99 protein-coding genes, 3 tRNA genes and 2 rRNA genes (1 of these 104 running past the window's edge) are annotated in these 115,343 nt (G+C 37.7%); 56 read left to right on the top strand and 48 right to left on the bottom strand.

Annotation, left to right across the window (positions count from 1 at the left end):
- A protein-coding gene (locus QM538_03140; protein MDI9347476.1) for a sulfatase-like hydrolase/transferase crosses the window boundary here: on the bottom strand, positions 1-784 show its 5' portion. 401 nt of this gene lie to the left of the window's left edge; 784 of the gene's 1,185 nt are visible here — the first part of the coding sequence; the start codon lies at positions 782-784; its stop codon lies off the left edge, out of view.
- Positions 785-992: 208 nt separating this feature from the next.
- On the opposite strand from QM538_03140, the gene QM538_03135 reads away from it, so the two are divergent.
- The gene (locus tag QM538_03135) at positions 993-1,439 is read left to right on the top strand and encodes a hypothetical protein (GenBank protein MDI9347475.1); all 447 of its coding nucleotides are present in this window, start codon (positions 993-995) and stop codon (positions 1,437-1,439) included.
- Positions 1,440-1,655: 216 nt separating this feature from the next.
- On the top strand, positions 1,656-2,051 hold the full coding sequence (locus QM538_03130) for a hypothetical protein (GenBank protein MDI9347474.1): 396 nt from the start codon (positions 1,656-1,658) through the stop codon (positions 2,049-2,051).
- Between the two features lie 9 nt (positions 2,052-2,060).
- Here the strand turns inward: QM538_03130 and QM538_03125 are convergent, their stop codons facing one another.
- Complete coding sequence (locus tag QM538_03125; protein MDI9347473.1) at positions 2,061-3,698, bottom strand: AAA family ATPase; 1,638 nt, start codon at positions 3,696-3,698, stop codon at positions 2,061-2,063.
- 36 nt (positions 3,699-3,734) lie between these two features.
- Here QM538_03125 and QM538_03120 point away from each other — a divergent pair, with 36 nt between their 5' ends.
- Together QM538_03120 and QM538_03115 are read left to right on the top strand one after the other, a co-directional pair.
- On the top strand, positions 3,735-5,246 hold the full coding sequence (locus QM538_03120; GenBank protein ID MDI9347472.1) for an FAD-binding protein: 1,512 nt from the start codon (positions 3,735-3,737) through the stop codon (positions 5,244-5,246).
- Positions 5,247-5,256: 10 nt separating this feature from the next.
- The gene (locus QM538_03115) at positions 5,257-5,457 is read left to right on the top strand and encodes a hypothetical protein (protein MDI9347471.1); all 201 of its coding nucleotides are present in this window, start codon (positions 5,257-5,259) and stop codon (positions 5,455-5,457) included.
- A 385-nt stretch (positions 5,458-5,842) separates the two neighbouring features.
- Here the strand turns inward: QM538_03115 and QM538_03110 are convergent, their stop codons facing one another.
- The 3 genes from QM538_03110 to QM538_03100 are packed head-to-tail and all read right to left on the bottom strand — an operon-like array spanning position 5,843 to position 8,431.
- Positions 5,843-6,694, bottom strand: coding sequence for a site-specific DNA-methyltransferase (locus tag QM538_03110; GenBank protein ID MDI9347470.1), 852 nt, complete (start codon positions 6,692-6,694; stop codon positions 5,843-5,845).
- 47 nt (positions 6,695-6,741) lie between these two features.
- Complete coding sequence (gene umuD, locus QM538_03105) at positions 6,742-7,200, bottom strand: translesion error-prone DNA polymerase V autoproteolytic subunit (GenBank protein ID MDI9347469.1); 459 nt, start codon at positions 7,198-7,200, stop codon at positions 6,742-6,744.
- Complete coding sequence (locus QM538_03100; GenBank protein MDI9347468.1) at positions 7,175-8,431, bottom strand: Y-family DNA polymerase; 1,257 nt, start codon at positions 8,429-8,431, stop codon at positions 7,175-7,177. The genes umuD and QM538_03100 overlap by 26 nt, the downstream gene beginning before the upstream one ends.
- 78 nt (positions 8,432-8,509) lie before the next feature.
- Here QM538_03100 and QM538_03095 point away from each other — a divergent pair, with 78 nt between their 5' ends.
- Positions 8,510-9,103 (top strand): S24 family peptidase, encoded by a 594-nt coding sequence (locus QM538_03095; GenBank protein MDI9347467.1) that lies wholly within the window; start codon positions 8,510-8,512, stop codon positions 9,101-9,103.
- A gap of 1 nt (position 9,104) precedes the next feature.
- On the opposite strand, the gene QM538_03090 is transcribed toward QM538_03095, so the two are convergent.
- Positions 9,105-11,798, bottom strand: coding sequence for a filamentous hemagglutinin N-terminal domain-containing protein (locus QM538_03090; protein MDI9347466.1), 2,694 nt, complete (start codon positions 11,796-11,798; stop codon positions 9,105-9,107).
- A 322-nt stretch (positions 11,799-12,120) separates the two neighbouring features.
- Between QM538_03090 and QM538_03085 the strand changes: the two genes are divergently transcribed.
- From QM538_03085 to gmhB, 6 genes are read left to right on the top strand one after another with little or no spacing between them, the layout of a single operon-like run.
- Positions 12,121-12,540 carry a hypothetical protein gene (locus tag QM538_03085; protein ID MDI9347465.1) on the top strand — a complete coding sequence of 140 codons (420 nt, stop codon included), beginning with the start codon at positions 12,121-12,123 and terminating at the stop codon, positions 12,538-12,540.
- Between the two features lie 54 nt (positions 12,541-12,594).
- Complete coding sequence (locus tag QM538_03080; protein ID MDI9347464.1) at positions 12,595-13,650, top strand: hypothetical protein; 1,056 nt, start codon at positions 12,595-12,597, stop codon at positions 13,648-13,650.
- Between the two features lie 45 nt (positions 13,651-13,695).
- Positions 13,696-14,763 carry an aldo/keto reductase gene (locus QM538_03075; protein MDI9347463.1) on the top strand — a complete coding sequence of 356 codons (1,068 nt, stop codon included), beginning with the start codon at positions 13,696-13,698 and terminating at the stop codon, positions 14,761-14,763.
- Positions 14,754-15,623, top strand: a complete 870-nt coding sequence (gene glyQ, locus QM538_03070) for a glycine--tRNA ligase subunit alpha (GenBank protein ID MDI9347462.1) — start codon at positions 14,754-14,756, stop codon at positions 15,621-15,623. The genes QM538_03075 and glyQ overlap by 10 nt, the downstream gene beginning before the upstream one ends.
- A 9-nt stretch (positions 15,624-15,632) precedes the next feature.
- Positions 15,633-17,636, top strand: a complete 2,004-nt coding sequence (gene glyS, locus QM538_03065; GenBank protein MDI9347461.1) for a glycine--tRNA ligase subunit beta — start codon at positions 15,633-15,635, stop codon at positions 17,634-17,636.
- Positions 17,623-18,945: a D-glycero-beta-D-manno-heptose 1,7-bisphosphate 7-phosphatase gene (gene gmhB / locus QM538_03060; GenBank protein MDI9347460.1), complete on the top strand. Its 1,323-nt coding sequence runs from the start codon at positions 17,623-17,625 to the stop codon at positions 18,943-18,945. Before glyS ends, gmhB begins: the two co-directional genes overlap by 14 nt.
- On the opposite strand, the gene QM538_03055 is transcribed toward gmhB, so the two are convergent.
- Entirely contained in the window at positions 18,931-19,827 is an 897-nt protein-coding gene (locus QM538_03055; protein ID MDI9347459.1) for a prephenate dehydrogenase/arogenate dehydrogenase family protein, read from the bottom strand. The two genes, gmhB and QM538_03055, sit on opposite strands and share 15 nt — an antisense overlap.
- Between QM538_03055 and QM538_03050 the strand changes: the two genes are divergently transcribed.
- Positions 19,811-21,385, top strand: a complete 1,575-nt coding sequence (locus QM538_03050) for a tetratricopeptide repeat protein (GenBank protein MDI9347458.1) — start codon at positions 19,811-19,813, stop codon at positions 21,383-21,385. The genes QM538_03055 and QM538_03050 overlap by 17 nt on opposite strands.
- Positions 21,386-21,395: 10 nt before the next feature.
- Here the strand turns inward: QM538_03050 and QM538_03045 are convergent.
- From QM538_03045 to QM538_03030, 4 genes are all read right to left on the bottom strand, one after another.
- Positions 21,396-21,471: transfer RNA gene (locus QM538_03045), tRNA-Phe, on the bottom strand.
- Between the two features lie 318 nt (positions 21,472-21,789).
- Entirely contained in the window at positions 21,790-22,680 is an 891-nt protein-coding gene (locus tag QM538_03040; protein ID MDI9347457.1) for a phosphoribosylaminoimidazolesuccinocarboxamide synthase, read from the bottom strand.
- Between the two features lie 20 nt (positions 22,681-22,700).
- Positions 22,701-23,201 carry a hypothetical protein gene (locus QM538_03035; protein ID MDI9347456.1) on the bottom strand — a complete coding sequence of 167 codons (501 nt, stop codon included), beginning with the start codon at positions 23,199-23,201 and terminating at the stop codon, positions 22,701-22,703.
- Between the two features lie 54 nt (positions 23,202-23,255).
- Positions 23,256-23,329, bottom strand: a tRNA-Pro gene (locus QM538_03030).
- Between the two features lie 110 nt (positions 23,330-23,439).
- Here QM538_03030 and QM538_03025 point away from each other — a divergent pair.
- Complete coding sequence (locus QM538_03025) at positions 23,440-24,375, top strand: NADP-dependent oxidoreductase (GenBank protein ID MDI9347455.1); 936 nt, start codon at positions 23,440-23,442, stop codon at positions 24,373-24,375.
- Here the strand turns inward: QM538_03025 and QM538_03020 are convergent.
- Entirely contained in the window at positions 24,372-25,340 is a 969-nt protein-coding gene (locus QM538_03020; GenBank protein ID MDI9347454.1) for a polyprenyl synthetase family protein, read from the bottom strand. The genes QM538_03025 and QM538_03020 overlap by 4 nt on opposite strands.
- Before the next feature lie 41 nt (positions 25,341-25,381).
- Here QM538_03020 and rplU point away from each other — a divergent pair, with 41 nt between their 5' ends.
- The 4 genes from rplU to proB are packed head-to-tail and all read left to right on the top strand — an operon-like array spanning position 25,382 to position 28,148.
- The gene (rplU, locus tag QM538_03015) at positions 25,382-25,717 is read left to right on the top strand and encodes a 50S ribosomal protein L21 (protein MDI9347453.1); all 336 of its coding nucleotides are present in this window, start codon (positions 25,382-25,384) and stop codon (positions 25,715-25,717) included.
- 20 nt (positions 25,718-25,737) lie between these two features.
- A complete protein-coding gene (rpmA, locus tag QM538_03010; GenBank protein ID MDI9347452.1) occupies positions 25,738-25,998 on the top strand; it encodes a 50S ribosomal protein L27 in 261 nt (86 codons plus the stop codon).
- Positions 25,999-26,034: 36 nt separating this feature from the next.
- Positions 26,035-27,024 (top strand): Obg family GTPase CgtA, encoded by a 990-nt coding sequence (gene cgtA / locus QM538_03005; protein ID MDI9347451.1) that lies wholly within the window; start codon positions 26,035-26,037, stop codon positions 27,022-27,024.
- A complete protein-coding gene (proB, locus tag QM538_03000; protein ID MDI9347450.1) occupies positions 27,021-28,148 on the top strand; it encodes a glutamate 5-kinase in 1,128 nt (375 codons plus the stop codon). The genes cgtA and proB overlap by 4 nt, the downstream gene beginning before the upstream one ends.
- A gap of 1 nt (position 28,149) precedes the next feature.
- Here proB and rpsT read toward each other — a convergent pair whose 3' ends face one another.
- Positions 28,150-28,434: a 30S ribosomal protein S20 gene (gene rpsT / locus QM538_02995; GenBank protein ID MDI9347449.1), complete on the bottom strand. Its 285-nt coding sequence runs from the start codon at positions 28,432-28,434 to the stop codon at positions 28,150-28,152.
- 51 nt (positions 28,435-28,485) lie between these two features.
- Between rpsT and QM538_02990 the strand changes: the two genes are divergently transcribed.
- Positions 28,486-29,391, top strand: a complete 906-nt coding sequence (locus tag QM538_02990; GenBank protein MDI9347448.1) for an AEC family transporter — start codon at positions 28,486-28,488, stop codon at positions 29,389-29,391.
- Between the two features lie 357 nt (positions 29,392-29,748).
- Here QM538_02990 and QM538_02985 read toward each other — a convergent pair whose 3' ends face one another.
- Genes QM538_02985 through QM538_02970 form a run of 4 tightly spaced genes read right to left on the bottom strand, consistent with a single transcriptional unit; the run spans position 29,749 to position 32,405 of the window.
- Complete coding sequence (locus tag QM538_02985; GenBank protein ID MDI9347447.1) at positions 29,749-30,429, bottom strand: ion channel; 681 nt, start codon at positions 30,427-30,429, stop codon at positions 29,749-29,751.
- A gap of 18 nt (positions 30,430-30,447) precedes the next feature.
- Positions 30,448-31,455 carry an NAD(P)H-dependent glycerol-3-phosphate dehydrogenase gene (locus QM538_02980; protein ID MDI9347446.1) on the bottom strand — a complete coding sequence of 336 codons (1,008 nt, stop codon included), beginning with the start codon at positions 31,453-31,455 and terminating at the stop codon, positions 30,448-30,450.
- A gap of 16 nt (positions 31,456-31,471) precedes the next feature.
- A complete protein-coding gene (locus QM538_02975) occupies positions 31,472-32,050 on the bottom strand; it encodes a protein-export chaperone SecB (protein ID MDI9347445.1) in 579 nt (192 codons plus the stop codon).
- Entirely contained in the window at positions 32,040-32,405 is a 366-nt protein-coding gene (locus tag QM538_02970; protein ID MDI9347444.1) for a rhodanese-like domain-containing protein, read from the bottom strand. The genes QM538_02975 and QM538_02970 overlap by 11 nt, the downstream gene beginning before the upstream one ends.
- A gap of 74 nt (positions 32,406-32,479) precedes the next feature.
- On the opposite strand from QM538_02970, the gene QM538_02965 reads away from it, so the two are divergent.
- Entirely contained in the window at positions 32,480-33,646 is a 1,167-nt protein-coding gene (locus QM538_02965) for a peptidoglycan DD-metalloendopeptidase family protein (GenBank protein ID MDI9347443.1), read from the top strand.
- A gap of 13 nt (positions 33,647-33,659) precedes the next feature.
- Here the strand turns inward: QM538_02965 and QM538_02960 are convergent, their stop codons facing one another.
- Positions 33,660-34,313 carry a flavin reductase family protein gene (locus tag QM538_02960; GenBank protein ID MDI9347442.1) on the bottom strand — a complete coding sequence of 218 codons (654 nt, stop codon included), beginning with the start codon at positions 34,311-34,313 and terminating at the stop codon, positions 33,660-33,662.
- A 9-nt stretch (positions 34,314-34,322) separates the two neighbouring features.
- On the bottom strand, positions 34,323-36,647 hold the full coding sequence (locus QM538_02955) for an ankyrin repeat domain-containing protein (GenBank protein MDI9347441.1): 2,325 nt from the start codon (positions 36,645-36,647) through the stop codon (positions 34,323-34,325).
- A 159-nt stretch (positions 36,648-36,806) separates the two neighbouring features.
- Here QM538_02955 and QM538_02950 point away from each other — a divergent pair, with 159 nt between their 5' ends.
- Complete coding sequence (locus tag QM538_02950; GenBank protein ID MDI9347440.1) at positions 36,807-38,651, top strand: filamentous hemagglutinin N-terminal domain-containing protein; 1,845 nt, start codon at positions 36,807-36,809, stop codon at positions 38,649-38,651.
- A gap of 32 nt (positions 38,652-38,683) precedes the next feature.
- On the opposite strand, the gene QM538_02945 is transcribed toward QM538_02950, so the two are convergent.
- Positions 38,684-38,759: transfer RNA gene (locus QM538_02945), tRNA-Thr, on the bottom strand.
- Positions 38,760-38,794: 35 nt separating this feature from the next.
- On the opposite strand from QM538_02945, the gene QM538_02940 reads away from it, so the two are divergent.
- The 11 genes from QM538_02940 to QM538_02890 all read left to right on the top strand — a co-directional run bounded on the left by QM538_02940 (position 38,795) and on the right by QM538_02890 (position 49,562).
- Positions 38,795-40,954, top strand: coding sequence for a 3'-5' exonuclease (locus QM538_02940; protein ID MDI9347439.1), 2,160 nt, complete (start codon positions 38,795-38,797; stop codon positions 40,952-40,954).
- A 44-nt stretch (positions 40,955-40,998) separates the two neighbouring features.
- The gene (locus QM538_02935) at positions 40,999-42,180 is read left to right on the top strand and encodes a hypothetical protein (GenBank protein ID MDI9347438.1); all 1,182 of its coding nucleotides are present in this window, start codon (positions 40,999-41,001) and stop codon (positions 42,178-42,180) included.
- 8 nt (positions 42,181-42,188) lie between these two features.
- Complete coding sequence (locus QM538_02930; protein ID MDI9347437.1) at positions 42,189-42,608, top strand: ATP synthase subunit I; 420 nt, start codon at positions 42,189-42,191, stop codon at positions 42,606-42,608.
- 116 nt (positions 42,609-42,724) lie between these two features.
- The gene (atpB, locus tag QM538_02925; GenBank protein MDI9347436.1) at positions 42,725-43,642 is read left to right on the top strand and encodes a F0F1 ATP synthase subunit A; all 918 of its coding nucleotides are present in this window, start codon (positions 42,725-42,727) and stop codon (positions 43,640-43,642) included.
- A 137-nt stretch (positions 43,643-43,779) separates the two neighbouring features.
- Positions 43,780-44,004 carry a F0F1 ATP synthase subunit C gene (atpE, locus tag QM538_02920; protein MDI9347435.1) on the top strand — a complete coding sequence of 75 codons (225 nt, stop codon included), beginning with the start codon at positions 43,780-43,782 and terminating at the stop codon, positions 44,002-44,004.
- 42 nt (positions 44,005-44,046) lie between these two features.
- Entirely contained in the window at positions 44,047-44,520 is a 474-nt protein-coding gene (locus QM538_02915) for a F0F1 ATP synthase subunit B (GenBank protein ID MDI9347434.1), read from the top strand.
- Positions 44,521-44,548: 28 nt separating this feature from the next.
- Entirely contained in the window at positions 44,549-45,190 is a 642-nt protein-coding gene (locus QM538_02910; protein ID MDI9347433.1) for a F0F1 ATP synthase subunit delta, read from the top strand.
- A 25-nt stretch (positions 45,191-45,215) separates the two neighbouring features.
- The gene (atpA, locus tag QM538_02905) at positions 45,216-46,757 is read left to right on the top strand and encodes a F0F1 ATP synthase subunit alpha (protein ID MDI9347432.1); all 1,542 of its coding nucleotides are present in this window, start codon (positions 45,216-45,218) and stop codon (positions 46,755-46,757) included.
- A 29-nt stretch (positions 46,758-46,786) separates the two neighbouring features.
- A complete protein-coding gene (gene atpG, locus QM538_02900) occupies positions 46,787-47,683 on the top strand; it encodes a F0F1 ATP synthase subunit gamma (protein ID MDI9347431.1) in 897 nt (298 codons plus the stop codon).
- 24 nt (positions 47,684-47,707) lie between these two features.
- Positions 47,708-49,141 carry a F0F1 ATP synthase subunit beta gene (gene atpD, locus QM538_02895; protein MDI9347430.1) on the top strand — a complete coding sequence of 478 codons (1,434 nt, stop codon included), beginning with the start codon at positions 47,708-47,710 and terminating at the stop codon, positions 49,139-49,141.
- 7 nt (positions 49,142-49,148) lie between these two features.
- Positions 49,149-49,562 carry a F0F1 ATP synthase subunit epsilon gene (locus tag QM538_02890; protein MDI9347429.1) on the top strand — a complete coding sequence of 138 codons (414 nt, stop codon included), beginning with the start codon at positions 49,149-49,151 and terminating at the stop codon, positions 49,560-49,562.
- On the opposite strand, the gene QM538_02885 is transcribed toward QM538_02890, so the two are convergent.
- Positions 49,555-50,571, bottom strand: coding sequence for a histidine kinase (locus QM538_02885; protein MDI9347428.1), 1,017 nt, complete (start codon positions 50,569-50,571; stop codon positions 49,555-49,557). The genes QM538_02890 and QM538_02885 overlap by 8 nt on opposite strands.
- Before the next feature lie 45 nt (positions 50,572-50,616).
- Here QM538_02885 and QM538_02880 point away from each other — a divergent pair, with 45 nt between their 5' ends.
- From QM538_02880 to QM538_02855, 6 genes are read left to right on the top strand one after another with little or no spacing between them, the layout of a single operon-like run.
- Positions 50,617-51,339, top strand: a complete 723-nt coding sequence (locus QM538_02880; GenBank protein ID MDI9347427.1) for a hypothetical protein — start codon at positions 50,617-50,619, stop codon at positions 51,337-51,339.
- Between the two features lie 39 nt (positions 51,340-51,378).
- Entirely contained in the window at positions 51,379-52,290 is a 912-nt protein-coding gene (locus tag QM538_02875; protein MDI9347426.1) for an acyl-CoA desaturase, read from the top strand.
- A 9-nt stretch (positions 52,291-52,299) separates the two neighbouring features.
- The gene (locus tag QM538_02870) at positions 52,300-53,532 is read left to right on the top strand and encodes an FAD-dependent oxidoreductase (GenBank protein ID MDI9347425.1); all 1,233 of its coding nucleotides are present in this window, start codon (positions 52,300-52,302) and stop codon (positions 53,530-53,532) included.
- A gap of 2 nt (positions 53,533-53,534) precedes the next feature.
- Complete coding sequence (locus QM538_02865; protein ID MDI9347424.1) at positions 53,535-54,284, top strand: DUF1365 domain-containing protein; 750 nt, start codon at positions 53,535-53,537, stop codon at positions 54,282-54,284.
- Positions 54,281-55,486 carry a cyclopropane-fatty-acyl-phospholipid synthase family protein gene (locus tag QM538_02860; GenBank protein MDI9347423.1) on the top strand — a complete coding sequence of 402 codons (1,206 nt, stop codon included), beginning with the start codon at positions 54,281-54,283 and terminating at the stop codon, positions 55,484-55,486. Before QM538_02865 ends, QM538_02860 begins: the two co-directional genes overlap by 4 nt.
- A 37-nt stretch (positions 55,487-55,523) precedes the next feature.
- Positions 55,524-56,330 (top strand): M23 family metallopeptidase, encoded by an 807-nt coding sequence (locus QM538_02855; GenBank protein MDI9347422.1) that lies wholly within the window; start codon positions 55,524-55,526, stop codon positions 56,328-56,330.
- On the opposite strand, the gene QM538_02850 is transcribed toward QM538_02855, so the two are convergent.
- From QM538_02850 to QM538_02840, 3 genes are read right to left on the bottom strand one after another with little or no spacing between them, the layout of a single operon-like run.
- Positions 56,316-57,074 carry a uroporphyrinogen-III synthase gene (locus tag QM538_02850; protein MDI9347421.1) on the bottom strand — a complete coding sequence of 253 codons (759 nt, stop codon included), beginning with the start codon at positions 57,072-57,074 and terminating at the stop codon, positions 56,316-56,318. The two genes, QM538_02855 and QM538_02850, sit on opposite strands and share 15 nt — an antisense overlap.
- Complete coding sequence (hemC, locus tag QM538_02845) at positions 57,067-58,011, bottom strand: hydroxymethylbilane synthase (protein ID MDI9347420.1); 945 nt, start codon at positions 58,009-58,011, stop codon at positions 57,067-57,069. The genes QM538_02850 and hemC overlap by 8 nt, the downstream gene beginning before the upstream one ends.
- Positions 57,983-58,750 (bottom strand): LytTR family DNA-binding domain-containing protein, encoded by a 768-nt coding sequence (locus QM538_02840; GenBank protein MDI9347419.1) that lies wholly within the window; start codon positions 58,748-58,750, stop codon positions 57,983-57,985. Before QM538_02840 ends, hemC begins: the two co-directional genes overlap by 29 nt.
- 36 nt (positions 58,751-58,786) lie before the next feature.
- On the opposite strand from QM538_02840, the gene QM538_02835 reads away from it, so the two are divergent.
- The 3 genes from QM538_02835 to QM538_02825 are packed head-to-tail and all read left to right on the top strand — an operon-like array spanning position 58,787 to position 64,386.
- Positions 58,787-59,572 carry a dienelactone hydrolase family protein gene (locus QM538_02835; GenBank protein ID MDI9347418.1) on the top strand — a complete coding sequence of 262 codons (786 nt, stop codon included), beginning with the start codon at positions 58,787-58,789 and terminating at the stop codon, positions 59,570-59,572.
- Entirely contained in the window at positions 59,520-61,013 is a 1,494-nt protein-coding gene (gene argH / locus QM538_02830; GenBank protein MDI9347417.1) for an argininosuccinate lyase, read from the top strand. Before QM538_02835 ends, argH begins: the two co-directional genes overlap by 53 nt.
- A 7-nt stretch (positions 61,014-61,020) precedes the next feature.
- A complete protein-coding gene (locus QM538_02825) occupies positions 61,021-64,386 on the top strand; it encodes a TM0106 family RecB-like putative nuclease (protein ID MDI9347416.1) in 3,366 nt (1,121 codons plus the stop codon).
- On the opposite strand, the gene QM538_02820 is transcribed toward QM538_02825, so the two are convergent.
- On the bottom strand, positions 64,337-64,798 hold the full coding sequence (locus QM538_02820) for a hypothetical protein (GenBank protein MDI9347415.1): 462 nt from the start codon (positions 64,796-64,798) through the stop codon (positions 64,337-64,339). The two genes, QM538_02825 and QM538_02820, sit on opposite strands and share 50 nt — an antisense overlap.
- Positions 64,799-64,801: 3 nt before the next feature.
- Positions 64,802-65,743, bottom strand: coding sequence for a homoserine kinase (locus tag QM538_02815; GenBank protein MDI9347414.1), 942 nt, complete (start codon positions 65,741-65,743; stop codon positions 64,802-64,804).
- A gap of 75 nt (positions 65,744-65,818) precedes the next feature.
- Between QM538_02815 and polA the strand changes: the two genes are divergently transcribed.
- From polA to QM538_02770, 9 genes are all read left to right on the top strand, one after another.
- Positions 65,819-68,602, top strand: a complete 2,784-nt coding sequence (gene polA / locus QM538_02810; GenBank protein MDI9347413.1) for a DNA polymerase I — start codon at positions 65,819-65,821, stop codon at positions 68,600-68,602.
- Between the two features lie 83 nt (positions 68,603-68,685).
- Positions 68,686-69,336 carry a c-type cytochrome gene (locus QM538_02805; protein ID MDI9347412.1) on the top strand — a complete coding sequence of 217 codons (651 nt, stop codon included), beginning with the start codon at positions 68,686-68,688 and terminating at the stop codon, positions 69,334-69,336.
- Positions 69,337-69,984, top strand: coding sequence for a thiol:disulfide interchange protein DsbA/DsbL (locus tag QM538_02800; GenBank protein ID MDI9347411.1), 648 nt, complete (start codon positions 69,337-69,339; stop codon positions 69,982-69,984).
- 28 nt (positions 69,985-70,012) lie between these two features.
- The gene (locus tag QM538_02795; GenBank protein MDI9347410.1) at positions 70,013-70,780 is read left to right on the top strand and encodes a DUF3450 domain-containing protein; all 768 of its coding nucleotides are present in this window, start codon (positions 70,013-70,015) and stop codon (positions 70,778-70,780) included.
- Between the two features lie 3 nt (positions 70,781-70,783).
- On the top strand, positions 70,784-72,190 hold the full coding sequence (locus QM538_02790) for a MotA/TolQ/ExbB proton channel family protein (GenBank protein ID MDI9347409.1): 1,407 nt from the start codon (positions 70,784-70,786) through the stop codon (positions 72,188-72,190).
- Positions 72,191-72,211: 21 nt separating this feature from the next.
- Positions 72,212-72,778, top strand: a complete 567-nt coding sequence (locus QM538_02785) for a MotA/TolQ/ExbB proton channel family protein (protein ID MDI9347408.1) — start codon at positions 72,212-72,214, stop codon at positions 72,776-72,778.
- Between the two features lie 2 nt (positions 72,779-72,780).
- Positions 72,781-73,188 carry a biopolymer transporter ExbD gene (locus tag QM538_02780; GenBank protein ID MDI9347407.1) on the top strand — a complete coding sequence of 136 codons (408 nt, stop codon included), beginning with the start codon at positions 72,781-72,783 and terminating at the stop codon, positions 73,186-73,188.
- A gap of 57 nt (positions 73,189-73,245) precedes the next feature.
- A complete protein-coding gene (locus QM538_02775) occupies positions 73,246-74,043 on the top strand; it encodes a TonB family protein (protein ID MDI9347406.1) in 798 nt (265 codons plus the stop codon).
- Positions 74,040-75,434 (top strand): hypothetical protein, encoded by a 1,395-nt coding sequence (locus tag QM538_02770; GenBank protein ID MDI9347405.1) that lies wholly within the window; start codon positions 74,040-74,042, stop codon positions 75,432-75,434. The genes QM538_02775 and QM538_02770 overlap by 4 nt, the downstream gene beginning before the upstream one ends.
- On the opposite strand, the gene QM538_02765 is transcribed toward QM538_02770, so the two are convergent.
- From QM538_02765 to tyrS, 12 genes are all read right to left on the bottom strand, one after another.
- Positions 75,431-78,220: an AMP-binding protein gene (locus QM538_02765; protein ID MDI9347404.1), complete on the bottom strand. Its 2,790-nt coding sequence runs from the start codon at positions 78,218-78,220 to the stop codon at positions 75,431-75,433. The two genes, QM538_02770 and QM538_02765, sit on opposite strands and share 4 nt — an antisense overlap.
- Positions 78,221-78,223: 3 nt before the next feature.
- A complete protein-coding gene (locus QM538_02760; protein ID MDI9347403.1) occupies positions 78,224-79,405 on the bottom strand; it encodes an acetyl-CoA C-acyltransferase in 1,182 nt (393 codons plus the stop codon).
- A gap of 2 nt (positions 79,406-79,407) precedes the next feature.
- Positions 79,408-81,906 (bottom strand): 3-hydroxyacyl-CoA dehydrogenase/enoyl-CoA hydratase family protein, encoded by a 2,499-nt coding sequence (locus tag QM538_02755; GenBank protein ID MDI9347402.1) that lies wholly within the window; start codon positions 81,904-81,906, stop codon positions 79,408-79,410.
- Complete coding sequence (locus QM538_02750; GenBank protein ID MDI9347401.1) at positions 81,906-84,416, bottom strand: acyl-CoA dehydrogenase; 2,511 nt, start codon at positions 84,414-84,416, stop codon at positions 81,906-81,908. The genes QM538_02755 and QM538_02750 overlap by 1 nt, the downstream gene beginning before the upstream one ends.
- Before the next feature lie 125 nt (positions 84,417-84,541).
- Positions 84,542-85,399, bottom strand: a complete 858-nt coding sequence (locus tag QM538_02745; GenBank protein ID MDI9347400.1) for a hypothetical protein — start codon at positions 85,397-85,399, stop codon at positions 84,542-84,544.
- Positions 85,380-85,997, bottom strand: a complete 618-nt coding sequence (locus QM538_02740; protein ID MDI9347399.1) for a hypothetical protein — start codon at positions 85,995-85,997, stop codon at positions 85,380-85,382. Before QM538_02740 ends, QM538_02745 begins: the two co-directional genes overlap by 20 nt.
- 54 nt (positions 85,998-86,051) lie before the next feature.
- Entirely contained in the window at positions 86,052-86,636 is a 585-nt protein-coding gene (locus QM538_02735; protein ID MDI9347398.1) for an RNA polymerase sigma factor, read from the bottom strand.
- A gap of 13 nt (positions 86,637-86,649) precedes the next feature.
- The gene (locus QM538_02730; GenBank protein MDI9347397.1) at positions 86,650-87,567 is read right to left on the bottom strand and encodes a tetratricopeptide repeat protein; all 918 of its coding nucleotides are present in this window, start codon (positions 87,565-87,567) and stop codon (positions 86,650-86,652) included.
- Positions 87,564-88,616, bottom strand: coding sequence for a hypothetical protein (locus tag QM538_02725; protein MDI9347396.1), 1,053 nt, complete (start codon positions 88,614-88,616; stop codon positions 87,564-87,566). Before QM538_02725 ends, QM538_02730 begins: the two co-directional genes overlap by 4 nt.
- Positions 88,617-88,640: 24 nt before the next feature.
- On the bottom strand, positions 88,641-89,102 hold the full coding sequence (locus tag QM538_02720; protein MDI9347395.1) for a hypothetical protein: 462 nt from the start codon (positions 89,100-89,102) through the stop codon (positions 88,641-88,643).
- A gap of 229 nt (positions 89,103-89,331) precedes the next feature.
- Positions 89,332-90,807: a pentapeptide repeat-containing protein gene (locus QM538_02715; GenBank protein ID MDI9347394.1), complete on the bottom strand. Its 1,476-nt coding sequence runs from the start codon at positions 90,805-90,807 to the stop codon at positions 89,332-89,334.
- 14 nt (positions 90,808-90,821) lie between these two features.
- Positions 90,822-92,090: a tyrosine--tRNA ligase gene (tyrS, locus tag QM538_02710; GenBank protein ID MDI9347393.1), complete on the bottom strand. Its 1,269-nt coding sequence runs from the start codon at positions 92,088-92,090 to the stop codon at positions 90,822-90,824.
- A gap of 32 nt (positions 92,091-92,122) precedes the next feature.
- Between tyrS and QM538_02705 the strand changes: the two genes are divergently transcribed.
- Both QM538_02705 and rdgB read left to right on the top strand, forming a co-directional pair.
- Positions 92,123-92,635 carry a c-type cytochrome gene (locus tag QM538_02705; protein MDI9347392.1) on the top strand — a complete coding sequence of 171 codons (513 nt, stop codon included), beginning with the start codon at positions 92,123-92,125 and terminating at the stop codon, positions 92,633-92,635.
- 1 nt (position 92,636) lies between these two features.
- Positions 92,637-93,230, top strand: a complete 594-nt coding sequence (rdgB, locus tag QM538_02700; protein ID MDI9347391.1) for an RdgB/HAM1 family non-canonical purine NTP pyrophosphatase — start codon at positions 92,637-92,639, stop codon at positions 93,228-93,230.
- Here the strand turns inward: rdgB and dnaG are convergent.
- From dnaG to pilM, 10 genes are read right to left on the bottom strand one after another with little or no spacing between them, the layout of a single operon-like run.
- Positions 93,219-94,967, bottom strand: coding sequence for a DNA primase (gene dnaG, locus QM538_02695; protein MDI9347390.1), 1,749 nt, complete (start codon positions 94,965-94,967; stop codon positions 93,219-93,221). The two genes, rdgB and dnaG, sit on opposite strands and share 12 nt — an antisense overlap.
- A 9-nt stretch (positions 94,968-94,976) precedes the next feature.
- Positions 94,977-99,443, bottom strand: a complete 4,467-nt coding sequence (gene gltB, locus QM538_02690; protein MDI9347389.1) for a glutamate synthase large subunit — start codon at positions 99,441-99,443, stop codon at positions 94,977-94,979.
- Between the two features lie 12 nt (positions 99,444-99,455).
- Positions 99,456-100,373, bottom strand: coding sequence for an ATP-binding protein (locus tag QM538_02685; protein ID MDI9347388.1), 918 nt, complete (start codon positions 100,371-100,373; stop codon positions 99,456-99,458).
- Positions 100,363-101,466 (bottom strand): 3-dehydroquinate synthase, encoded by a 1,104-nt coding sequence (aroB, locus tag QM538_02680; protein ID MDI9347387.1) that lies wholly within the window; start codon positions 101,464-101,466, stop codon positions 100,363-100,365. Before aroB ends, QM538_02685 begins: the two co-directional genes overlap by 11 nt.
- Positions 101,463-101,951, bottom strand: coding sequence for a shikimate kinase (locus QM538_02675; protein ID MDI9347386.1), 489 nt, complete (start codon positions 101,949-101,951; stop codon positions 101,463-101,465). Before QM538_02675 ends, aroB begins: the two co-directional genes overlap by 4 nt.
- A 41-nt stretch (positions 101,952-101,992) precedes the next feature.
- Positions 101,993-104,020, bottom strand: coding sequence for a type IV pilus secretin PilQ (pilQ, locus tag QM538_02670; GenBank protein MDI9347385.1), 2,028 nt, complete (start codon positions 104,018-104,020; stop codon positions 101,993-101,995).
- 13 nt (positions 104,021-104,033) lie between these two features.
- A complete protein-coding gene (locus QM538_02665) occupies positions 104,034-104,525 on the bottom strand; it encodes a pilus assembly protein PilP (GenBank protein MDI9347384.1) in 492 nt (163 codons plus the stop codon).
- 22 nt (positions 104,526-104,547) lie between these two features.
- A complete protein-coding gene (gene pilO, locus QM538_02660; GenBank protein MDI9347383.1) occupies positions 104,548-105,171 on the bottom strand; it encodes a type 4a pilus biogenesis protein PilO in 624 nt (207 codons plus the stop codon).
- A 6-nt stretch (positions 105,172-105,177) separates the two neighbouring features.
- Positions 105,178-105,783: a PilN domain-containing protein gene (locus tag QM538_02655; GenBank protein ID MDI9347382.1), complete on the bottom strand. Its 606-nt coding sequence runs from the start codon at positions 105,781-105,783 to the stop codon at positions 105,178-105,180.
- Positions 105,784-105,785: 2 nt separating this feature from the next.
- Positions 105,786-106,847 carry a type IV pilus assembly protein PilM gene (pilM, locus tag QM538_02650; GenBank protein MDI9347381.1) on the bottom strand — a complete coding sequence of 354 codons (1,062 nt, stop codon included), beginning with the start codon at positions 106,845-106,847 and terminating at the stop codon, positions 105,786-105,788.
- Between the two features lie 93 nt (positions 106,848-106,940).
- Between pilM and QM538_02645 the strand changes: the two genes are divergently transcribed.
- The 5 genes from QM538_02645 to QM538_02625 form a co-directional block, all read left to right on the top strand.
- On the top strand, positions 106,941-109,661 hold the full coding sequence (locus QM538_02645; protein ID MDI9347380.1) for a PBP1A family penicillin-binding protein: 2,721 nt from the start codon (positions 106,941-106,943) through the stop codon (positions 109,659-109,661).
- 199 nt (positions 109,662-109,860) lie between these two features.
- A 23S ribosomal RNA gene (locus QM538_02640) occupies positions 109,861-112,751 on the top strand.
- Positions 112,752-112,850: 99 nt separating this feature from the next.
- Positions 112,851-112,966 (top strand): 5S ribosomal RNA (rrf, locus tag QM538_02635).
- 425 nt (positions 112,967-113,391) lie between these two features.
- Entirely contained in the window at positions 113,392-114,582 is a 1,191-nt protein-coding gene (locus QM538_02630) for a hypothetical protein (protein ID MDI9347379.1), read from the top strand.
- A gap of 48 nt (positions 114,583-114,630) precedes the next feature.
- Positions 114,631-115,343, top strand: a 713-nt coding sequence (locus tag QM538_02625; GenBank protein ID MDI9347378.1) for a hypothetical protein, incomplete at its 3' end; no start/stop codon positions are given.

Raw genomic sequence — 115,343 nt, 5'->3', positions numbered from 1 at the left:
CGTTTAAAGAGCATTGTAAAGTAAATGGCATTGCAGAATCAAACTGAGTTAAGAGTTGTTCGGGATGTGTAAAATTGGTACAAGTATGTGGTCCGTGATTTTCAATAGTTGAGATAAATACAAATTGAGGGTAAGTACTTTGTGGCAGACGATCAACAACTGCGTGAAGATAAGCATCGTCGGTTACATTATTCCAACCCAATGGAAAGCCAAGATCTATACCATCTTGTATTTTAGAAATTCCAAAATGATAAAAACCTTGTGCTTGTGAAGAAAATTCTTTAGATTCAAAAGTAAAGGCATAGGTTTGATAATTAAATGATGAAAGGTAGCTAGGAAATCCTTGTCTAACTAGCGCTGATATTTTTCCATGGGGGTCTTCATACGAGAGTGGCTTTAGAGAGGCTGCGCTAATACCACTTAAAATTTCAAATACTGCGGTGTGAGTGCCACCACCGACAGTCGGGACTAGAAGTGTGGTTTTGAAAGTTGTTTTATCATTAAGGACATTAAAACTAGAAATGATTGGATTGGTGTGTTTAAATGTTGATGCAAGATTAAAATGAGACTCTGCTAAAATCATATAAATATCTGGCGCAAATGGCGAAACTCCCCTTGGATTACGCAGGAACGAGTTTGTGTCTTGTCTGATTTGTGATGCGCTCAATTCATTAGTATGATCAGAAGTCAGACTAGTAAGCAATTCTTTGTCTCGCAAATTATTGTTAACCGAATCAAAGATTAAAAAACCAATAGTACCATATTCCTGATGTAACGCTTTCATTTGAGTATTAAAATCATGCGCGGAGTATTTTTGTAATACCATTGCTCTGAACTGTTTTGAGTGTGATCCATAGGTGTTAAAGCAAATATAGACAGCAAATAATCCGTAACAAATTCTCAGCAATGTACCTGCAACTGATAGTACTGTGGTTGGACTATTGTTTATTGGTTTTGTGTGTCGCTTGATTACATATAAAAGGTATACAAATATGGTAATAACAACCAATAGTGTACTTATAATTAAGGCACCGTACCAAGGACCAATTGCATTAAAGAAAATTAATGGAGAGGTGCTCAGTAGCTTTAAATCAGATATGAATAATGGTAAATCAAGCATAGAAACTTTTAGATGCGATGCTATGGTTAAGGCTAACGCTATACTTGCAAACACTAACAAAAATAATAATCCAAATCTTCCTGAAAAAATAAATGAAATAAGAATAGTAAAAAAAATTAGAATAAGAGGATTGGTGTCATCAATTAATACTGTGATACCTGTAAGAAAAAAAATTATTAATGTAAAACAAAAAACGTTTAAGTATGATTTAACTTTCCACCAATGCCATGGTGGCAAAATACTAATGATTATTGCAAATATAAATGATAGAAATATTGATTCGTATAACGATAGAAAACGAATACTATGCCAAAAATGATACCATGCAAATAAAATAGTAAACCATATTAATATCCTCACATTAATAAAATTAACCACAGAGTGATACATAGTTATTTATTCTACCACCATAACAACTCATTAAAATAATTCTACCGATAATAAATTATTTATCGGTTAAAATACAAGAAGTCATATCAATGTGACAAAGCCATCTATGAATACTCATATTTATGTAAATCTTCCTGTGAAGAATTTGGATCGCTCCAAGATGTTTTACACCGCTTTGGGTTTTGCCATTAATCAAAAATTTACAAACCGCTACTCTGTGTGTGTCATAATTTCTGAACATATCTATGCCATGCTTCTATTAGAAAGCTACTACCAACAGTTTTATCCAGGTAAATCAATTATAGATGCGAAAAAAACCTCTGGTGTCGGGCTATGTATATCATTGCCTTCTCGTCATGCGGTAGATGAATTAGCGGAAAAGGCAAAAAATACTGGTGGTAATGTCTATCAGGTACCACTCATGCAAGAGATGAGCAAAACAGACTATGCATATGGTTTATCCATTGAAGATCTCGACGGGCATGTGTGGGAGCCTATGTGGATGGACGAGCAAAAAATGCCTAGTGCGTCCGATCATTGAACTGCCGCGTTATAAATTTCTTGAGAAATATTGGGAAAACAATTGACTCGTCTTTTGGCTGATGAATAAATATAAAGAGTGTTTCGCTCTCGTCATCCCAACAAACAATTTTCTTCTAACCAGGTCATCAAATTCATTAAAGTCTATTTCAGCAAATAGTATTACTGGTGCGGCCTGTCCCTTAAACCTATAAACGGTATCAATAGTAATATCTCCCTTAGTCCATATTGCTTGACTAGATTGATCATAGTTTCCGGTAAATTTAGCTAATTGGAATTGCCCAATGCAGTCTAACTTTAATAAGTGAGATCGCTCTCTCCCATGAAATGTTACTATCGCTATCTGTTCTGGTGTAAATTTATTTTTGAGCAGTGATTCAATCGTCGTTTCGATTTTAGCGCATGTTTCTGCTGGGCTGTTGGTAACTTGAATAATTGGGTCATTACCTTTATACAACGATCTAGACAGAATAGGGGTTGGGGTTAGTTGTAAAGTATTAATGGTGTTGACTATTGCAATTGGACTACGGAAATTATCATGACAAGTGATGTTTACTGCAGGGAAATCAGAAATAATTTTGTTCTTATTAATGTGCTGATCTCTGTCGCCTAGAATATAGCACAGGGTATCTTTTTTACAATTATTGAGCAAAGAGTCAATCCACTCCGTTTCAAAATCTTGATACTCATCAATAATAATGCAACCATATTTACTTAGAAACTGTGGTGCTGTCTCTAAAAAACTATAAAAAGCTAGTGTAAAAGTATCTTGATCGGTAAAGTCAATCTTGCTACGGTTATTTCTATAGCTATCAATACAAAGCTGATGAAAGGTTTGTGCCGTAGCATACTCTTTATTGATGAGAGTTTGTATATGGTCGGCTAGTGCTCTGTTAAAACAAACATAGAGTGAAAGTTGGTTATTCAAAGTGGTATTCTGTATTAATCTTATGGAAAGTTGAGTTTTTCCTGATCCAGCAGTTGCTTGGATCAGATAGCGATTATCTTTATGCGAAATTTTAGGCACCCACATGGCCAAACCTTCCGATAATACCTTGGTTCTTCTTTCTAACAAACCTACCACTGTTGAGACATCAGGAACAAGGTGGAATTTATTTTCAATAAATCGTATGATTTTAGTTCTTTGCTCATAGGGGAGTGCTTTGTGTTTTGTGTTATGCATGATGATAGAGCATAATTTATCTATTTGGCTAGCGTCAATTATTCTTTCTCGCGGAAAGACCGCGGTTTCCTTCGTCACATGACAATCAGGTATGACTAGAAAGCTCTCAATTTTAACTTTAGATAAATCGTGCTTTTGCAAGCGATCTCGCCAGTTGTTGAATTGTGCCTTGACTTGAGAGGTGATATCTTTTGAGCCATTGCTGTATCGTTTGATTAGACCATGCTCATTGGCCTCTACTTCGCCAGCTTTAACTTCTAAGATTGCTAAATGACCGCCTGGTGTTACAATGACGATATCACATTCACGAAAATGAGATTCGTCATTATCAACCACATTGATTAAGACTGAATGAAATACATCATAGCTATGATCTAACCCACTCTTTAAATAGTTAAGAATTTCTACTTCTTTGTATTCGCCCGGAGAAACTGGCTTATAGTCGGTAGGATGGAGTATTGCCATAAGTTTATCTGATTGCAATATAATACAATAATAATTATGGCAAGCCTACAATCAGTTACAAAATGGGAAAGTGAGCATGAAGTCATTGTTTGTGGTGCCGGCGCTGCTGGATGTTCGGCTTCCATCGCTTTGTATGACCTTGACACCAAAATATCACAGTGCATATTAGAAAAAGCACCGGAAAGTGAAAGCGGTGGAAATGCACGGGTCGCAGGCCAGTCATTGTTAATTGTCTCTTCACCTGATGCCATGGCCCAGTATCAAAAAAATATGTCTAAAAGTAATCCTGTCCCAGATGACCTATTGGTATGGTGGGCGAATGAAATGGCTCAATTAGAGACTTGGATAATGCAGATTGCAAAAGACGCCGATCAAGAATACATTCGAAACCCTGGCTTTACCTCCAGAGAAGTAGTTAGGGAATTTCCTGAGCTTGGGGCGGATCAAGCGGTGCGTTATAGTTCTACAATTCTTCCCTTCCCATCTGGCGTCTATCATGCACTGAAGAAAAATGTCTCCAAGAGAAACATTCCAATTACCTACAATGCTCGTGTCGTTGATCTCATACAGGATCCAGATAGTTTAGAAGTGTATGGAGTGGTGGTGCAGGGGATGGCTGGAAAACAATATCATAAAGCCACCAGAGGAGTTATTCTAGCCATGGGTGGCTATGAAGCAAATCTTCAAATGCAACGAGATTATTATGGGCTTGATGGCGTCTATCCACTCGGCACCCCACATAATACTGGTGATGGGATTGTGCTCTTACAAAAAGCCGGTGCGCAGTTATGGCATATGCGTAATAGAGGTCAATCAGGAGGATTGTGGCCAGGAATTAAACTTGCTCATAAACCCACTGCATACTTAAGAAATTTTTTCTTACCCACTTTTTCATGGTTTGATGTTGATGCGCTGGGCAATAGATTTTATCCAGAAACCGAAGACTACTCACGCACCCACTACAAGCAAAAAAAACATGGCGCTTACATTGATACACCCCTTGCTGATGCAACGCCGATCTGGATGCTATTAGATGCTTCTGTACTGCAGGCTGGAAAATTGGTGATTGAGATTATGGGCTGGTCTGGGGTAGTGGATACTGACTACCTATGGTCTGATGATAATCAAAAAGAAATCGCCAACGGGACGATCATTGCAGCGCAATCAATACAAGAGTTGGCTAGCAACATACGGGTGCCCTTCCATAACTTACAAAATACTTTTACCCAGTATCAAGAATCCTGTCGGAATAAAAATGATCCGACGTTTGCTAGAAATCCAGAAACGCTTTTTGCGCTACAAGGGCCACCTTACTATGCGGTGTCCATCGTACCATCCATTGTTTGTACTGGAGGAGGAGGCAAGCGAGATACTAAGTGTCAAGTGTTGGATCATAACAATAAACCTGTTCCCAGGTTGTATGAAGCTGGTGAATTGGGTTCTATGATTTCAGATCTCTATCAAAATGGATCCTATTTAACCGAAGCAATGATAACTGGAAAGCAATCTGCAGCCTCGGTGGCTGTGCAAAAACCTCACCCCTATTAGGAGAACCTATATGTTAGTTAAAACACCAGTAGTTCAACTACAAGTATCATTACAGAAGATAACCTTTACTGAGAACACCCTACATTGGGAAGCGGTTGCCAATGTCATGCCCTGTGCTGTGTCAATTACCGCACCTGAATTACGCTCTCTGCTACGGATAGTACTACGACCTACTAACCTATATCACTTTGTGTTACTTTTGTTTAAGTAATTGATGTATTGTGGAAATAAAAAATCTTTCCACAAGCTATTTCAATAAACCACGTAGCCATCTGATAGCACGCTGAAATATTTTAATATCGTCTCTTAAATTACCCATCCCAGTATTACAAGCTAAACAAATATAACCTCTAATCTTTCCAGTTTTGTGATCATGATCTAATGCTACTGAAGTGTTATTTAAAACAGGTTTTATGCGGTTACAAATTGGGCATTTAAAATTTGACCCTATTTTAGGTTTGGGATTATTTTGAATGAATAATATCTTTAGTTTATGCGGTATTGGTTTTTTCCATTTACGACATTCCTTGCATTCACTTCTTCTAACCAGCCTATCTCCTGATTGAATCTGGTTAATATCAAATTCAGTTTTATCTTTACGTATTCCGCAAGAAGAACATATCTTCTCGTATGCTGGCTCTTTCCGTTTTGCTTTGTCGTACCCCCCTTTTAAGGCCATTTATTCTTTCCTTTGCATAGGTAATATATTGATGGTTTATCTCACTCCCTAGATAATTTCTATTGTGTATTATACTCATTTTAGCTGTGGTACCTGATCCCATAAATGGGTCATAGACTATTTCATTTTCATTACTCCAGGAGAGGATATGATCCTCTGCTAATTTCTCTGGAAAAATAGCAGGATGTTTAAAGGCAATATCATCTTTAGTGCTGTGCCCTTTACCAACGTTATATTCCCAAACATTTGTTCTTCTGCCGAATTTAGTATAGCCATTTCTTTTCATATTTTTAAGTGTTCCATCAAACAGTCTTTTTGTGCCATTATCCCCATCTCTTTTATCTTTATTTTCTCTGTCATGGAGGATATGTATTGTTTTAGGTTTTCCTTTGCTGAAAACAAACATATATTCAAATGTCTGCCAATATCCTTTATTGTTGCCACAGGCCCCTCTAGGTTTTTTAAGATAAATCATCGTATCAAATAAATTAAATCCTATTTCCTTAAAATACAAGGCATGTCTAAAAGATGTTCCAGTTTCATTAAAGTTTTTTGTCTGGTCTCCTATAATCCAAACTACTACCCCGCCTTCCTTGGTGACTCTATATAGAGATGTTGCTATTTCTTGGAATTGAAAACTATGATTTCCGTTATAACTACGCATATCATCATAGGGTGGAGATGTTATTGTCATATCAATAAAACCATCAGGAATGTGCTTCATAGTTTCTGTACAACACTGCTCGTAAATTGTATTAATGTTAATCATTACTAGTATTTAATGTTCTTATATTATCACAAATGTATATCTTGATTTTAAAATAGGTGAATCGCTGCTACCACTACTCCCCATACCTGACAATCAGATTCTTCGTTCATAGTAATCGGTGGATAGTGTCCGTGCTCGGGCGAGCATTCAGCCATGAGCGTTACTAAATCGTCCCGACGGTGTAGGCGTTTTACCGCAAATTCGCCATTGATGACTGCAACTACTATGGTATTGGAGCGAGACTCAAGTGAGCGATCCACAATAAGAATATCTCCAGAATGAATACCAGCAAGGGTCATAGAGTTACCTTGCACGCGCACAAAGAATGTTGCAGAGGGGTGCTTAATCAGAAGTTGGTTGAGATCAAGCATGGTCTCAAGATAGTCATGAGCAGGTGAAGGAAATCCTGCATGTACCGTAGTAGCAAAGAGTGGTAGTGTGAAGGGTGAATGCTTGATCGTAGTGTCCATAACGCTATGGTTATGATGAGATGGTGAGGAGCTCATTCCAGCGTGAAGTGTAACGAGGTGAGCGATGTGCTTGTTTCATGTACCAAGGTTTTCCCAGTCCCTCTGAGGCGAATTGTAGTTTGCCCTGGATAGTGGATCGGTTATGACGGTCAATAACTTCCATGAGTCTTTTTTGTCGCGGGTGATTATTGTTAGGAGTAAAAAGATCCAGTGGTGCACATGATTGTGGACAAAGGTCATAGACAATAACCCCACATGATTTATATAAGACGCCTTTACGATATAAAGCACCTATTAATTGCATGGCAACCGCTACCAGTGATGGGGTGTAGGAGCTAGGAGGAGTAACCGCAGCAATTGCTTCACGGTAGTAGAAAGATTCCTTCTTAAATGGGCTGGACTCTATATACACCCGTATGTGTCCTGCCAGAGATTCTTGCTCACGCAACTTCTCGGCACAACGACTCGTGTAGGCACTGACAGCTTCTTGCACTTCATGGAGTGCGCTTACTTCTCGCCCAAAGGTGCGAGTGGTGGCAATGGCCTGTTTGTCAGGAGCGACCTCCTCAAGCAGCACACATGGCTCACCTCGTAGTTCTCGTACCGTGCGTTCAGTTACTACGCTAAGTGACTTTCGTATCCACGGCAGAGGAGCGTCTCTCAGTTCCCGAGCATTAGTAATGCCATGACGATCTAAGAACTCAGTCTTACTTTTGCCGATGCCCCAAATTTTTTCACAAGCCAATTTCTCTAAAGCCTTTGCGCAACGACTAGCATCGTCAAGCACGCAGACTCCTTCGCTACTTTGTTTTGCATAGTGAGTCGCTACCTTAGCCAAGGTTTTAGTAGCGCCAACCCCAACGGATACTGGTATGCCAGTATCTTTTTCAACTTTTTTACGCATAGCTGAAGCATGGGTAGTGAGATCAGCGCTAGCAATGTCACCAAACCAAAGAAACGCCTCGTCTATGGAATAGATTTCCATAGCGCTAGTCCATGCGCTCAATGTCTGCATGACCCGTCTAGACATATCTCCATACACCACAAAATTAGCAGAGTATACTTGCACCTTTTCTCTACGAACTAGATCACGGAACTTAAACATTGGCGCACCCATTGCGATACCAAGTGCCTTTGCTTCTGCAGAACGAGAAATAGCACAACCATCGTTATTAGATAATACCACCACAGGCCTACCCCACAGCTTAGGGTTAAACACTCGTTCACAAGAGACATAAAAATTATTACAATCAACCAGTGCAAACATAACTCTAGTTTATCATAATATAATTGTACTTGTACAATTATAAAAGTACAATAATTGTATTTCATGTAAACTATACTCATGGCCATCCAAGATTCATTGAGCAAACAAATACTTGCTGAAGTTAAACGAAATAATGGTAGTACGCTCTCTGGAGTGCAACGAAAACTTAAATTACCCTATCGTTCTTCGGTGCAGTACCATTTGAATCGTTTAGTAATGCAGGGCATGATCTATAAAGATGGTTTTACCTACTACTTCAATAGTGAGCAAGAGAGATTTTTTACCAAGCTCCCGTATTATGGTTTAGTGCAAGCCGGGAGCAGAGATATAATTCGTTATCATCAGCGACCTGATGAGTATCTACCCATTCCTACGCAGCAGCTCCCTACTCATCCAAAACATCTTATGTTGTTTAAAGTACGGGGCGATTCAATGACTCCTACCATAGAGGAAAGCTCCTTAGTGCTTTGTAGACGCTATGTCAAAGGCGAGCCGATATCCGACAAGCAAATTCTCATTGCAGAACATAAAGGCAGTTTAAAGATCAAGCGATTTCTCTTGTTAGCAGATCATGGATTGCTGATATCTGATAATGCTCGTAAATATGATCCAATTCCATTTATCGATGAGACAATAAACATCATCGCCATGTATCTTAAGCAGATTGGCTAAACTATTTTTTACAACGCTTACCTATTGAAGTAAGCAAGCATTCTGTGCTTTCAATTGTAGATTCAAAGAAGGAAGTAAGCTGGGCGACAAATTTATTATAGCCAGAAGCCTTTTTATTTTTATACACAATTTTTACGGAAGCAGACTCTGGAATTTCAAATGGAAGACGAACGATTGGTGTAGGAGTAGTTGGTTCTGGAGCAACAGGTGGGGTAGGAATAATGATTGGTGTAGGAATTGGTGTAGGAATAATGATTGGTGTAGGAATAGTTGGTATTATTGGTGTTTGATAAAAAGCAAGATTGACACCACTAGCTGATATTGTAGTGAATTGATAGAAGTCATCTGAGGTTAGCGATGTCCCTGTTCTCCTAGTGTCATTTTCATATATGTGTGAAACAAAGTTATTACTAGTTATATAGAACCAAGCATTCTGGCTGTAACTGTAGGTTCGTGGCTCTGGTCCAAATAAACGAAGTTCAGTTTCATTTATTTGTGAGAAGAGCAAGCCATGATAAAAACTAGACTGATAATACGGGTTATTGTGCCCAAAGTTTGCAACATGAATAGGGTTTAGAGAGGTGCCTATTTGTCCATTAGGGGCTCGTAAGATAATTCCAGGTGCACTAATATAACTGTTTGGGTTGGTTGGATTTGCTAAAATACTTCCTGTTCTTGCTGTTAATCCAATTACACCTGAATAAACAATATCAGCAGTAGGTAGAATTATGTTTCCACTTGATTGTGTGAGTGAGAAAACATTTCCATCCTTAATTATTACGCCGAGGTTTGTAGTGCCTGCGTATACAAGATTTTCTATAAATCGTATGACATTATCATGTAGTTCAACATGGGCCCCACCTTGAGATGAGGATATTAAAAAGGAACGAAAATTGTTACTTGTATCGGTGTAGCTGGTTTCGCTTGAAGAGATCTTCAGAGGAGCATCAAGACTCCCAACTGCATTCTTAGCTACCAACCATAATCTTGGGCTCAACACAGTTCCTGTGCCTGTGATACTGCCAGTTGTAGAGTAGAGTCTGATAGCATTGCCGCTAATTGATGCGTTGACAGCTATGGAACCATTTTGTGCGACTAGGACAAATTTATTAAATGGTAAATTAAGATTTGCTTCAAGATTAATTGAACCATTGTTTTGGACAAGGTACAGCTCATAGTTTTTATTCGTCCTTGAGTCGTTCAAAATGGCGTCTAAGAATGGTTTAATTTCATCTTCATGTTGCAGATATACTGCTGAGTGCCATGGCACAGATATTTTTAGCGTTATGGGTAGATCTATTCCACCTCCAATTACATCAACTCTTTGCGGGGTCAGTCTTAATGGATGAGTAGCGCTACCAATATCGGAGTCACAGAACTGATTCCACCACAATGGTAAATTTTCTGTTGTATCTAAAGTTAAGTCTAAACTGGAAATCGAACCAGTAAGTTCTGAAAAACTTCTAGCTTTAAGTGTAAGTACTTCAGTGGCAAAAGCTACATTGTTAATATTGTAGTAGGTCCCACCGCTACCTGCGATGTTTCCATTTTTAATGTTAATAGTTAATGCTGCGGTGCTTGGGTTAACCACAAAGTCAGCAATAAAATCACCATATGTTTGCGTTACGGAGAGCGTCCATGAAATTGAGTTGGTTAGAATATCAGCAATCTTGGAGTATCGCTCAACATAGATATCTCCTGAGATAGAAGACAGAGTCAAAGATTCAAAATTGTTCTGACGCGTGCTTGCGTAAAAAGAGGAACTGCCAATTTTAATTGGTTTAAGTGCAGTGCCAAGTGAGCCAGCATTTGATTCGCCTGGGGAAGTGTTGAGGAGTGGTTGCGCTTTTAAGGAAAGGTTAGGTGATAACAGAATAAAATCACTTGAATTATCGGCAACATATATATAGTTTGCTGAAATAGTTAATGCGTCTGAGGCATAAATAGTCCCCGATCCAAAAACGGTTCCATAAGGAGCACCGATAGTTGCAGATGAAACATTACTAGTAATTGCGCTGTAATTGATTGAGCCTTGATCAGAAAAAATATCTATTTCTGCATTAGATAACTGTACTGTGGCGTTAAGAGTTATTGATTGTTTTGCGAAAATACTTAATGCGGATGTGACAGGAGGATGTTCGGAATCGGTGCGAAGAGATCCAGAAATTTGAATTGTCTGTGCGTATAGCGCGGTCTCTACTGCTTGGATTGTACCTGCTAGCGTCATTGAGCTAAACGGAGCAGTAGTATCAACAACCAATCTATTTTCTTGCTCATTCCATTGCACATTCGCCCTGCTAGTGGCAGCCACTATAAAACTATGTGCCGATACCGATGAATTGATACCAAAATAAAAGCCATTGGCATTAAGGAGAACAATCCTACCATTGGCAGTGATTGTTCCTAATATTTGTGAGGGGTTCTGATCGAGGATATTATTTATTAATAATGATTGACTGCTAGGCTGACGAAAGTCAACTTGTTGATTCTGGTCTATATTAAAATTACTCCACGCAATTTCAGCGTTATTTGATTGCTGGTTTACTGTTACTTTGTTTGCAACACTTGTGTCAACTGTGACAGTACCTGTGGTTATGCTATCAAAGACTGGGGTTGCGGAAAGTGAGATGGATTGCAAGCTTAAAACGGCAAAAGCAATAAACATGTTACTTTTACTGCTTATGAACTTGTCCATCTAGTCATTTTACCATTAAATTGACCCCCTTTTTTTGTAATTTTAGTACGCTTACTAAAAATCAGATTAGCGTAATTTTAGTATATAATTGAAGAAAAGCATGAGATTTATTAGCAAAAATATGGGTAAAAAGGACAGATTAATGCGTTTATTTGTAGGTATTATTTTTCTGATTGCTAGCGTATATTTATCCAGTTATATATTTTTACTCATAGCGTTGTTCTGTTTTTTTCAGGCTATGTTTTCATGGTGTCTTTATCATGCACTAACAGGAAAGAACACTTGCCCTTTGCGTGAATAGTTGCTTAAAAAAACATTTCCATTGAAAAAGATTTTTATTTATTTAATCGTCTTGGTAATACTATCATTAGCATATCTAACTGTATTGAAAGTTGGGATTTCTTCGCTGACTGGTGGCGGATCAATTTCAGACATCGCAAAAAAAACAATTTCTGAAATTGGCTTAGAAAATCCTGCAACTATATCAACCAAAATAATTGACAAATTTGATCATGAGGGAGAAGTGCATGAATCTGCCAGCGATACTGATAGCATATTTAGTAATGGTTCTGATTCTCGTATTGAGCTTGATAAGCCATTTACCAGCAACCAACTCAGCCACTTACTTCAATTAAGAATTATAGATGGGTACGCAAAAAATTCAACTGAAATAATTTTTTATAAAAACAATAAGACGCTTTATAAACGAAACATACTGGTTGCAGATACCTGCTGTAACTGAGTGAAACTAAAGTAGTACATATATTTTAATAAATGCAGTATAAACTGATGCTCTATGAAACGAGCAATTTTATTTTTATGTTTAACTTTGCTAGGGTTAACTGTCACCATCGGTACAATTTTGTATTATATGCAAAAACCAAATATACCTAATAGTGAAGAGATTAATATAAGTAGCGCCCTCATTCCTCATGTGGATAATGTAATTGTGCCAAGTAATGCTTCTTATGTAGATCGACTGCTATGGATAGAACAGATGATTTGTAGAGGGAGTTTTCTTCGCCTTAAGTCTGATCGTTCAATTGAAAAGATATATTTGCAGGAACTGGCATTACCAGTCAATGATAGTTATATGAAGTATGTTCGCGATCTTGTTGGAAATACAGGACAAGGAGAAGACAATGTCATGCGCGCAGGAAAAGTAACAATAGCATACTATGACTATTTAAAATCTCAGAAATATTTTCAATCTTCTAAATCACGAGCGTTGTTTTATAACAAACTGCTTGAAATTAATCAACATTGCTTTAGCGCACATTTAGCTTTAGGCCAAATGTTGTTAGTGGGTTATGATGTTCCTGCCGATCCAATCTCTGCCATTACTCACCTCGAACAATTCAGAGATTCTATTGGCGGACCAATTGTTTATAATTTATTAGGCATTATTTATTTTGAGAATTATAGCCACTTAGGCAGTGATATAGCTAAGAGCATGTATCATTTTGCCGCAGCAGCTACTTTAGGTAGCAAAGATGCGGAAGATAATTTACAATTACTCATTTCTGGAAGGGACACTAGAACACCATCAATTTCCTATGCAGCATCTTTTGAGTGTTATGTTAAACGCAAGGATTACGCAAGAGCAAATCGTCAGTTAGGCTTATTGCGAATGCAAGATTTTGAAACTTTGCCCAAGCAAATCGTTTTTGCTAAACAATATTTTGCTCGTGCATGCAAATTGGGAGATATTCAATCATGTGGGTATTTAGATAATTTGTTAACAGGTAAAGATTTTGATAGAGGAAGTTGGACACAACTCATTCCTTTTTCTGAAAACTACATTCAGCAAAAAGAGGATGTTTGCGCGATTCAGCTCCCACTAAAATCTTAAATCATTTACGGTATTTGAGTTTATTTTTGCCTGTAAAATAATACTATGAAATATAGTTTTTTGGGTAAAAGCGATATCAAAGTTTCTAAAATTTGCTTAGGCACCATGGTGTTTGGTGAGCAAGTTGACTATCAAGAGAGCGAAAAGATAATGGATTATGCCATTACGCATGAAGTCAATTTTTTTGATGTGGCTGAAGTGTACCCAGTACCTCCTAAGGCAGAAACCTATGGAAGATCTGAGGAGTTTGTTGGTAAATTTTTACAAGAACATGGAAACCGCCATTCCGTTGTAGTGGCAACGAAAGTTGCTGGGCCTAGTTTGAGTGGTCCTGGAAGAGGTTTTAATTGGATTAGAGGTGGGGCAAGGTTAAGCGCTGATCATATTCAACGGGCAATTGATAGTTCGCTGAAACGATTGCGCACTGACTATATTGACTTATATCAGTTACATTGGCCAGAAAGAAAAGTCAATATTTTTGGAGCCATGGATTACACCCATGTTGAAGAACTCGGTATACCATTAGAAGAAAGTCTTGACGCGCTAGAGCGAGCGAAGCAAGCAGGAAAAATACGACTTTATGGTGTGTCAAACGAAACCTCTTGGGGGGTGATGCAATCAGCTCGCATATCTGCATTGCATGGGTGGCAAGGCATCTCAACGATACAGAATCCCTATAATCTTTTAAATCGGGTATTTGATATTCAGCTCGCTGAGGTGTGTTTGCGAGAGAAAATTTCTTTATTGGCTTATTCTCCATTGGCATTTGGTGTATTAAGTGGTAAATATTTATCGGGTGAAAAAAATACTGCTTGGAGATTATTTCATCCATCTTTTACTGCTTTTGGAAATGCCTACACGAGATATTCTCAGCCCCATGTGCTAGAAGCTATTCGCGAGTATAAAAAATTAGCAAATGAAAATAATATGTCACTCACTACTCTGGCGCTTGCGTTCATTAATGAAAGACCTTATCTGGGTGGAACAATTATTGGAGCGACTACTTTAGAACAGGTTATGGAAAATATATCCAGTATAGATATTGCATTGACTAGTGAAATTAGAACTGCATTGCAGATATTACATGAAAAATATAGAAATCCATGTCCTTAAAAGATGTAACTTTTCAAGATCTTCTTATTCGATTAAAGGAATTTTGGTCTAGACAAGGTTGTGTGATTGCAGAACCTTTTGACATGCCGATGGGAGCGGGTACATTTCACCCAGAAACTTTTATTCGATCAATAGGTAAAAAACCTTGGTCGGTTGCCTACCTTCAGCCTTGTCGCAGGCCAACCGATGGTCGATATGGGGAAAATCCTAATCGACTTGGTAAATATTTTCAGTTTCAAGTTTTAATCAAACCTGCGCCAGTCTCTATTCAAGATATTTATATTAAATCTTTAGAGATGCTAGGCCTACATGCGAAACATAATGATATTAGATTTGTTGAAGATAACTGGGAATCGCCTGCGCTTGGTGCTTGGGGGCTTGGTTGGGAAGTGTGGTGTAATGGTATGGAAGTTACCCAATTTACTTACTTTCAGCAAGTAGGTGGAGTTGCGTGTAATCCCGTTAGTGTAGAAATTACCTATGGTTGTGAGCGACTCGCTATGTATTTACAAGGAGTTAATTCTGTGTATGATATTGTTTGGCATAAAAACAAATCAAAACAGATATTTTACCGAGATATTTTTTTAAGTCAAGAGCAGCAACATTCTTTTTATAATTTTGAGGCGGCGTCTATAGATATACTTTCTGAGCAATTTAAGCAGTACTATTCTGGTGCCCAAACATTATTTTCACACCCATTGGTTGCTTATGAACATTTGCTTAATGCGAGTCATACCTTCAATATTCTTGATTCACGAGGCGCATTTTCAGTTAATCAAAGGCAGCACCATCTATTGCAAATTCGTACTCTCGCTAAAGAAATTGCCTCGGAGATACTTAAACAAGAAAACGATCTTTAGATGTCATACATGAAAACAAGTGAACTAATATTTGAGCTGGGTTGCGAAGAATTACCCCCTCTTATTCTGAAAGAATTAACAGAACAATGGCGTAGCCATATTTATATAGCAATGAAGACCAGAGGCATCGCTCTAGAAAATATTGAAATCCACATTGGCGCGAGAAGATTTGTCTTGTTAGCTAAAAAAGTACCAGTGATGTTTCCTGCCCATACTGAAGAAATAATTGGACCTCAATTACAAGAAGGACTAGCCTTAGAAGAGCATTACTTATTGCCTGCCTGTATGGGTTTTGCTAAAAAACATGGGGTTGCAGTTACATCTTTAAAAGCAAAGCATGGGAGGTTGGTGGCAGTGAAGTACAACAAACCCATGAACACTACAAAATTATTAGCCGAAGGTTTATTGCATTCTCTTACTGCGTTGTCTTTTCCAAGAACGATGCGTTGGGGTGAGTACACGCCAGTTGGCAGCACTGGTGAGAAAGAATTTATACGCCCAGTTCGTTCAGCGATGTTTATATTTGAAAAGAAACCCCAGCGCTTTTCTTTTTTTGGAGTGATCAGTAGCAATAAAAGTTTTGGCCATCATTTCCAGTCTCCAGCTTCTTTTACTGTAACTACCATTGCATCGTACCTCCAAGGCTTAAAGAAGAGGCAAGTAGTTTTGAGCAGCAGTGATCGTTTACGAGTTATTATCAATGCATTAACTAAACATAAAACCACCGCGCCGCAGCGCTTATTAGATGAAATTGTTTCAATGGTAGAATTTCCAAAAGTAGTAGTTGGTGAATTTGATAAAAAATATCTGAGTTTGCCAGAAGAATTGCGCACCGAAGTACTTCAAGCCCATCAACGCTATATCCCAATTCCAAACAGCAATAAGTTCTGTATCGTTTTGAATGGAAATTTTGGCCAGAAAGATTGTCGCGTTATAGTTCTTGGTAATGAACGGGTGGTCAGACCAAGGCTATCTGACGCTGAGTTTTTTTTATCCAAAGATAAAAAAAATATAGAGCGATTAATTGGTCAAAGCAAGGAAAATAGTAAAGTTAAGCGCATGGTCGCTCTTTTCCCATTTTTACCCCCGTCATTTTTGACTGCAGTGACTGAGCTTGACATCGCGCTTGTTAAGGCTGACTTAGCCAGTGCTACAGTTGGTGAGTTTCCTCATTTACAAGGTGTGATAAGTAGTTACCTTTTTAATCGGCCCGAATTTAAGCAGAGTTATAAACCCCTTAGTGATACTGACACTTTACCTGAACATGCAACTAGTTGTTATTTATCTTTTATTGATAAATATGATGAATTAACATACCTAGCTGGTCAAAATCAACTTGCCACTTCAGAAGCAGATCCCTATGGAACTAGAAGATTAGCGATTGGAATCGTGAAACTACTTTCTGAAGGGCACCAACATTCATTGCTTCATACTATTTCATTGTTGGGGTTATTGCAAAAACATTTAGGTAATGAGCAAGGCATGTCCCTGTATCGTTTTATAGTGGATAAACACAATCAATATCTAAAAAGAAATAACAAGGTTTCCCTTGTAGCTTTACCAGAGCATAAAGTATTTTCTACGCAGCTTGGGTTAAGTTACTTCTCTATCGTCCAATTAGCGACTTCGCTTACCAGCGTGTTTATTGGCTTTCCACAGCTTGAATCACTAAAGAGCTCACATAAACGATTACGCAATATTACTAAGCAAAATGAAATTCCAATTACCACTCCGCCAGAATCAGTTGTGGCAACTCTACAAATGTTTGAAACAATGCTCACTAATGATGAGCATGACATGAGTCTTTATGAGTTATTTCTAACGCTAATGAAAGGTGAAGAATCATATATCAAACATTTACATCGTATGGCGAACTTATGTGAGCCTCTCCTCGCGTCCTATTTTGAAAAAGTCTTTGTCATGTGCGGGGGTGAAAAACAACAGGCCAGACTTACTCTCCTTGCTTCCTTACGATGGTTGATTGAGCGAGAGGTACATCTTGACAAACTCTAACTCAAAAGGCCAGTCAATAATTATCTTTGATCGCGATGGAGTGATCAATCAAGATAGTCCTGATTACATTCGCTCTGTAGATCAAATGGTTTTAATTGAAGAAGCAGTAGAAGCAATGGCAAGTCTATCTATGAGTGGATATGTGGTGGTGGTAGCCACTAATCAATCAGGAATTGCTAGGGGGTATTTTAGTGAACTTGATTTAAATAAAATGTTTAAAAAAATTCAATGTGCGGTACAAGCAAAAGGTGGCTTTGTGAGTCATTTCTACTTTTGCCCTCATCACCCTACGGAAAAATGTGATTGTAGAAAACCTAAACCAGGAATGCTATCACTTGCATTAGAAGAGTTTAATGGAGACGCTTCATGTAGTTGGATGATTGGAGATTCCTCTCGCGACATTCTCGCTGGGAGAGCTGCTGGGTTGCATGTGGCTTTAGTAAGAACTGGTAATGGCAGAAAAGAAGAAAGTCAATGGAAGCAAGAATGGGGAGGGCTCCCGCTTGTCTTTGATCATGCTTTAGAAGTTTGCAACTATATCCATACTAATCACCCTATTGCTGTTCTTGATGCGAACATTAAACAGCTACCGGTAACTTTTTTTCAATTCTTGCGAGCAATTTTATTTCAGATTTGTTGGGCAATTAGTACAATTCCGTATTCAAGTTTATTAATATTATTTACTCTAATCGGTGTTTCACTTACCAAGCGATACCAAATTGCAAGCGCATGGGGCGCATGTTCTGTCTGGCTAGCAAAATATATTTGTGGTATTGATTATAGAATTCTCCACAAGAGTGCAATTCCAAAAAGACCTGTATTGATATTTTCAAATCACCAATCTGCCTGGGAAACCGTTGCGCTGATTTCTATTCTTCCGCCTACAGCGTTTATTGTAAAAAAACAATTATTATATGTTCCTTTTTTTGGCATGGGGCTTTGGTCAATTCGCCCCATCGCTATTGATCGACATAAAAAAATTAATGCGTTAGAACAGTTAGTTGCACAAGGTGAAATATGCAAAAGACAAGGAAGATGCATTTTGATTTTTCCACAAGGAACCAGAACTCCAATCAATCAAAATAAAAATTATCAAAGAGGAGGGGTACATGTCGCGCAAGTTTTGCAAGTCCCTATCTTACTTATTGCACATAACGCAGGTAAATATTGGGGGGAACATTGGTGGCAGAAATATCCCGGCACTATTACTATTTCTTTTGGACCAACGATAGATTGTGAAAGTGGTGATTTATACAAAATTAGTACTAGTTGGATTGAGCAAGAAAGCAAAAGACTATTGCTTAAATAATTTTTGTAATTTTAATAAGTCTTCTCTCGGAAAATAATCGCTTAACTGCTCTAGATAAGTAACCATGGCATCAGTTGGTTGTGAGATGGCTTGCGCGCAAGTATGTAGTGAAGCTAATACCTGCTCTCTAGTTTGCTGTGCGCCTTGTTGAGCTTGTATGTTTGCATAGGTCTGTTTAGTTTGCAGGAGCGTGTGTGCAACACTGCTCAAATACGCACGAGCTATGGGTGTAAGAAAAGGCGTGATCCATTGTATAGACACCTTTTGATCCTTAAGATATTCCGCCAAACCAAAATATAAAAAATGTATTGCAACTTGTACATGGTGCATAGTGCGATCATGATCGTCAGCATTAGTTTGAATTATGGTAAATCCTTGCTGTTTAAAATTGTCACTCCAAGATTGAGCATGGTGGGGGGTGTCTTCATCATTGACTAAGACTATAGTGTTATTTTGATAGGTGTTGATTTCAGGGCCGAAAAGTAAATGTATGCCAAGATAAGTTAATGGTTGAAGTAAAGCTAAAATCGATTGTTTGGAAACGCGCTGAACTGAGCAAAGATTTACCACATGACATGGCAGTGCTTTTTCGGTACTACCATGAATATTAAGCAAGGTTTTACAGAGTTCTTCAACCTGATTGACAGGAACAGCAATAACTAACAGGTCAGTCGGCTCTATTGTTATAGTAAAATGTGAAGGAGACAATACATTATCATTAAAAACAGATGCCAATGAACTTTTATTTAATTCAATACTGCGGTCTAGATCATATAGGAATAGCTCGGACTGACTCGCTAGAAGTTGTTTACGCAAAAAATTTCCAAACCAGTAGCCTATACCAGTTGCGCCTCCACATATAATAATGTTTCTAAATTTCATAAAAAAAAGGAAGATAAAAGAGTATTTTATCTTTTTATATTGCCGATTGGGTAAAAAAACAAGTTTAGTTGTGCTTGCTTCTTTTTTAATTAATATCATTATCTTAATGTTTTTGATCGGGGGGGTATTTATAAATACTGGGCTTCCACCGTCTGAATTAAGTGCGACACAGCAACAAACGGACTTGAAAAATAATAATACCGGCTTACAAGCTAATATTGTGGCTGAGAATGCAAATTCATCTGCGCCATTTTGTATTTCTGACTATACCTCGTTATATACCCCAGACACCCCAAAAACTGATCTCAACCAAGCAAATCAAGAGCTTTCCCAGTCAATAGAAAATAGCTCTGATAGTGATGTTAACATTAGAAATGAGCTAGCCCAGTTAACCAAAGATGCGGAATATCCAAAAAATAGCCTACCGTTAGTCATCTTTAACAACCTTCCAGATGATTTAATTTATTTTACCCAGAACGGAAAAACACCGGCTATTAAAGATCTAATTTACCAGTATACTCTCAAAGCTAAAATTGCCGAAGAAATTAAAGACCCAATATTACAAATTACTAGCACTATTAAAATTGCTAACTTAAAAATATTGCAAGGTGCGCCAGACGCTGCAATTGAAACATTAAAAAAAGCAGAGTTACTTTTACCGGAAAACGCAAAAGATACCTGTGAACTTTATAAAAAACAATTCTATGCCCAAAAAGATTTTGTGCAAAGAAAACAGATCGTTCAACTTGAAGATAAAATTCAATTAGAATCTTTACGGAAGACCTGCCTGCTAACTGCAAGCTACTATCAAGGAATGGGGAACTATTTTATGGCGGTCAGCAATCCAGTTGAGAGTGCGAGTAACTATCAAACAGCTATAACACTGCTAGATTCAATTGTAAATGAACCTGCCCTCGCTCAGATTGTAAAAATTCAGTTGTCAAGTCTCCAAGGAATACAAGGCAGTCCAGAAAGTAGCTACAACAATTTTTATTCGGCTATTCCAGTTTTTAAAGGTAAACAATATCAGATGTATTTAGCTATGACGCAGTTAAATTTAGCAAATATGCAAGTTCAAAATGGAAATATTGGTAACATAGAAATTCAGTGGGGTAAATTCCTTGATGTCAAGGTGGACCCTAATAAAAATAATTTCATTGGTGCACTGTATTCATATGGAGTTGCAGAATATTTACGCCTGAGTAAAAGACCAACTATGGCAATAGAAAAATATCAAAAAGCATTAAAAGTTTTTTCTGAATTGGGCTATGCGTTAGGAATTGCTTTTGCTAAAGTTGGAATAGCTCAATCATATATCAGTATCGGCGATCCGCAAAAAAATGCAAGTAATTTATTACAGGATGCGCAAGACTTATTTAAGTCTTCCAAAAATACTTTTGGTGAAGCTATAGTTTTGTTTGCTCGCGCTCAATTATCTAAAATACAGAATCAAAAAGAAAAAGAAAATAATTATTATACAAATGCAATTGCAATACTTAAAAATAATAATTTTGATTCAATCGCAAATAAGATTGAAATGTACCAAAAAAATAATTAATATTTTTAGATGGTGGCCGGGGACGGAATTGAACCGCCGACACGAGGATTTTCAGTCCACTGCTCTACCGACTGAGCTACCCGGCCGTTCTAAACTGGGTTTAACATTTTACTATGGTAAATAAGAGTAATGCACATATTGTTAAAAAATATTTTCCATTAAAGTTATTTTTTATTTTTTAATTTGAAAGTTAGCTAGTCTATAGTGTATATTAAATACTTAAGACATGAAGTCGGTTTACTGCATGAAGCACCAATAAAGGTAAAAAAATGGCAACTGCTAAAAAGAAAGCTGTTAAGAAAACTGCTAAGAAAAAAACTACTGCAAAGAAAAAGAAGTAAATTAGAAAAAACTTTGTAGTAGTAAAACAGGGACATACTATGTCCCTGTTTTTTTATATATGGCTATGAAAACAGTTTTTCAAAAAGTTGCTGATAGCGTTGCAATAATTCATCAATTATTGCAGATGGAAATTGAAAATTGTTGGATTGTTTTGTCCATTGCTCTGAAAGTAAATATTCTCTGACATATTGTTTATCATAATGCTGAATGACTTTTTTATTAAAATCAGAAGTTAATAAAAATCTCGATGAATCTGGAGTGCAGAGCTCATCCATGAGTAGTAGCTCGTTATTTAGACTTAAACCAAATTCAAATTTTGAATCCAGTAAAATCACGCCTTTTTCAGCACAGTAATTCTGTAAAAAATTAAAAACTGTGATACTAAACTCTTTAATTTCTTGGGCGTTCCTAGTTCCAATTATCACTTCGGTTTGCTGATAGCTAAGGTTATAATCTTTTTCACCTACTGGTGCTTTAAACGCTGGGGTATAAATTGGGTATGGTAACGCGTCGTATTTATTTAAGCCATTGGGTAGGGAGATATTACAAATGGAGTTACTACTTTGATATTCTGTCCATGCTGTACCAACTAAGTGTGATCGAACTACTGCTTCAATTGGAATGGGATAGAGTTTGGAAACTATCATCCCGCGTCCAGAATGTTCTAAAGCGAGAGTATCAGGTAGTTTGGAATTCAAATCTGTGCTCAGAAAATGGTGTTTGATTTTGGATGGTAATCGAGTAAACCACTCTTTGCTAAATGCGGTGATTATCTTACCCTTATAAAGCGTTTTATTACTATGTATAAATGGCTGGCTAAAAATATGATCGAAGGCTGAAAATCGGTCGCTTGCTACGATAAGCAGAGAGTCAGAACTTATCTCATAGAGGTCTCTAACTTTGCCTTTAGAAATGAGAGGAAAAGAAATTGTTTGGTTAGAATTAGTTACCAACAGGACCTATCAGAAAGTGGTTAGTTTTTATACTTCTCGTATAAACTATATAGTGTGTGTTCTTCTTCATCAATTCTAATTGAAAGAATTGAACTAACTTCTTCAAATTGTTTTAAGAACTCATCCCATTCTTGTTCAATTAACTTACTATCAGAAAATCTCGTCGTAAATCTGAAGGTTAAATGCCCAATATCGTACATTTTCTTTCTTACTTTAGTGATATAAGGATATTCCTCACTAGAGGGTTTTATATGGAGTGATAGATAGGTGTAGAGCTTTACACTTTCTGTGATTAAGTGCTTGACGAGGACTGGCTTAAATTGATTCTTGATGACATACTCAATTTTCTGAAAATTCAATGATTCAATTGCTTTTTCAATATCTTTAAGTGAAGCTGAAAGCAATTCATGATCGCTTTGAAGTGATTTAGTTAAGTTGGGGTCATAAGGCACGCCGCTTTCTTCTGAGTTAAAACCATCCCTGAATGAGTTAAGAATGCTGTTTATTTTGCCCTGATCCATATTTATATATTATAATACCACAAACTTGTCGCAAGATTGTTAGAGTATCTTTGATCGGAGTGAGAGGATTTGAACCTCCGACTTCTGCGTCCCGAACGCAGCGCTCTACCAGGCTGAGCCACACTCCGTATAGTTACTTTTGCACATTATACTGAAACTCGGCCTATTTACACCTAAAAAACACATGTAATTAAATTATAATAATATGTAATTAAATCAAATACTTAGGAGACAAAAAATGAGGGCTATTGCTATAAATAGCTATGGTAACCATGAAGTTTTGCAAATTAAAGAAGTGGTAATACCAACTATTAGTGATAATGAAGTTTTGGTCAAAGTTTACGCTACCTCAGTTAACCAATTCGATTTAAAAATTAGGAATGGTTTTCTTAGAGAGCAAATATCAATAAGTTTTCCTTTTATACTTGGTTTGGATTTTTCTGGAGAAGTGGTTTCTGTTGGTGCTAGTGTGGAAAATTTTCGTGTTGGGGATCTTGTTTTTGGAAGAAATCCAATTGAGAAATCAGGAACTTACGCTGAGTATGTTGCAGTACATCAAGACCATCTCGTAAAAAAACCTAAAAATATTAACCATCTTCAAGCCGCTTCATTGCCGACTGCAGGTATTGCAGCATGGCGGAGTTTGATAGATCTCGGACAATTAGAGGGCAATGAAAAGGTATTAATCATAGGCGCGTCAGGTGGAGTTGGAAGTTTAGCAGTGCAAATCGCCAGCTATAAAGTCAATATGACTATTGGAGTTTGCTCAAGTGCCAATGTGGCTATGATTAAAGAGTTAGGCGCGAGCGTGGCGATTGCTTATGATATAGAAGATTTAGCGACTTCAATTAAAGACGTTGATTTAGTAATTGACACCATTGGCGGCGCTTATCTGGATACAGCATCTAGAGTTGTTAAGGATAAAGGGAAGTATATTTCTATAGAACCACCCCAAGACTCAGCTTACCAGAAAAAATACCCCAATATTATTTATAAATCAATTAGTAGTTTACCTTCGGCAAGTATATTACAACAGATTGTAAGTAAAGTTGAATCATTACACATCAAACCAGTTATAGATACCGTATTTAATTTTGAAGAATTTGAAGAGGCGCATCTTTATTGTGAGACAAATAGAGCGAAGGGTAAAATTATTATTCAGGTGAGTTACTAAAACACTCTTTTAATTGATTCGCTAGCTAGTTTTGATAGCTCCGATCGAGAAGTGGTATCAGGTAAACACATAAGCACTTCCATTGCGCTAGAAATATAATTTTCAGCTTTGGTGTATGTCTTTTTAATAGCTGCGCTTACTGAAACTTCGTGCACAACTTCATTAAAATATGGATCATTTTTAATTGTGGCAGGGTCGTGAGATTGTAGTAGCGCTAGTATTTTGTTACAGTGCGAAGGTGTTGCGTCTTGTAAAAAATAGATGAGAGGTAGGGTTATTTTACCTTCAGACAAATCATCACCAGTGTTTTTAGTCCAAGTTTCAGTAGTGCCACAATAATCAAGACAATCGTCAATTAATTGAAAAGCTAACCCAAGACGGTAACCAAATTGCGCACATAGCTCTTCTTGTTCTTTGTTACACTGTCCAAGGTGTGCTCCTGACTGCATGCTAGCTGAAAATAAGGCTGCTGTTTTCCCCGCTATTATTTCTAGATAGCTTTTCTCTTGAAGTGAAAAGTTTTTAATCATACTAAGTTGTAATACTTCTGCCTCAGTAATGTTTTTCGCACTATCTGAAACAATTTTTAGAGTGTGTAAAGAGTTTGTTTTGATAAGTAATGTAAAGGCTATTGCGTATAGATAATCTCCTGACAATACTGCTGCGCTATTACCCCATATATCATTCGTGGTTTTTCGCTTTCTTCGTACTGTAGATTCATCTATGACATCGTCATGTAATAGCGTGGCGGTATGAAGTAACTCAATGGCACTAGCGTTAAGTAACGATTGGTTAGAAATGGGGTTAAAAAGCAACCCAGCTAAAAGTGCAAGTTTTGTCCTAACCCGTTTTCCTTTTAGCTCAAAAATATATTTAGAGACATCATTAATAAGTTTAACATTACTGGTCAACGAGTTTATAATGATTTGGTCTACTTGCTGCAGTGCATTTGTTAATACATCCATGGTTTCATTTTATACCTTTAGCATGTTATAATGATTGCCCTATGCAGAACCCAGTTATCGTGCAAAACGCAGTTATCGCAACAGGTGGAAGGCAGTACCTTGTATCAGTTGGAACTTTACTTCGAGTTGAGAAAATTGATCTACCTGAAAACCAAGATGTGGTTTTTGATAAAGTCTTACTTCTTAAGAATGGGGATGAGGTTTTAATTGGTTCCCCCCATGTTCAAGGCGCAATTGTTACCGGGAAAATTAGATCACAAGGAAGAGCTAAAAAAATTGAAATCATTAAATTTAAAAGGAGAAAACACTACCAAAGACGAGCAGGACATCGTCAAAAATATACTGAGGTCGCGATAACTGCTATTTCTAAAGCATAACGGAATTCGGAGATAATACTATGGCACAAAAAAAAGCAGGCGGTTCGACCGCAAATGGAAGAGAGTCGGAATCTAAACGATTAGGTATTAAACGCTTCGCAGGTCAAAGAGTAATTGCGGGCAATATTTTAGTTAGACAGCGTGGCACCCAGTTTCATCCAGGTATAAATGTAGGCATTGGAAAAGACCACACCTTGTTTGCTCTGTGTGATGGTGAAGTGGAATTTTCTATCCGTTCAGCCAGAAGAAATCGCACCGTTTCAGTACTAGCTCAAGTGTAGCTTGACGCTTCGCACCTACTTGGTAGGGTAAAATTAATGAAATTTGTAGATGAGGCAGTCATTACCGTGCGAGCTGGTCACGGTGGCAATGGAGTGGTAAGTTTTCGTAGAGAGAAGTTTGTGCCATTCGGTGGTCCAGATGGCGGCGATGGTGGTGATGGGGGGTCGGTTTTTGTATTAGGCGATGAAAATATTTCAACTCTCCTAGATTTTAGAAATCAAACAATATTTGAAGCAGAATCGGGGCATTCTGGATCGGGCGCACTTAGGCGTGGTAAATCTGGAAACGATTTATTTATTAAAGTGCCGGTTGGAACTCAGGTTTACGCCAAAGAAACAGAAGAGCTCATTGCTGATATTATTAATCATAACCAACAGGCGATTGTTTGCCAGGGTGGTTGGCATGGAATCGGAAATGCAAGATTCAAAAGTTCTGTAAATAGAGCCCCAAGACAGTCAAGCAAAGGTAAACTAGGTGAAGAGCGCGTATTACAATTGCAGTTAAAAATCCTCGCTGATGTTGGTTTTATTGGCTTGCCCAATGTTGGTAAGTCTTCACTTTTACGATTTCTTACTAGATCCGCAACAAAAGTTGGAAACTATCCATTTACTACTTTGTACCCTGAGCTTGGTCTTTGGATCCATCACGGTGAAAAGGAATATGTATTAGCAGATTTACCGGGATTAATTGCTGGGGCATCACAAGGAGTAGGATTGGGTATCCAATTTTTAAAACACACGACTAGATGTCGGGTGCTGGTACATGTATTAGATGCATCCTCAACAACATTACTTCAAGATATACTCGTGGTTGAGCATGAGTTAGCGCAATATGATATTTCTTTATTGCAAAAACCAAGAATTATTGCCTTGAACAAAGTCGATTGTGTTGAAACACAAAACCCACAGGAATTAATTGATAGTATCCTAATGCAAAACCCACACTATCAAGGTGTGGTTTCTACTGTCGCAATTACTGGCAAAGGTTGTAATGAGTTAATGGAAGAAGTGATTAAACAAGTATGATTGAACAAATTAGAAATCATTTTGCTATTGCAAAAAGAATAGTAATTAAGGTAGGATCAAATCTTGTCTCAGCACAAGGAACGGGAATAGATTCAGAATTGATTGAACAGTGGACCTCAGATATCGCTTCGCTACGTGCAGCAGGCAAGGATATAGTACTCGTCTCTTCTGGAGCAGTCTCAGTAGGAATGGCGAGAATGAAGCTGTCTAAAAGACCTACTAAAGTTCTTGAATTACAAGCGTTAGCTGCAATAGGTCAAAGTGGATTAATGAATATTTATGACCATGTTTTTGCAAAGGTAGGACTCACCTGTGCTCAAATTCTACTTACCCATGCAGACTTAGACGATCGAGCGAGGTACTTAAATGCTCGTTCCACTTTTGAAACATTACTAGCGATGCAAGTTATTCCTATTGTCAATGAAAATGATACGGTTACCATTGACGAAATTCGCTTTGGCGATAATGATACCTTGTCTGCGCTTATTTGCAACCTCATTGGGGCAGAAGTATTGATACTGCTCAGCGATCAAGAAGGATTATATAAAGAAAATCCTAAGTTAAATCCTAACGCAGAGCTCATTCAGCATGCACCGGTTAATGACACCTTGCTTTTATCATACGCAGGGAAGGAAGGCGCGCTTGGACGAGGTGGCATGAAATCAAAAGTGTTGGCTGCTAGATTGGCTTCTCGATCGGCTACCCAAACAGTTATAGCGCATGGTAAAAGAAGAGAAATCATAAAACAAATTATCTCTGGCGCTCCAATTGGTACGGTGCTTTACAATTCGGAGCTAGCTGATACTGCTAGAAAACATTGGATTAGGGCGCAACTAAAGGCAAACGGCACTGTAATATTAGATGGAGGTGCTGTATCAGCAATCACAGAACTAAAAAAAAGCCTTTTACCTGTAGGGGTAGTTAATTGTACGGGTAATTTTCAACGAGGCGAAGTGGTTTTGTGTGTAAATATAGATGGAGCAGTTATTGCTCGAGGAATATCAAATTACAGTATTGAAGAAACCATAAAAATTTTACAGAAACCAAGTAATCAGATTGCAAGCATTCTTGGCTATGAAGGGGATTCTGAACTAATTCACCGAGATAACTTAGTACTAGAGTAATTTACTTCTTAAGTGCTATGTTTTTAATTTTAAGGTTAAGACGATGTTTATGTCTTGCAGCCTTATTAGGTTTAATAATACCCTTTCTAGCTAGAGAATCAACAATAGATTGTAGCTCACGAAAGAGTTTATTAGATTGGGTTACATCCTTTGATTTAGCACTCTGATCAATTGCTATAAGCAATTTTTTAATAGAGTTTCGCATTAAGGAACGGTGCGATTGATTAAATTTATGCCGTTTGATTGCTTGACGGGCTTGTTTTTCTGCTGATTTGGTATTTGCCATTTTGCTAAGTAGGATATTATAGCTGAAAAATCAATTAAAATGTGCCAATTAATGAGTGTTTTTCTTGAGATTATTATCGCACTTTCCTGCGGAATTGTGCTTAGAAATTATATATCCAATAGTGATAATATGGGGATGTTTTTGAGCCGTGGAATAATTAATATTGGGTTTCCTTGCATTATTTTGCTTATGCCACCAATTCACGATCTAACCTATCAGATTTTTTTATTTATTCTTGTTCCTTGGCTATGGATTTTTATTACTTTTCAATGCCTTAAAAAATTAGGCAAGTATTTCCAATGGCAGTATGAAGTTGTTTTTGTTATCACCGTGTTATGTAGCACTGGAAATACTGGATATTTTGGGTTGCCGCTTACAAAGCAATTTTTTCCAGTCGAATTTCAATTTTATGCAGTACTCTATGATCAGTTAGTTACCTTTTTCTTCGTTAGTCTCATTATTCCATTACAAATAATGTTTTTTAAACAAACAAACATTAATCAGAGTCGTGTAAGATTTATTCTTAAGATATTTTTATTTCCCCCATTTATTGCATTTATTTATTCTGTATTTATTTCAAAGTACGCGCCCATCCCATCTATACTCACACCTGCTATTTCATTTATTGCGGCTAGTATTATCCCTATAGGTATGTTTGGAATTGGACTTCAATTAAACTTAAAATTTGATAAAACGCATGTTGCCCCACTTCTTGTTGGAGTTGGTTGGAAAATGGTTATCATGCCCATTAGTATTTTTATCATGTACTCATTTTTCCAAATACCAACCAACCAAAGAGATATTGGTGTATTTCAAGCGCTCATGCCACCTTCAATCAGCGGCTACTTTTTCATTTATAGTGCTGGCATCGCTCCAAAATTTGCAACCTCATTAGTAATTATTTGTATATTTGTGATGATGATTAGTGTTCCGATTTATATTTTAAGCATATTATAGAAACTAATCCACCAACAATATCTGTTGAATTGTTTATGCAATACAAAAAATCACTGTTAATATTTGCTTTACCTTATTAATAATCAAAGGTATCATTACCTTTCCATATATCTCACTTGCAGTACATATGAATGGTTTCCTAAATTCTATTCATTTATTATTGCGAACGAAAATAAAAAAATTGATGAACGCTTAATTTATTCCAAACAAAATATTTTATCAATCCCCGTGCAACTATTTGATTTATCAACAGATATCAACTACTCGATTAAACTTGGTCGCAGTTGTACTGAATTGCAGGTGTCGGAGGTAGCATTGCTGACGATAAAATAGTGGCAGCTATGAAGATAGTGGAACTTAATTTTTGCGAATATGAAAAAGCCAAGAGCTGACTATGCCGCTTAATGTTGCAAATAATGTAACTCCAATAGTCATGAGAAACATCCCTACTACTCTACCAGCGGATGTTGTTGGATATACATCACCATAACCTACAGTAGAGATTGTAGAAACCACCCACCAAATTGCATCTTCAGCAGTTATTATTTTCTGATCAGGGGCACCAGCCTCAACATGAAGTATCAAAATTGTGAAAATACTAAGGCTAACCATATAGATAGCTAGCACAATAGTGAAAAGCATTTTTATTTCATAATTACGACGGTATGAGAAAAAATTACGAGCATGGTTTGTGATTATCAATAATCGTATCACTCGTATTACAATAAATATACGGGTAAAGCGTAAGGATTCAACAATTGGAATAAAGGTAAAAATCAGAATCCAGTGTGTTTTTAAATATTGGGATTTGCTTGGTGAACACCAAAGCCCATAACAAAACTCAGAAAAAAATATAAGACAAGCAGAAAGATCAACCCATACAATAATCCTAATGATTTCAGGATTGAGGTTAGTAAATTGCTCTAAAAGTAATAAAATTACCGTATATATTGCAAAAATTGTTGATAGGGCGGTAAGTAAATTAATTTCAAAGTGATAAAAAGTATTGAAGTAATGACGAATATGTTGAATAGGCATATTAAATTTTAAACCATTCTACTCATCAGCATACGGTCTGGCCAAAAGTTCAGCAAGCACTTTGCTGACCGGAACTGCCTCATAGAGCATTTTATAAACGCTATGCATGATTGGTAATTCACACTGGTATTTAGATTCTATTGCAGGAATTTTAGAGGCAGTTTGTACTCCTTCAACCGTGCCAATTTGTTGCAGGAGCTCTGTTACTGATAATCCTGTCTTGGCTAGTTTTATGCCGAATTGCCGATTGCGAGAATTATCAATGGTGCAGGTTAGCACACAGTCTCCAACACCTGATAATCCAAGAAATGTCTGTGCTTGGCCTCCTGCCTGTACGCCAATTCTTGTTAGCTCTGCTATGCCACGCGTAAGCAAAGCACTTCTAGCATTGTGCCCTAGTTCCAAGCCATCTGAAACACCGCAGGCAATTGCTAGAACATTCTTGAGTGCGCCTCCAATCTCAACGCCACGAATATCTTGATTACGATATACTCTAAGTGAAGTTGAGTTGAGCGCTTGTTGATATGAAAGAGTGAGGTCATTTTTATCGCACCCTAGTGTTAAGGCGCTAATTTTTCCAGCGGCAAGTTCATTGGCAAAGGTAGGTCCTGATAGTTGTGCGTAATTAATCTGAGGCAGTAAGCGCTTAAACACATTGCTATACCAATCAAACTGGTTGTGATATTCACCTATTCCTTTACTTGCATTGACTATTAGTGAGACTTGTCCTAGTGCTTTGATGAAATTCTCTTGCTCGTTTATATTGTTCAAGATTGCGTCGTTTAGGATTTGATTTAGAATTCGGGAAGGCAAGGCTATAGTTGCGCTGTGAGCCTTGTTACATTGTTCAGAAAGCGAATGTGAGAATGTGATGGTTTCTGGAATAATTAATCCAATCAGCCTAGTGCTAGCTCTCGTTTGGTTTAAAAATTCACAGTGTTGTTGATTGGGGTGCCATACCGTGACAGGAATTTTATTTCTTGAAAAGCAACATGCAAGTGCAATTCCATACGCTCCCGCGCCTATAACAATATGATGACTATTAGTGGACTGAATTTTTTTTGCCAGGTTTAATATTTAAGGGTAATGTATTACTACTAGAAGGGTTTTGAGGCTCTCCTTTAATAAACTGTTCATTTTTACCATCTTTTACAACTCGTTTAAAGTCCACTTCAAGATTTATCGGATTGATCAAAAGTGGCTCGAAACCTGCCTTTTGGGTAAAGTCTGAAATTGATTCTCTTAAGTATGGAATTAAGGCATTAGGACAGAGGCTATAGATTATTTTTTGTACTTCTTGTTCACTTAAAGTAGATGCTTCGATGCTAAATAAACCAACTTGTGTAAGGTTTAATAAATACACAGTTGAGCCTTGAAAATCAGCTCTAATGTTTGCAAGTAATTGAAATTCAAATTCTGTCTCTGAAATATTCCAGAGCTTGGTGTTTAAATTCATATCAATTTGCATTTTTAAATTTTGCGTTTTGAAAAAACGAATTGGATCAGGCGATTCAAGTAATACCGTTCGGAGAAAAGTTTTGTGAAGACTAACTAAAGGCGTAGTATTTTTAGGGGCAGGATTATTAGGTGAAGTGCTATTTTGAACAGAGTTATTTTCCATGTTGCACCGGTAAATGATCGGATTCCCACGACTGTAGGCCACCTCGCATGCTATACACCTGTGAGAACCCAAGTTGTTTTAACTGTTCCGCTGAAGCTTTTGAACTGACTCCAAATTGACAGTATGTTATAAGTGGCTGTTGTTTGTATTTTAGTAAGAGGGGCTCTTGTTTTTGTAAATCTGCAGCATTGACATGTATTGCATTAGTGATATGTTTTTTCTCAAAATCAAGCGTGCTTCGTATATCTATTAGAATTGCTTGATCTTGATTCATCATGCGTACAACTTCATAAGGCGATAAAAGCGGTACACTTTGTTTTATTCTAAAATATTCAAAGGTGAGTAGTATTGCCAAAAAAAATAGTAAACTGCCTATTAATAAATAATGGTTTGAAATAAATGTTATCATAGCTGTTTACAGAGGTTAGTTTGATTATATCATTATTTTATAAAATTATTTTATCTTTTGTGCTATCGGTAGGGTTAGCCTATACGTCGTTTGCTGAAAATGCAGATTATCAAAAGCAAAAAAATAAGATTGAATCTGAGATACGAATGCAGAATAAGATTTTGAGCACGACTGAACAAAAATATTCAAGTGAACAAAAGAAAATACTAATTATGGAAAAACAAATCTCAACTTCCATCTATGAAATTGAAAAATATAAAATAAATAAATTAGTATTAGAACGTTCGGTAGAAGAATTACAGCTTGAAATTGCCAAAAATGATGCAAATTTAAATTATCATAGAGAGCGGTTAAAAAAAATAATAGTGTTACGATGGGGGTTGCTTTCTCGGGGAATTTCTTCTAATGCAATAATATATTCTTCTAGCAATAGCCCATCACAGTATAATTTACAAAGCGGGACACTTGCTTATTTAGCTAAACAAGAGGCGTCAAGCATTGAGCAAGTAAAAATGATACGAACTCGTCAAAATCTACTTCATGAAAAACAATTAGCTTCATTAGGTGGTATTAAAAAAAATGAACAAAACTACGCAGATAAATATAACCAAACTAGATCGTCGCTATCTGAAAAATTAACTACAGTAAAAAAACTAGCAACTATGATTAACAATCAAAAAAAACAAATCCAAGAAAAAAATAACGATTACAACAGAATTATATCAATTATTAAAAAAATAGAACAGGAAAAACGAGCGGGTTTTACAGGAAGCGGCACCAATGGCTTTTCCGCGATGCGTGGTAAGTTGCGTTGGCCAGTAGTTGGAAAAATAATACAACAAGGTTCAAGTGCTATAGGGGTGGGGGTTGAAATATCGGTTGATAATGGGAGTTATGTTAGTGCGGTATATGATGGCAAAATTGTATTTGCTGATGCGTTTCCTGGTTTTAAAATGTTAGTAATTATTGAACATGGTGATGGGTATTACACACTATATGGTTACAACCAAAGTATTTTTAAGTTAGAGGGTGATAAAGTTGCTGAGGGTGAAGTGATTGGTATAATTGGTGGGAGCTATGGGCTTTCAGAATTGTCTGAAAGAAAAACTAAAAACATAGCATATTTTGAAATAAGAAAATCAAGTACTTCTGAAAACGCAGTTGCTTGGTTGCGGAAAATACGCTAACTAACTTATAAGACTAAGTTTTTCTAATCTGAGGAGGCCATGTTTTGTTTTTCACTTCCTCCGGACTAGTTGGTCTAGGTAATGTAGCGGTATTTTTATTGACTTTGACATAGTCGCCATGTCCTAGTCTTCCGAGCGCGTTAAATAATGAAGTTTTTGGAATCATATTAGCATCTACTAGTGCGTCATCGATATGCATGCAACGAACTTCAAAAAAAAATACATCGTTAGGTTCATTTCCTATTAGTTCGTGTTTAACTACCTCGCACTCCATAGCCAATGGAAGTTCTTTTATCCTGTATGGTTTGACTATCTCAGAAGCAATAGGGGTCAATCCAACTTCATTAAATTCATTTATTGATTTATCAAAATCGGCCGAAGATAGCACAACATGGTGTAAAAAATCTTCTGTGGGTATGTGAATAACCGCTTGGGGCACTTCAAGTAAGTTGTTAGCGGTATCTTTTCGCTCGCCTTTTCTACGGCCAATACTTACCATTAAGGTGAGCGGGTCATTAGTGATTGCATTAAAAAAACTAAATGGGGAGAGGTTGGGTTGGGAGTCTTTGTTTAATGTACTAACCCAAGCGATGGGTCTTGGAATGATTGAAGCAATAGTTAAAGCATAACTATGACTGCGTTTGAGATCTTGTGGGTTGATGAGCACTTGGAAATACTACTGAGAAAGGAGCTCAGGCTGTATGATGCCACTGTATATTTTCGTTAGCCACAATGGTCTTTTTCGCAGGTAAGAAGAGATAGACGAATGATTTTTAGCATTTCTGATAATATCTTGAAATAATTCTAAGCCAGTGCTTGATAACATTGATTGAAAGATGGCGTCAGTTTGTGCGTAGCTAGGTGGTTGAAGCGGGTCAATAGCATAATCCTTGTTATAATTTTCACTGAATTGAAATCGACTGTGGTATAGTTTGGATATATCCGCAACTAAGTTCAGATACCAATTTGGAAAATTATCTCTCAAGTCAACTGGGAGGTTAGCTTCTGTTGTTGAATTGTTTTGCGAAGATAGAGAATCGAAACTTTCTTTAGCAGCCTCACTTTCAGTCTTTTTTAGATCAGTGCCATCTGTGGCTGCAGGCTTTGCGTCGGTTTCGTTTTTCATAGCTTGGGTGGTTTTTTTATCCTCTACTTCCTTTAAGCTATCAACCAATTGTTGGTTTGATCGTTCTTTTTCAGCCTCTGTTGTGGTTGTCGGTGTGGTTGAATGAAGATTAGAACTGGCAAGTCCTTTTTCTACAGTTGAGCTATCTCTAAATTCTAGAAAATATTGGATAGCAGTGCAGATATCTAAATCACAATCGTCAACAGCCTGTTCCAATTTATATTTTGCTTGGTAAAAGGCCTCATCGGAGGTTGCGTTTGAATTAATTTCTATATCTTTAATATTTTTTAGTAATGCAAGCGCTACTGTATTGATTTGCGCTTCAGCGTCGTTTAAGATTCTGTGATATTGATTGTCTAGTTCCTGTAATTTCTTAGAATCAATGAGACTTAGTTTGAGATTCTTCCAGTCAGAGATAGTACTACTTGGGCTAACTTCAAATAAATTAGAAGGGTATTTATACATTTGCAAAAAGACAGAATTAAGATACAGTTCAGTGTCCAGTAAATTTCTATTTTGGTGTAATGCTGTTGCAATTTTATTGTCATCAATACGATTACCGAATATCAACCGTTTATCTGTGAGGGGTAAGCATGGACGACGATTTTTTAGTGCAGATGCACAGGCGACTAAATAGGCATTAAGCGCACCATCGGGATACAATTTCTTACTCACATCAAAAACATCTTGCCCTTTTTTATTCCAAGCATTAAAATTAGCACCGGCATTAATCAGGGCGTAGATTATAATTGGGTCAGGATTATGCATGACTGCTAGCAATAAAGGAGTATTACCATCTATATCTTTTGCCTCTACTTGAGCGCCACTTTGCAATAAAGCTAGGGTAACTTCAGAGCTTTGATTGAACTTGGCGGCCATATGGAGTGGAGTTTGTAATTTGCCATCTCTTGATAACACATCACCACCTGCGCTTATTAAGGACCGAATATAAAAATGATTTTGACTTCTCGCCGCTAAAAGGTGGAGTGCGGTGAATTGCGATTTATCACGCGATAGTGAATTAAAACCCGAACTGTTCAATGAGTAAAAAATAGATGGCTCGTTATTATTTAAAGCAGCAAGGTGATAGGCAGTGTGTCCGCTTTCATTCCTGATATCAACTTCAGCCTTTACTTCAGTAAGTATGTTAATAATCTCTCCATTCGCACTTACTGAGGAGGCAAGGTTGATTGGATTATCCAAACTTGCCAATCTTTTGTATACCATGGTAGGAAATTTAGTTACCAACAATTTGACTACTTGGGGATTTGGATTTGTGCTAATGGCATAATGGATCAGGTCGTTTTTTTTAGTATCTTGAATTGAAAGTGTGGTATCAGCCTCAAATAATGAGAGAATCAGATCCACCACCTCAATATTTTGATTCCAGGCTAATAAAAGATGGAGAGGAGTCTCACCAAAACTACCAATAGTTTCAGTCAATGATTTTTTGTTAATTTCGCCGATAGCAATTCTAATTTGTGCTTCCTCCTTAGTTAAATCTCTCCAATATGCTCGGTCGATTATCAATGGCTTAAGTTCTGCTGGCGTAGCCACCACTACTGAAGGATCCGGCTGTTGCTCTCCTTTCAAATCTGCTTGAGTTTCTGGAATTTTATCACCCTTGGTTTCTGGAATTTTATCACCCTTGGCTTCCGAAACTTGAGGTGCGATAACCTTCTTTTCTTCCTTAGAAATTTTCTTTTTCTTAACCTTGGTTTTTAAAGATTTTTTAACTGGAGTAGCTGTTGAGGGGGCTGTAACGGGAGCGGACGCTTTTGGCCTATCAGTATTATTAGAATTTCCTTCCTCTACCGCATAAACACTGCTAAAATTTAGCAATAGTCCTAGTACTAATGTTAGTACAAATGTCATAATTATACAATTTTACCATAATACTATGTTTTTTAAGAGTCAATCACTTTTCATTTGGAATATGTCTTACCAACCTAGCTAAATTTAAAATGCATTCTAAAAAACTAATTGGTCCGTAAGAGGCAGATTATCTAGATTTAACATGGTAAAATGGACAGCATGCGTGGTTTGTTTAGAAATGCTTTTATGAGCAATAATATGATATTTGCATTGTGGTGTTTAATGACATTAGGAATTAATGCTCAGGCTTCACCAGTACTTGATAATGTGGCTGATGGCACAATAAATGTATCAACATCTATAAATTCTTCTGGTTCAACTGACACTACCATAGTTCAAACCACTAATCAAGCCACTGTTTCGTGGAGAACTTTTGATATTCAAGCAACAGAGTCAGTTAGGTTTACTCAACCTAGCGCCAATGCAATAATTTTTAATAATATAACTAGCGAAAACCCAACACAAATTCTTGGGACAATTGTTGCTAATGGAAGGGTGGTGCTGAGAAACGCTAATGGTTTTTATTTTGGTGTTAACTCGTCCGTGTCCGCGCATACCTTTATCGCTATTGCAGCTAATGAGACCACTGCAGCGTGGAGTGCGGTAAGTAATTCAGTTAATATTACTAACTATGCTGGGCTGACTGGTAATATTACCGCTTTGGGTAGTTTTAATAACACACAAACTTTTTTAGTTGGAAAAAAAATAGAGATAACTTCTTCTGCACGAGTCCAAACCCCTAGTAATCAAAGCGCATTATTTTCTATCAGAGCTAATAGTGATATTAAAATATCTGGTGCTGTTATTCACCCACGAGGAGTGATAGATATTTTTTCTAATTCTGGCGAATTGCAAGTTACTAGTTCAGCAACATTGTCTGGCGGCCAGGTTAGTGTGAGTGCGAATAATAATGTAGAAATCGCACCAATCGTGTCTGTTACTAACAGCCTGGCTGTTACATCAGCAAATGGTTCTGTGGGCTCGTCCATCGTTCCATTGAGAGTTGAACTTGGCACAATTGCACTTACAAGCGAAAACTTAAAGGTTAGTGCAATCGGTGGGAATATTTTTCTTGCTACAGCAAATGCCAGTCAGACCGTAAATCAATTATTAAATACAAGCATCACTATTTCAAACTCGTCTGTCTTGTCCCTTACCCAGACTAATGGAGATCTAGTCTTAAATACTGCGTTTACTCAAAGAAGAAATGTTAATTTAGAGTTGTTTGCTTTAGATGGCAATATCTATGGCTCGGTGCCTATATCCGCTCAGGCTTTAACATTGGTTGCCTATAAAAATATTGGTAATCCTAATGGAACGCCAATATCAGTAGATGTTGATGGCGCTACATTAATCGCAGAATCTCGCATTGGAAATATATCTCTTGAGCATCAAAAAGATATTGGCAGTTTGTTTGCTGGCACATTATCTGTTATTAACAATGGTGTGATAAAACTTAGCCAAACCTATGGCACGGTAGTAGTCAAAAATTCTGTAACCATTGCCGCGCAGTTATTGATAGAATCTAAACAGGGTAACATTATTATTTCCTCACCAATTACCGTAAATGCACTTACTTTAAGTGCTCCTTATGGTGCAATTACTGCGAGTAACTCTATCATTTCTCCAAATGTAACTCTTCGCTCAGGTGGCGCAATCGGTACTAGCCGCGATCCAATATCACTCATAGCGTTTGATTATGACGCAGTTATTTTTACTAAAATTGAAATAATCCAACCTCGAGGTCAGTTTAGCTATGTGCAATTTGAATCAGATGCGAGCAGGTTATTTTCATTGATTAAAAAAAGCCCTGGTACCACTATGAGAGTTACTCAGCAGATAGATCAAACTGTCATAGAAAAATTTATTAGTATTCCTAAGAAAAAAGACGATACCTTTTTTGTTCAATTATTTAATATAGCACTATCAGTATTAGGAACTGACTGTGACGATACTGCCGATGATTTCGTGTCATTTTTTGAACAGGCCTGTCGAAATTTTTAGTCAAATATACACTTGCTATAGTGTGATGATGGTGGTGCCGTTGAGAAGAATCGAACTTCCGACCTACTATTTACGAAACAGTTGCTCTACCGACTGAGCTACAACGGCATTGCTGTATTGTACGGTAAACTAGTAATTATACTATGAGCTCGCTCCCTCTTAACCCTGAACAACAAATTGCGGTTGAGTTACCAGTTGACCAACATGGGCTAATACTTAGTGGCGCTGGAACTGGAAAGACTAGAGTGCTAGCCTACCGCGTCGCTCATCTCATTATGAATGGAGGATTACGATCTAATGAAATTCTTATTTTGACCTTTACTAACAAGGCGTCACGAGAAATGAAACACAGAGTGCGTTCTTTGCTTGGTGGAAATATCTCATTGCCTTGGGCTGGCACATTTCATGGGGTGGGAAGAAAATTTATAGAAAAGCATACTGCCGAATCTGGATGGGAAAAACCATTTCAAATTATGGATAGCCAAGACCAGTTTTCTTTTATAAAAAAATTACTTTTAGAGCAATCTTCACAAACTCCAGAAAAAGAAAAAATTAAAGGACTGCAGTTTTTTATTAACAAAAATAAAGAGAATGGTTATCGCGCTCATTCCATTCCTGCCAATGCGTTGCAAAATTATGAGTATCCTCTAGTCCCACTTTACAAAATCTACGAAGCTAGAACAAAAGAAAATCGATTATTGGATTTTGCAGAATTAATTTTGAAACCAGTAGAGCTATTTAAGCAAGATGCAATTGCAAATCATTATCATTCTGTTTTTAAGGCGATCCTTATTGATGAATTTCAGGACACCAGTCCACTTCAGTATAGTTGGTTGCGATTTCTCTCTAGAGATGTCATTCCCATGTTTGCGGTTGGAGACGATGATCAATCTATTTATGGTTGGCGTGGAGCCGATGCCAAGGTATTACAACAATTCCATGAAGAGCTTAGAAATGTCAAACTAATAAAACTCGAACAAAACTACCGATCTAATGCCACAATATTAAGTTTAGCCAACTTTTTGATTTCACATAATAAAAATCGCTTAGGCAAAAAACTTTGGACGGAGCGCAAGGATGGAGAGTTTGCAAAACACCTAGTTGTAAGTAACGAACATAGTGAAGCCAAAAAAATTGCAGAACGCATCCAGGCCTTATTACAACAAGGAGTTCCAGCAAATGAAATTGCTGTGCTTTATCGTTTAAATAGACTTTCTAGGCTAATAGAGCAGCAAGTGTTACAAAGAGGTATAGCGTGTGAGGTGTATGGTGGAGTTAGTTTTTTTGCGCGAGAAGAAATTAAGAATGCTCTAGCGTATATTCGTCTTGCCCGCAACCCCCATGATATGGTTTCCTTTGAGCGGGTAGTCAATGTGCCGATGCGTGGTATTGGTGAAAAATCACTTGAACAAATCAAAACCTATGCCAGGGATCACGCCTGCAGCGACTACACCGCTCTAAGCCAATTAGTTGCGGGCAGTCAGTTACCCCCGCGTGTGCTTGCCAATGCTAAGACATTTATTGATGGTGTCGCTGAATCTATCAAAGAAATTGCCACTACTCCTCTTGCCTATTCAGTCAAGTCAATTATTACAAGAAGTGGGTTGCTAGATTATTACAAGGAGAAGCAAAAAAAATCACATCTTGATATTGATCGAATTGAAAATATTGGAGAGTTAGTTAGTGCAGCTAAAGACTATGAACGCGATCAGCAAAGTGAGTTTGGGTTAGAGCCAGGCGCATTGGCGGATCTCTTTTTAGATAAATGTGCACTTGGTGATTCAGACAACGAAACCGCTACGAGTGAAGATAAAATTAAGTTGATGACGGTGCATGCAGCTAAAGGGCTTGAATTTAAGGCAGTGTTTATCGCTGGAATGGAACATGGCACATTTCCTCATGCAGGATTTGAAGGAGAGATGGATTTAGAAGAGGAGAGAAGGCTTTGTTATGTTGCAATAACCCGTGCGAAAGAACAACTGACTCTAACTTCTTGTTTGAGTAGAACTATATTTGGAAGCCATCAGACTTCAATTGCTTCTTGTTTTTTTAAGGAATTGCCCGAACAACTAATTGTCACATGTCAAGAACTAGATGAGATTACTCATCAATCTCGACCTACACATTATTCATCTGAAAATGCCACTTCAAAAAACCATACTAGAGTTCGCCACCCCTTGTTTGGCATTGGATTGATAATTGAGACAAAAGGAGAAGGGGATGATTTGCAGGTATTAGTTCGCTTTGATAAATTAGGCAGTCGTTGGCTTATGGCGAAGTACGCTAATTTGCAAAAGCTTTAAAAACACAAAAACATTATTAGATATAATAGTGCGTAGGTTCAAATATGATAACAATATATCTTCAATTTACAATTTTCGCGCTGATCTTACTCGGCATTATTTTTTATCACAAACATTCCTTATTAATTGCTACTGGTGGCACCGTTATGTTACTATGCTTCACTGTGGCAGCGTCTTATTTACAGTTAATTCCATCATTTTCTGTGATTGGGCATGTCTATGAGCATGGACATTTACTCATAAATATTTTTGCATTGTTACTAGGTTTTACACTTCTGGCAAAACTCTTTGAAACTAGTGGAGCGGTTAGCTACATCCATATGGTGCTTCCTAATCACTGGATTGGGGCTTTTTTATTATTATTAATTATTTTTCTTCTCTCAGCGATACTTGATAATATTGCCTGTGCAATTTTAGGAGTGGTAACTGCTAAAATTATTTTTAAAGATAAACTCCATCTTGGCTATTTAGTTGCAATCGTGGGCGCTAGCAATGCTGGTGGCGCGGGGTCGGTTATTGGAGATACTACTACTACTATGCTTTGGATAAGTGGGATTCCGCCTTTAGAATTAGCTAAAGCATTTCTACCTGCATTTGTTGCGCTGTTTATCTTTGGTCTTCCCTTGAGTTACAAACAGTATTATTACCAAGCTATGTCATTTAATCTGAGCGACAAACAATCTTTTAAGCTGAAAAATATTTTAGGAGTGGCGTTCTGTATAGTCTGTATTTTTATTGCCAATCTCTGGGATTTACCGGGGCTTGGATTGTGGATGGGGTTAGGACTTTGTGCAATTTTTATCTCACTGCAATGGAGTTTACTAAAAGACTCATATAAGGAAGCTAGCTTTTTATGCCTTCTCATTATTTCTGCCACAGTTTTGCCAACCAATTTTTTACCACCACCGACTGTGATGTCTACCTTGCTGGTAGGGGTATTGTCCGCCTTTTTTGATAACATCCCACTTACCTCAATAGCGATTAAGCAAGGCATCCAAGATTGGGGGCTACTGTCTTTTTCACTAGGGTTTGGTGGGTCAATGATGTGGTTTGGTAGCTCAGCAGGTGTGGCAGTTAGTTCACTTTTACCTGAGGCTAAAAACTCATTGCGTTGGATGCTGTATGGCTCGCTTCTTTTCATCGCATTTTTAGTTGGGTGTGCTATTTATTTGATAGTTTTTGGCTTTGAAGCGACGCATGTATCTACTTATGGAGTAATTCAATGAGTGCTTTTATGATAATTAATGCCCAGGTATGGAAGTATCAATGTGTTGTGGCAGCCATTGCTACTACAGTGGTATTAGTAATATCAGATAGCACCTATGCGCTCGCTTTTGGATATGGTAGTGGTATTGTGCTCCTCGGACAACTTTCGGTGTGGTGGGTGCAAAACAGAACAGAACAACTGAAAAAACAAGGTATTATTACAGATCAGACCTCTGAATACAAGAGAATGCAGTGGGCGTTATTTATCAAGTATATTACTATTATAGTTTTATTTGTGATAGCTTGGAAAAGCGAAAAATTGATATCGCACCCATTGTCAATTATTTCTGGGTACATGCTCATGGTTATTTCTGTGATGCCCATACACTACCTTATTCATAAAAACACCACCAAAGAAACCACTGAAGACTTTGGTGATTCTAATTAGTTAACTTGAAAAAGTAGTATTCAATGTTGTATAATAAATAATTAATACATAACTTGAATGTGCATGAATGCGACGCAATGACCACAAAGGTTAATTCAAGTCTTTAGTATTTTTTTATGGCATCATCAATCTCAAATTCTTCACAAAGTATTACTCAAAGTGAGTATATTAAACACCATCTGCAAAATTTGGCGTATGGCAAATTCCCCGATGGGCACTGGGGTTTTGCTACTACCGCAGAGCAAGCTAAACAATTTGGATTTTGGGCTATACATGTTGACACTATGTTCTGGTCAATCGCCCTTGGGATGATTTTTCTATCTGTATTTTATTTTATTGGTAGAAGAGCTATTAATCATGGCCATTTAACTGTACCGAATGGTATGTGGAATTTCTGTGAAATGATGGTGGAGTTTGTCAATAACTCCGTGAAGAGTTCTTTTACAGGAAGAAGCAGTTGGTTAGCCCCTTTTGCTTTGGTGATTTTCATGTGGTTAATTTTAATTAATTTAATGGATTTAATCCCAGTTGATTGGTTGCCTGTTCTTGCAGGCAAATTTGGGCTTCTTTTATTTAATGTAGACCCCCATCAAGTATTTTTTAAGGTAGTTCCAAGTACTGATGTTAATGCCACATTTGGCATGTCGCTAACGGTATTTATCTTAATCATTATTTTTAGCATTAAAGAAAAAGGATTGGGGGGGTTTGCTAGCGAACTAACTTTACACCCGTTACATTCTAGTAATCCAATTGCAAAAATATGCTTAATCTTGCCAAATTTTTTCTTAGAGGCTATAGCCCTCCTTGCTAAACCCCTCTCACTTTCCTTGAGATTATTTGGTAATCTCTACGCTGGGGAATTAATTTTTATCCTCATTGCATTGATGTATTCTGGCTCGCTAGCGATTTCGATATTTGGTGGAGCCTTGCAATGGGCATGGGCGGTTTTTCATATTCTTGTCATTGTGCTTCAGGCTTTTATTTTTATGACTCTAACAATAATTTATATGGATGGGGCTTATCGAAAACACTAATCAAATAAATAACAACAACTAACAACAACTATTAATTATTAACTCAAATATAAACTAAAGGAGAAATTATGGAAGAAGCAGCACAAGCAGTACAAGCAGTACAACAAGTAGGAGAAATCGTAACAGCAAATGGGGGAATGCGAGAGTTGCTTTATTTGTCTGTGGCAATTTTGCTCGGGTTATCTGCACTCGGAGTAGCTATTGGAGTAGCGTTATTGGGCTCCAAATTTTTAGAAGGCATCGCTCGGCAACCTGAGTTGCTCCCAATTTTACGAACGAATTTTTTTATCGTGATAGGTCTTTTGGACGCGTTGCCGATGATCGGAGTTGGAATTTCTTTGTACATGCTTTTTACTTTGTAAACTCAATAATAAGTCAATACAAACACAGCTCTACTTAGTACTATGAATATAAATCTTACACTCATCGGGCAGTCAATCAGCTTTCTGTTGTTCACTTGGTTCTGTTGGAAGATGGTATGGCCTAATTTCGCTCAGTTACTTCAACAAAGACAACACGCTATTGAAGCAGGTATTAAAGCAGCTGAGCAAGGTCATCGTACGTATCAAGAGTCACAATTAAAAGCCGAAAAAGAAATCGCTCTTGCTAAACAAAAAGCAAACGAATTATTACAGTTTGCAAGGCAGAATGCTACTCATATTGAAGAACAAGCCAAACTTCACGCATCACAAGAGTCAGCTAGAATTATTACTCTGGCTCGTTCAGAAGCAGAGCTAATGCGCGAGCAGCTAATGAATGATTTACGAGGAGAAGTTGGTGAGCTCGCGGTGCAGATTGCAGAAAAAATTATTCAAGAAAAAGTTAACGCAAAACTTCACAACAAACTAATACAAGATTTAGTTCAACAATTGAAATAGTACCAAATAAACATGGCAGAAAATAAATATGAAAGATAAAACAGATATAATTCCCACTACAGAACAAGATAAACAAAACCTAAAGTTAATGTCTGACCGTAATCACACAATGCTCTATGGGAACATTGCCCTCCCTTATGCTCGGGCAATATATGATATTGCCGCCGAAGCAGATAGTTTTGATGTTTGGAGTGAGGAGCTGGGTCTTGTAGTGCATGTTGCGAGCGAGCCTCCAGTGCGTCGTTTACTTGAGAACCCTTTGATTCCTAGGCATGATATTGTCAATTTTTTTGTAAAGGTATGTCAGGATAATATTTCCATTGAGCTCAAGAACTTTCTTTTTCTACTTGCAGATAATAACAGACTACAGCATATTGTTAGAATTGCCATCGAATTTGAACGTATGAAGCGAGGTAGAGTTGGGTCAGTGCCTTTTGAAATCAATACTGCTTTTCCACTTACTGAATCACAAAAGAATCTGATAGCTAGTCGAATCTACTCTGTTTTTAATAAAAAACCTATCTTGACTGAAGTTATTGATCCCCTTTTAGGTGCAGGAATTGTTATCAAAGGCAAGGATAATGATATTCTCATTGATGGTAGTTTAAAGAAAAGAATCAAAGAAACTGCAAAAAAATTAAAGAATAAGAAAAGTTCCAAAAGAAAATAATGACTCTAGCAAAACAGGAGAAGTAATGAAGCAATTAAAAGCAACTGAAATCAGTAAGCTGATTAAAAAACAAATAGAAGACCTAGAGTTTAAGTCAGAAGTAAAAACGGTAGGCATGGTCATCGGTGTATCAGATGGTATCGTGAGGATATATGGTTTACAACAGGTCATGCAAGGTGAAATGTTGCTCTTTGAAGGAGGAGAAATTGGATTGGCACTTAATCTGGATAGGGATAGTGTTGGTGCGGTTATCTTGGGAGATTATTTACAAGTTGTTGAAGGACAGACTGTTACCTGCACTGGTAAAATTCTTCAAGTGCCAGTGGGTGAAGAACTACTCGGCCGAGTAGTTAATATCTTGGGTGAACCTATTGATGGCAAAGGAGAAATTGCTACTAAAAAAACTTCCCCGATAGAAAAAGTTGCCCCTGGGGTAATCAGCAGAAAATCGGTTAATCAGCCCATGCAAACTGGAATTAAGGCAATTGACGCGATGGTACCAATTGGACGGGGACAGAGAGAGCTCATTATTGGTGATCGTCAAACCGGTAAAACTGCCATTGCAGTAGATACGATTATTAATCAAAAAAATACAGGTGTGTTTTGTGTTTATGTTGCTATCGGTCAGAAACTATCCTCAGTTAATCAAGTAGTAAAAAAATTAGAAGAACATGACGCTCTCAAGCACACAATTATTGTTAGTGCTTCAGCATCTGAATCAGCGGCCTTGCAATTTCTAGCCCCCTATAGCGGTTGTGCCATGGGTGAATATTTCATGGATTCTGGCAGGGATGCGCTTATTATTTTTGATGATCTTACTAAACAAGCCTGGGCTTATCGACAGGTTTCCTTGCTTCTGCGCAGACCTCCTGGGCGTGAAGCCTATCCGGGCGATGTCTTTTATTTACACTCGCGTTTATTAGAACGCGCCGCTCGTGTCAATGAAGATTATTTAGAAAAAATTAGCCAAGGTACGATTAAAGGAAAAACTGGATCACTTACCGCTCTTCCAATTATTGAAACTCAGGCTGGAGATATCTCTGCGTTTGTTCCAACTAATGTTATATCTATTACTGACGGCCAAATATTTTTAGAAACTGATTTATTTAATTCTAATATCAGGCCAGCAATTAATGCAGGGTCTTCTGTCTCTCGTGTGGGCGGAGCTGCACAAACCCCAATTATTAAAAAACTTGGAGGTGGAGTTCGCTTAGCTTTAGCGCAGTATCGAGAATTAGCGGCATTTTCTCAGTTCGCTTCAGATCTAGATGAAGCAACCCGAAAACAACTTCAACGCGGGCAACGAGTTACCGAACTTATGAAACAGAAACAGTACCAGCCACTCAGTGTAGCACTCATGGCCTTCTCACTTTTTGCAGTGGAACGCAACTACCTGGATGATGTAGCTTTAGAAAAAGTTGTTGATTTTGAACATGCGTTACATGGATATCTAGAAACTAATCAAGATCAACTTTTAAGCGAAATTAATAACAATCCTATTTTTGATAAAACTGTTGAAGATAAAATGCATTTGGTTCTAAAATCTTTCAAACAAAAATGGGTATAAAAATAATCTTAGTTAACTAAGGGTCTACTATGGCAGGCGGAAAAGAAATCAGAACCAAAATCAAAAGCGTTAAGAATACGCAAAAGATTACCAAGGCAATGGAAATGGTAGCGGCCAGCAAGATGAGTAAAGCCCAGCTTCGTATGTCAATGGCTCGACCTTTTGCAGAAAAAATAAAGGAAGTTGCTATACATATCTCAACGGCCAATCCCGAATATAAACATCCGTTTCTCAGCCATAAGAAAACTGTCAGTAATAAAATTGGCATAATCCTCATGTCTACAGATCGAGGATTGTGTGGTGGTTTAAATAGTAATCTATTTAGAAATCTTTTTAAGTTTACCCAAGCCCTCCATCTAAATACTTCAGACTGCCATGTTGCGGTGATTGGTAATAAAGGTGGTGCGGTATGCAGAAGACTTGGGATGCAAGTTAATGCTCAAGTTACTGGGCTTGGCGATATCCCTGATCCTGAAAAAATAGTTGGATTAGTGCACAGCATAAGTGATTTATTTGTTCAAGAAAAAGTGGATAGGGTGTATCTCGCTAGTAATAAATTTACCAATACCGTAAGTCAAACGCCATGGATTCGCACCTTACTTCCTTTCACGTTGTTACATGATAGCGAGAGTGGTAGTGTTGCAAACCCTCAATTAGCTTCTAAGTTACCTTGGGATTATATTTATGAACCTAAAGCGAAAAATATATTAGCAATGCTAATGCCTATGTATCTTCGCTCCATAGTTTACCAAGCGCTGTTAGAGAATATTAGTTGTGAGATGGCCTCTAGGATGGTCGCCATGAAAAACGCCACAGACAATGCAAAGTCTCTCATTGAAGAATTGCAACTTAAATATAACAAAATACGACAGGCAAGTATTACCCAAGAAATTTCAGAAATTGTAGCAGGAGCATCTGCCGTTTAACATAAAAAGGAAGGATTAACAACCATGAAGGCAATCAAAAAAAATAATAAACCAGTAGCACAAAAAAAATCCATCGGTAGCAATCAAGGAGAAATCATTAGTATTATTGGTGCAGTTCTTGATGTTAAATTTGATACTGATCATGTGCCCCATGTTTATGATGCGCTTAGCGTAGATGATACTGATTTAATTTTAGAAACCCAACAGCAACTCGGTGATGGCATTGTGCGATGTATTGCTATGGGAGTCACAGATGGATTAAGAAGGAGCATGAAGGTTACAAATACCAAAAATCCTATTCAAGTACCTGTAGGTAAGGCTACACTTGGTAGAATTATGGATGTGTTAGGTAGACCTATTGATGAGCTTGGGCCGATTAAAACTCAAGATCGCTTACCAATTCATAGAAAAGCACCAGTGTTTACTGATCTAGCGCCCAGTACAGACCTCTTAGAAACTGGCATTAAGGTAATTGATTTGATTATGCCAATTGCAAAAGGTGGCAAAGTAGGTTTATTTGGTGGTGCTGGAGTTGGAAAAACAGTTACCCTGCTTGAATTGATAAGAAATATTGCTATAGAGCATTCTGGCTACTCTGTTTTTGCCGGAGTGGGAGAACGAACCCGTGAAGGTAATGACTTCTACCATGAAATGAAAGATTCCAATGTGTTAGATAAAGTCTCACTCGTCTATGGGCAGATGAATGAACCTGCTGGCAATAGACTGCGTGTCGCGCTCTCTGGGCTAACCATGGCAGAATATTTTAGAGATGAAGGCAGAGATGTACTTATGTTTATAGATAATATTTACCGTTATACCTTAGCCGGAACCGAAGTCTCGGCACTGCTTGGAAGAATGCCATCTGCGGTTGGCTATCAACCCACCCTTGCTGAAGAAATGGGTGTGTTGCAGGAAAGAATTACTTCTACTAAAACTGGGTCCATTACATCATTTCAAGCTGTCTATGTTCCCGCTGATGATCTCACCGATCCATCTCCTGCCACTTCTTTTGCTCATTTAGATGCAACGTTGGTTCTCTCTAGACAGATTGCTGAACTAGGTATTTATCCTGCAGTTGATCCGTTAGATTCAACTTCGCGTTTACTTGACCCCAATATTGTTGGAACAGATCATTATCAAACTGCAAGACAAGTGCAGGGTACTCTACAACGCTACAAAGAACTCAAGGATATAATTGCCATCCTTGGTATGGATGAGCTCTCAGAAGTAGATAGAAATACAGTCGCTCGGGCACGAAAAATTCAAAGATTTTTATCCCAACCATTTAATGTTGCAGAAACTTTCACCGGCCAGCCTGGCAAGTATGTCTCGCTTAAGGATACTATTTCAGGATTTAATAAAATTGTTCAAGGTGAATTAGACCACTTACCAGAACAAGCATTTTATATGGTTGGAACTATAGAAGAAGCTATAGAAAAAGCAAAAACGATTGCCTAATTAAATAATGAGCAAACTACAAGTTTCAGTTGTTTCAACCCAAGGTATTAGCTATCAAGGAGTTGCAGATACAGTAGTGGCAAATGGTACTTTAGGTGAATTAGGTATAATAAGTGGGCATACTCCATTACTTACCTCTCTCAAACCTGGGCCGATTCGCGTGCTGAATGATCAAGATGAGCACACCTATTATGTTAGTGGAGGTGTTTTAGAAATTTCTCACAACCAAGTAACCATCCTTGCTGACACTTCAATCTCAGCTAAAGACCTTTTAGAGCATGAAATTCAAAAAGCAAGGGAAAATGCTAAAAATCTTATGGCACAAAAACTCAGCAATGAAGAATACGCTAAAGCTAAAGCAGAATTAGTAAACACCGCCGCGCAACTTGCCACTCTGCGTGCATTACGTAAACTTAAATAATTGGAATGGTAATAGTTACGGAAGTGAATGAAGTTTCATTTCTGATACTTATTCCACTACCTTCACCATAGGCAAGTCTTAGTCGTTCTTTGATATTGCCAAGTGCAAATTGGTTGCCACTAGTGGATTTGGGTATATTATTACTGACACGCACTTCATTTCTCACCTCTACTATCAATCGTCCTTTGGTTATTGAGCTGTGGATGGAGACTTTTCCACCCGATACTGATGGCTCAATCCCATGCTGAATTGCATTTTCCACTATTGGCTGTAAGATAAATGCAATTAACCCAATTTTTTTATGGTCCTCTGCAACTTCTATGACGATCTGCAATCTATCTTGCAAACGAATTTTTTCTAAAAATAAATATCGTTGCACTAACTCTAGTTCAGTGCCTAGGGTCTCCTTTTCAGATGGATTGAACGAAGAGCGAAATAGTTCGCTCATGGCATAGACCATTTCAGTTGCGACTTTGGGTTTGTTCAAGATCATTTCATTTAAACTATTTAAGCAATTAAACAAAAAGTGAGGCTGAATTCTCGTTTGCAATGATTGGAGGCGGACATTTTGACTAATCTTGATATGTTCTTCCCAAAGACACCGTAGATAGAGTGCACGGAGCATAATGCTCACTGCGATTCCAGTAATTATTGTATAAGTAAAAATATCAAACCAAATCCCGTCATCTAAGAATGCAAACAGGTAATAAGTAACCCACACACTTATCGCAGTAACTAAGCTACAGGTCACATAGACAATTAGACACTGGCTTAGTAATGTGCCTGAACGAAGATGGTTAGATTGCATGCACAATAACCAGCAAGAAAGCACTACCACCGTTACATAAGTAAAGAGCGTGACTGATAGCCTGCTCCAGAAAATCTCGCTTCCTCCACTAAGCACGACTAGAAAAGCAACTAAGCCAGATGTTAATAATAGAGGAAACAAGACTCCGTATGAGCAAAAATTAGGAAATCGCAATCGAAAAGAAGTAACTTCAGCTACCACATTAACATTATAACCTGTCGTATTGTTATATAATAATGAAAATCAATGTATATTTCAAAGATAAGGATTGGAGTTATAATTAGTTTCTTGGCGTTTACTTTAACTACAAGCTACGCCGACTCACCCTATGCTCAGTTTAGTTTTTTATCTAATGCTGAGTCATTTGATTTTAAGAATAGTTTTATTAACCCAGATTCGGGAAATTCCAGGTTTACTAAGTTTATCAATTTAGAAAATAGAGAAAGTGCTTTTGGGTTTTCTTTTGGTTTTGGAGAATTTATAGGCAATACTTCTCGTTTTGAATGGAATCTAGAGTATTTTCCTACTAATGATAATTTGTTTAATAGTGAAGGGGATATTACTTTATCTTGGGGAGATCTTGCTGGTCCTACCTACAATGCCAAAGTTGGTTTTTCCAGAACTAGCACGACCTTTAATTTCACTATGGGTTTAAGCGATGATCCTGAGTTTCTCCCTTATATTATGCTTGGCACTGGTATATCTGTGCTACTTGCCACACCTACGAAAAATAATATAGTGCCAAAGTCTATTATTGACGCAGCTAAATTTACTTTTTATACCATTAATTTTGGAGTAGGCATAGAAGGAACTATTGATGAATATTGGACGATGGATATTGGATATAGAGTTCAGCAATCTTTTTATTCAATTGGAGCTACTTTCAATCAAAGCGTTAATGTGAGCATTAATAAATACAACAATTCAGGATTTTATTTGACTTTTCGACGAACCTTTGATAGAAGGTAATCAAAAGCAGCTGTAATACTGTATACTATAAAAAAAGTAATGAACTTACGTACGATCTTTTTTGCTTGGCTTGATAATTCTATTAAAGAAAAAGAATATAGTGAAACACAAACAGAATTAAAAGATTCCATTGATTGGATTAGAGTGGTTCCTTTTATTATTTTACATGTATCGGCACTTACCGTCTTTGTGGTGGGATTTAGCTGGCCTGCTTTTTTTGCATTTATTTTAATGTTTAGTCTTCGTGCTTTTACTCTGACGGCATTTTACCATCGTTATTTTTCCCATAAAACATTTAAGACTAGTAGGGTCGTACAGTTTATTTTTGCGTTCATTGGCGCCACTGCAGTGCAACGCGGTCCGCTGTGGTGGGCGTCACACCACCGAAAACATCATGTTGTCTCTGATACTAAAGATGACTGTCATTCACCAATCAGTAACAGTTTATTCTGGAGTCACTGTGGGTGGTTTTTATCTAAAAAAAATTTCTCCACGGATTATAATTTAATTAAAGATTTTTGTAAATTTCCAGAGATTAAATTTATTGACCGTTTTGATATTATCGCACCTTTATTATTAGCTATTGTATTGTATGTAATTGGTGAAAGTTTTTTTAATGCGGGGTGGCAGTTTTTGGTTTGGGGCTTTGTTCTCTCCACTTTATTTTTATACCATGTAACCTTTTCGGTTAACTCTATCTCTCATTTATGGGGAACAAGACGATACGTAACCAAAGATTTTAGTAGAAATAATCTCCTCGTTGCAATATTGGCCTTTGGAGAGGGATGGCATAATAACCATCATTATTATCCAGCTTCTACCAGGCAAGGCTTTTATTGGTGGGAGATTGATATGTCTTTTTATATTTTGACATTCTTATCTTGGTTTGGTATCGTGTGGGACATTCAAACTATCCCTAAAAAATTGCGCGAAAGCAATAAACGAAGTTAATTTCAAACTATGAAGGTCGCCATAATTGGATCTGGTATTTCAGGATTAATGCTTGCCCATTTACTCCACAAAGATCACAGCATTACTATTTATGAAAAAGAAAATCGTATTGGTGGGCATGCACACACTCAAGATGTTACAGTAAATGGCAATACCGTTTCAGTAGATACTGGATTTATTGTTTATAACCAAACTACCTACCCATTGTTTACTGCGTTGCTTTCCAATCTTCAAGTGCCGAGTGCGAAAAGCACTATGAGCTTTAGTGTGTTTTCGCGTAAGGAAAATTTTGAATATTGTGGTTCAAATCTAGCTACGTTATTTTCACAGAAAAAAAACCTATTAAATAAAGAGTTTCTTTGCATGCTCTATGAGATAATAAAATTTAATCGCCAAAGTAAACGATTGGTATCAACACATGCTGATCTTCCCTTGCAAGATTTTCTAAGAGAATACAGATATTCAGATTATTTTATCTCAAAATATTTATTTCCTATGTGCTCTGCGATTTGGTCTACCGATTTAGCAACCATTGGTACCTATTCAACTTCTTTTGTAGTTAATTTTTTTCATAATCATGGATTATTATCATTACATAGCCGGCCACAATGGTTAACTATTCCCAACGGGTCTAAAAATTATATTAACACTTTAATTAAACCTTTTGAGAGTTCTTTTCGGTTGTCTAGCCACATCACTACTATTCAACGAGATGACGGTGGAGTGATTATTAATACTAACGATGGTGCAAATCGTTATGACTATCTTTTTTTCGCATGCCCAAGCGATCAGGCTCTGGCACTACTTGCCTCACCCACTACTCGCGAAATTGAAATTTTATCTGCGATTAAATTTCAAACTAATACTGCTACACTGCATACTGATAAAAATCTTATGCCAGTTAATAAAAATAATTGGGCAGCTTGGAATTATAATATTGATAGCGCACGTCAAGTATCAGTTACCTATCATATGAATCAGTTACAACCATTAGCTACCACTCAGCCTCTTTTTGTCAGTTTAAATTGCTCGAATGTTATTAAGCCCGAATTAATAATATCAACTACACAGTACACACACCCATTGCTTACCCTTGATGCGATGCACGCAGTTAGTAGGAGAGATGAAATATCTGGACCTAATCGTACCTATTATGCTGGAGCATATTGGGGAAATGGGTTTCATGAGGATGGTGTTCGTAGCGCATACCAGGCTGTCAATTCATTCACTCGTTCAAAGTAATCATGCATCAGTTATTTCAAGGCCGCATTGTACATAATCGCCTTATCCCTACACCCCATTCATTTTCTTACCACATAGCTTTGTTTTATTTTGACTTACAAAGATTAGACACTGCATTTAGTAAAGTTAAATTCTATGGAGTTAATACTGCAGCATTAGCAAGCTTCCAACGAAAAGATTATTATGGAGATCCTGATATTCCCCTGATAAAAGAAATTCAATCATTGGTTAAGGAGCGCACCGGTATGTCTTCATGTTTATCGGAAAAATTAAAAATATTTTTACTTACCTCAATCCGTACTTTTGGTTTTTGCTTTAATCCAGTTAGTTTTTATTTCTGTTATGATGAGGCAAATCAATTACAGGCTTTGGTTGCAGATGTAACCAATACCCCATGGCACAAACGATATGCCTATGTGTTAGATTGTCGTATCGGGCAGGAAAAGGGTGTCTATAGATTTACCTGTGATAAGAATTTCCATGTTTCACCCTTCATGAGTATGGATATGCAATATGAGTGGCTAGTTACCAAAAATCACGACTCCATTACTATTCAAATGCATCTATCTCAACAGTCTCTAGCTGTCTTTTCTGCTTCATTACATCTATATGAAATTACTTTGACTAATGCCCAGCTATATAAAAAACTTTTTTTACATATCCCTATCGCAATTAAAACTGTTGTGTTAATCTATGTTAATGCTATGGTATTATTCTTGAAGCGAGTACCGTTCTATTCCTATCCAAAATGAAACCCACTCTATTTGAGTCGCTATGTCGTGCGCTGGTGTATCGTAGATTGGCGTCAGTTCAATATGGCACATTGCATGTGCATGAAGGGGAAATAACCACGACATTTGTTGGCAAGCTCGTCGCTCCTGGTCAGAATTATATTGCTGAAATTACTGTATTTGATTGTAGTTTTTATATTGATGCATTGGTTCGGGGCAGTATTGGGGTGGCAGAGTCATATATGAAACAACACTGGCAAAGTAAGGACATGGTAATGCTCATTCAATGGACAATCGTTAATCAGACCACACTTAACAAACTTGAATTATTTTCAAAGTATTTTGCGCAACCAATACTGCTACTCGGACATTTTTTGAGACGAAATACTAAACGAACCAGTAAGTCCAATATTGCCAAACATTATGATTTAGGCAATGACTTTTTTAAATTATTTTTAGATGAATCAATGATGTATTCATCAGCAATTTTTAAAAATCCGCAAAGTACCTTGTTAGAAGCAACCTATACTAAACTTGAGTTAATTTGTGAGAAATTAGCGTTGACCAAAAACGATTCAGTCTTGGAAATTGGCACTGGCTGGGGAGGGTTTGCTATGTATGCAGTTAAGCGCTACGGATGCAAAGTTACTACCACTACTATTTCAGAAAATCAGTATCACTATGTACAAAAACTAATCGCTAAGGAAAACCTGAGCGATTCTATTACTCTGCTTAAAACCGATTATAGAAATCTTAGTGGCAGTTACAACAAAATAGTTTCAATTGAAATGCTTGAAGCAGTTGGACATCAGTATTTTGACATCTATTTGAGCATTATTTCTGAGTTGCTCAAACCCAAGGGATTGGCATTGATTCAAACTATTACGATTAAAGAGCAGAATTATCAATCTTCGCTACGATCAGTGGACTTTATTCAGAAATATATATTTCCTGGTGGGTGTTTGCCTTCGCTTACCGCGCTGATGCAGAGCATGGTGCGCTCTACTGATTTGTCAGTGGAAGATATTGAAAATATTGGAAAGCACTACGCCAAGACTTTGTATCATTGGCGAAAAAACTACTTACAACAGTTGGATCAAGTCCGTGCGCTAGGGTGCACAAATTCATTTATCAATATGTGGGAATTTTATTTTTGTTATTGTGAAGCAGGATTTTTAGAAAAGGAAATACTTGATTATCAAATTCTTCTCTCTAAGCCATAATTAGCTATGAGAGGCTTTTATGCCATAAAATAGACTTATGAGATACTGGGTAGTGCTTTGTGGCGCATTGTCTTGGGGGTTAGGCCTTGGAGAAAGCGAAAAACTAATAACTATTGCGCAAGGGCAAGTTGGTTTTATTCCATTGCCTGAAAATGCCAGAACAGCTACCTATTACGATAAGAGAGTTACCGTTGTTTCAGATAATAATGGAAGCACTGCAATACTTGGCGTTCCTCTAAATAACAAACCTGTAGTTGAGGAGCTTAGACTTTTTGATGCAGAGGACCAGCCCCTATCTTCAATAAAATTTCAAGTTATAGAAAAAAACTATGGCATTGATTATTTAACTATAACAAATAAACGCTTCGCAGATCCAACTGATGAAGATTTAATTAGAGCAAAAAAAGAACAAGAACTTATCTTCTCAATTATTTCAAAATGGGAAGATGGTATGCCTGCAATTCGGTTATCACTTCCTGCTGAAGGGAAAAAATCAGGGCAATATGGCACTAGACGAGTGATCAATAGAGTCGAGCGTAGTCCGCATAAAGGTTTAGATATAGCTAATGTGGAGGGCACGCAGTTGTATGCTCCTGCAGATAGCACTGTGGTGTATGCTGGGGATATGTTTTACACAGGGAATACGGTAATATTGGCACATGGTCAATCGCTTTATACACTTTATGGACATTTGCAATCTATTGAAGTGCAGGAAAATGCTATTATTAAAAAAGGGCAATTGTTTGGTACTATGGGTATGACTGGAAGAGTTACTGGAAGTCATGTGCATATTTCATTGTACCTTAACCAAGTAAGTGTTGACCCGCTTTTATTGTTTAAGTGATAAAAAGGTATCTATAATTGCATCATCACTAACCCCATCAGTGAGAAGAATCTTTTTCCAGCCAAACGCAAGTGCTTGCTCACCAATTCTTGAGCTGACACATATAGCTGGAAGAAAAGTCAAGTTAGGAAACTGAATAGAGCATTGTCGTGCGCTTGTTACCGAAACAAATGAAATCGCTTTTGGTTGAAGAGAGGAAACCATAGCACTGACTTTACTGCGAAGCTCATCGGAAGCTTCTTGAGGTACCCGTCTATAAAGCTCAATCGTGATGGGGAAAATGTCCAAGGATTGAAAAAAATCACTCGCGGTGGTGAGTCCTTCATGCCCAGTAGCAATAATGATAGTAGATTGAGCTAACTGGGAAATACCAATAGTTGCAACAAGTGCACTGGTGAGACTTTCGCTTGAGTTAGGTGGTGGTGCGACTAATGTTACTGGGATATGAAATTGCCTGACAACCCGAGCGGTGCTCTCTCCTATGGTGGCGATCTTACAATGTGAATTTGGAATAAACTGTGAGAACAATATTTGTGCGGCGTTGCTAGAAAAAACTATAATCCAATCTGCTTGGATGAGTGCCTTTCTATTACTATTTGATAAGAGCGCGTCTAGGTCTGGCACAATGGCAACCAAGGGCAGATTGATTGCTTGAATCCCTAATGAAAGTAACCTACGCTTTGTTTTTGATTTCAAATCAGTGGTATGCCCGGCGCGAGTAAAAAAAATCCCTCCGTTATACATGAGAATTTGCTAAAAAATTTTTTGCTTTCTGAATCAAAGATTTTGCCCCTAAAGAGTGTAAGGTAATGAGATGTGAGTCAAGGTCATTTGATTCTTGACTAGTTCTAATCGTTGAGGTGTGCGTGAAAGAATCATGGTTGTCAAGATCTCCAATGTAAGTACTCAAAGAAAATAAATCAGGGCTAATCATGCTTGCATAAATTCCAATAGGGGCAAGACAGTCACCTTCTAGGTTTTTATTAATATACTCTTCATAATTATATGCTTTAACGGTATCAGGGTCCTGCAGAGGGATGATAAGTGCTTTAATAGAAGAGTCATCAAGGCGAGTTTCAATTGCTATGATGCCTTGACCTGGTGAGGGAATATGGTTCTCTAAGGGAAGGGGATGGGTGCAAAGTGATAAGGACAATCTATTTATGCCAGCTTGAGCGAGAGTAATGGCGTCTACTTGTTTTTTATCTAATTGGGCTAACCGAGTGCCAAGATTACCACGAATCGGTACTACGGTAGCGTTAGGAAAACTTTTTTTTAATTGGGTTTGCCGTCGTAAACTACTGGTACCTATTTTACAATCGGAAAAGAAGATTTGAGAAGTTGTTGCTAGTGGAGTAACTAAGACATCATATGATGCTTCTCGCTTTAGTGCTGAGGTAACAAAAAAATCTTTTCTAGTGTACATGGGTACATCTTTCATAGAATGCACGGCTAGATCGGCCTGACCAGACGCGAGCGAATTCTCTAATTCCTTCGTGAAAAGACCTTTGCCACCCCCAGCGTTGAGTTGTAAACTGAGATTCTTATCACCTTCACTTACCATGGGAAGGATCTCGATTTGTAGTTCTGGATGGTGCGCTAGCAAGGCTTCGCTAATAGCTTTGGTTTGGGCCAATGCCAGAGGGCTTGCTCTAGTTGCGATGGTGATTGATTTTTTCATGTGCGAGTAATTGGGTAAAGAATTCTTTTACCTCATGCCATTGCTGTCTGCTCACGGCAAATTTTGATGGGTGATCTTTAATATTAACAAAGTGTCCAAATTCGTTAGATTCTAATGAGCGTATCTTGCTTTTATTAACTAAACAATTTCTATGAATCCGTAGAAAAACATTGGCGAATTGCTCTTCAATGTCTTTGAGGGTGTAGTTGGTTGGGTACGAAGTTTGACTGGTGATAATCCAGCATTGCTTATCTTCGCTATGACAAGCAAATACTTCATGTATGGGCATACGCAAAATTACTTTTTCTCCTTTTCCATCAACATAATCAATAATAAAAGAATCATTTTGAGTATAGTTGGGATCTTGGCCTCGGTGGGTGCGGGTTACAGTTTTTAATACTTCCGAGAGTTGTTTTGGGTTGATGGGCTTAAGCAGATAACCCACGGCTGGAAAAGTAAAGGCACGCAAAGCAAAATTACTATAGGCGGTGGTGTAAATTATAGCTGGTGGGTTGTTTAATAATTTAATACGATCGCTTAGGGCAATTCCATCCATACCAGGAATTTTAATATCTAAAAGTACAAGCTGATATTGATTTTTTTCCAATAAGGCTAGCGCTTGAATACCATCACTTGCTTGTTCAATAATAAATTCTGGGTCATATTCAAGCAACAAGGATTTGAGTCTTTTTCTTGAGAGTGGCTCATCTTCAACTAAAAGTATTGATAGTAGTGGCATTATTAATATATTTTAACCTTGTGATAAAATGGCAGTATGAATCCAATAAAATCTATTTTACTGTTATTTATTTATATGGGGGTATGTCAAATGGCGCTATCTGAAGTGGTGGTTAAAACAGTTACCTATGAACATGAAGGTAAGGCTTTTAAGGGCTCGTTAGTTTATAACGAAAGTGTTGATAAAAAACGACCAGGGATTTTAGTGCTCCATGAGTGGTGGGGAATAACTCCAGAACTCATAGACAAAGCTAAGCGACTTGCTAATGATGGCTATGTCGCGTTTGTTGCTGATTTGTATGGAGACGCCAAGACTGCCGATCATCCCGAGGAGGCAGGAAAATTAATGGGTGAGTTAACCAGCAATAAGTTTGCTTGGAGAGCTCGGGCATTAGCTTCCCTAGTTGCTTTTAAAAAACAGCCCATAGTTGATCCAAAACAAATTGCCGCTATTGGATTTTGTTTAGGCGGTAATACTGCTCTTAACATGGTGTACGCCAGACATGATATTGTTGCTGCAGTTGCGTTCCATAGTACCTTAGCTTTACCTGACTCAGATGATGACTTGAAAGGAATAACGACTAAGATTTTAGCACTACAGGGTGCTCAGGATCCATTTGTACCCAAAGGCGGAATCGAAAAATTCACTACTGAGCTTGGTGCTACTGGACTTGATTGGCAGTTGAACTTATATCCTGCCGAGCATGCGTTTACAAATCCCAAGGCTGATAGCAAAAAAATCCCTGGGATTAAATATAATGCTAAAGTGTATGAGCAATCTTGGGTCGCTATGCACGCCATGTTTTCGCAAATTTTTAACTAACCATAAAACTGAGAAACTATCTATGAAAAAAGCTTTATTAAGCGGCACTACAAAGGCGAGCTTACGAAGCAGATTTGCTAATGATTTAGATAGTCGAGCTCTATCTTTTTCTAGTAGCTTAGATATTGACAAAACTATTGCTTTACACGATGTGCGCGCTTCTATTGCCCACGCCACTATGCTTGGGGCGTGTAAAATTATTACTTTAAAAGATAGCAAGCAACTGGTACAAGGGTTAAAGCAAATTGAAACTCAGATGCTTCACGGGGAATTTGTTTGGGAATCAGAATTCGAAGATGTCCATATGCTAGTTGAGCATAGATTAACGCAGCTGGTTGGTCCGGTCGGAGAACGATTACATACTGCACGCTCGAGAAATGATCAAACCGTTACTGCAACTAGACTTTGGCTCAGAGAATGTTTAGATTTTACTAAAGCAGAACTTATTGAATTTGCCAAGGCATTGCTAGATCAGGCTAGATTAGAAGCCTCTACTCCAATGCCCGGACTAACCCATTTGCAATTTGCCCAACCAGTAACCTTAGGGCATTTGTTTTTAGCTTGGTTTGAGATGTGCATCAGAGATCTTGAGCGATTACAAGAGACCAGAAAGCGAGTTAATGTTATGCCGTTAGGAAGTGGTGCTTTAGCGGGTGTAAGTTTTCCCATCAATAGAAAAATGACTGCTAAACAATTATTTTTCTCAGAAATTTCTGAAAACTCACTTGACGGTGTCAGCGATCGTGATTTTGTTATTGAAGCTGTTTCAGTGGCCGCATTGGGTATGATGCATCTTTCTAGAATCTGTGAAGACATCATCCTTTTTTCCTCTACCCCATTTAAATTTTTTGAAGTAAGCGAAACTTTTGCAACTGGCTCATCAATGATGCCTCAGAAAAAAAATCCAGATATTGCAGAATTGGTGCGAGGTAAAAGTGGCATGGTGGCAGGAAATTGGGTCGCGTTATTTACTCTTATGAAGGCGCAGAGTCTAACCTATAATCGCGACAACCAGCATGATAAAAAATCACTATTTGAAGCATTTGAGATCTGGAATTCATCGTTATCAGTTTGTACACCGATGGTGCGATTACTTTTATTTAATCGTGAACGCATGCTACATGCCTGTGAACAAGGGTTTCTTAATGCCACTGATGTTGCTGACTATCTTGTTACAAAAGGCTTACCTTTTAGAAGTGCGTATCAAATCGCAGCGCAACTTGTTCGCGAATGTGAATTTAAAAAATGCACCTTAACCGAGTTGCCTCTCGAAATCTATAAAGCTAATAGCGAGCTTTTTCAGCAAGATATATATTCTAGAATATCTCTGCATGGCTCTCTCAACGCAAGAATTAGTTATGGTGGCACCGCGCCAGTTCGGGTAAAAGAAGCCATCATACGAGCAAAAAAAAGACTATCCCAGATAGTAAAAGCAAAGTAACACTCGTATGAGACTGCGCAAAGGTAAACTGATTTTCAGTGCCTCTGATTTAGTTGACGCTACCTCATGCCCTACTTTGTTTGAGTATAAAATTCTTAATGCTCGTCGTGAGGCTAGTGCTCCAGTGCTTCCATCCTCTAATCATCAATCTTCGTTAGTGATTAAAAAAGGTCTACTACATGAAAAAAAATATTACGCTTCCATGCAAACTAGTGGCGAGAGTTATCTTGATATTACTACACTAGCAACTAATATTGAGACAAAGGTTGAGAAAACTATTGATGCCATGCACAAAGGTATCGGTATTATTTATCAAGCAGAGTTTCAGATTGGTAATAAACATGGTATTGTGGATTTTCTTAAACGCATACCGGGCAACTCTAAGTTCGGGCCCTACCAATACGAAGTGTGGGATACTAAGTTTTCAAAAAAAGAAAAAGCCCAATATATCCTGCAACTGCTTTTTTATGCTTCTTTGGTAAGCGAGACCCAGCAACAGCCAGTAGAGCGAGTTGGGGTTGTATTTGGAGATGGTAAAGAGATCGCATATCCAACCAGAGATTTTGCATCATTGGTTAGACATCTTACCGATCACATGGAAGAGCTCAGCTGCGTTGTCGCCCAAACTTATCCATATGCTTGTGCCAAATGTCAAACCTGTCAATACCAAGCGTATTGCCAATCTCGTTGGCAAACGGATCAACATGTCGGTTTGGTGGCAGGCATACGGGTAAGTCAAATTAAAAAACTAAAAGAATATGAAATTACTACTTTGCAAGATCTTGCCGATTGCGAAGTTACCAACCGAATTGGAATTGATCCTTCGACATTACACCGTCTCAAAGAGCAAGCAAGATTACAAAACGTATTTCAAAAAACTGGCACACATACTGTTGAGCTCATTAGTATGGAAGAACATGCGCTCAACCAAAGCGTCTCAGGATTTCAGCGCTTACCTTCTCCTGATGCTTGTGATCTTTACCTTGATCTAGAAGGATTTCCATTTGAACGGCTCGATTACCTTTGGGGATTATATAAACGCGAACATGGTCAAATGGTCTACCAACATTGGTTTGCCCACGATAAAGAACAAGAACAGCAAGCGTTTAAAGAAATAGTTGCTACTATCCAAAGCGTCTTTGATGAAAACCCAAACGCTCACCTTTACCACTATGCACCATATGAAATAACCGCACTAAAACGATGTATGGGGACCTACGCAATGGCAGAGTCTGTTATTGATGATTGGCTACGCAAAGGAAAACTAATTGATCTTTATCAAGTTTTGCGAGAATCAATTCGTACTTCAGAAGCAGGCTATTCTTTAAAGTTGATTGAGCACTTTTATATGGGTAAGCGAGAAGAACAAATCACCGGTGGACTAGAAAGTGTAGAAATCTATGACCAGTATAGAGAGAGCGCTGATATTACTCTGTTAGAACAGATCAGAGCTTACAATGAAAGAGATGTCATTTCTACCTATAAGGCGCACCAATGGCTACTCTCACTAAAACCTGAAACCATACCATTTCGTCAATCAATTCCGGAGTCTTCTGATCAAGAAAAACCAAAGATCATCGCTTGGGAAGAGGAGCTTGCTTGGTTGATGGCAAGACTTAGAGAGCTACCTGAAAGAGGAAATAAACTTAATGAGTTTCTTGCCAATCTACTTGATTTTTATCGTCGTGAAGAAAAAGCTGATTGGTGGAGTTACTTTGAACGGATTTCTATGTCAAGTCAAGATCGTTTTGCTGACGCAGAATGTCTCGCTGGCGTGAAGATTAAAAAGACAACCCCAGTGAAAAGATCATTACGATATTCATGTTCCTTTCCGAGTCAAGAATGTACCCTTCATGCCAATGATTCTCTGGTTATTTTCCCAACTCAACCTGAGCAAAGGCCAATTAGTGTCACCAATTTATTTTTTGATCTTGAAACAAAAACTGTTGAGTTCACCGTAGGTTCGACCAGAGAGGTCCCTGAACAATTTGATCTAGGCAAAGGTACTCCTGTCAGTCATAAAAAATTATCTAAAAGGCTGGTAGAGTTTGTCGATCATCATTGTAATGCGCCTGCGACAAAGTATCATGCTACCTATGATATGCTTGCTCGGGCCATACCTAAAGTAACTCCCAGGTATCCAGATGGAAGGTTAGTTTCTGAAAAACCTACTGTAACTGAAATTACTACATTAGTAAACTCCCTAACCAATAGTTATCTAGTCATCCAAGGTCCGCCCGGTACTGGCAAAACTTATACTGGCGCAAGGCTGATTGTGGACTTACTTGCGAAAAAAAAACGCGTTGCGATCAGCGCCTTTAGTCATAAAGCAATAAATAATTTATTTAAATCAGTTGAAAAACTCTTGCAAGAACATTCAATGCAAGTGGCTGGTGTTAAAATTGAATCTAAAAACCTTGATGAGTTTCAAAGCGATTATTTTGAAACCCGTCCAAGTAGTTCAGGGTTAGATTCGTCTATTCAGTTAGTCGCTGGCACGGTCTGGGCGTTTAGTGATAGTAATTTTGATTTGCAATTTGATTATTTGTTCATTGATGAGGCTGGGCAAATGTCTATAGCTAATGCTATTGTGCTTTCGCTCATTGCAAATCAAGTAGTAATTCTCGGAGATCAAATGCAACTCTCCCAACCCTGCAAAGGCTCTCACCCGCCTCATACTGCAGATTCAGTGTTGAGCTATCTCCTTGAAGATAATAATACTATTCCACCAACTCACGGGGTATTTTTAAGTAATACCTATAGAATGCACCCTGAGCTTTGTAAGTTTATTTCAGATTCTATCTACGAAGGACGGTTGTCTAGTGATACTTCTACTAGCTTTCGTTATTTACAATCTAATTCTGTAACAGAAATTAAACCCTACGGAATAACTACTAGATATGTTGAGCATCAGAAATGTTCAGCAATGAGTATTGAAGAAGTTGAAGCAGTCAAACATATCTGCGGCTTGTTGCTACAACACAACTATATTGATAACGGTGAAAAAAAGCCTATTACCGCTCAAGATATTCTTGTGGTGACTCCTTATAATCTACAAGTGGCTGCCTTAAAAGCCGGTCTCGCTGGTTTTTTACCGCGTGAAAGAATTGGCACGATAGATAAATTTCAAGGCCAAGAAGCCCTGGTTTCAATTATTTCACTAGCCACTTCAAGCGCTGAATACCTTACACGTGATCTTGAGTTTTTGTATAGCCGTAATCGCATTAATGTTGCTTTAAGTAGAGCTAAATGTTTATCCATCGTAGTATGTAGCAAACAGCTACTCTACACGGTTGGAAATACCGTCGAAGATCTAGCGTTGGTTAATTTTCTTTGTGAAGTTGATGATTACGCCGCCGGCCAGTTAAAATAAATCCGTCAAACATATTACGTAAAAGCAAATAAATATTGACTCCACCTACCACTAGCTCAAGTGTTTGGAAAAAATATAATTCAATAGTATTTTGGTATGTGCCAACTAGATAGCGCACTACCAAAGCTGAAGGAATGAGTATTACAAAAGCCAATAATACCATAGTGCGCATTCGCGAAATTTTTCGCACCACAATAGCACTGGTGTTTTTTTTTGACAAGAAATATCCAGAGATACCAATTCCCATCATCGCAGGAATTAAGATGAATAATCCAGGATTGACTATAGCGAATTTTACTGTTATGAGTTGTTCATGAGATAAAAATAATTCAGCGATTACACTACTGCCTAAAAAAAGCAATAAACAAAGTAATGCTATTAATGCGCAGATAAGATGAATTATAACGAGCATGGATTATACTAATCCTAAGGTTGATAATGTTTGTAATCTTGCCTGAAGTAAAATTGCTTTCATTTGATCTGGATCGTGGTTCTGTAGGAGCAGGCCTGGTTTTGGGAAGTTGAAATCCATTAATCTTGAAATCCAAAAACGCAAAGCGGCTAAGCGCAACATATCTGGAAGCGAATTAAATTCACTGTTTTGAAGTTTTCTATGTTGTTCATAGCTTGAGATAAAAATCTGTACGAGGTGGGTTTTATATTGGTTTTCAACCACACACCAATCATTGATTGCAACTGCTAGATCATAAATCAAAGAAGCATGACAAGCGTAGTAGTAGTCAATAATTCCATTTAATTTATTTTCATGAAACAAAACATTGTCTTTAAATAGATCTGAATGTATGATTCCCTGTGGCAGCTGTGTTTGTTTAGTAGCTTGGTACGTATGTTCTTCTTGTATCAATTTAAATTCAGATTTAGGAATTACAACATGAAGTTTTGCAATACACTGCTCTCGCCATACGGTAGAGCGGCTATCTTGTCTTGTAAGCAAAAATGATTGCGTTGCGTTGTGAAATTTAGCAAGAGCAATGGCTACTTGCATAATATGCATAAGTTCAGGATGATCGATTGAGGCCCCACTGATGCGTTCGCTAATCACCAAAGCTTTTCCATGATACGAACTAATCGCCTGGTTTTTATTATTGTGGTAGTATTTTGGTGCAAGAAATTTATGTTCTTGCAAATGATTATTTAGTTTAATAAACCAATCACATTCAGAAAGTGGAAACTGCTCAATAATCGTTAATACGCACCTATGTGTAGAGGTGATGAGAAAATAATTAGAATTTTCTATTCCGCCAGTTATGCCTCGTATATCTACTAAAGAACCTAGACTATAATCTAGTAGTAATTTTTGAACAGTATCATTATCTATCGTTGTGTAAACTGACATGCTTTACCATAATCCTAAACAGTTATTATACAATGTGCTACTATATCTATAGCTACACAAAGCTGATCCAGTTCTATGACAAAACAGATAATTTTAGTTGATGGGCATTCATATGTATATCGATCTTGGTATGCGATTAGTAATATGAGCGTACGAGGCTTTGCCACCAATGCAATTTATGGTTTTTCGTCATTACTGCTTAAGTTGGCTATGCAATTAACGAGAAGTGAGCATGTTTCGGTGGTTTTTGTATTTGACCCACCAGGCAAAAAATTTAGACATGATCTATTTCCTACTTATAAAGCAAATCGTCCCCCTATGCCTGAAGCATTGGAATTGCAACTTACTGTGATTTATGACTTAGTGCGTGCGTTTGGATTCCATCTAGAAAAAATAGCGGGTGTCGAAGCTGACGATGTTATTGGTACTTTAACCAAACGTGCACTAGAAGAAAAATATCAAGTTCGTATTGCTTCAATTGATAAAGATTTTACCCAGCTTATTAATGAATCGGTGTATCTTTGTAATCTACAGGATGATACAGAAATGGATGTTGATAAAGTGAAAAAGCGATTTGGCGTTTTACCCAATCAAATGGTTGATTACCTAAGTTTGCTTGGAGATTCGGCTGATAATATCCCCGGGGTGCCAGGAGTCGGCCCAAAAACTGCTAGTAAATGGTTATCGCTCTTTGGTTCACTTGACACCATTTTGCAACGTATTCACGAGATTCCTAATAAAATTTCTCTGCAGGTAATTGCAATGCGAGAGCAATTGCTACTCAATCGTACCTTAATTACAATTAGACAAGACATACCGCTTTCTGAGCATGTAGCGGTGTTGTCAAACTTGTACTGGGCTGGTCCAGACTATAAAGAAGTGGAAAAAATTTATCGCACCTATGAACTTGCCTCTCATCACTCTAGACTTCGAGATGTGCATGATATGCGAAATAGAAAAAATCTAATCCATTTGCCACTTTTTAACCAGGAACAAGATGTACCGAAAGGAACCATCCCGACTGCCCCATCTCTACCTGACGGCTATACCGTAATTTCCTCTATTGATAGACTAAAAATATTAATTGAGAATATGCAAAGAGAAAGCCTCGTCGCGGTTGATTGTGAGACGACTTCTCTGCAATTTGTTGAAGCGAAGATTGTTGGCATGTCTTTTTCTTTTCAAGAAGGTGCAGGTTACTATGTGCCCTTGTTGCATCGTGATGTATCTGGAACACTCATCGCCGACCAGTGTGACATGAGCCAAGCATTGGCTCTTTTAAAACCTTGGTTAGAATCAGACCTATATAGAAAATGTGGACATAATCTTAAATATGATAGAAATGTTTTACTTGCGAGCGGTATTTCCCTTAGAGGGATAGTTGATGATAGTTTGCTTCAAGCGCATATTACCCTATCACAAAACAATGGTAACAGTTTAGATGCGTTAAGCAGAGCTCACCTTAATCTACCTATGCTTGATTTTGAAACACTGACTAAAACCTATGACGCCAAAGAAAATTTTTCACTTGTTCCAATAGTTCCAGCGGCTGGATATGCTATCGCCGATGCTGATTATTCTCTCAGACTTAACCGCCACTTTACAAAAACAATACACACGCATCACTCAGAACGGCTGTATCGCGATATTGAACTCCCGCTGCTAACATTGTTGTCAGATATAGAAACGCGTGGAGTAATGATTGATATTGGTATCCTTAACCAACTTTCAAAGGATTTTAAAGCTGAGGTATCGCAACTGGAAGAAACGATAGCGACTCTTGCTGGGAAAAAAATAAACCTCGCCTCACCAAAACAAGTCGCTGAATTGCTTTATGACAACTTAAAGTGTCCGATACTTGGTAAAACTCCACAAGGGGCACCTTCAACTGCTGAGTATGTTTTAGATCTACTTGCTAATCCACCTCATTCAGTTGCAATTGCTAAGCACATGCTACAACATAGAATGTACGCAAAACTTTTAAACACCTACACTGAACCTCTACCAAACTTGGTATCGAGTATAACTGGGAGAATACATACTTCATACCACCAAGCTGCCACAAGTACTGGCAGGCTATCTTCAACTAATCCTAACTTACAAAATATTCCAATTGGTACCAGCGAAGGAGCAAAAATCAGAAGTGCGTTTATTGCTCAACCAGGCTGGTCATTAATATCCGCGGACTATTCACAGATTGAGCTTCGAGTTATGGCGCATCTATCTCAAGATGAGACTATGGTAAAGGCTTTTGAACAAAATATAGATATCCATCAAACTACTGCAAGTGAAATATTTGCCACACCACTCGATCAAGTAACTCCCGAGCAACGCAGATCTGCAAAGGCAATAAATTTTGGGCTTATTTATGGCATGGGAGCGTTTGGCCTAGCATCACGGCTTGGTATAGAACGGGATCAGGCTACACAATATATTGATACTTATTTTGGTAGATTTCCTAAAGTGAGACAGTACATGGAACAATGTAAATTGCTTGCGAAAAAAGAAGGGTATGTTACAACCATGATGGGTAGAGTGGTATTATTACCAAGTATCAACAGCAAAAATTATCGCGAACGCTCTCATCATGAACGCGTTGCTATTAATGCACCTGTTCAAGGTAGCGCCGCAGAAGTACTAAAAATTGCAATGCTTTCTTTAGCTAAAGCGCCAATAATACTAAATAAACAAGCTCATATCATTATGCAAGTGCATGACGAACTCGTGCTAGAAGTTAATAATGAATATATATCCCAAGCGTTAGAGGAGGTGAGTATGCATATGAAGAACGCGATACAACTTGATGTACCATTAGAAGTATCTATCCATAGCGCTGCCAACTGGAACGATGCGCATTAAATTAAGTTATAGGTAGTAGCAAGAAAGTTTCTTATGCGAATAGGTATTTTTACTAGATATTTCTATGATAAAATTATTATTAAATGAATATTTATAAATTAATTGTAATATTGTTTTTTCCAGTCCTATCTGCGATAGCAGATGGTGATATTGTAGCGGGTGGCAAAAAAGCCGCTGTAGCCACTTGTTCAAGTGGAGCCTGTCATGGTTTGTCAGGGGTAAGCATAGTACCTGGCACTCCACATCTAGCCGGACTTGGCGAAAAATATTTAATCAAACAGATGAAAGATTTCAAAAAACAACCGACTTTGAGAGCAAGCGTTATGAATGGGTTAATCTTGGCGTTAAAGGAAGAAGATTTTAGCGATGTGGCTGCTTATTTTAATAGTATGAAGAGAGTAGCTAAACCTATTGTTGCAACTGATCCTAGGTATGAACTCGGTAGATCTATTTATATGGGGGGCATTCCTCATATTGCCGTGGCTGCTTGTAGCGGTTGCCATGGACCCAGTGGGTCCGGAATGCCTGATTCTAGTTATCCTGCTTTGGCTGGTCAAGACAGCACTTATGTTATCAACCAAATTAAAAATTTTCAAACCAAACAGAGAGCTAATGATACTAATGGTGAGATGCGTTCAAATGTTCTTCGAATGACACAAACAGAAATAGAAGCTGTGGCGTATTATATTCAAGGTTTAAAATCTGTCACTAAGGAACAGTTAATAGGAAAATAAATGAAAAAATCCATTTTAGTTAGCTTTTTAATGTTTGCAAATGTATTACATGCTGGGATTGACCCAACATTGTATGAGCCTACCACCAAGGTATTTAATCCAATTGGCGATGGTAGCTCTGTAGAAGTTGTTGAGTTTTTTTGGTATGGTTGCCCTCATTGTTTTTCCTCAGAACCTGTCATAGATGAAATAGTTAAACAATTACCAAAAGGCGCTTCCTTTGTTAGAGTGCCCGCGGCGATAAATGATCGTTGGATGGTTGAAGCTAACTTGTATTATTCATTAGTTAATTTGAAATTGATTGATACAGTACACTCTGCAATATTTCACGGCATTCATCGTAGTGGTGATCTTCGCGCAAGTCTTGGTACAAACTTACAAGGGTATGCAAAATTTATTAATGCAAAATACAAAGTGCCTATCGAAGAGTTTGAGGCTATGAGCAATTCTTTTGGAGTCAAGACCAGCGTCTCACGAGCTCGGTCTCTGGCAGTTCATTATGAAATTAAAGGGGTCCCAGCACTTTTCATTGCTGGTCGTTATAAACTTAAGAACCTAGATACTACTAAAATAAGCGCTATTGCTGAAACAGTAAGAGAGTTGCTATTGTTAGAAATAGGTAAGAATAAAAAATCAGTTAAAAAATAGTGTAATATATTGGAGGAGCGTAATACTTATGAAAATAAAAATTATAACAGTAGTGCTGTTTGGATTTAGTATGATCGTTGGTGCGGAGAATACTATTGATACAGTGGTGGATAAAGGGGTTGAGAGAAACAATCAGGCAATTAGTGGCCAACAAAAAATTGATGCCATTGCAAAAGATACTGATAAGTTACTTTCACAATATAAATCCGTTCTTAAGATTAATGAAGACCTGCGAGTCTACAACAATCAGTTAGAAAAACAAATCATACAACAATCAGTTGAGAAAAAAGAAATTAGAGATTCACTTGAGAAGAGCGGATTAATTGAACGACAAATTGTTCCAACCATGTTTAAAATGATTTCAAGTCTAGAGTCGTTTGTGCCTATTGATATGCCGTTTGATCATGCTTTTAGAATTGATAGAATTAAAGAATTACGAACACTTATGGATCGTGGTGATGTTGAGATTAATGAAAAATTTAGAAAAGTTGCTGAAGTGTATATGAGTGAAATTGAATACGGAAGAACGGTTTCAACGTATCGTGATAAAGTTCAATATGACGGTAAGGAACTTGAAGTAAATGTTCTTCGGGTAGGGAGAATTTCCCTAGCGTTTCAAACTGATGACAAGGGTTTGACTGCCTCATGGAACAAAAAAACTGGTAAGTGGGAAGAGGTATCTGCTTTTACTTATAAAAATGCTATTCATGACGCTATGAAAGTAGCAAGGAAGCAAAAATCACCAGAGTTTATCGTTGTTCCAGTTCAGAAAATTAATGACAAAGTAGGAGGCTAAGTCATGAAAAAATTTACCATTTTATTTAATTCGGTTTTCACATTAGTTTTATTCAACGCCGTTGTTTCTACCTGTTTCGCAGAAGAAAAAGGTTTGGAAAATAAAACAGCTCCAGCCCAACTTCTTAGTGCTGATGAGTTGTTAAAACAAGTCGCATCAGGTATTGTAAGTGACCGGAATGAAATTGATAAGTTAGTTGATTCTTTTTCGAAAGATAAGCAAAATCAAGCCAATCTTCTCAGACAAGCTGAACAGCAAAGAAATCAACTTGAATCAAAATCTAAGCAGCTAGAAGGTGTCTTTAATAAAAATAAAGCCGAACTTACCGATTTATTAAAAAATCTAAATCAAAGACTTGGTTCTCTCAAAGAATTATTTGGGGTATTTGTTCAAGTATCGGGTGACGCACAAGGGCAGTTTCAAAATTCAATAACACAAGTACAATTTGGCGAACGAACTGTATTTTTGCGTGAATTCAACAGCAGAATTTCTAAGGGTAATAGATTACCTTCAATTGAGGACGTTGAAAAACTATGGTTTGAGTTACATCGTGAAATGACTGAATCAGGAAAGATTGTAACCTTTAAATCTAAAGTTGTTCAAGTTAATGGAAGTGAAGAAGAGCTCGAAGTAATGCGAGTTGGGCTATTTAATCTGGTTGGCGATGGAGAGTATTTGCGTTATATTAGCGAAAATGGCAAAATAGCAATGTTAAACCGACAACCTGGCGAAGCTAAACTTGACTACGCTGAAGATGTTGCTGAAGACTCAAATGAGGAAATTCAACCAATTTCTATTGATCCAACACGAGGGCAGCTAATTGCAGCGCTGATGGAAACTCCTTCATTTATCGATCAAATTAAAATGGGTGGCACTGTTGGGTATTTCATAATGTCTTTACTAGTGATTGCAATCATAATAACTATTGTTCGAGCTCGTGTTCTTAACGATATTTATCGATCCATTCAATCACAGCTAAAATCTGTTGATACACCAAGAAATGATAATCCTTTAGGCAGAATGCTTATGGTCTATAAAGAAAATAAATCATTAGATCCGGAAAGTTTAGAACTGAAACTTGATGAGATTTTAGTTAAAGAAATACCTGGACTACAAAAAGGTATGGGTTATATTAAACTCTCAACTGTTGTCGCACCTCTAGCTGGATTGTTAGGTACGGTGGCGGGTATGATTTTAACCTTCCAAGCCATAACACTTTATGGTAGTGGGGATCCTAAACTAATGGCAACTGGTATTTCTCAAGCGTTGGTAAATACAATTCAAGGACTTGCTACCGCAATTCCAGGCATGTTTATGAGTGCCTATCTTACCAATCGTGTTGGAATGATATCACAAATATTAGAAGAACAAACAGCAGGAATTATCGCCAGACAAGCTGAAAAATCATAAGAAAAGGATACTGATTTTGATATGTTAGAGTTTGTCTATTATTGGTTACCAGCCTTAAGGTCTATTGTTGGCTATGTGACACTTGGTGGCCCAATAGTCTTGATGATACTTATTATGGCCTGTTTTTTATGGTATTTGGTAGTGGAGAGATTTTATTACATTAAAGTCATATTACCAAACGAAATTAATCGTGTAGCACAAGAATGGAAAAATCGCACCGATCATTCATCTTGGTATGCGCATAAAATCCGCGATCAGCTTATTTCACAAATTAAAATGAATTTAAGAGAAAAAATGGATTTTGTCTATGCTTGTGTGATGATTGCACCATTGGCGGGTTTAATTGGTACAGTGACTGGTATGATCAGAATCTTTCAGACCTTATCATACGCTGGATCAACCGATGTAAGACAAATGGCTTCTGGTGTTTATCAAGCAATCATACCAACGCTTACTGGAATGAGTGTTGCAGTATTGGGTCTTTTATTAAGTAGTTGGCTCAGACATCGGCAAGATGTTGAAGTGGAATTGTTAGAAGATAGTTTAGAAATTAAACGAGTTAGTAAAACTGGAAAAGGAGGACGCTAATAATGTCTAGAAGAAGAAGTTATCTTAAGGAATCATATATTGAACCATTAGATTTGGCACCGATGTTAGACATGGTTTTTAATTTACTATTGTTTTTTATATTAGCTGCTAATTTTATAAAAGAAACTGGAATTGAAGTAAACAAGTCAAGCGCAACAACATCTGAAACTAGGGAAAATGCAAATATTCTTGTGGCGATCAGTGGCAGGAATGAAGTATGGATACAGAATCGAATTGTGCCTGATTCTGGTCTTCGTCCAATTATAGAGCAACTCCATGCAGAGAATCCCCAAGGTGCTTTAATCATACAAGCTGATAAAGATAGTAAAAACGATAAACTAGTTAAGGTAATGGACGCTGCTAGACAAGCAGGTGTTTATAATATTTCACTTTCTACGGTTCTACCCTAATTAACAATGGTTATGGACCACACCTTAGCAAAAAGTTTCGCATGTAAAATTATGACCATGTTTTGGTTAGTAGTTGAGAAGTCAAAGGTAATGAGTGTGATTGACTTTATTATTAACTTAATTAATAATTATGCATCGAGAATTATGGTTTTAGTAAATCGTATTCAAGTAAAAATTATTAATTCTGCTCTAGCTAGACTTATTGTATCAAGTTGGGTTAAATATGTAACCCCATTTCTTACTTCAAAAAATAAATTTAAACTAGCAATTACCTTAGCATTTTTATTTGTACTTACTCAGGCTTGGTTATTAAATACAATTATCACTTCTCGTGAGTTAAAACTTGATGAATCCAAACGGATTAGAATTTCATCTGATTTTGTTAGCGCTCGTTCAAACGCTGAATTACTTTCTGATTTACAACTTTTAAAACCTCAACAAAATACCCCACCACCTCCATCTATAGATCAAGACTTTGATAAACAATCTAATAAGAGCTCAGAAGCATCCATTGCTGTTAACCTAGGAAATGTAGGTTCAATAGATGTAAAACTTGGTTCGGGTATTGGGGCTGGTGAGGGTGAGTATATTCCTATCGTAAAAGTTGCTCCAATTTATCCACAAGGTGCATTACAGCGTGGAGTTGAGGGTTATTGCGTTGTGGAATATACAGTTTCTGAGATTGGTACAGTTAAAGATTCTTCTGTGGTGCCTGGGGAATGCAGTAGTTCACTTTTTGAATCTGCCTCAGTCAATGCTTCACTTAAGTTCAAGTATAAACCAAGAGTTGTAGATGGTGTAGCAGTTGAAGTTGTTGGAGTTCGAAATAGATTTACATACAGTATTGAAAAATGATGACTCGTTACTTTCCATTATTTTTTCTTGTGAGCTATGGAGTGCTTGTAAATGCAAGTGATTCTATACCAGAAGAAACACAACCTGTTGATAATACTGTAAAAGCAAAAACACAGAGAACAAAAGCTACTCCAGCTATAAGTGAAAGAGTTTATAAAAAGCTATCTGAAATTCAGACACAAATACAATCTGATGACAAAAATCCTCATGCTAAAATATCAATTGAAAAAATTAATAAGGCTTTTTCACTAGCTGATGATTTGGAAAAAGCAAAACTTACGCCTTACGAATTAACGCAAGTTCAGAATATAAAAGCCTTCTTGTATTATCTAAAAGACGATGTTGATAGTGCAATTGCTACCTACCAAAAAATTATAAATAGTCCTGATACGCCTGAAGGTTTATATTTATCTTCACTTCGAACAGTAACTCAATTGTATATGGTAAAAGAGCAATATCAGAAGGTCATTGCAAGTGCTAATAAGGTGATTGAAAACACCGGTAGAGATGCCGACATGTTGGCACTTATTGCCATCGCATATTATCAATTACAAAATAACCAAAAGGCTTTTGTCCATATAAAAGAAGCAGTAGATCAATATATAAATAATAATAGAAAGCCCAAAGAACAATGGTTAGTTTTACTTAGATTTTTGTATATAGAAAATAAAGATGAGAAAAATGCTATTGAAATATTGAAAATATTAGTTAAGTTTTATCCCCGCCCAAGTTATTTATTAAATCTAGCTAGTGCATTTGGTCTTGATGGTAAAGATAGCAAACAACTCGCACTTATGGAATTGTTATATGATACCAAAAATCTTAATAATGAAGGTGAGTATAGAAATCTAACTGGTCTTATGTTAAATCTCGGGATAAGTTTTAAAGCTAGCCGCATATTATCAACACTAATCGAAAATAAAATAATGGAAGAATCCGAACAGAATTTACTTTTACTTTCTCAGGCATATTTTCAATCACATAATATTCAAAAATCAATACAACCATTATTAAAAGCTGCAAATAAATCTAATTCTTCAGACTTACATCTTCGTCTTGCTTATTCTTATAGTGGTTTAGAAAAATGGCAAGATGTAGTTTCAGCTTGTGAAAAAGCCATTTCATTAAATAATTTTAAAAGTAAAGATAATGAAAAAGCAATCATTCTTCTTGGCACTGCATACTTTAATTTAGAACAATATAAAAAATCTTTATCTCAATTTATGAAGATTAAAGATAGTAAAACAAATGATAAAATAGCGCGCGATTGGATTCAGTATGTTTCTGCGACTATTGATCGTGAGGCAGTTCTTGAAAGGATCAAGAATGAAGAAAGTGTAGCTGGCGGACTTGATGCTTTGCAAGAGCTTAAGTCGGTTATCACTAATTAATTATTTTTTAAATTATCGTACTGTTCAACTAAAATTCTATGCAGCGCTTTACCCACTGTTGATTTTGGTAGTGCAGGTATAAAATAGTATTCTCGTGGAGTTTTATAATGTGTTAACGAATTGTTACAAATCGTTTTTAATTCGTCAATAATAATTTGTTTTTCTTTATCAGTTATGCTTGGGTTTTTGGCTACAACTACTGCCACAACTTTTTGTCCAGTTTTATCAGATGCTATTCCTATACAAGCCGCTTCTAGTAGGCTCGGGTGGGTTAATAATACATTTTCAATTTCATTTGGGAATACTTTAAACCCTGAAACATTAATTAGATTTTTCAGACGATCTACAATAAATAAGAATCCACGATCATCTATGTATGCTAAATCACCAGTTTTTAACCAACCTTCTTCAGTGATTACTAATTTGGTCTCTTCTTTTTGTTCTAGGTAGCCTTTCATTACCTGTGGACCTCGCACCAGCAATTCGCCTGATTGTCCTGTTTTTACTGTTACCCCTTCTTCATTAACTATAGCAATTTCTGTATCAGGTAGTGGGATACCAATGCTACCATCGAAAGATTTAATGTCATGTGGGCAGCAACTTACAACTGGTGAAGCCTCTGTTAAACCGTAACCTTGAATTATGGTGTTATTAGTTTTTTCTTTCCAAAGCTTAGCTACTGATTCAGGTACTGACATACCTCCGGCAATACAAATACGCAGATCACTGAAATCTAAGTTCTTTACTAATGAGTGATTGGCAATACTATAAAAAAGTGGACTTACTCCAGTTAAAAAATTATAACGATATTTACTCATCGTTTTGATGGTAGTAGTTAAATCTCTCGGGTTTGTGATTAATACATTGTGTGTACCTAGTGAAAAGCATGTAAATAAGTTCACTGTCAATGAAAAGATATGATACAACGGTAGAGGTGTGCATGCTATTTGTTGAATATCAGGTCTAATAAATTCACGTGGCATCATTGATGTGATTTGTAGCATATTTGCAATAATATTTTTATGGGTAAGTTCTGCGGCTTTTATTATGCCTGTTGTCCCACCTGTATATTGGTGTAACAAGGTGTTATTATTGTTAATTGTAACTGGTCTTGGTATGCTACAATCACTGAATTTAGTGATATCATTTAGTGTAAGTGTTGGGATAGTCCAAGGGTCTGCTTTTCCAAGTTTTAGACGAAGAGCTATCCTGACAATTAATTTTGCAAGTAGTGGGAATAAATCAACTAATTCAACGCAGACCACTGGCACTGGATTATCCTTAATAGCTTCTTCTACAACTTTTGCATTTCTATCAAAAGTAAAGAGCAATGATACATCACTGTTCTTTAGCACATGAATCAATTCTCTTGACGTATAAGTTGGGTTGCAGCATACTGGTATACATCCGGCTTTGATGATACCAAAAAGCAATGGAGGGAAAGCAAGTATATTTGGTAGAAATACAGCAACTCGGCTGTTAGGTTTTAACATTGCGTGTTTTTGAAGCCAGCCGGCAATGTGGTCTGAATAAAACCCAACTTGTTCAAATGATATTGTTTGATTGAAACTTTCAAAAGCAATTTTATCTCGATGTATTCTTGTGGTTTGATTAATCATCTCAACAACATTATCGTAATTATCATAGCTAATCGGATACCGAGCATTATCTGTATAACGAGAAGTCCAAGTGGGTGGTAAAGGAGGGATTGAGTTATTGATCATGTTGGTTGTACTGATTTCAGTAGTAGAGATGGTTTCCTTCGAAATATCATCTTTTATAGAGTTATTATATAACAAGTTAGCAATTTTTTTAATTTGTTCAGCGTTACTATCCACAAACGCATCGGCAACATCGATAAATATACTTAAATCATCAATAGAGGTTGTGTCTATGCTTCTACTTATTCCTTCTCCGAGGTAGGGCACCCAACGAAAATAAAGGTTAGGGCATTCTCGGTAAATCATTCTTAGTTGAAAATCTATACTCTCACTCACACTCCCAATAAAAACATCGGAAAAAGCCTTAAACCATGATCCAGCTCCACCGGTTCGTTCAAAGCTGGTTAAGTCATACGTTGAGTCATGCACTCCATTTCCCACGGAAATAAAAATCATATTATTAGCAAAAGCGTTAGGTTCAATTTTTCTATAGTCTGCGTAGGCACATAGGCTTGGGTTATTTGCAAATACCACCCCATCACAACAAAGGAATCTTTCACCATTTACATTACGAATATTAGCAGGAGGAAAATACATCGGAGCACTTGACGAAGCTAAGCAAGCGTCTCTTACATAAAAATCATGAGAAGAGTTATTGCGGGCGTCTTGGCTACGAAAGTATAAATTCTTATTGGTAAATAAATCAAAACTAGTAAGCGTGCATGGTTTCATCAGTTGAGATAGTTGCAATCCGCCAAAATATGAATATAGCACATCATGTAACCCTTTATTTTCATACTTTGATTTTGTAATGCCACCTAGACTAGTAATACTATGTGACAATGATTTGGAAAAAATCTTTTTAGCGTTTTCTATATAAAAGGATTGAATATCTCCAATTGTGTATGCAGGTTTTGAGGGTGAGTAAACTGATGGAGTGATCATTGCTGAAACTAAAATACTGCCAGTTGATGTTCCAGCAAAATAATCTACAAAATCTGCTAAATGTGCATCTTGTTTTCTGGTAACTTTTCTAATTTCATCAATGAGTCTAAGTAGAATCCTACAGGATATGATCCCTCGAATTCCCCCACCATCTATGGCGAGTACAACCTTAAGCTTCACTACTCATGAGCAAGACTCAAATAGTCCTGCGGCTCCCATGCCTGTTCCAATACACATTGAGACTATACCAAATCGTAATTTATTACGACGAAGCGCTGAAACAATGGTTGCGGTTCGAATTGCACCGGTGGCACCAAGTGGATGTCCTAATGCAATAGCACCACCTTGAGGATTTACTTTAGCTTGGTCTAATTTTAGTTCCTTAATCACTGCAAGTGATTGAGCAGCAAATGCTTCATTTAGTTCAATCCAATCAATAGCATCTAAAGATATTTTTACTTGGTCTAGTAATTTTGGAATTGCTTTAATAGGACCAACGCCCATAATCTTAGGATCAAGCCCTGCAACCGTGTAGCCATGGAAAATTGCTTTTGGCGTGAGTTGGTATGCTTTGACTGCTTCTTCACTGGCCAATAGCACTGCACCGGCACCATCTGACATTTGTGAGGAATTGCCTGCTGTGACACTACCTTGTCCAGCAAACACGGGTTTTAATTTTGCTAACGCCTCTAATGTGGAATCTGCGCGTGGGCCTTCGTCTTTTAGTACTTGTTGGGTATTGGTTTGAAGTTTATTGTCTACAACACTATGTCTCTCAACAGTAAATGGAATAATCTCATCAGTGAAATACCCTTTTTCTTGAGCATTGATAGCTCGACGATGGCTTTCAAATGCAAAAGCATCTTGCTCTTGTCGGGTTACTGAAAATCTCACACTTACTTCTTCTGCTGTTGAACCCATACCCCAGGCTATACCTACAGCATCTTGGTTTGTAAAAACTTTTTGATTAAATGAAGGTTTGTTACCTCCCATTGGAACCTGGCTCATACTTTCAACACCTGAGGCAATCATGAGGTCTTCATTACCCAACATAATTTTATCTGCGGCAAGAGAAACAGCTTGTAATCCAGAAGCGCAAAATCTATTTACGGTCATTCCCGATATTGCTTGTGGTAACCCAGCTAGTAATACTGCACTGCGAGCTACATTGAGTCCTTGTTCTGCTTCAGGCATGGCGCAACCAGCAATATGATCACCTACTCTTTCCCAATCAACTGAATTATTTCTTTGCACCAATGCTCGAAGGCAATGCACGAGCAAATCATCTGGTCTGGTGCGTGAGAATACACCATTGCGTTTACCAACTGCCGTTCTAATCGTGTCTATAATAAATACTTTTTTCATAATTAGTTCCTCAGAGGCTTGTTATTTTTTAACATGTACTCAATTCGTTCTTGAGTTTTTTCTTGTTCCAGTAACTCTAAAAAAGCATCGCGCTCTTTTAGTAACATCCAGTCAGAAGTTACTTTTTCATGGGTGTCAACTCCACCTCCACAATAAACATGAGCTATGGTAGTTGCGCAATGTCGATCATAGTCGCTAATAAATTTCCCATAGTGCATGTTTTCTAATTGGCTTAGGATAGTAGCATAGCCATCCATTCCAAGTACTTCAAAAGCAGTATTTCTAGGCTCTGGTCGGTAGTCAGTTTCTAGTAGTGATAACGCGACTTTACATCCGGTATGAAATAATTCATCGGGATTGGCGATGATTATATCTTCTTGCCTTAGGTAGTTAAAATTTCTAGCCTGATAGGCATTTTCACTAACCTTGCCCATTAGAATTTGCTCTACATGTTGTTGGTGAAAGAACATAGTTGGCGCTCCACTAGTCTTTAATGAGGCACGGAAAGCCATTTCTTTAGTTCCACCTCCGGCAGGGAGCAACCCAACACCTATCTCAACCAGACCAATGTAACTATTTAATGCGGCCACATTTCTAGTAGTATGGAGAATAATTTCGCAGCAACCACCTAATGTCAAGCCTTCTACACAAGCAACGACAGGGTTGCGGCCATGTTTTAGACGCATACAAAGATTTTGAAGTAAAGGAATAACTTCACTGACTGGAGGCATATTGCTAATATCAGGAAGACGATCGTCCAGCATTACTGCTGCTTTACTTTTCAAAGAACTCAACATACCAGAACTGCGTATCTTGCCTATTTTAGCGGCGACAATCATTTCAGCAAGATTTGCTCCAGCACCAAAATGTGGTTTTAACTGGTGAATAACTATTGCGGCATCTCTTGATTCAAGTTGGTCTAATACCGTATGGTATCCTTTAATGACATCGTAGCTTAAAACATTTAATTTAGTTTTATGCGCAATCGCAATCAAGGATGAATTAATTTCATGCGCGATAATGCCATCATTTTCAAAAAAAACTTTATCAGCATTCCCTTGTTCAGCAACTACTCGAGCGCTTCTAATTGTTCTTGCACCAATTCCTGATTCTAAAAGTGAAATTCTTTTAGATTGGGATGGGCTTAGAGCCCCTTCAGTAGTGTAAAACGGTTGTCCTGATTGTACCCATGTAGGGAGTGAAACTGTACTTAATTGATTTTTGTTAGAGCAATCATTAAGAATTAACTGATTGATTTTATCTATCCCAGCTGCTTGCCAAAGTTCAAAGATCCCTATTTCCCAGCCAAATCCTGATGTAATAGCAATATCCGCTTCTCTGACAGATTGGGCAAAACTGTCCAAATGGTAACTTGCGTATAAAAATAATTCTCTATGTAAATCCCATAAAAAGGCAGATTGAGCATTGTTTATTTTTTTAAGTTCAACTAAAGCGCTTACGATACCTTGTTCTGAAGAGCGAACAAGTTTTTTAAGTTCTGGGTCTAGTTTTTTTGCAGTCAATCGGTAGTCGTTTAAACTTGGATCAAATACATAGATATCTTTACCGCGCTTGTGATAAATACCTTGGCCAGTTTTTGCCCCTAGTTTCTTTTCCAACAATAATTTTTTAATCCAAGCTGGAAGTGAAAAATAAGCATGCCATGGGTCACTGGTAAGATTTTTCTCCATATTTTCTGCGACAAAAGCTAAGACATCCAATCCAACCACATCAGCGGTGCGGAACGTTGCACTACTGGCATGTTTAATAAAGCTCCCGGTTAATTCATCGACGAGATCGGGCGGGAGTTTGTGTTTTTCAGCGAGCGAAAAGGTTGCGAGTACGCAAAATAAACCTAACCGATTACCTATAAACGCTGGAGAGTCTTTACTGATTACTACATGTTTACCAAGTACCGATGAAAGAAATCCACGCAACGTTTGTATTTGTTGTGGGGGTACAGTTGCGAGTGGGATAAGCTCGCATAATGCTAAGTATCTGACTGGATTAAAAAAATGTATCCCGCAGAATCTTGATGCAAACTCCTTAGGCAGTACTTGTGCAAGCGATTGTATTGATAAGCCTGAAGTGTTTGACGCAATAATGGCATTTTTATTGACGGATGAAGCGATACTCTGGTATAATTTTTTCTTTTCATCAATTTGTTCGATAATTGCTTCAATTAGTAAGTCGCACTCACCAAGTGATTTTTTACCTTGAGCGTCATCCAGAAATGCAATTTCTATCTCATCTATCCAAGCTGGTAATGCAAGCGCTGGGGGTTTGAGAGCAAGTATTCTCTTTTTGAGATTGCGTATGTATTCTGGTTTAGCTTTTTCATCAATTGTAATGGTGCAATACAAAATAGTTGGTATACGACAGTTAGTGAGGTGGACAGCAATCTGACTTCCCATGACACCGTCGCCAAGTACACCAATTTTTTTGAAACTATTTCTGTAATACGCTGGATATATTTCTTGAGGGCTGGGTTGTTTATTCATCAATTTCTCCTCACTACTACTGAGTGATCTTTAGGATTAAATTCATCAACCATTACCGCGTCTAAAACTAATGCTTTGGTGTGCACATAGAGCCTTTTTTGTTCTTCGGAAATATATCCCGCGCTCACAATTTTATTTAGCCAATCTGATAATGATTCATTTGGTAATCGTTTTGGCGCATCAATCGGTAATGACTTAAGTTGCCGAGCGACTAATTTATATTTCTCATCAGTAACGGCTTGAAAAGCACTTTCAATTCTTGTTAAAGGATGCTCAATTGAAGGTGATCGGAATAGGTTGTCCGTAAAAAGTACGCGTGGCCCGTTATTCATACAGAAAAGCTCACTAACCGCCACTCGTTCTCGGTTAGAAATATGACCAAATGGCCTATTCGTGGGTAGTAGTAATGTCGCCAATACTCTACCTGGAACAATCGGAAGGTCGGATAATATATCGCGTAAGTTGTCTCTTGCCTGATATACCAAATCCAATACAGTTATCCGTAACAAGGGCTCAAGATTTTTTGGCTCATTTATTACTTGAAATCGTTTAATACATGACAAGGCGTAATAAAGATTAGTCCACACCGTAGCAAATTTAGAAGAGGCGATCTCCATCCGCTTTAAATTGCCTCCATATAATAATAGAGCTAGATCGCTGGTAAGAGAAAGAATATAACTAGTAGATGAAACCGCTTGAGTCATTCGTTTGAGTACCCCATTTCCAATACTAGGTGCGAAATGACCAAACGAATATCCGTAGGCTAGAGAAGAAGAGAGATTGCCCATAACATAACCCAGATGCGGGAAAAGTGATTTTTCAAGTTTTTCTATTGCTAGTTTTTGATCTTGCGTACTTAGTGCTTCTACCTCGGCTAGAAGATAGGGGTGGCAACGCATTATCCCTTGACCAAATACTATCAAACTCTGTGTGAGAATATTTGCGCCTTCAACCGTAATAGCTATCGGTATGCTCCGATAGATTTCCTCTAGGTAGTTTCTTGGACCGCACATTATCGCTCTACCACCATGGATATCAAAAGCAATATTTACAGAGTTTCTAAGCAACTCTGTGTTTTTATATTTAATCATGGCGGTAATTACTGCAGGAACTGTGCCTTCATCAATTGACGAACTTGTAAGTCGTTGTGCGGACTCAGTTGAAAAAGTATTTTCAGCGAGAGTGCAGATTCGATCCGCTACTGCTTCAAAACGAGCAACAGGTAAATTAAATTGCTCTCTCACAGTTGCGTATGCGGTAGTAGTGGCGAGGGTGAGTTTGCAACCAGCTACTGATAGTGAAGGCAATGAAATTCCTCTTCCAATTGATAAACATTCGGTTAACATCTGCCATCCATGACCAATTCTATCTATGCCTCCAACAATATGATCCATTGGGATAAACACATCTTTACCTCTAGTAGGACCGTTTTGAAAGCTTACACCCATTGGGTCATGTCTGTTACCGATTTGAATTCCTGGTAAGTTGGTGGGAATGATTGCGAGCGTGATACCAAGTCTGACTTTTCCTTTTAGTGGGTGGTTCACAGGTAATAAATTATCAGGGTCATAAGCTTTAAAGGCTAAACCTAATAATGTAGCAACTGGACATAGGGTGATATATCTCTTCTCCCAGTTAAGTCGAAGACCTAGCACCTTGGCGTTACCTTGGTATTCACCAAAACAAACAGTACCTGAGTCTTCTATTGAGCCTGCATCAGAGCCTGCCACAGGTGAAGTTAGTGCAAAACAAGGTATATCAACACCTTTTGCAAGTCGTGGCAAATAATAATTTCTCTGTTCTTCAGTTCCGTAATGTATTAATAATTCTCCAGGCCCAAGTGAATTTGGTACCATTACCGTGACTGCTAGTGGCTGAGAACAAGTGGCAAGTTTAGCAACTACCGCAGAGTGCGCGTGGGCACTAAAGCCTAAGCCACCATATTTTTTAGGCAATACCATTCCTAAAAATCCTTTTTCCCGAATATACTTCCAAATCTCAGGGCTTAAGTTTTTATTTTTTTTAATTTCTTCGCTTACTACTAATTCACATAATTGGTTAACTTCAGTCGCTAAAAAACTCTTCTCTTCAGCAGTAAAATCATTAATCTTAATTTTATTAATTTCGTACCAATCAATCTCCCCTTGTAAGATATTTTTTTCAATCCAAGTATTACCAGCTTGAATGACCGTCATTTCGGTGGCGCTAATTTTTGGTAAGGTGTTTTTTAATTTGTCATAAAATAACTTTGTTACCCATAGTCGCAACCCTTTAATTGAGACGAAAAACAAGACTACTAAGGTAATTAGTAAAATGCCAATATCAACAAATGTAACAGAGAATTTAGTTACCCCATCGGTATCACCAATATTTGAAGTAAGTTGGATATAGAGAAATAATAATGTTATCCCCAATACTGAGATAATCGATCTAATGAAAGATTTTTTATTTTTAGCAATCGCTAAAAATAGTAACCAAATATAAAATAGTGTAGATAGTACGAGTAACATAATATAATTCCTGCCTTTTTAGCTATATTTTAGCTATATTATCGCATGAATTGAAGTGTTAAAACACCCCCGTAGCCAACTGAACAGCGACAAGAGCGTTTGCTCTGTCTAGAGGAACTGGGTCACTAGCAATTTAGTGATAATTTTCGGTCAAATCTTGTTGAATACGAGGCATGTGAGGCGCGTTCAATTTTATCCCTCTCAAACGGGGAGATTTTTGAGATATTTTTTTGAATAATAGAATGTATGGTATTAGCAAACCCGGCATCGCTGAGTACTAGTTGATCAAAAATCGTTTCTAATGCGTTTCTTTCAAAGGTAAGTTGATTAAAAAGCTCTCTTGACTCTAACTTTGAATCGGTATTATCAATTAGTTTTAAGTAAGAGAGTAAATTGTTTCTGTGGAGAGTTAATTTATTTATGATGGATTTATCGGAAATAGTTGATAGTAGTTGGTTAAATATAAAATCATGCTTTACTACGATTCTTCGTTCGTGCACTGCTAAACAGTATGATGTTTGATATTCAGACACAGCTTCCCGTAAGGGAGGATTTTGTTCAAATTCAAATTGAGTTTTTCGATGAAATTCAATCGTGGATTTTCTAAATAATTTACATAATTTTATTTTCTCATTCTCATCAATAGACCCACTATTCACTTGTTGATACAGTGAAGAGATGATTTCCTGATTTTTTTGTGCAGTAGAAACAAAACTAGAACTTCCATACGAAATAAATAATTTTCTCAACCCTTCTAAAAAAGTATGGTCGTGAAGAAATGGCGGAGTCATCTGCGGTCTCTGATCTTCTGAATTTGATTTGGTGATGCAGAGATCTGAAAGTTCTGCAAATTTAGCAGCAGTATAGATTTGCTCAGCTATAGTGTTATGGATAAGGCAAAACAGCGTAGCTAGGGTTAGGAGCGAAGTGCAACATGTTTTTACTAGAGCTTCAGTAGATATATTATTGTTGAAAAGATGCATCAAATACTTTTGGTGAGGTGTCGCTAGAATGATCAGAAACAATCTGATAGAGCATAACTTGAGATTTATCAGGTGTTTCAATTTCTACGATTATATTTGCTTCGTGATCATCAGTTTTGATCACTGGAATATTGATCACTGGATGTTCAGGACTGATATCTGTTTGAAATGTGATTTTCTTAACCATTGGGTATCTCTCAATTGAGATATTATCATCTAAAGTAACTTTTACATTTGCATTGGGTATGAAGCGTTTGGTTGAAATTGGAATCTCAAGAACCTGCGGCTCATCTTTAGAAGAGGTTTTCCAATTAATTTGCCTTAGATTTGCTGTAGTATTAGTTGTGGCAATTGTGCTTTCGTTTGGGTTAAATATCGAGGCAATCATTTGTGAAGCGGACGGGGCATAAAGTATTGTACTAATTGAAACTAAGATACCTCCGACAAACGAAAGTGGTGATGCAGCTTTTCTAATCCACTTACCAAGTAATAAGAACTTACAAGACAGCTTGGCCCTTCTACTTATTGTCAACATTCGGTCCTCGGAGGTAAGAACACATTCATATTGCTGTAATAAGCGAGTTAAGTCGTTTGTCATCGGTACTGGTACTAAGAGTTTTTACGCTCTCCATATATAGACGGATGTACTTGCTTAAAGGTTCCCATCGTTGGCATTATTGTTGCTATCATTTTCTTGCTCTAATTTACCATATCCTGCCTCAATTAATAGAGCTTTTAATCGTTCTCTACCTCTATGAAGTCTGGATTTAACCGTACCAATTGGTATGTCTAACTGAGTGGCAAGTTCGCTCAGTTGGTAACCTTCCATATCATGAAGCACAACTATAGCCCGTTGGGTGGCAGGTAAGTTACTAAGCAGTCTACCTAGAACCACATTTAATTGTTCTAAATCTTTGATTTCTTCTAAAGTTTTTATTTGAGCTGAACTCCCAGATTCAATTATCTCTTGAATTGTCTCTGGTTCCATGGCAACTGTTTTTGAGTTCTTTCTAACCCCGTCAATATACAAATTATATAAACATCTCACCAACCAAGTCTTTAGATACTCTACCCTTTCAATTAAATCAGGTTGTTCAAATAGTTTTACTAACAAATCATGGACAAGATCGTCCGCATCACTCCGATTGTTGCAAAATCTTCTGGCTACGCGATGTAAATAGGGCAAATGTGGCATGACCAACGATTCTACCTTTTTTATTTTTAAATTATGAGACATTGGCTAATTGATCTCATTGTAATTTTGATCTAAAAACCAGCGCTTCTTTTTGTGCTTTTGCTAGTTCATCTGGGGTAAGCTTAGCTTCAAGCAACTTTAAGTCTTTTGCGACACAACTTGGAGATCTGTTACTTATTGCAACATTAATCCATTTGTGAGCAAGGACTATATTTTCGCGATTTGATTCGTCTAGCGCAAGTCTCTTGCCCAACAAACACATCCCCTCCGATAAACCATGTTCTGCACTTTTTTGATACCAATTTTGAGCTAAGAGATAATTTTGTGATACCCCTTTTCCTTCTTCATACATTTTTCCAACTAGATATTCGGCATTTGCTTTTCCTCGGTTAGCCAATTCAAATAGAATTTTCCTCGCTTCCCTGTTACTATCTAGTGAGTTAGATTCTAGCAATATCCAAGCATAAGGGTACGCAAAATCTATATATCTTCCAATCGTATCTGTTTGCAACTGAGCAAGTAATCGATACCAACTTATCGGACGATAGTGATATTCCGAGTAAAAAACCCTTTTACTCATGGCGAGAACTTGATTAGTGAGAGGGTCTCTTTTTGCGTCATAAAAATCAACGACAATAATTGAGAACAATAGAGCTACATATACAACTATAGACAACAAGGTACGATTGATTACTCCTTTAAGGAGAATTACCCGATGCGGGTCATTGAAGATATATTTTGCCAGTATGCGCACCCCCACGGCAATAGAAAAAAATAATGCAAATACAAATAAAGGGAAATTAATTGGGTCAGTAAGTAATTGAGTAAATTCTAACCCTAACATGTACCACAAGCCCCATAAAAGCGTCATATAAATTACGATGCCAATCACTATAGAGGAGATGACTAATCGCCAATATCCAACAGCCTGCATAAAGGATCCAATTGCCTGCGTTAATGCACTAAAGTTCATACTTTTAATTTAAATTTATTTCTAACTGCTAACCCAACTAAGAGCAACATAATTAAACTTAGAACTTCCTGAGCAAATGCCAAATAATATATTTGAACAGGCCATTCACTTGACAAGTTACCAAACAAAGGTTTGCCATAGTTTTCTATTGCGCTTTTACCAGCCACCCCAAAGGGCAATAAATTTGAAGTTGAAAATAAAGCCGATTGTTGCAGGTTGCCATCCTTCACTGCATATAATAAATATAAAAGAGTAAATAGTAACCACTCTAGCATCAAGAGCACAATTGGCTTAATGATACTTCTTCCATAATTACAACTTACACTAAATAAAATATTTAGTACAGGAAACGGATCTTCTCTATCAGTACCCCAGCTTGCCCTGTCCTCAAGTTCAGTAAATGTGATTGCTTCCATATGATCTCCTTGCTCCAGCGCTTTCCTCTTCAGATAGTCATATCGTTCAGAATTTTCATTCCCTAGTGCCAATAACTTCTCATTGCTCTCAGTTTTAGCCAAGATGATCGTAGTGGATAAGAACAAGCCAACCAAGCAAATAGGAATTATAAAAGCAAAAGAAAACGGAGCAAACAATAATGATAGTAGAGAGCAATACATCAGATAGCGAGGTGCGCGTACCGTATGACTTGCTAAATTGGGAGGTAGTAGCTTAACCATATTCATAAATGAACTCTTAAGCATAAACTCAGTTGCTTGAAAATTAAAATTAGAGCAATTTGACTTAGTAAAATCAGGTGCGTGCTTGCTATTAAATTTAGAGCGAAAAAGATTGATACTTTTTATCCCCCCAGACGCACTTGCTTTCTCAACCATTACCTTATCTAAAAATACGCAGTTATACAATGTGAGTTCAGAGAAGTCGCCAGAAATGGCAACTGACTTATTAAACACACAGTTGTGAATTTTTATTTTCCGATCCTCATTAGATCGGTCACATCTTATTTCTACTGGATTAATATATGTCACATCTTGGAGAATGAGATCTTCACCAGTTAATTCATATTGCATAATCGTATTATCTTGATTCATATTAAATTGATGTATACAGATTTTTTAATTTTCGCATAATACCTTTAATTTGCTCAGAGCTTTTGGATAAGTCTCATTCATATAACTTGCATATTCTTCTGGAAGTCCTAGGTCAACTGTAACTTCAGTAATACCATTGTTCTCTTTAAAAGTATAGTTTTCAAACCCATTCCCCCATTGCGCTACTTCTGGGCCTTCTATAATTTCAATATTACCTTTTACAAGTCCATAATGACGAATTGAAACAAATTGGCTAGCAATATTCTCTGATATTTCAGAAACCATGCCACCTTTTTCTCCCGTTTCATCAGTTCCTATAAATAACATTTTGCTACCTTTATTCCAACTGCCTTCATAGGTAGATGTTGGATTGAACAATGCTGTCCATTGTTCATATGTTGATTTATTGCTAATGCCCAACATTAGGTCATATACTTTTGCTGCTGGAGCATGTATGCTTACCGTAAATGATATTTTATTTGACATAGTCCTTACACATTATTTTTTATTATAACCCTTAAAGTAGCCATCTATTTCACCGCGAAGCTCAATTACGACTCGTTCAAAACAATCTAGTAAATCTCCATATGTACCTTTACCTACACCTTAATTCTTTACTTTGGTAAGGGAGTTAGTGGTGAGAAATAGATCACCTGAAGTTAGAAAACTAACTCTTGCGAGTACCGATGGCTTTTAATAATTAATTACCAGACTACTACCCTTTGATTTTAAACATATTACGAATGCCAAGACCTAATAAAAATAATGATATTGCACTTGATAATTTGAACAATATAATAAAAATTATAACTAAAACCTGATAAGAGAAAGAGATATTATCAAAACAAATACTATATTCTTCTGGTTTAAGTAATAAAGGGTTGATAACTTTGATAGCAAAACTAAAAGAATGACTATCCAAAGCATTAACACTAGCTAGCATAAAGCTAAATAGCCAACTTAAGAAAGCCACAAATATAAACGTTTCGATTGGGCGTACGACTGATCTGGCATAATCGGAGATAAGCCAATAAATATATAAAAAACACATTTTCGTAAGAGGATGCCGTTCCATTGGCAACTTTTTCATTGCTTTCCAATTTAACTTTCTAATCCCCCTAAAATAAGCTTCAAGCTCTTCACCATATAAATAAACCTCGCTTTTAAAATCATTACTAGCAATAGCTAATTCCTTTAGTGCTTTGTATTTATAACTTAATTCAAAAAAAGTATCGGATGTTGAATTAGAAATATTCTGATCTTTCACATCCTTAATTTCTGTTTTATCAAATCTAAAATTGCTACTTCTATATTGCACATATCTAAAATCAGGAACATTATGAAAAATAGTATCATCAAATACAGATGATGACTTAAACTTGCTATATTTGAAATCAAAATAACTTTTTGAATAGTGGACTGGTGCTGATTTATTATCAGTATTAATTGCATTAAAGAAAACTGTTTCTTGAAAATCAACAGAAGAAAAATCAGCCTTCCCCGTAAATGTCGCACTTCTAAAATCAGCCTCCCCAGTAAATGTCGCCCCTGCAAAATCAGCCTCCCCAGTAAATGTCGCCCCTGCAAAATCAGCCTCCCCCGTAAATGTCGCCCCTCCAAAATCAGCCTCCCCAGTAAATGTCGCTCCTACAAAATCAGCCTTCCCCGTAAATGTCGCTCCTACAAAATCAGCCTTCCCCGTAAATGTCGCTCCTACAAATTTAGCCTTCCCCGTAAATGTCGCACTTCTAAAATCAGCCTTCCCCGTAAATTTCGCTACATAAAAATAAGCATCCCCCGTAAATGTCGCTCCATAAAAATAAGCACCCCCCGTAAATGTCTGTGCAAAAAAATAAGCACCCCCCGTAAATGTCTGTGCAAAAAAATCAGCTTTTAAAATACATCCTGAGAAGTTATGAAATTGTTTATCCCTGAGTATCTTTAATCGATTGTCATAGTCGTCTTCACTAATAAAAGCACCATGCCCGTTTATCACCCATTTTTTTAATGCATCATATCTCTCAAGACTACCTAGACTTAGGATTTTATAATATCCTTCATATGGCTTCACTTCCCCATTGTCTTTAATCACAGGTAGCAGGTAGGGAAGATTGTGTGGATTTACATCCTTGTCATGGAGAATATCTGATAGTTTTTTTTCTGCTGTGTATTTGTTAGTCGGTTCGCTCATTGATAAATGAATGACTAAGTAGTGATGCTAACCAGTATATGCGCTTTTTTGCCTTTAGCAATGATGAGGTATTTGTTATGGTACGGGATGATGGTGTTGATGGGTATATCGGTAGTTTGTGATTGTGCATTGATGGATATTGCACCAGCTTTAATGAATTCTCTCGCTTCTCGTTTGGAAGTGGCGATTAGTGTGCTGGTAAGAAGATCCGTGATTGTGTAGTTTTGGAATTGCTCTCTGGTGAGGATATGTGAGTTGCCTCCGACGGCAATTTGTTGAAATTCCTGAATGCTCATGCTGTCATAAGACTGGTTAAAAAATGCTTGAGTTATGGATAGAGCTTCTTTAGTTGCTTGTTCCCCATGGAGGAGTTTGGTGAGCTCTGCAGCGAGTGATTTTTGTCCTATGCGAAGATGGGGTTGTTTTTCTGATGCAAAAATGATTTCTTTTATAGTTGCTTGTGGCTGTAGGCTAAAGTATTGAAGATAGTGTGGAAGGTCTGCGTCAGCGACATTGACCCAGTATTGATAGAAGTGATAGGCACTTGTTTTTGCTGAATCAAGCCAAATTGTCCCTTCGGCGCTTTTGCCAAATTTAGAACCATCTGCTTTGGTGAGTAAGGGTAGGGTGAGTCCGTAGGCTTGTCTAGTGGTTTTTTTTCTGATTAGCTCACAACCAGCTGTGATATTCCCCCATTGATCAGAGCCACCAATTTGAATAGCGCATTCTTGGGTTTGGAAGAGGTGAAGGAAATCATAGGCTTGGAGGATCATATAGGAGAATTCGGTGAATGAAATACCTGTATCTTCTCGTTTGATTCTAGCCGCTACGGAGTCTTTTGCCAGCATATAGTTAACGGTAAATTCTTTGCCAATATCTCTGAGAAATTCTAATAATGAAAGTTTAGTTAGCCAGGTTGCGTTGTCAATAATTTTGCATGCAGTTACTTCTTGAAAAAGGGGTGCGACTTGTCTTTGCAGTGTCTCAGTCCAATGTCGTATCGTTTCGTTGGATTGAAGTGTTCTTTCTGAGCTTCGGCCACTTGGATCGCCAATTAATCCCGTGCCTCCACCGATGAGGAGAATGGGGGTGTGACCCTGTAAGGCAAATCGTTTGAGAGTAATGAGTGGTAGTAAGCTTCCAACATGAAGGCTATCAGCTGTTGGATCAAATCCGACATAAAGAGAGCGAGGACTTTGAAGGTATTCACTGAGAGTGTCGAGATTGGTGCTATCATGAATTAGACCTCGTTCTTTCAGATCTAATATAATTGTATTGTTCATCGTGATATAATAATACGAGGAGTCATTTTACCATGAATGAAAATACATCATCTGATCAGCAATTTCTCGTTGGTTTCTCAATTATTATAATTTTTTTATCAATACTTACCCTTGCGTTAATTGGAATTGCTCGTGCAATAGTGCCACCGAATAACTTAAAAGCAGAACTAGCAAATTCTCCAGAAAAAATTGCAGCTCGCTTACAATCAGTTTCGCAAGTGATGTTGGATGGAGAGTCTGCAGTTGGTTCAGCTAGTACTTCTAGTAAATCCACTGATGTTGTTTTGGCAGTTTATTTAAATGGATCAAAAGATCCTGATGCACTATATAAAAGTGCTTGTGCTGTGTGCCATTCTGGTAAGTTACCTAATATTCCTCAATTAGGGGATAAGGCAATGTGGAAGCCTAGAATTGCAAAAGGTAAAGATCAGCTTTTAAAAAATGCAATTAGCGGTATTAATGCTATGCCTGCACGAGGCGGTACAACCATGTCTGATGAACAGCTTAAAGCTGTAGTACAGTACATGATTAGTAAATCTCAATAAAATGAAAATTGTTATTGCGACTAGCAATAGCGGCAAATTAATTGAAATTAAACAACTATTGAGGCATTTACCAGTTGATGTGGTAAGTTTGCCTAAGGGGTTTATTCAGACAAACGAACCCTATGACACCTTTGTGGAAAATGCTTTAAAAAAAGCTCGGCATACTTCAAAAAAAATGAATTTACCAACTCTGAGCGATGACTCTGGTTTGGTAGTGCCTGCCTTAGGTGGCGCGCCAGGTGTTCATTCATCTCGCTTTTCAGGTAAGAGCAGAGATGAGCAAAAAAATATTGAAAAATTAGTATCATTGGTTTCTCAGCTTCCAAAAAGTAAACGCAAGGCATTTTATGTTTGCGTGTTGGTATTCGTGCGCACTGCTAATGATCCCGCCCCTATTGTTGCATCTGGAACATTACATGGCGAAATAGTATTAAATAAAATTGGCGAGTCAGGCTTTGGATACGACCCAGTGTTTTATCTACCTGAGTATAAAAAAACTGTAGCAGAATTGAGCAGTGCCAAAAAAAATAAAATTTCTCATCGAGCCCAGGCTTCAAAATTGTTTATTTCTGAATTAAGTAAGCTACTGATTTAATAATTTATTTCTAAGGATGGCGTCAAGTGTAAATGATGGTTTTACATTGTTATCGGCCAATGCTTGTCTCACCTCTTCGGAGGAAGGATTGGGTGAGTCAGAAGAAGTTAAATTTTTAATACGAAGTTTATTAGATTCTACTATCCAAAATTTAATAATATCTTCAAATTCTTGAAGCAGTTGGTCTTTTTGAAAATTTAAGTCATTGTAATTCGTTGCTAAACTTAGAATTATGTCTAGATCGGGAACCTGAGAATCAGGAGAATTAATTTCTACAAGAAGTTCTTGGTGAGTTAATCCAGGGTTATCTTGTAAGTAGCTAATTAAGTTTTTGAGGACTTGAATGTGCAGTGCGTTCTCTACCCCTAAATTTACTGGTAGATATCGCTCAATATTTATTATTTGAGCTAGTGTGGGAAAATGGTACAGGCAATAGAGCACTCGGGTGACACTAGAGAAATTGGTTGGACGATGCGAGGTATGTTTTTCAATTATAGGCATATCAAAGGGTAGATTGTAAATTGATTCCAATGATGATTTTAAAATAGCTTGCACTGAAGTATTTCTTGTTTGATTGACAAATTCTTTTGCTTTAGATAGTTTTAAAGCCTTCATTGCCAACGAGTCCTCTGGATATTTTGTTGATAAGATAAAGTCAATTGCGTGAGCGATATCTAAACTACTCGACAATTGTTTCTCAAACTCTGATCTGCCGTGCTTGAGAATTACTTCATCAGGGTCTTTACCATTACTGATGATTAAGAATTTAAATTCACAATCAGGTGTGGCGTTCTGGCAAGCCACTGTCAGTGTTCGATAAAGAGCTTGTATGCCTGCGTTATCACTGTCGAAACAAAATACGATTTGCTTGCTTACTCGTTGTAAGTACTGTACATGCTCTTCAGTTAATGCCGTGCCAAGTACGGCTACCACATTGGCAATTGAAGAGACATGTACTTGTAACGCATCAAAATAACCTTCTACTACAATGGTAGTGGTGATATCACGATTTATGAGGTGAGATAAATATAATTCTTTCTTTTTAGAATAAATTGGCGATTCTGGACTGTTAATGTATTTAGGTGATTCTGAATCATTATTAATTATTCTTCCCCCAAAGCCAATGATTCTTCCCTTGCGGTTATAAATGGGAAAGATTATCCGTGATTGATAAAAATCATTGGCTGGGGTTTTTTTATTGGCCAATCCGAGCGATTGAATGCGCGCAAGCGGTATGTTTTTTTCTGTCAGTGCCTTGACAAGTGAATTCCCGGAAGGTGCGTATCCAAGTCCGTAGTGTTCTTGCACAGTTCTGGAAAACCCTCTTTTTTCTAAATACTGCTTCGCTTCGTCATGGCTATGGAGGGTTTGTGCGAAGAAAATTTTAGCTAACTCCATGGTCGCATATAATTCTTCATGTTCATTTTTATAAGATGAATTATCTTGTTGAAGTGTTACTCCTGCTTGTTGTGCCAATTCTTCTAACGCTTCCCTGAATTCAAGTTTACGATACTGCATAACAAAACTGATTACATTACCTTTACTTTGGCAACCAAAACAGTAATAATATTGATCGCGAGGATTGACACTAAAGGATGGAGTTTTTTCTTGATGAAATGGACAGAGCGCTATATAGTTATTGCCAGCTCGTTTTAACGGAAGATATTTTTGTATATATGTGACAATATCAATCCTATCTACAATAGTAAGTATAGTACTCTTGGCAATTTGATTCATGCAACTAGCTTAGGCAGCAAGTTTAAGCGAATTTAATAGTTCTTGTAAGTCGGCGGCCTTAGGAGTGATTAACCAAAATTTTTCTACCATGTCTTCAAAAGAATCTATAATTCGTTTGGCGTGAGAGCTTTTTGTGTATTGATAGTGTTCTTCAATAAACAGTAACAGCAATGATTGGTAGTCTGATTTTGATTCGGTAGTGATTCTATCAATATCAACTAATTCATTGTTTATTTTATCAACAAAATCGTGATGTTCATCTAAACAAAACGCTATCCCGCCTGTCATTCCCGCGGCAAAATTCAAACCGGTTTTTCCTAACACGACCACTACTCCTCCAGTCATATATTCGCAACAGTGATTACCTGCGCCTTCAATCACAGTAATGGCGCCTGAATTTCTTACCGCAAAACGCTCTCCTACCATACCAGCAGCGAAGAGTTTTCCTCCAGTGGCTCCATAAAGGCAGGTATTTCCTGCAATAATAGTTTCATTACTTTTAAATGTACTGTTTTCTGGGGGTCTGATTGAAATGATACCTCCATATTGACCTTTACCCACATAGTCGTTGCAATCACCCTCAAGATGAAGTTGCATTCCAATAGTGTTAAATGCCCCAAAACTTTGTCCTGCAGTTCCGGTAAAGTTGAATGTAAGTGTGTTGTTACCAAGTCCAGCATTACCGTACAGTTCTGTAATTTCCCCACTAACTCTCGCCCCGATTGAGCGGTTAAAATTCTTTACTGAGTAGTCAAGTTCCTTTGTGACCATTTTTTGAGTAGCACAAGTTCTGATAAATTCAATACTATCTTGCACCATGCGCTCAGCTAGCTCACCTGTATCAAATGAGTTATTTTTATTCCCTTCGTAAAACACATTGTCGGTTTTATGTAAAATTGCTCCCAGTGTAATTCTTTGATGTTTTGCGTGGATACCTGGATCACTGGTAAGTAAATCTGTCCTGCCAATTAGTTCAGGTAAAGAGCGCACTCCAAGTTGTGCCATTAATTCTCTAACTTCATTAGCAACAAAAGTGAAAAAATTGATGACCATTTGCATTTCACCATGGAAGTGTAACTTACGAAGAGTGTCATGTTGTGTGGCAATTCCAGTTGCGCAGTTATTTAGGTGGCAGATTCTCAGGTATTTACAACCCATAGCGATCATAGGCGCGGTGCCAAACCCAAAACTTTCAGCACCAAGTATTGCTGCTTTGATGATATCTAGTCCAGTTTTTAATCCACCATCTACTTGAAGTCTAACTTTGTGTCTAAGGTTATTTGCAACAAGGAGTTGATGCGTTTCAGGCAAACCTAATTCCCATGGAGTGCCAGCATATTTGACACTGCTCAGAGGCGAAGCTCCGGTACCACCATCATAGCCGGCGATGGTTATTAAATCAGCATAGGCTTTTGCTACACCTGTGGCGATGGTCCCAACTCCCGCTTCAGAAACTAATTTAACTGAGACTAAACATTTAGGATTAATTTGTTTAAGATCAAAAATTAATTGAGCTAGATCCTCAATTGAATAAATATCATGATGAGGAGGGGGTGAGATTAGTGAAACGCCTGGCATGGAGAGTCGTAACTTTGCAATCATAGGATTCACTTTGTCACCTGGTAACTGCCCACCTTCTCCGGGTTTTGCTCCTTGTGCAATTTTAATTTGTAGTACTTCGGCGTTTCGTAAATAATATGGTGTTACTCCAAATCTTCCAGAAGCAACCTGTTTAATTTTTGACTCAGCTAATGTCCCGTAGCGATTGCTATCTTCACCACCTTCTCCAGAGTTTGATCTGCCACCAATTGTGTTCATCGCCTTTGCAAGTGTTATATGAGCTTCAGGAGAGAGCGCTCCAAGTGACATTCCAGCCGAATCAAATCTTGGTAGAATGCTACTAATTGGCTCCACAAGATCAATGGAAATTTTTTTATTTTCATCAAAGCGAATTTTCATTAAGTCTCTAAGCACCATTGGTGGGCGGTGGTTAACTAATGATGAGTATTGTTTATACGCCTCTACATTACCTGTGTTGCAGGCCACTTGTAATGTGCGAACTACTTCTGGATTGAAAGCATGATATTCGCCACCATCTACATATTTTAAGAGTCCCCCCACTGACAATGTTTTTGAATTATCAAAAGCTTCTTTATGTTCTGCTAAAAATTCATGATAAAGAGAGTCAAAAGAGTGCCCACCTAACCTACTTGGGGTGTTTTTAAAACAATAGTTAACAATGCCTGAATCAAGCCCTACAATTTCAAATAATTGTGAACTTCGATAACTTGAAACAGTAGAAATTCCCATTTTGGAAAGAATTTTTAATAAACCTTTATTCATGCCTTTTCGATAATTATGCGCTAAAGCGATATGTTTATCTTGGTCTTGGTTGGCAAAAGTATAAAAAATTGTCTCATAGGCCAGATACGGATACACCGCGGTTGCGCCATTACCTATCAATACTGCGAGATGATGAGGATCTCTCACGGTAGCAGTTTCAACTAGGATGCTGGTTTTGGTTCTTAATCCGGCCTTGCATAAGGCATGATGGATCGCGCCGGTGGCCAAAAGAGCATGTACCGAATAATGCTCTGGATCTATCCCCCGATCGCTTAAGATTATTACACAGTTGGATTGTGAAACTGAAGTGATCGCACGGTTAACGATTTCGTCGAGAGCGGCTTGCAAAGTAATTTCTCGTTTTGCTAGAAGCGAAATAGTACAACAACTCCATAGGGTGTTAATGGTGTCTTGTAATTCTAAAAATCGTTTTTGAGAAAGTAAAGGTGTTCTGATTACAATTTTTTTAACATGCTGCTCATCAAAAGTAAAAAACGCAGGTTCAGGTCCTATGCAAGTTTCTAGTGACATGACCAGGTTTTCTCTCAGTGAATCGATAGGGGGATTAGTTACCTGTGCAAATTGCTGCCTAAAGTAGTCATATAGTGAACGTTGCTTTGTTGATAGAAGTGGTAGAGGGGTATCGTCGCCCATGGAGCCTACTGCTTCTGAACCTGCATTAGCGAGAGGTTTAAGAATACTTTCAATTTCTTCTTTGTTAACTCCAAAGGCTTTTAGTAGTGATTGATACGCATCACTTGTTGTTATAGGTTGATACAAAACCGAAGAACTGCTATCAGGTTTGATGTAGTGTACGTGAGATTTTATCCATTGTGTATAGGGTCTTTTTTTCTCAAGTAGTTGATCAAATATTTCTTGCTCGCCTAGAATTTTATTTTGAGTTAAATCTGCTACGAGCATTTCACCTGCACTTAGTTTACCTTTAGCCACCACTTCGCTCGGAGCATAGTCGCGTACCCCAATTTCTGATGCTACGGTTAGGATTTTTTCTGTGGTGAGCACCCAACGTGCAGGACGAAGTCCGTTTCTATCAGTGATGCATCCTGCAAAATTGTTATCAAAAAATGCCATACTAGCTGGCCCATCCCACGATTCCATACACATGGAGTAGTATTCATAAAACGACTTTCTTCGGTTTCCAATACCTGCCTGATTCGCCCAAGAAGGTGGAATGGCAACTCTCATACTCTCAACAATGCTTAGTCCGCCGGCTTTGAGGAGGCAAATAAGTTCATCAAAGCTGGCGGAATCTGAATCATTATGGTTGAACAAAGGTACCACATCATTGAGTTCTGACAATTCTCCGTTAAGGAAGTTTGGTGTTCGTGCTTCAAACCAAAATCTATTACCTTGCAATGTGTTTATTTCTCCATTATGTACGATATGATGAAAGGGTTGCGCTAATTTCCATCGCGGAATTGTATTAGTTGCAAATCGTTGATGGATTAAACACACTCGAGAGGCCATTAGTGGGTTCGCAAGCTCAGGATAAAAGTCAACCAAATGTTGTGGCAGAACTAACGCTTTGTAACAAATTAGTGATGAAGAAAAACTGCAGATATAAAAATCATCATGAATTCTAAGTTCATGCTCTACTTTTTTCCTAATACAGTAGCACGTTTTAGTCTCATTAAAATTGGGGCTGTTTGGTTTTTCAAAATAGAATTGGCAAATCACAGGCATATAATTTTTAGCTGTCTCGCCACAGAAGCTGACATTATGAGGAATTAATCTTTTGCCTAGAAATTTTAATCCAGCGTTTTGAGCATGTGCGATGAATGTTTGTTCCTCTAGTACTTGCAAGTTAGTTGCTTGGCTCATAAAAACTTGCGCCACAATGGTTGAGGATGTGAAGTTTATAGGTATTGTTGCGCAAACAGATTTCATGAACTCCATAGGCATGCTTATACTTATCCCACACCCATCACCACTTAAACCATCGGCGTCAATGGCTCCACGGTGCATAAGTCTGGTTAATGACTCTAGTGAATAATCGATTACCTTTCTTTGTGGCCCTTCAAGGCTAATAAGTAGCCCAAATCCACAAGAATCTTTCTCAAAAGAAATATCATGGAGGGGGTAATGAGACTTGTCTCGTGATCGGTTTTGCATAGCACTATTTTATCAGTTAAGCAGAATTTGTATGAGAAGACCAATGATCACAAGTACGACCAAAGAAATTACTGATACCTTGTTTTGTTGTAGGTATGTAAGTTTAGGCTGCTTTTTAATCTCATTATTTGCAATAGGAAGTTCTGTTAATAAGTTGTCCTCAAGGAGACCAACTACGATCTCGTTTAATTTTTGGAAGTTTCCTCGACATTCCATTAACCGTTCTGCTGGAAGCATTGAGATTAGCTTAGTGCTATTCATTATCCCTGCATTCGCAAACTTAAACTGAAGATAGGAATGCATTTGCGAATAATCTAAAGCTGGGCAGGATAATACTGTAAACTTATTTTGTACGACCAATGGGGCTGGATGTCCTTCGAGTTTATGCTTGATATCTTCCACATTTCCACACATTATTAAACGAGGGCACGTTAAACCAAGTTCAGTAAAACTACTACAAAACTTAACAATTTCTACGAGTACTTTTGTTTGTAGTGAATGAGCGTTGTCAAGAATATAAATAGGAAGTATGCCATTTTTTAGTTGCTGATAAGTTTCTTTTGCGGCTTTGTTAGTAAGTTGCTTTACATTATCTTTACTTTGGAATTGAGACTGCTCAACTAAAAGAGATAAAAAATCAATCGGGGTGTTGACAGGAGAGCAAGTTAGAAAAACCGTGTGAAGTTCACTTTTTGAAGAACCATGTAAAGCGATAAGCTTTCCAAAGCTAGATTTACCACTTCCCTTTGCACCGGTTAAAAGGTAAAAAGCTTCTTGAGCCGAGATTTGTTGCACCCATTTCTCTACTACTGATTGGATGATGGGGTCAAAATATATTTCTTTGGTAGTATTTGTGTATTGAAAGGGCTGGTTTGTGAATCCATACATTTGCAGAGCTTGTTGAGAGAGGTAGTATCGGTTAGCAACCATGGGTTTCCATTTTATCCCATTGGAGCAAAAAAGTTAACAAGCTATTTTCGTCAACATTATTTTCAACATACGCTTGGCCTATTTTTTTGAGAAGAATTAGGTTAAAGGTTCCGCTGTTTTTTTTATCTTGCCTCATCGCTTCTAGGAAAGCTGGTGCAGATTTGATTTGATATGTGGTAGGTAAATTATATAGCGCTAAAACTTTTTTAAGTAACCTAATATCGTCTGATGTTATCGTGCCTAGAAAAGAAGCAGAAAAACATGCCGCCATAACCATTCCTATTGCCACTGCTTCACCGTGACTGTGCGATTGATATTTTCCTAGCGACTCAATGGCGTGACCAAAACTATGGCCAAAATTTAATAATTTTCTTTCACCTTGCTCAAACTCGTCACTAGAAATAATAGCCGCTTTAATTCTCATTGCCCAAGTGATAATTGAAATGAGCGATCCGCTTTCTCGAGCCATGAGTTTTTCGTGACTCGCTATTAGAAAGGTGAGCGTTGAGGCGTCATGAGTCATAGCGTATTTAATTACTTCAGCAAATCCCCCATAATAATGAACATCTGCCAAGCTTGATAATGTGTTAACGCTTGAAATAATTGCCTGGGGCGGATAAAAGCTACCAACGATATTTTTACCGGCGTTGAGATTAATCGCAACTTTTCCACCTATTGAAGAGTCAACCTGTGCGAGTAGTGTGGTTGGTATTGAAAGATACGTGATACCACGCATATAGGTAGCGGCGCAAAATCCTCCCAGATCGCCAACCACCCCACCACCAACCACCACTAAAATATCGTTGCGATGGGTTTTTAAAGAAAACATCTTTTCCAGGACAGCTTGATAGGTTGTAAAATTCTTATAAATCTCGCCATCTGGAATTATTATTGATCCTTTGTGTCCGCTTTTTCCACATGCTTCAATAACTGATTGTTCATATAATGAAGCAATAGTTTGGTTTGTGATAAGAATGTAAGAGTTATTGTTGAGAAGATGGCGCAATGTATCAGCCTCGCCAAATAAATTTTCTCCTATATATATAGGAACTTCTCTAGTGGTATGACGAACTGTAATTGTATCTAGCTTCATATCGTTACACCTCGAGCGGAGAGCATAGAAATTAATCGCGTGATGCTAGAAATCACGGGTTCTTTCCTCGACCAAAAAGTAATCGTCGCGCAGTGTTGGTATATAGACCTTCGGCGTAACTGCATCAATCGTAAACTCAGCACTAAGTTTCTACTTATCAATGGTCGTTTGGAAATTCCCTTTGAGTATCGTAAGCGGGCAATTTGTTTTTGTAGTGGAATGGCCATATAAATACATACACCCTGTACACGGAGATACCAACGATTAGATTTTATTTCAATTACGCCAGCTCCAGTAGAAAGTAACGGTGGGGCGCTGATTGAACGCAAAAGGTTAGATTCAATCATTCTGAACTTTCGAATCCCTCTGTAACGAATTAGTTCTGAAATAGTTTGTTTTGTAGAATCAGCGATTAAAGTATCTAAATCGTATGAAATGATTTGGCAATGGTTAGCTAGAGCAGTAACAAGCGTAGACTTGCCCACACCTGTTGGGCCAATAACAAAAATGGAATTGGCCAATTGACTTATCGGACTGTGGCCTTGATAATTTTAGGCGTAATAAAAATAAGTAATTCTGTCTTGGAGTCGCTTTGTGTGTCTCTTCTAAATAATGCGCCTAAGATTGGAATATCACCAAACAAAGGTACTTTACTGCGTTGGCTCCTTTTACTCTGCTCGAAAATACCACCTAATACGATAGTGTCACCATTGGATACAATTACTTGGGTGGTGACTTGTCTGGTGTCAATACTGGGCACACCATTTGCGCCCGCGGTGCCAGGTGAATCCTTTTTGATTTTCAGATCCATAATGACTTTTTCATCAGGAGTTATTTGCGGAGTTACAGTCAAGCCTAAGGTGGCTTTTTTAAATGAAGTTGTGGTGGCACCATTTGCACCGCTCTCTTGATAGGGAATATCTACACCCTGCTCAATGGTCGCTTCTTTTTGTTCAACAGTTATTACTCTGGGGTTAGAGACTACTTCTCCACGATCTTCCACTTGCATGGCAGATAATTCTAAGGTAAGGAAGCCGTTTTTTACACTACCCAATGTCGCACCAATAATCCCCCCGCCACTTATCGCATTAGAGTAATTAAAACCTCCTCCGATAGGAAATTTTGTATTGCCAGGGGTAGCAAGAGTGTCTAGGTTGCTTTGAGAAAGCGCTGCAGTAGGCGAGATTTGTAGTGTGTTATCTCCTTTTGTATAATTGCCTGTAAATCCAAACCTTGAGCCAATTTCATCAGAGAAAGTATTATTAGCGATAACAATCCTACTTTCAATTAACACTTGCTTGATTGGTATATCAAGTCGACCAATAAAATTCCTAATCTCATTCAAGTTCTCTGCAGTTTCTTTGATGAGGAGCGTGTTTGTTCTAGCATCAATGATTACACTCCCTCGTTCTGAGATAAATGTGTTTTTTGCATCTCCCTTCAATAGGGAAGCGATTTCACTAGCTTTAGCGTAGTTGATCTGGATAAACTCACTTCGTAATGGCGCAACTGCTTTAGCTACTGTTGTGCTTTCAAGTTCTAGCTTGTCTTGTCTTGAAAATTCTTCTACAGTACCAATCCGTAAAATATTTCCATCAATTCTTTTTGAAAGATTTTTAGATTTAAGAATTACATCCAGCGCTTCATCCCAAGGTATATCTTTTAGATTCAAAGTTAATTGTCCCCCAACAGAATCAGAGATAATCATATCAAGTTTAGAGACATCGGCGATGATGTTTAATGCTGTGCGCACCTCTATGTTATTGAAACTAAGACTGATTTTTTCACCCTTATACTGAGGCTGATTTTTTTGCCGTATAGAAATTTGATCTTGGGTGAGTGGTTTTACTTCGATAATAATCAATGACTCTCTCTGGTAAGTAACATAATCGTAATCGTCACTGTCAGTCTGTACAGTTACTCTTGTGATATTTTGATTATTGATTGGGTAAAGGCTAAATGATTTTAAGGTGGACTCAAAGTCAGAAACATCGTAATTTTGTACTATTTCAGAATTCGGCGAAGAGTTATTTATATCTATCACTAGGCTTTTGCCTTCGGTTCGAGGGTTTAATAATGCAGTTCCTCCACTAGTTTCAATAATAACGCTACCGCCCCGATTAGGAAGTCTCTTAAAGTCAATATTTTTAAGTTTAGTTATTTTCGAAGTAGCTGTGTTGATTTTAATTATGTATTGATTATCACCTGAACTGACCTCTTCGTAGGAGACTGGCAAAGTTAGCGTGACAATAAATCGGGTTTTTTTACCATCTTGGTAAGATCTGATATCTTTGATGCCTTTGGAGCTCATTTTAGGAGTTGACAGAGTTGCAGTAGCGATTTCGCTACTAACGCCATCAAAATCAATGTTGAGACTGAGGGGTTGAGATAACGCAATAATACGAGGCTTAATGCTTTTACCATCTTTAAAAGTAAACAAAATCGAAATTGATTCAGAAGAATCATCAGTAGCTACCGCACTGGTGATAGTTGATTGTGCACCCACCGAAGTTCCGCTTACAACAAGTGTAAGCAATAGGAGTAATTTTTTCATAGTATATACCTCATTATTCTTTTTTCATAATTTTTAAAACTTTCTTTTCTGAATCACCACCGGAGGGAGACCCTTCTTCAATAATTTCAACGAAGGCTTCATTGACAGATTTAATTCTTCCGTTGTTAGTTCCAATTTTTTCATTAAGTTTGGCGTACTTGATAAGCCCATCTGATGTTTGCAATATAATTTTTGTATTTTTCGTAGCTGGTTCTACAATAAAACCGAGATAGGTAAATGATTCTATAGGGTATGATTCTAGTGGTTCAAGTGTACGGTTTTCTCTCTGCCGTTTTTCAATTTCAGCCTGAATAGAAATTACATCTTTTCTAGTAAAAGGATCCCGACCTAGTGTTTCGCCAGTGTATTCAAAATTTTCAACTGGTTTATAACCAGGTATAGGTTTAATTGATAGCCGAAGATTGGTATTGGTCTCTTCAATAAATTTATTTATGTCTTCCGTACCTTTACCACATCCTGCCAACACTACTGATACAAGAAGCATACAGATATAATTTCGGTTGATATTAATTAGCAACATAGCGATATGTTTTTGCTACTACAGTAATTTTAAGAATCTTTTCGTTCAGAGAATTAGATTTTCCAGAAGGAGCAAGAGTAAAGTCACCAAGGGTGATAATACGAGGTGTGAGCGCAAGCTCACTCACAAATTTTCCAAGACTATGATAGCTCCCAGAAATAGACAATTTAATTGGTTGTTCAGCGTAGAATTCTTTTGAGATTTCCTTTTCACCTGGGCTAAATTGATCAATTTTGACATCTGATTCACCAGCCACATCGGTGATATCCCGTAGCACTTCGCTGATGTCAACTTTTACGGGGAGTAAGGTAAGAAGCACCTTGAACGTTTGTTCCATCTCGTCGATTTGTTTTTGAAAAAGATTTAGGTTTGGCGCTTTCTGTGCTAATAATTGGTAGTCGCTTTTTTTCTTTTCTATAGTTGAGCTGAGATTAGAGATTGAATTGATCTGAGGAATAATTAATAAAACATATAAAACAACCGTGACAATGATAGCTTCTATGGCTAGAAAAATAATTCGTATTTCTAAAGAAAGTGAACCTATTTTCTTTAATTTATCCGAGTCTATGCTTTTTAGTTGCTCAAGTAATAATGCAAAGTTTAATTTCATAGCAAGTTATTTTTTATTCTGAATTGCAGCATTTGTTGGTTTAAGGTTGTTTTCTGTTTCTTCTTTTTTAATTAGAAATGTCAAGCCGAATGATACTGATTTTTGTTCGGGAACTTCCTTGATTTCACTTAAGCGAGGCTCTGTGAAAACTGGAGAAGTGTTAATATTATTTACATATGAAGAGACCCTTCCAGCTGTATCTGCAAATCCTCGCAGAGTTACCGTTAAACCATTAGTAGAAAGATTATCAAGCCAAATTCCATTTTCAGGTAAGACGTTCATTATCTCTTGAAAAAATTGAACTGTAGCGGGTCGGTCTTTTTGTAATTGCTCAATGATTGACATTCTGTCTTGTAAGTTCCTCTTCTTTTTTTCCAAATCTTCTATTGATTTGAGTTCTTTGTTAAGGTAAGTAATTTCTTTGTCTAAATAAGCAACCCGTTGATTGTGTTGTTCTATCCTCGCATCAAAGATTAGCTTAACCCCGTACATGCTAATTGATACCGCGCATAAAACTATAGCTACAAGCAGAAAGAAAATGTTATTTTTCTCCTTGATGAGTTGATTTCGCCAAGGTAATAAGTTAATCCTATAAACTAATCTATTTTTCATATTTATTTAAACGCTCGCATGGCTAAGCTTCCAGCGACTAGCAAACTTGAGCTATTAAGTTGTAACTGCTTTTTTGAAACTCTAAAAGCACAAGACATTCCGGAAAAGGGATCAAGCACATTACAATGAATACCTAATCGTGATTCAACTAATTCACTAATCCCATCAATATTTGAACAACCACCTGCGAGTGCAATAAAATCAACAGTTTCTACATGGTTATTGTTGTAATAAAAACGTAAAAGTCTGTTAATTTGGTTGACAATATCTTCTTTGAATGGATTGAGCAATTCAGTTTCATAGTTATCAGGTAAGCCGCCTTCTCGTTTTAATCTTCCTGCGTCGTTATAAGACACACCATATTTGGACATTATTTCATCGGTAAGCTTCTTTCCTCCAAAATTAGCAACTCGTGCAAAAGTGATATCGCCATTATCAAAGATGGTCGCGTTGGTATTAATTCCTCCGATATCAATCAATGCAATTGCTTTGTTTCTGCCATAGTCAGGAAAATTTTCATTAACAAGTGGATAGATATTTTCAATGGCGTATGTACTCACATCAATAACAGCGGGTGTCAATCCAGCTTGTTGTGCTGTTTCCACTATAGTTGATATATCGGTAATTTTAGCACCAGTGATAATTACATCACTTAAGTCGGGTGAGACGCTACTTGGACCAAGTACTTTAAAATCAATTGCCATGTCCTCAATTGGGAACGGAAGATATTGATCGGGGTAGGTTTGAATCAAATTTAGAATTTCTTCATCACTTGCAAGCGATGAGAACTGAGCGATTTTAGTAATTGCGTCAGATCCAGAAATTGCAAAAGCTGCCTGTTTGGTTGAAGCGCCGTATTTTGAGACTAAGTCCCTGATCTTATCAGCTACTTCTTCAATCTTAACTATTTTAGAATTTACCACCATACCTTCTTCAAGTGGTAAGATGCCGAAATGTTCAATTTTATAATTGTTACCATTTTTACTAAATTCCATTAGTTTTACGGTAAAATTACTGATATCTATACCAATTAATCCCTTTCCCTTTGTTAAAAAATCAAACATATATAATAATTATCTGCAAATTAAGGTATCTAGCATGCTATAGTATTAGATTATACTACAAATGATTGTATATTCACTATAATAAGATTAACATTGCAAGAAGACTTTACACCTACACCAATCGTTCAGCAACCCCAATCTCAGGTAAATTCTGGCTCGCTTTTTCTAAAAATCACACTGATATTTCTTGTTTTTGCCTCAATTTCAACAGTCGGGGTTTTTATGTACGCCATTTTTGCACTACCTTCAATGCAAGAGCTTAAGGATGTCAAGCTTCAGGTACCAATGGAGATCTATGATCGGAATAACAAACTCATTGGGTTGTTTGGAGAGCAATTTAGAAAACCCATTTCATTGAGCAGTTTACCATCCTATGTGCCCCAAGCGTTTTTAGCGGCAGAAGATGCGCGGTTTTATAGTCATTCTGGAATAGATGTAATTAGTTTACTTCGTGCAGTAGTTTCTTTAGTTAAAACCGGTAGAAAAGATCAAGGTGGAAGCACTATAACTATGCAGTTAGCAAGGAATTTTTTTCTGACGAAAGAAAAAAAATTCTCAAGAAAGTTTATAGAGATATTACTTGCATTGAAAATTGAAAGGAGCCTAAGTAAGAATGAAATTCTTGAGCTCTATTTAAATAAGATTTTTTTCGGTTACCGTGCATACGGAATATCGGCTGCAGCGCGAGTTTATTTTGGAAAAGAGCCAAGTGAATTAACTATTGGAGAAGCCGCTGTTTTGGCTACCCTACCTCAGCGCCCTTCAGCAAACAACCCCATTAAAAATCCTTTCGCAACTTCCCTAAGAAAGAATGAGTATGTTTTGCCAAGAATGAGGGAGTTAGGTTACATAAATAAAGAAGAATATAAAAAAGCGATTGATGAAAAAATCAATGCCTCTTATCACCCTGTAACTTTATCTAGTGAAGCGGGTTACTTAAGTGAGCAAGTTAGATTGCAATTAGAATCAGTGATTAAAGGGGATCTATTCAGTGGAGGCTATAAAGTTTACACTACCTTAGATTCCGTCATGCAAAATTATGCTAATGAAGCTTTACGAAATGGATTGATTGCCTATGCACTAAGGAGTGGCTTTGATCGAAGCAAGATTGAGCGCTTGCCGATGCCAATAAGTTCGTATGATCCTCTTGACTTAGATCAGGAAATACAAAAGTTAGGAATATATGGTGACTTACAACCGGGAATTGTACTTGCTACTTCATCCCAGCTTGCTTGGGTATACCTAGGAGGAGGTCAAAAAGCAACACTTGGTGTAAAAGATATCTTATGGGCTAGACCAAGGTTGTCAGGTGAAGTCATAGGGCCTGCGCCAAATGCGGTTAACTTAGTTTTGAGCCCTGGCGATATTATATGGGGTACGTATAAAGAGAACAATTTTTTATTTACTCAGAAACCGCCAGCAGAAGGGTCTATAGTAGTTCAAAATCCTCATACTGGTGAGGTGTTGGTAATGGTTGGTGGGTACGATTTTGTGAGAAGTAAGTTTAATAGAGCAACTCAAGCAAAGCGACAAATCGGCTCATCCTTTAAGCCTTTTTTATATACGGTGGCACTAGAGAATGGTTTTACACCTTCAAGCATCATTCAAGATGAGCCTGTTGTGATTTTTGATTCAACACTGGAAGGACAGTGGAGACCAGATAATTATTCTGATAATTTTGAAGGACCAATAAGATTTAGAGAAGCGCTAGTACGATCTCGTAACTTAGTTTCAATTAGAATTTTACAAGAACTTGGGCTCGATCTTGTTTTGCCTGCGCTAAAACGATTTGGGTTTACTGATAGTACTTCAGCTCCAAAAAATCTATCCCTTGCGCTCGGAGCAGGTCATAACACGCCACTAAATCAAAATAATAGTTTTGCTGTTTTTGCAAATGGAGGATATAAAGTTTCATCTTGGTTTATTAATAAAGTGCTTGATTCCGACGGAAAAATTGTTTATTACCAATCTTACCAAGCAAGTTGCCAAAAATGTTTTACTCCTCCTACAGGTGAAAAAGTCCATCTACAAGATCTAGGCGCGGCAACTTCATCCTCATTCCCAATTGCAAAATCAAACCCAAACTATAAAATATCAACTTTAGTATCTACTAATTCTTTGTCGCAAAATGGGCCAAGAGATGAAAAACCTAATTCAGATAGTAGTAAAAAATATGACCGGTTGATCCAATATAATCAACGCATTATCGACCCAAGAGTTGTTTTTATTGTTGATTCAATTTTGAAAGATGTAACTACGCGAGGTACCGCTGTGAGTATTGGTAAAGAATTTCCTGATGAGTCCTTTGCTGGCAAAACAGGGACCACTAATGATTCTAAAGATTCATGGTTTGTCGGATTTAACCGATCGTTGGTTGCTACTGTGTGGGTTGGCTATGATGATTATACGACCCTCGGTAAATTAGAAACAGGATCTTCACTTGCGCTACCAATATGGATAAGTTTTATGAAATCCACTAAGGAAATTAGAGATAAACAGCCAAATTATGTGATTAATTATGCCACACCAGAAGTGTATGGAGTAAGCCCAGACAATGATTCTGAGTTGTTACGCACTCCTCCTAGCGGGATTATAATCACCACAATTAATAAAGTTACGGGACTTCCCGTGGATAATCAATTGATAAATTTAATTAATACCTTAGGGGTGGATGGGTACCATAAAAACTATCAAAAAAATCTTAAAGTTGAAAAAAATAAAACGCAAAACCCAGACGAAATCCAAGAATATTATCTTGTTGAAAATATACTCACTTCTGAAGAGCAAACAACAATTCAAAACTTTTTCCAATAATTCAAAATAAATCTTGTATAATGGTTACCCCACAAAGCGTTAAGTTTTGTTTCTTTTATAAATTAGAAATGATAAGTCAAGGCGAACATTTTTTTAATGTTCGTGTATATTGCATAATATTGCAAAATATTACATGAGAATCAAGCGTACTTACACATGCGCATCAGACACAGTAATTATATGTTTTTGAGTGTTGCATGGTCAAAAGAATAAGTGCATACGAAGGATGCCTTGGCAGTTAGAGGCGATGAAGGACGTGGCAGTCTGCGAAAAGCTTCGGGGAGTCGACAACAGGCTTTGATCCGGAGATGTCCGAATGGGGAAACCCACCTCATTGGAGGTATTTACATCTGAATACATAGGGTGTAAAAGCGAACCTGGAGAACTGAAACATCTAAGTAACCAGAGGAAAATAAATCAACCGATATTCCCTAAGTAGTGGCGAGCGAACGGGGAACAGCCCAAAAGTTATCATTTAGTCAGCAGAATCATCTGGAAAGATGAGCCATAGTAGGTGATAGCCCTGTAGGCGTCAGCTGAGTGATAATGAAAGTGAGTAGAACGGGACACGTGAAATCCTGTTTGAACATGGGGGGACCATCCTCCAAGGCTAAATACTACTAACTGACCGATAGTGAACGAGTACCGTGAGGGAAAGGTGAAAAGAACCCTTGTTAAGGGAGTGAAATAGAACCTGAATTCGTATGTATACAAGCAGTGGAAGCTTTCTAAGGAGAGCGACTGCGTACCTTTTGTATAATGGGTCAGCGAGTTACTCTTACTGGCAAGCTTAACCGTACAAGGGGAGGCGAAGGGAAACCGAGTCTTAAAAGGCGTTAAGTCGGTGGGAGTAGACCCGAAACCAGACGAGCTAACCATGGCCAGGATGAAGGCAGGGTAACACCTGTTGGAGGTCCGAACTCACTACTGTTGAAAAAGTAGGAGATGAGCTGTGGTTAGGAGTGAAAAGCTAATCGAGTCTGGAGATAGCTGGTTCTCCCCGAAATCTATTTAGGTAGAGCCTCATGTATTTCTTACGGGGGTAAAGCACTGTTATGGCTAGGGGGACGTAAGGTCTTACCAAACCATTGCAAACTCTGAATACCGTAAAGAACAGCATGGGAGACACACTATGGGTGCTAAGATCAATAGTGGAGAGGGATACAGCCCTGACCGTCAGCTAAGGTCCCAAAATTATAGTTAAGTGGGAAACGATGTGGGAAAATTTAGACATCCAGGATGTTGGCTTAGAAGCAGCCATCATTTAAAGAAAGCGTAATAGCTCACTGGCCGAGTAGTCCTGCGCGGAAGATTCAACGGGGCTCAAACTATATACCGAAGCTGCGGGTTTAATCGCAAGATTGAGCTGTAGGGGAGCGTTCTGTAAGCCTGCGAAGGTGGATCGTGAGGTCTGCTGGAGGTATCAGAAGTGCGAATGCTGACATAAGTAACGATAAATGGGGTGAAAAACCCCATCGCCGAAAACCCAAGGTTTCCTGCTCAACGTTAATCGGAGCAGGGTTAGTCGGGACCTAAGAAGAGGCCGAGAGGCGTATTCGATGGAAAGCAGGTTAATATTCCTGCACCTTATGTAACTGCGATGGAGTGACGGAGAAGGTTAGGTTAGCCAGAGATTGGTAGTTCTGGTTTAAGCTGTTAGTCAGGTTTCCATGGAAAATCCGGGAAACTATTGATGAGAAGTGATGACGGGTCTCCGCGAGGAGATGAAGTAACTGATACCACGCTTCCGAGAAAAGCTTCTAAGCTTCAGGTTACATAAGCTCGTACCGCAAACCGACACAGGTGGGTAGGTAGAATATACTAAGGCGCTTGAGAGAACTCAGTTGAAGGAACTAGGCAAATTGACACCGTAACTTCGGAAGAAGGTGTGCCATCACTATGTTGCTCGGAGAAACACCGGGTTGCAGAAGATGGTCTCAGAAAATCGGTGGCTGCGACTGTTTATTAAAAACACAGCACTCTGCAAACTCCTAAGAGGAAGTATAGGGTGTGACGCCTGCCCGGTGCCGGAAGGTTAAATGATGAGGTTAGCCGCAAGGCGAAGCTTTTGATTGAAGCCCCGGTGAACGGCGGCCGTAACTATAACGGTCCTAAGGTAGCGAAATTCCTTGTCGGGTAAGTTCCGACCTGCACGAATGGCGTAACGATAGCCACGCTGTCTCCAACTGAGACTCAGTGAAATTGAATTTGCTGTGAAGATGCAGTATACCCGCGGCTAGACGGAAAGACCCCGTGAACCTTTACTATAACTTTACACTGAACTTTGAATTCATCTGTGTAGCATAGGTGGGAGGCGTTGAAGCATTGGCGTTAGCCAGTGTGGAGCCGACAGTGAAATACCACCCTGATGCGCTCGGAGTTCTAACCATGACCCGTTAACCGGGTTTGGGACACTGTATGGTGGGTAGTTTGACTGGGGCGGTCTCCTCCAAAAGAGTAACGGAGGAGTACAAAGGTACTCTCAGCACGGTCGGAAATCGTGTGTAGTGTGCAAAGGCATAAGAGTGCTTAACTGTAAGACAAACAAGTCGAGCAGGTACGAAAGTAGGTCTTAGTGATCCGGTGGTTCTGTATGGAAGGGCCATCGCTCAACGGATAAAAGGTACTCCGGGGATAACAGGCTGATACCGCCCAAGAGTTCATATCGACGGCGGTGTTTGGCACCTCGATGTCGACTCATCACATCCTGGGGCTGAAGCAGGTCCCAAGGGTTTGGCTGTTCGCCAATTAAAGTGGTACGTGAGTTGGGTTTAGAACGTCGTGAGACAGTTCGGTCCCTATCTACCGTGGGCGCTGGAGACTTGAGGGGAGCTGTTCTTAGTACGAGAGGACCGGAATGGACGCGCCTCTGGTGTACCGGTTGTCACGCCAGTGGCATCGCCGGGTAGCTATGCGCGGATGGGATAACCGCTGAAAGCATATAAGCGGGAAGCCCACCCCAAGATGAGGTCTCCCGAGAATTTAATTCTCCTAAAGAGCCGTTCAAGACCAGGACGTTGATAGGCTGGGTGTGGAAGTACAGCAATGTATGGAGCTTACCAGTACTAATGGCTCGTGCGTTTTGACCATGCATCACTGAAAAACATATAAATGTATCAGTGGTGAATTAGGTTAGATTCTCTCTCAATAATACACATGAACGCCAACATTTATCATTTCATAATTTTGCCTGGCATACATAGCTAGTTGGTACCACCTGAACCCATCTCGAACTCAGAAGTGAAACGACTAAGCGCCGATGGTAGTTTGGGGATCTCCTCACGCGAGAGTAGGTAGTGACAGGCTTTTCTTAAAAGGGTAATTAAGCCTCATGATGAATAATCATGGGGCTTTTTTGCTTTAAACTCATTCTAATTTTCATTTTTGTATTGATTTATAGACCTAATCTAAGCAATTATTTTATGTTTATAGTCTTTACACTCGTGTTATAATCAAAACTATAAACTTAGGGGCGTACAAAATAAATAATATATAACATAGAGGTCATTCATCATGCGACAAATATTTTCATCTAACATTGCAAATCTTTTTTCAATAAATCTTCTCCCTCTCTGCTTTTAACTTCTTTTTCATTTCCAAGCCAATCACTAGCAATTACTTACAATGATGCAGATGGTAATGGTTTTCTTAATATCGCTACACCACAAGAATTAGTTTCCATCTGTCAAAATCCTACTGGTTTTTATGAGCTTGTAAAGGTTATAAATTGATGGCAGATTTAAATCTTAATCAAGATCTAACCCTTAGTAGTTTAAATACTAAATTTGTGGGTAATGGCCATACTATTACCTTGATATCAAATGCAAGTAACTTTGCTTTAGATGATGATAGGGTTGTTAGAAAAGCCTTAATAAAAGTTTTAGGTAGTGAAGGGAAGGTTGAAAACCTAAGAATTCATGTTAATTTCAATCTCACATTGCCACCTAATGTAAGTCAATTTTATATTGCCCCATTAATAGCTGAAAATTATGGTGTAATTAAAAGCGTAAGAACCACTGGTACAATTAATGTAAATTACAATAATTCCCAGATAAATAGTCTTGTGCCTACCATATACATTGGCGGTATAGTTGGAAGTAATTCAGGAAGTTTCTGTAAAGATGAAGATGGCTCTTGTGGTGCATTTAATGAAAATTCTGAAATCTCTGTCTCATTTGTTAGGATTAATGCCACAGCAGGATATATTAATACTTATGACACTCCACATATATTCGCAGGAGGTGTTGTAGGGAGAGACGAATATAATTCTATCTCACAGCTAATTCCATACACAAGATATTCTCTTGATAGTTATACCGATTGGGATACACCACTTCCCCAGAGCATACCTAGTAACCACATCCAATCACTCAATAATTTCGCAGTACTAAACAGAGATGGCACTGTAAATTATAGCGATATCTATAGAAGTATGTTTGTGTTTGACGATCACCGTTACAAGTATAGATACAGTTCGGGCTGGGGTAGTTGGCATAATTTTAGTTATTGGAATGGTTTCAGATGTAAGAGTGGTACCGTTTCTCCCCATAGAAGAGAAACAGGAACGCACTACATCAGTCTTAATACGGATAAATTAACTCTTCGATTACATGACAACACTTCAAAAAACTATATTACGATTACCTCACAATGTTTATCTAACATTTGCTTAGCGGACATACTAGCTGGAAATAAAGATTTCATATACTTTCAGGAAGCACATAGAAATCCTCCTCGCTTTAGAGGCATACAATTAAATTCAATTATAGGATTAAATTGCTTAGATCAATATAGTGATGATAAAAGTATTGCAGATTGGATTAGCTATGATTCAAATCGCGCCAACAAAATTTTAACTCCAGTTTCAAACGCAAGACCAAATCCTTCAGGTAATTATGGTGAAAGTTGTAAGGGCGAGTAACAATTGAAATATAAATTCAAAAATTATATACTCACTATAAGTATTTTAATGTTCGTAGTTGGTTTTACCATTAGCTCGTATTCAGAAGAGGGTGGTAAAGATAAACATTACCATGTGATTGGTGGAGCATTCAGAGGGTATGTTTCTAAGGGAGATTCAATTTACGATAGTAGAGTGTATGATTTAAATGATAGTTACAATAGCAAAACTGCTGAATTTGAATCAATGACAACTAAATATGAGAGTCAATTTTATAGTTACCTTTACCTTTCTGAGTCTAATGTGGGGTTTGAAATAACAGTTTTAACTGATTTATCCTTTGTTAAACTGGGACTAGGTACGGATACGATAGCTACTGGTTCTTGTCATGTTACGAAAGACAGAGAATGTATGTACGATGTTAGAGAATTTGTACCTAAAGTGAAAGAGACTTCTGGCTTTAGGTCTCCCCTACGTCATTTTAGTATTTTATTTGGAGTAAGTCAAAATAATTATCTAAGCATTGACTTAGATTATTCGAGAGATGATATTAAGTATAAACTTAGAAACGCTAAGAAGGTCTATGTACCCAGGTGTATCTCTGAAGGGCCTTATTATTTTAGGTGTTTAGCTGAAGGAGCTTATTTTGATTTTACCCATAACTACTTATTTTCTAATAATCTAGGTATGACTCTATCTCCAAATGATGAGCCTATTAATCCAAAAGCAAAATTCAATGGTATATTTAGCCCTGATGGTATTGGTATAGGGATGAGGCATTT

It is taken from the genome of Candidatus Methylacidiphilales bacterium, assembly GCA_030054035.1.
Classification (GTDB): domain Bacteria; phylum Pseudomonadota; class Gammaproteobacteria; order JASGCS01; family JASGCS01; genus JASGCS01.
This window is presented reverse-complemented; position numbering and strand designations above follow the sequence as displayed.

What these genes read in the sequence shown, in the direction of transcription:
- glyS (MDI9347461.1), top strand. Translation starts at nt 15,633, where the DNA reads ATGAAAACAAGTGAACTAATATTTGAGCTGGGTTGCGAAGAATTACCC.
- QM538_02805 (MDI9347412.1), top strand. Translation starts at nt 68,686, where the DNA reads ATGAATATTTATAAATTAATTGTAATATTGTTTTTTCCAGTCCTATCT.
- QM538_02630 (MDI9347379.1), top strand. Translation starts at nt 113,392, where the DNA reads ATGGCAGATTTAAATCTTAATCAAGATCTAACCCTTAGTAGTTTAAAT.
- glyQ (MDI9347462.1), top strand. Translation starts at nt 14,754, where the DNA reads ATGTCCTTAAAAGATGTAACTTTTCAAGATCTTCTTATTCGATTAAAG.
- QM538_02985 (MDI9347447.1), bottom strand. Translation starts at nt 30,429, where the DNA reads ATGCCTATTCAACATATTCGTCATTACTTCAATACTTTTTATCACTTT.
- QM538_03025 (MDI9347455.1), top strand. Translation starts at nt 23,440, where the DNA reads ATGAGGGCTATTGCTATAAATAGCTATGGTAACCATGAAGTTTTGCAA.
- QM538_02725 (MDI9347396.1), bottom strand. Translation starts at nt 88,616, where the DNA reads ATGAATCAAGATAATACGATTATGCAATATGAATTAACTGGTGAAGAT.
- argH (MDI9347417.1), top strand. Translation starts at nt 59,520, where the DNA reads ATGAGCAATCTTGGGTCGCTATGCACGCCATGTTTTCGCAAATTTTTA.
- QM538_02870 (MDI9347425.1), top strand. Translation starts at nt 52,300, where the DNA reads ATGAAGGTCGCCATAATTGGATCTGGTATTTCAGGATTAATGCTTGCC.
- QM538_03110 (MDI9347470.1), bottom strand. Translation starts at nt 6,694, where the DNA reads ATGATTAACATTAATACAATTTACGAGCAGTGTTGTACAGAAACTATG.
- QM538_02815 (MDI9347414.1), bottom strand. Translation starts at nt 65,743, where the DNA reads ATGTCAGTTTACACAACGATAGATAATGATACTGTTCAAAAATTACTA.
- QM538_03095 (MDI9347467.1), top strand. Translation starts at nt 8,510, where the DNA reads ATGGCCATCCAAGATTCATTGAGCAAACAAATACTTGCTGAAGTTAAA.
- QM538_02795 (MDI9347410.1), top strand. Translation starts at nt 70,013, where the DNA reads ATGAAAATAAAAATTATAACAGTAGTGCTGTTTGGATTTAGTATGATC.
- QM538_03055 (MDI9347459.1), bottom strand. Translation starts at nt 19,827, where the DNA reads ATGAAATTTAGAAACATTATTATATGTGGAGGCGCAACTGGTATAGGC.
- atpG (MDI9347431.1), top strand. Translation starts at nt 46,787, where the DNA reads ATGGCAGGCGGAAAAGAAATCAGAACCAAAATCAAAAGCGTTAAGAAT.
- QM538_02755 (MDI9347402.1), bottom strand. Translation starts at nt 81,906, where the DNA reads ATGAATAAACAACCCAGCCCTCAAGAAATATATCCAGCGTATTACAGA.
- rpmA (MDI9347452.1), top strand. Translation starts at nt 25,738, where the DNA reads ATGGCACAAAAAAAAGCAGGCGGTTCGACCGCAAATGGAAGAGAGTCG.
- QM538_02950 (MDI9347440.1), top strand. Translation starts at nt 36,807, where the DNA reads ATGCGTGGTTTGTTTAGAAATGCTTTTATGAGCAATAATATGATATTT.
- QM538_02890 (MDI9347429.1), top strand. Translation starts at nt 49,149, where the DNA reads ATGAGCAAACTACAAGTTTCAGTTGTTTCAACCCAAGGTATTAGCTAT.
- QM538_02780 (MDI9347407.1), top strand. Translation starts at nt 72,781, where the DNA reads ATGTCTAGAAGAAGAAGTTATCTTAAGGAATCATATATTGAACCATTA.
- QM538_02820 (MDI9347415.1), bottom strand. Translation starts at nt 64,798, where the DNA reads ATGCTCGTTATAATTCATCTTATCTGCGCATTAATAGCATTACTTTGT.
- QM538_02850 (MDI9347421.1), bottom strand. Translation starts at nt 57,074, where the DNA reads ATGTATAACGGAGGGATTTTTTTTACTCGCGCCGGGCATACCACTGAT.
- atpA (MDI9347432.1), top strand. Translation starts at nt 45,216, where the DNA reads ATGAAGCAATTAAAAGCAACTGAAATCAGTAAGCTGATTAAAAAACAA.
- tyrS (MDI9347393.1), bottom strand. Translation starts at nt 92,090, where the DNA reads ATGAACAATACAATTATATTAGATCTGAAAGAACGAGGTCTAATTCAT.
- rplU (MDI9347453.1), top strand. Translation starts at nt 25,382, where the DNA reads ATGCAGAACCCAGTTATCGTGCAAAACGCAGTTATCGCAACAGGTGGA.
- QM538_03115 (MDI9347471.1), top strand. Translation starts at nt 5,257, where the DNA reads ATGTTAGTTAAAACACCAGTAGTTCAACTACAAGTATCATTACAGAAG.
- QM538_02880 (MDI9347427.1), top strand. Translation starts at nt 50,617, where the DNA reads ATGTATATTTCAAAGATAAGGATTGGAGTTATAATTAGTTTCTTGGCG.
- pilO (MDI9347383.1), bottom strand. Translation starts at nt 105,171, where the DNA reads ATGAAATTAAACTTTGCATTATTACTTGAGCAACTAAAAAGCATAGAC.
- atpE (MDI9347435.1), top strand. Translation starts at nt 43,780, where the DNA reads ATGCGAGAGTTGCTTTATTTGTCTGTGGCAATTTTGCTCGGGTTATCT.
- rdgB (MDI9347391.1), top strand. Translation starts at nt 92,637, where the DNA reads ATGAAAATTGTTATTGCGACTAGCAATAGCGGCAAATTAATTGAAATT.
- QM538_02750 (MDI9347401.1), bottom strand. Translation starts at nt 84,416, where the DNA reads ATGTTACTCGTACTATCTACACTATTTTATATTTGGTTACTATTTTTA.
- QM538_02975 (MDI9347445.1), bottom strand. Translation starts at nt 32,050, where the DNA reads ATGGAAAATAACTCTGTTCAAAATAGCACTTCACCTAATAATCCTGCC.
- QM538_02705 (MDI9347392.1), top strand. Translation starts at nt 92,123, where the DNA reads ATGAATGAAAATACATCATCTGATCAGCAATTTCTCGTTGGTTTCTCA.
- polA (MDI9347413.1), top strand. Translation starts at nt 65,819, where the DNA reads ATGACAAAACAGATAATTTTAGTTGATGGGCATTCATATGTATATCGA.
- QM538_02930 (MDI9347437.1), top strand. Translation starts at nt 42,189, where the DNA reads ATGATAATTAATGCCCAGGTATGGAAGTATCAATGTGTTGTGGCAGCC.
- QM538_02685 (MDI9347388.1), bottom strand. Translation starts at nt 100,373, where the DNA reads ATGGTTGCTAACCGATACTACCTCTCTCAACAAGCTCTGCAAATGTAT.
- pilM (MDI9347381.1), bottom strand. Translation starts at nt 106,847, where the DNA reads ATGTTTGATTTTTTAACAAAGGGAAAGGGATTAATTGGTATAGATATC.
- QM538_03120 (MDI9347472.1), top strand. Translation starts at nt 3,735, where the DNA reads ATGGCAAGCCTACAATCAGTTACAAAATGGGAAAGTGAGCATGAAGTC.
- QM538_02740 (MDI9347399.1), bottom strand. Translation starts at nt 85,997, where the DNA reads ATGACAAACGACTTAACTCGCTTATTACAGCAATATGAATGTGTTCTT.
- pilQ (MDI9347385.1), bottom strand. Translation starts at nt 104,020, where the DNA reads ATGAAAAAATTACTCCTATTGCTTACACTTGTTGTAAGCGGAACTTCG.
- aroB (MDI9347387.1), bottom strand. Translation starts at nt 101,466, where the DNA reads ATGAAGCTAGATACAATTACAGTTCGTCATACCACTAGAGAAGTTCCT.
- QM538_02655 (MDI9347382.1), bottom strand. Translation starts at nt 105,783, where the DNA reads ATGAAAAATAGATTAGTTTATAGGATTAACTTATTACCTTGGCGAAAT.
- QM538_02835 (MDI9347418.1), top strand. Translation starts at nt 58,787, where the DNA reads ATGAATCCAATAAAATCTATTTTACTGTTATTTATTTATATGGGGGTA.
- umuD (MDI9347469.1), bottom strand. Translation starts at nt 7,200, where the DNA reads ATGAGCTCCTCACCATCTCATCATAACCATAGCGTTATGGACACTACG.
- QM538_03050 (MDI9347458.1), top strand. Translation starts at nt 19,811, where the DNA reads ATGTTTCTAAATTTCATAAAAAAAAGGAAGATAAAAGAGTATTTTATC.
- dnaG (MDI9347390.1), bottom strand. Translation starts at nt 94,967, where the DNA reads ATGAATCAAATTGCCAAGAGTACTATACTTACTATTGTAGATAGGATT.
- QM538_02800 (MDI9347411.1), top strand. Translation starts at nt 69,337, where the DNA reads ATGAAAAAATCCATTTTAGTTAGCTTTTTAATGTTTGCAAATGTATTA.
- QM538_03125 (MDI9347473.1), bottom strand. Translation starts at nt 3,698, where the DNA reads ATGGCAATACTCCATCCTACCGACTATAAGCCAGTTTCTCCGGGCGAA.
- rpsT (MDI9347449.1), bottom strand. Translation starts at nt 28,434, where the DNA reads ATGGCAAATACCAAATCAGCAGAAAAACAAGCCCGTCAAGCAATCAAA.
- QM538_02865 (MDI9347424.1), top strand. Translation starts at nt 53,535, where the DNA reads ATGCATCAGTTATTTCAAGGCCGCATTGTACATAATCGCCTTATCCCT.
- QM538_02730 (MDI9347397.1), bottom strand. Translation starts at nt 87,567, where the DNA reads ATGAACTTTAGTGCATTAACGCAGGCAATTGGATCCTTTATGCAGGCT.
- QM538_02825 (MDI9347416.1), top strand. Translation starts at nt 61,021, where the DNA reads ATGAGACTGCGCAAAGGTAAACTGATTTTCAGTGCCTCTGATTTAGTT.
- QM538_02775 (MDI9347406.1), top strand. Translation starts at nt 73,246, where the DNA reads ATGTTTTGGTTAGTAGTTGAGAAGTCAAAGGTAATGAGTGTGATTGAC.
- QM538_02785 (MDI9347408.1), top strand. Translation starts at nt 72,212, where the DNA reads ATGTTAGAGTTTGTCTATTATTGGTTACCAGCCTTAAGGTCTATTGTT.
- QM538_02935 (MDI9347438.1), top strand. Translation starts at nt 40,999, where the DNA reads ATGATAACAATATATCTTCAATTTACAATTTTCGCGCTGATCTTACTC.
- QM538_02855 (MDI9347422.1), top strand. Translation starts at nt 55,524, where the DNA reads ATGAGATACTGGGTAGTGCTTTGTGGCGCATTGTCTTGGGGGTTAGGC.
- QM538_02860 (MDI9347423.1), top strand. Translation starts at nt 54,281, where the DNA reads ATGAAACCCACTCTATTTGAGTCGCTATGTCGTGCGCTGGTGTATCGT.
- QM538_02735 (MDI9347398.1), bottom strand. Translation starts at nt 86,636, where the DNA reads ATGTCTCATAATTTAAAAATAAAAAAGGTAGAATCGTTGGTCATGCCA.
- QM538_02665 (MDI9347384.1), bottom strand. Translation starts at nt 104,525, where the DNA reads ATGCTTCTTGTATCAGTAGTGTTGGCAGGATGTGGTAAAGGTACGGAA.
- QM538_03075 (MDI9347463.1), top strand. Translation starts at nt 13,696, where the DNA reads ATGAAATATAGTTTTTTGGGTAAAAGCGATATCAAAGTTTCTAAAATT.
- QM538_02955 (MDI9347441.1), bottom strand. Translation starts at nt 36,647, where the DNA reads ATGACATTTGTACTAACATTAGTACTAGGACTATTGCTAAATTTTAGC.
- QM538_03135 (MDI9347475.1), top strand. Translation starts at nt 993, where the DNA reads ATGGTAATAACAACCAATAGTGTACTTATAATTAAGGCACCGTACCAA.
- QM538_03035 (MDI9347456.1), bottom strand. Translation starts at nt 23,201, where the DNA reads ATGGATCAGGGCAAAATAAACAGCATTCTTAACTCATTCAGGGATGGT.
- QM538_02745 (MDI9347400.1), bottom strand. Translation starts at nt 85,399, where the DNA reads ATGCATCTTTTCAACAATAATATATCTACTGAAGCTCTAGTAAAAACA.
- proB (MDI9347450.1), top strand. Translation starts at nt 27,021, where the DNA reads ATGATTGAACAAATTAGAAATCATTTTGCTATTGCAAAAAGAATAGTA.
- QM538_02840 (MDI9347419.1), bottom strand. Translation starts at nt 58,750, where the DNA reads ATGCCACTACTATCAATACTTTTAGTTGAAGATGAGCCACTCTCAAGA.
- atpB (MDI9347436.1), top strand. Translation starts at nt 42,725, where the DNA reads ATGGCATCATCAATCTCAAATTCTTCACAAAGTATTACTCAAAGTGAG.
- QM538_02940 (MDI9347439.1), top strand. Translation starts at nt 38,795, where the DNA reads ATGAGCTCGCTCCCTCTTAACCCTGAACAACAAATTGCGGTTGAGTTA.
- QM538_03080 (MDI9347464.1), top strand. Translation starts at nt 12,595, where the DNA reads ATGAAACGAGCAATTTTATTTTTATGTTTAACTTTGCTAGGGTTAACT.
- QM538_02915 (MDI9347434.1), top strand. Translation starts at nt 44,047, where the DNA reads ATGAATATAAATCTTACACTCATCGGGCAGTCAATCAGCTTTCTGTTG.
- QM538_03020 (MDI9347454.1), bottom strand. Translation starts at nt 25,340, where the DNA reads ATGGATGTATTAACAAATGCACTGCAGCAAGTAGACCAAATCATTATA.
- QM538_02760 (MDI9347403.1), bottom strand. Translation starts at nt 79,405, where the DNA reads ATGAAAAAAGTATTTATTATAGACACGATTAGAACGGCAGTTGGTAAA.
- QM538_02720 (MDI9347395.1), bottom strand. Translation starts at nt 89,102, where the DNA reads ATGTCAAATAAAATATCATTTACGGTAAGCATACATGCTCCAGCAGCA.
- QM538_02910 (MDI9347433.1), top strand. Translation starts at nt 44,549, where the DNA reads ATGAAAGATAAAACAGATATAATTCCCACTACAGAACAAGATAAACAA.
- hemC (MDI9347420.1), bottom strand. Translation starts at nt 58,011, where the DNA reads ATGAAAAAATCAATCACCATCGCAACTAGAGCAAGCCCTCTGGCATTG.
- QM538_02770 (MDI9347405.1), top strand. Translation starts at nt 74,040, where the DNA reads ATGATGACTCGTTACTTTCCATTATTTTTTCTTGTGAGCTATGGAGTG.
- QM538_02715 (MDI9347394.1), bottom strand. Translation starts at nt 90,807, where the DNA reads ATGAGCGAACCGACTAACAAATACACAGCAGAAAAAAAACTATCAGAT.
- QM538_02790 (MDI9347409.1), top strand. Translation starts at nt 70,784, where the DNA reads ATGAAAAAATTTACCATTTTATTTAATTCGGTTTTCACATTAGTTTTA.
- QM538_03090 (MDI9347466.1), bottom strand. Translation starts at nt 11,798, where the DNA reads ATGGACAAGTTCATAAGCAGTAAAAGTAACATGTTTATTGCTTTTGCC.
- QM538_03100 (MDI9347468.1), bottom strand. Translation starts at nt 8,431, where the DNA reads ATGTTTGCACTGGTTGATTGTAATAATTTTTATGTCTCTTGTGAACGA.
- atpD (MDI9347430.1), top strand. Translation starts at nt 47,708, where the DNA reads ATGAAGGCAATCAAAAAAAATAATAAACCAGTAGCACAAAAAAAATCC.
- QM538_02875 (MDI9347426.1), top strand. Translation starts at nt 51,379, where the DNA reads ATGAACTTACGTACGATCTTTTTTGCTTGGCTTGATAATTCTATTAAA.
- gltB (MDI9347389.1), bottom strand. Translation starts at nt 99,443, where the DNA reads ATGCAAAACCGATCACGAGACAAGTCTCATTACCCCCTCCATGATATT.
- QM538_02990 (MDI9347448.1), top strand. Translation starts at nt 28,486, where the DNA reads ATGAGTGTTTTTCTTGAGATTATTATCGCACTTTCCTGCGGAATTGTG.
- cgtA (MDI9347451.1), top strand. Translation starts at nt 26,035, where the DNA reads ATGAAATTTGTAGATGAGGCAGTCATTACCGTGCGAGCTGGTCACGGT.